The 115,343-nt window shown below is 43.9% G+C and carries 113 protein-coding genes (2 of these 113 only partly in view); 31 read left to right on the top strand and 82 right to left on the bottom strand.

Features of this window, described 5'->3' with window-relative positions; translation table 11 throughout:
* The 5 genes in view from ERX35_RS02055 to cyoE are tightly spaced (at most 31 nt apart) and all read right to left on the bottom strand, a layout consistent with a single transcriptional unit that may run on beyond the window.
* Positions 1-275, bottom strand: the 5' portion of a protein-coding gene (locus ERX35_RS02055) for a cytochrome C oxidase subunit IV family protein (RefSeq protein ID WP_149458238.1). The gene continues 160 nt to the left of window position 1, outside the view; only the first 275 of its 435 coding nucleotides appear in the window; the start codon lies at positions 273-275; its stop codon lies beyond the left edge, outside the window.
* On the bottom strand, positions 275-904 hold the full coding sequence (locus ERX35_RS02050) for a cytochrome c oxidase subunit 3 (RefSeq protein WP_149458237.1): 630 nt from the start codon (positions 902-904) through the stop codon (positions 275-277). Before ERX35_RS02050 ends, ERX35_RS02055 begins: the two co-directional genes overlap by 1 nt.
* Entirely contained in the window at positions 904-2,805 is a 1,902-nt protein-coding gene (locus ERX35_RS02045) for a cytochrome c oxidase subunit I (protein ID WP_149458236.1), read from the bottom strand. Before ERX35_RS02045 ends, ERX35_RS02050 begins: the two co-directional genes overlap by 1 nt.
* 22 nt (positions 2,806-2,827) lie before the next feature.
* Positions 2,828-3,892: a cytochrome c oxidase subunit II gene (coxB, locus tag ERX35_RS02040; protein WP_149458235.1), complete on the bottom strand. Its 1,065-nt coding sequence runs from the start codon at positions 3,890-3,892 to the stop codon at positions 2,828-2,830.
* 31 nt (positions 3,893-3,923) lie between these two features.
* Complete coding sequence (cyoE, locus tag ERX35_RS02035) at positions 3,924-4,844, bottom strand: heme o synthase (RefSeq protein WP_149458234.1); 921 nt, start codon at positions 4,842-4,844, stop codon at positions 3,924-3,926.
* Between the two features lie 279 nt (positions 4,845-5,123).
* Between cyoE and ERX35_RS02030 the strand changes: the two genes are divergently transcribed.
* A complete protein-coding gene (locus ERX35_RS02030) occupies positions 5,124-6,035 on the top strand; it encodes a COX15/CtaA family protein (RefSeq protein ID WP_149458233.1) in 912 nt (303 codons plus the stop codon).
* Positions 6,036-6,183: 148 nt separating this feature from the next.
* On the opposite strand, the gene ERX35_RS02025 is transcribed toward ERX35_RS02030, so the two are convergent.
* On the bottom strand, positions 6,184-7,377 hold the full coding sequence (locus ERX35_RS02025) for an FtsW/RodA/SpoVE family cell cycle protein (RefSeq protein ID WP_149458349.1): 1,194 nt from the start codon (positions 7,375-7,377) through the stop codon (positions 6,184-6,186).
* A gap of 55 nt (positions 7,378-7,432) precedes the next feature.
* Complete coding sequence (locus ERX35_RS02020) at positions 7,433-7,705, bottom strand: Fpa/YlaN family protein (protein WP_149458232.1); 273 nt, start codon at positions 7,703-7,705, stop codon at positions 7,433-7,435.
* A 118-nt stretch (positions 7,706-7,823) separates the two neighbouring features.
* Here ERX35_RS02020 and ERX35_RS02015 point away from each other — a divergent pair, with 118 nt between their 5' ends.
* Positions 7,824-8,300 (top strand): hypothetical protein, encoded by a 477-nt coding sequence (locus ERX35_RS02015; RefSeq protein ID WP_149458348.1) that lies wholly within the window; start codon positions 7,824-7,826, stop codon positions 8,298-8,300.
* A gap of 60 nt (positions 8,301-8,360) precedes the next feature.
* On the opposite strand, the gene ERX35_RS02010 is transcribed toward ERX35_RS02015, so the two are convergent.
* Positions 8,361-8,705, bottom strand: a complete 345-nt coding sequence (locus ERX35_RS02010; protein ID WP_149458231.1) for a YlaH-like family protein — start codon at positions 8,703-8,705, stop codon at positions 8,361-8,363.
* Between the two features lie 4 nt (positions 8,706-8,709).
* Positions 8,710-10,554, bottom strand: a complete 1,845-nt coding sequence (gene typA, locus ERX35_RS02005) for a translational GTPase TypA (protein ID WP_149458230.1) — start codon at positions 10,552-10,554, stop codon at positions 8,710-8,712.
* A gap of 87 nt (positions 10,555-10,641) precedes the next feature.
* Between typA and ERX35_RS02000 the strand changes: the two genes are divergently transcribed.
* Both ERX35_RS02000 and ERX35_RS01995 read left to right on the top strand, forming a co-directional pair.
* Positions 10,642-10,827, top strand: a complete 186-nt coding sequence (locus tag ERX35_RS02000; protein ID WP_149458229.1) for a DUF5325 family protein — start codon at positions 10,642-10,644, stop codon at positions 10,825-10,827.
* Between the two features lie 157 nt (positions 10,828-10,984).
* A complete protein-coding gene (locus ERX35_RS01995) occupies positions 10,985-11,887 on the top strand; it encodes a hypothetical protein (protein WP_149458228.1) in 903 nt (300 codons plus the stop codon).
* Here the strand turns inward: ERX35_RS01995 and ERX35_RS01990 are convergent.
* Positions 11,863-12,684: an inositol monophosphatase family protein gene (locus ERX35_RS01990; protein WP_149458227.1), complete on the bottom strand. Its 822-nt coding sequence runs from the start codon at positions 12,682-12,684 to the stop codon at positions 11,863-11,865. The two genes, ERX35_RS01995 and ERX35_RS01990, sit on opposite strands and share 25 nt — an antisense overlap.
* Positions 12,685-12,787: 103 nt before the next feature.
* On the opposite strand from ERX35_RS01990, the gene ERX35_RS01985 reads away from it, so the two are divergent.
* Positions 12,788-13,396 carry a YktB family protein gene (locus ERX35_RS01985; RefSeq protein WP_149458226.1) on the top strand — a complete coding sequence of 203 codons (609 nt, stop codon included), beginning with the start codon at positions 12,788-12,790 and terminating at the stop codon, positions 13,394-13,396.
* 63 nt (positions 13,397-13,459) lie between these two features.
* Here the strand turns inward: ERX35_RS01985 and ERX35_RS01980 are convergent, their stop codons facing one another.
* From ERX35_RS01980 to ERX35_RS01925, 12 genes are all read right to left on the bottom strand, one after another.
* Positions 13,460-14,263 (bottom strand): DUF4064 domain-containing protein, encoded by an 804-nt coding sequence (locus ERX35_RS01980; protein ID WP_149458225.1) that lies wholly within the window; start codon positions 14,261-14,263, stop codon positions 13,460-13,462.
* 71 nt (positions 14,264-14,334) lie between these two features.
* Entirely contained in the window at positions 14,335-15,408 is a 1,074-nt protein-coding gene (locus ERX35_RS01975; RefSeq protein WP_149458224.1) for an ABC transporter substrate-binding protein, read from the bottom strand.
* On the bottom strand, positions 15,405-16,217 hold the full coding sequence (locus ERX35_RS01970) for an ABC transporter permease (protein ID WP_149458223.1): 813 nt from the start codon (positions 16,215-16,217) through the stop codon (positions 15,405-15,407). The genes ERX35_RS01975 and ERX35_RS01970 overlap by 4 nt, the downstream gene beginning before the upstream one ends.
* A complete protein-coding gene (locus ERX35_RS01965; RefSeq protein ID WP_149458222.1) occupies positions 16,214-17,020 on the bottom strand; it encodes an ABC transporter permease in 807 nt (268 codons plus the stop codon). Before ERX35_RS01965 ends, ERX35_RS01970 begins: the two co-directional genes overlap by 4 nt.
* On the bottom strand, positions 17,017-18,102 hold the full coding sequence (locus ERX35_RS01960; protein ID WP_149458221.1) for an ABC transporter ATP-binding protein: 1,086 nt from the start codon (positions 18,100-18,102) through the stop codon (positions 17,017-17,019). Before ERX35_RS01960 ends, ERX35_RS01965 begins: the two co-directional genes overlap by 4 nt.
* 9 nt (positions 18,103-18,111) lie before the next feature.
* On the bottom strand, positions 18,112-18,654 hold the full coding sequence (locus ERX35_RS01955; protein ID WP_149458220.1) for a helix-turn-helix domain-containing protein: 543 nt from the start codon (positions 18,652-18,654) through the stop codon (positions 18,112-18,114).
* A 102-nt stretch (positions 18,655-18,756) separates the two neighbouring features.
* Positions 18,757-19,056, bottom strand: coding sequence for a UPF0223 family protein (locus tag ERX35_RS01950; RefSeq protein WP_149458219.1), 300 nt, complete (start codon positions 19,054-19,056; stop codon positions 18,757-18,759).
* Positions 19,057-19,127: 71 nt separating this feature from the next.
* Positions 19,128-20,534, bottom strand: a complete 1,407-nt coding sequence (gene lpdA / locus ERX35_RS01945) for a dihydrolipoyl dehydrogenase (RefSeq protein ID WP_149458218.1) — start codon at positions 20,532-20,534, stop codon at positions 19,128-19,130.
* 3 nt (positions 20,535-20,537) lie between these two features.
* On the bottom strand, positions 20,538-21,833 hold the full coding sequence (locus tag ERX35_RS01940) for a dihydrolipoamide acetyltransferase family protein (protein WP_149458217.1): 1,296 nt from the start codon (positions 21,831-21,833) through the stop codon (positions 20,538-20,540).
* 80 nt (positions 21,834-21,913) lie between these two features.
* Positions 21,914-22,891 (bottom strand): alpha-ketoacid dehydrogenase subunit beta, encoded by a 978-nt coding sequence (locus ERX35_RS01935; protein WP_149458216.1) that lies wholly within the window; start codon positions 22,889-22,891, stop codon positions 21,914-21,916.
* Positions 22,892-22,894: 3 nt separating this feature from the next.
* A complete protein-coding gene (gene pdhA, locus ERX35_RS01930; RefSeq protein WP_149458215.1) occupies positions 22,895-24,010 on the bottom strand; it encodes a pyruvate dehydrogenase (acetyl-transferring) E1 component subunit alpha in 1,116 nt (371 codons plus the stop codon).
* Between the two features lie 178 nt (positions 24,011-24,188).
* Positions 24,189-24,815, bottom strand: coding sequence for a YkyA family protein (locus tag ERX35_RS01925; protein WP_170234506.1), 627 nt, complete (start codon positions 24,813-24,815; stop codon positions 24,189-24,191).
* A 113-nt stretch (positions 24,816-24,928) separates the two neighbouring features.
* Between ERX35_RS01925 and def the strand changes: the two genes are divergently transcribed.
* The gene (gene def / locus ERX35_RS01920; RefSeq protein WP_149458213.1) at positions 24,929-25,483 is read left to right on the top strand and encodes a peptide deformylase; all 555 of its coding nucleotides are present in this window, start codon (positions 24,929-24,931) and stop codon (positions 25,481-25,483) included.
* Positions 25,484-25,547: 64 nt separating this feature from the next.
* Here the strand turns inward: def and ERX35_RS01915 are convergent, their stop codons facing one another.
* Entirely contained in the window at positions 25,548-25,817 is a 270-nt protein-coding gene (locus tag ERX35_RS01915; RefSeq protein WP_149458212.1) for a hypothetical protein, read from the bottom strand.
* A 35-nt stretch (positions 25,818-25,852) separates the two neighbouring features.
* Positions 25,853-26,626 carry a Cof-type HAD-IIB family hydrolase gene (locus tag ERX35_RS01910; protein ID WP_149458211.1) on the bottom strand — a complete coding sequence of 258 codons (774 nt, stop codon included), beginning with the start codon at positions 26,624-26,626 and terminating at the stop codon, positions 25,853-25,855.
* A 201-nt stretch (positions 26,627-26,827) separates the two neighbouring features.
* Between ERX35_RS01910 and ERX35_RS01905 the strand changes: the two genes are divergently transcribed.
* Together ERX35_RS01905 and rnjA are read left to right on the top strand one after the other, a co-directional pair.
* Positions 26,828-27,040 carry a DNA-dependent RNA polymerase subunit epsilon gene (locus tag ERX35_RS01905; protein ID WP_149458210.1) on the top strand — a complete coding sequence of 71 codons (213 nt, stop codon included), beginning with the start codon at positions 26,828-26,830 and terminating at the stop codon, positions 27,038-27,040.
* A complete protein-coding gene (gene rnjA, locus ERX35_RS01900; protein WP_149458209.1) occupies positions 27,040-28,716 on the top strand; it encodes a ribonuclease J1 in 1,677 nt (558 codons plus the stop codon). The genes ERX35_RS01905 and rnjA overlap by 1 nt, the downstream gene beginning before the upstream one ends.
* 63 nt (positions 28,717-28,779) lie before the next feature.
* On the opposite strand, the gene ERX35_RS01895 is transcribed toward rnjA, so the two are convergent.
* From ERX35_RS01895 to ERX35_RS01885, 3 genes are read right to left on the bottom strand one after another with little or no spacing between them, the layout of a single operon-like run.
* Positions 28,780-29,442, bottom strand: coding sequence for a potassium channel family protein (locus ERX35_RS01895; RefSeq protein WP_149458208.1), 663 nt, complete (start codon positions 29,440-29,442; stop codon positions 28,780-28,782).
* 11 nt (positions 29,443-29,453) lie between these two features.
* A complete protein-coding gene (locus ERX35_RS01890) occupies positions 29,454-30,473 on the bottom strand; it encodes a cytochrome d ubiquinol oxidase subunit II (protein WP_149458207.1) in 1,020 nt (339 codons plus the stop codon).
* Positions 30,474-30,475: 2 nt separating this feature from the next.
* A complete protein-coding gene (locus ERX35_RS01885; protein ID WP_149458206.1) occupies positions 30,476-31,822 on the bottom strand; it encodes a cytochrome ubiquinol oxidase subunit I in 1,347 nt (448 codons plus the stop codon).
* 181 nt (positions 31,823-32,003) lie between these two features.
* Between ERX35_RS01885 and ERX35_RS01880 the strand changes: the two genes are divergently transcribed.
* A complete protein-coding gene (locus tag ERX35_RS01880; protein ID WP_149458205.1) occupies positions 32,004-32,240 on the top strand; it encodes a glutaredoxin family protein in 237 nt (78 codons plus the stop codon).
* A complete protein-coding gene (locus ERX35_RS01875; protein ID WP_149458204.1) occupies positions 32,233-33,066 on the top strand; it encodes a metallophosphoesterase in 834 nt (277 codons plus the stop codon). Before ERX35_RS01880 ends, ERX35_RS01875 begins: the two co-directional genes overlap by 8 nt.
* 25 nt (positions 33,067-33,091) lie before the next feature.
* Here ERX35_RS01875 and ptsP read toward each other — a convergent pair whose 3' ends face one another.
* The 5 genes from ptsP to auxA all read right to left on the bottom strand — a co-directional run bounded on the left by ptsP (position 33,092) and on the right by auxA (position 38,484).
* Positions 33,092-34,801: a phosphoenolpyruvate--protein phosphotransferase gene (gene ptsP, locus ERX35_RS01870; protein WP_149458203.1), complete on the bottom strand. Its 1,710-nt coding sequence runs from the start codon at positions 34,799-34,801 to the stop codon at positions 33,092-33,094.
* Complete coding sequence (locus tag ERX35_RS01865; RefSeq protein WP_149458202.1) at positions 34,801-35,067, bottom strand: phosphocarrier protein HPr; 267 nt, start codon at positions 35,065-35,067, stop codon at positions 34,801-34,803. Before ERX35_RS01865 ends, ptsP begins: the two co-directional genes overlap by 1 nt.
* A 164-nt stretch (positions 35,068-35,231) precedes the next feature.
* Positions 35,232-35,780, bottom strand: coding sequence for a DUF697 domain-containing protein (locus ERX35_RS01860; protein WP_149458201.1), 549 nt, complete (start codon positions 35,778-35,780; stop codon positions 35,232-35,234).
* Between the two features lie 50 nt (positions 35,781-35,830).
* Positions 35,831-37,000, bottom strand: coding sequence for a class I SAM-dependent rRNA methyltransferase (locus ERX35_RS01855; protein ID WP_170234505.1), 1,170 nt, complete (start codon positions 36,998-37,000; stop codon positions 35,831-35,833).
* Between the two features lie 209 nt (positions 37,001-37,209).
* Positions 37,210-38,484 (bottom strand): lipoteichoic acid stability factor AuxA, encoded by a 1,275-nt coding sequence (gene auxA, locus ERX35_RS01850; protein ID WP_149458200.1) that lies wholly within the window; start codon positions 38,482-38,484, stop codon positions 37,210-37,212.
* A 139-nt stretch (positions 38,485-38,623) separates the two neighbouring features.
* Here auxA and ERX35_RS11385 point away from each other — a divergent pair, with 139 nt between their 5' ends.
* Positions 38,624-38,788 carry a hypothetical protein gene (locus ERX35_RS11385; protein WP_170234504.1) on the top strand — a complete coding sequence of 55 codons (165 nt, stop codon included), beginning with the start codon at positions 38,624-38,626 and terminating at the stop codon, positions 38,786-38,788.
* Positions 38,789-38,808: 20 nt separating this feature from the next.
* Here the strand turns inward: ERX35_RS11385 and purD are convergent, their stop codons facing one another.
* From purD to purE, 11 genes are read right to left on the bottom strand one after another with little or no spacing between them, the layout of a single operon-like run.
* Complete coding sequence (gene purD, locus ERX35_RS01845) at positions 38,809-40,053, bottom strand: phosphoribosylamine--glycine ligase (protein ID WP_149458199.1); 1,245 nt, start codon at positions 40,051-40,053, stop codon at positions 38,809-38,811.
* Between the two features lie 10 nt (positions 40,054-40,063).
* The gene (gene purH, locus ERX35_RS01840) at positions 40,064-41,542 is read right to left on the bottom strand and encodes a bifunctional phosphoribosylaminoimidazolecarboxamide formyltransferase/IMP cyclohydrolase (protein WP_149458198.1); all 1,479 of its coding nucleotides are present in this window, start codon (positions 41,540-41,542) and stop codon (positions 40,064-40,066) included.
* Between the two features lie 10 nt (positions 41,543-41,552).
* A complete protein-coding gene (gene purN, locus ERX35_RS01835; RefSeq protein WP_149458197.1) occupies positions 41,553-42,119 on the bottom strand; it encodes a phosphoribosylglycinamide formyltransferase in 567 nt (188 codons plus the stop codon).
* Position 42,120: 1 nt separating this feature from the next.
* On the bottom strand, positions 42,121-43,146 hold the full coding sequence (gene purM / locus ERX35_RS01830; protein WP_149458196.1) for a phosphoribosylformylglycinamidine cyclo-ligase: 1,026 nt from the start codon (positions 43,144-43,146) through the stop codon (positions 42,121-42,123).
* Between the two features lie 2 nt (positions 43,147-43,148).
* Positions 43,149-44,567, bottom strand: coding sequence for an amidophosphoribosyltransferase (gene purF, locus ERX35_RS01825; protein ID WP_149458195.1), 1,419 nt, complete (start codon positions 44,565-44,567; stop codon positions 43,149-43,151).
* A complete protein-coding gene (gene purL, locus ERX35_RS01820) occupies positions 44,546-46,720 on the bottom strand; it encodes a phosphoribosylformylglycinamidine synthase subunit PurL (RefSeq protein WP_149458194.1) in 2,175 nt (724 codons plus the stop codon). The genes purF and purL overlap by 22 nt, the downstream gene beginning before the upstream one ends.
* A gap of 1 nt (position 46,721) precedes the next feature.
* On the bottom strand, positions 46,722-47,381 hold the full coding sequence (gene purQ / locus ERX35_RS01815) for a phosphoribosylformylglycinamidine synthase subunit PurQ (RefSeq protein WP_149458193.1): 660 nt from the start codon (positions 47,379-47,381) through the stop codon (positions 46,722-46,724).
* On the bottom strand, positions 47,381-47,641 hold the full coding sequence (purS, locus tag ERX35_RS01810; RefSeq protein WP_149458192.1) for a phosphoribosylformylglycinamidine synthase subunit PurS: 261 nt from the start codon (positions 47,639-47,641) through the stop codon (positions 47,381-47,383). The genes purQ and purS overlap by 1 nt, the downstream gene beginning before the upstream one ends.
* A 2-nt stretch (positions 47,642-47,643) precedes the next feature.
* A complete protein-coding gene (purC, locus tag ERX35_RS01805) occupies positions 47,644-48,345 on the bottom strand; it encodes a phosphoribosylaminoimidazolesuccinocarboxamide synthase (protein WP_149458191.1) in 702 nt (233 codons plus the stop codon).
* Positions 48,342-49,454: a 5-(carboxyamino)imidazole ribonucleotide synthase gene (gene purK, locus ERX35_RS01800; protein ID WP_149458190.1), complete on the bottom strand. Its 1,113-nt coding sequence runs from the start codon at positions 49,452-49,454 to the stop codon at positions 48,342-48,344. Before purK ends, purC begins: the two co-directional genes overlap by 4 nt.
* Complete coding sequence (purE, locus tag ERX35_RS01795; RefSeq protein WP_149458189.1) at positions 49,441-49,923, bottom strand: 5-(carboxyamino)imidazole ribonucleotide mutase; 483 nt, start codon at positions 49,921-49,923, stop codon at positions 49,441-49,443. The genes purK and purE overlap by 14 nt, the downstream gene beginning before the upstream one ends.
* A gap of 201 nt (positions 49,924-50,124) precedes the next feature.
* Between purE and folD the strand changes: the two genes are divergently transcribed.
* Positions 50,125-50,991, top strand: a complete 867-nt coding sequence (folD, locus tag ERX35_RS01790; RefSeq protein ID WP_149458188.1) for a bifunctional methylenetetrahydrofolate dehydrogenase/methenyltetrahydrofolate cyclohydrolase FolD — start codon at positions 50,125-50,127, stop codon at positions 50,989-50,991.
* Positions 50,992-51,033: 42 nt separating this feature from the next.
* Here the strand turns inward: folD and ERX35_RS01785 are convergent, their stop codons facing one another.
* Positions 51,034-52,176: a globin domain-containing protein gene (locus ERX35_RS01785; RefSeq protein ID WP_149458187.1), complete on the bottom strand. Its 1,143-nt coding sequence runs from the start codon at positions 52,174-52,176 to the stop codon at positions 51,034-51,036.
* A 132-nt stretch (positions 52,177-52,308) separates the two neighbouring features.
* Between ERX35_RS01785 and ERX35_RS01780 the strand changes: the two genes are divergently transcribed.
* On the top strand, positions 52,309-52,734 hold the full coding sequence (locus tag ERX35_RS01780; RefSeq protein WP_149458186.1) for an RrF2 family transcriptional regulator: 426 nt from the start codon (positions 52,309-52,311) through the stop codon (positions 52,732-52,734).
* An 18-nt stretch (positions 52,735-52,752) separates the two neighbouring features.
* Here the strand turns inward: ERX35_RS01780 and ERX35_RS01775 are convergent, their stop codons facing one another.
* The 11 genes from ERX35_RS01775 to ERX35_RS01725 form a co-directional block, all read right to left on the bottom strand.
* Positions 52,753-54,576 carry a polysaccharide biosynthesis protein gene (locus ERX35_RS01775; protein ID WP_425463246.1) on the bottom strand — a complete coding sequence of 608 codons (1,824 nt, stop codon included), beginning with the start codon at positions 54,574-54,576 and terminating at the stop codon, positions 52,753-52,755.
* A gap of 230 nt (positions 54,577-54,806) precedes the next feature.
* Positions 54,807-55,985, bottom strand: coding sequence for a glycosyltransferase family 4 protein (locus tag ERX35_RS01770; RefSeq protein WP_149458185.1), 1,179 nt, complete (start codon positions 55,983-55,985; stop codon positions 54,807-54,809).
* Between the two features lie 148 nt (positions 55,986-56,133).
* Positions 56,134-58,269 carry a glycosyltransferase gene (locus ERX35_RS01765; RefSeq protein ID WP_149458184.1) on the bottom strand — a complete coding sequence of 712 codons (2,136 nt, stop codon included), beginning with the start codon at positions 58,267-58,269 and terminating at the stop codon, positions 56,134-56,136.
* Positions 58,270-58,560, bottom strand: a complete 291-nt coding sequence (locus tag ERX35_RS01760; protein ID WP_149458183.1) for a hypothetical protein — start codon at positions 58,558-58,560, stop codon at positions 58,270-58,272.
* Positions 58,550-59,722 carry a glycosyltransferase family 4 protein gene (locus ERX35_RS01755; RefSeq protein ID WP_149458182.1) on the bottom strand — a complete coding sequence of 391 codons (1,173 nt, stop codon included), beginning with the start codon at positions 59,720-59,722 and terminating at the stop codon, positions 58,550-58,552. Before ERX35_RS01755 ends, ERX35_RS01760 begins: the two co-directional genes overlap by 11 nt.
* Before the next feature lie 23 nt (positions 59,723-59,745).
* Positions 59,746-60,699, bottom strand: coding sequence for an ABC transporter ATP-binding protein (locus tag ERX35_RS01750; RefSeq protein ID WP_246143098.1), 954 nt, complete (start codon positions 60,697-60,699; stop codon positions 59,746-59,748).
* 30 nt (positions 60,700-60,729) lie between these two features.
* Positions 60,730-61,530 (bottom strand): ABC transporter permease, encoded by an 801-nt coding sequence (locus tag ERX35_RS01745; protein WP_149458181.1) that lies wholly within the window; start codon positions 61,528-61,530, stop codon positions 60,730-60,732.
* A 135-nt stretch (positions 61,531-61,665) separates the two neighbouring features.
* Complete coding sequence (locus tag ERX35_RS01740; protein WP_149458180.1) at positions 61,666-63,348, bottom strand: glycosyltransferase family protein; 1,683 nt, start codon at positions 63,346-63,348, stop codon at positions 61,666-61,668.
* Complete coding sequence (locus ERX35_RS01735) at positions 63,326-63,733, bottom strand: hypothetical protein (protein WP_149458179.1); 408 nt, start codon at positions 63,731-63,733, stop codon at positions 63,326-63,328. Before ERX35_RS01735 ends, ERX35_RS01740 begins: the two co-directional genes overlap by 23 nt.
* Positions 63,726-64,877, bottom strand: coding sequence for a glycosyltransferase family 4 protein (locus ERX35_RS01730; RefSeq protein WP_149458178.1), 1,152 nt, complete (start codon positions 64,875-64,877; stop codon positions 63,726-63,728). Before ERX35_RS01730 ends, ERX35_RS01735 begins: the two co-directional genes overlap by 8 nt.
* Positions 64,878-64,991: 114 nt before the next feature.
* On the bottom strand, positions 64,992-66,245 hold the full coding sequence (locus ERX35_RS01725; RefSeq protein ID WP_149458177.1) for a nucleotide sugar dehydrogenase: 1,254 nt from the start codon (positions 66,243-66,245) through the stop codon (positions 64,992-64,994).
* A gap of 427 nt (positions 66,246-66,672) precedes the next feature.
* Here ERX35_RS01725 and ERX35_RS01720 point away from each other — a divergent pair, with 427 nt between their 5' ends.
* The 3 genes from ERX35_RS01720 to ERX35_RS01710 all read left to right on the top strand — a co-directional run bounded on the left by ERX35_RS01720 (position 66,673) and on the right by ERX35_RS01710 (position 72,596).
* On the top strand, positions 66,673-67,761 hold the full coding sequence (locus tag ERX35_RS01720) for an LCP family protein (protein ID WP_149458176.1): 1,089 nt from the start codon (positions 66,673-66,675) through the stop codon (positions 67,759-67,761).
* Between the two features lie 26 nt (positions 67,762-67,787).
* Entirely contained in the window at positions 67,788-68,261 is a 474-nt protein-coding gene (locus tag ERX35_RS01715) for a DUF2538 family protein (protein ID WP_149458175.1), read from the top strand.
* A gap of 306 nt (positions 68,262-68,567) precedes the next feature.
* Positions 68,568-72,596 (top strand): N-acetylmuramoyl-L-alanine amidase, encoded by a 4,029-nt coding sequence (locus ERX35_RS01710; RefSeq protein ID WP_170234503.1) that lies wholly within the window; start codon positions 68,568-68,570, stop codon positions 72,594-72,596.
* A 70-nt stretch (positions 72,597-72,666) separates the two neighbouring features.
* On the opposite strand, the gene ERX35_RS01705 is transcribed toward ERX35_RS01710, so the two are convergent.
* Entirely contained in the window at positions 72,667-73,113 is a 447-nt protein-coding gene (locus ERX35_RS01705; protein WP_149458173.1) for a MarR family winged helix-turn-helix transcriptional regulator, read from the bottom strand.
* Between the two features lie 188 nt (positions 73,114-73,301).
* Between ERX35_RS01705 and ERX35_RS01700 the strand changes: the two genes are divergently transcribed.
* Both ERX35_RS01700 and ERX35_RS01695 read left to right on the top strand, forming a co-directional pair.
* Positions 73,302-74,288 (top strand): acyltransferase family protein, encoded by a 987-nt coding sequence (locus ERX35_RS01700; RefSeq protein WP_149458172.1) that lies wholly within the window; start codon positions 73,302-73,304, stop codon positions 74,286-74,288.
* 119 nt (positions 74,289-74,407) lie between these two features.
* Positions 74,408-75,565, top strand: coding sequence for an aminotransferase class I/II-fold pyridoxal phosphate-dependent enzyme (locus ERX35_RS01695; protein ID WP_149458171.1), 1,158 nt, complete (start codon positions 74,408-74,410; stop codon positions 75,563-75,565).
* A gap of 35 nt (positions 75,566-75,600) precedes the next feature.
* Here ERX35_RS01695 and ERX35_RS01690 read toward each other — a convergent pair whose 3' ends face one another.
* Entirely contained in the window at positions 75,601-76,026 is a 426-nt protein-coding gene (locus tag ERX35_RS01690; protein WP_149458170.1) for a competence protein ComK, read from the bottom strand.
* Positions 76,027-76,268: 242 nt separating this feature from the next.
* On the opposite strand from ERX35_RS01690, the gene ERX35_RS01685 reads away from it, so the two are divergent.
* Genes ERX35_RS01685 through ERX35_RS01675 form a run of 3 tightly spaced genes read left to right on the top strand, consistent with a single transcriptional unit; the run spans position 76,269 to position 77,582 of the window.
* Positions 76,269-76,757 (top strand): sigma factor, encoded by a 489-nt coding sequence (locus ERX35_RS01685; RefSeq protein WP_170234502.1) that lies wholly within the window; start codon positions 76,269-76,271, stop codon positions 76,755-76,757.
* A 41-nt stretch (positions 76,758-76,798) separates the two neighbouring features.
* Complete coding sequence (locus ERX35_RS01680; RefSeq protein WP_149458168.1) at positions 76,799-76,981, top strand: YkvS family protein; 183 nt, start codon at positions 76,799-76,801, stop codon at positions 76,979-76,981.
* A 1-nt stretch (position 76,982) separates the two neighbouring features.
* Positions 76,983-77,582, top strand: coding sequence for a CPBP family glutamic-type intramembrane protease (locus ERX35_RS01675; protein WP_149458167.1), 600 nt, complete (start codon positions 76,983-76,985; stop codon positions 77,580-77,582).
* Positions 77,583-77,616: 34 nt separating this feature from the next.
* Here the strand turns inward: ERX35_RS01675 and ERX35_RS01670 are convergent, their stop codons facing one another.
* Complete coding sequence (locus ERX35_RS01670) at positions 77,617-79,086, bottom strand: bifunctional metallophosphatase/5'-nucleotidase (RefSeq protein ID WP_149458166.1); 1,470 nt, start codon at positions 79,084-79,086, stop codon at positions 77,617-77,619.
* Between the two features lie 65 nt (positions 79,087-79,151).
* On the opposite strand from ERX35_RS01670, the gene ERX35_RS01665 reads away from it, so the two are divergent.
* The gene (locus ERX35_RS01665) at positions 79,152-80,618 is read left to right on the top strand and encodes an ATP-binding protein (protein WP_149458165.1); all 1,467 of its coding nucleotides are present in this window, start codon (positions 79,152-79,154) and stop codon (positions 80,616-80,618) included.
* A 30-nt stretch (positions 80,619-80,648) separates the two neighbouring features.
* Here the strand turns inward: ERX35_RS01665 and ERX35_RS01660 are convergent, their stop codons facing one another.
* The 6 genes from ERX35_RS01660 to ERX35_RS01635 form a co-directional block, all read right to left on the bottom strand.
* Positions 80,649-81,992: a TrkH family potassium uptake protein gene (locus tag ERX35_RS01660; protein ID WP_149458164.1), complete on the bottom strand. Its 1,344-nt coding sequence runs from the start codon at positions 81,990-81,992 to the stop codon at positions 80,649-80,651.
* Positions 81,993-82,008: 16 nt separating this feature from the next.
* A complete protein-coding gene (locus tag ERX35_RS01655; protein ID WP_170234501.1) occupies positions 82,009-83,322 on the bottom strand; it encodes a S1C family serine protease in 1,314 nt (437 codons plus the stop codon).
* Between the two features lie 73 nt (positions 83,323-83,395).
* Positions 83,396-84,169, bottom strand: a complete 774-nt coding sequence (locus tag ERX35_RS01650; RefSeq protein WP_149458162.1) for a TerC family protein — start codon at positions 84,167-84,169, stop codon at positions 83,396-83,398.
* Positions 84,170-84,200: 31 nt separating this feature from the next.
* Positions 84,201-85,763, bottom strand: coding sequence for a peptide chain release factor 3 (locus tag ERX35_RS01645; protein ID WP_149458161.1), 1,563 nt, complete (start codon positions 85,761-85,763; stop codon positions 84,201-84,203).
* Between the two features lie 9 nt (positions 85,764-85,772).
* On the bottom strand, positions 85,773-86,012 hold the full coding sequence (locus ERX35_RS01640; RefSeq protein ID WP_149458160.1) for a YueH family protein: 240 nt from the start codon (positions 86,010-86,012) through the stop codon (positions 85,773-85,775).
* Entirely contained in the window at positions 86,002-87,483 is a 1,482-nt protein-coding gene (locus ERX35_RS01635) for a UDP-N-acetylmuramoyl-L-alanyl-D-glutamate--L-lysine ligase (RefSeq protein WP_149458159.1), read from the bottom strand. The genes ERX35_RS01640 and ERX35_RS01635 overlap by 11 nt, the downstream gene beginning before the upstream one ends.
* A gap of 235 nt (positions 87,484-87,718) precedes the next feature.
* Here ERX35_RS01635 and ERX35_RS01630 point away from each other — a divergent pair, with 235 nt between their 5' ends.
* Entirely contained in the window at positions 87,719-88,891 is a 1,173-nt protein-coding gene (locus ERX35_RS01630; protein ID WP_149458344.1) for a diglucosyl diacylglycerol synthase, read from the top strand.
* Positions 88,869-90,065 (top strand): lipoteichoic acid biosynthesis MFS flippase LtaA, encoded by a 1,197-nt coding sequence (ltaA, locus tag ERX35_RS01625; RefSeq protein ID WP_149458158.1) that lies wholly within the window; start codon positions 88,869-88,871, stop codon positions 90,063-90,065. Before ERX35_RS01630 ends, ltaA begins: the two co-directional genes overlap by 23 nt.
* A 79-nt stretch (positions 90,066-90,144) precedes the next feature.
* Here the strand turns inward: ltaA and galU are convergent, their stop codons facing one another.
* Positions 90,145-91,017 (bottom strand): UTP--glucose-1-phosphate uridylyltransferase GalU, encoded by an 873-nt coding sequence (gene galU / locus ERX35_RS01620; RefSeq protein WP_149458157.1) that lies wholly within the window; start codon positions 91,015-91,017, stop codon positions 90,145-90,147.
* A gap of 64 nt (positions 91,018-91,081) precedes the next feature.
* A complete protein-coding gene (locus ERX35_RS01615; RefSeq protein WP_149458156.1) occupies positions 91,082-92,182 on the bottom strand; it encodes an AI-2E family transporter in 1,101 nt (366 codons plus the stop codon).
* Between the two features lie 136 nt (positions 92,183-92,318).
* On the opposite strand from ERX35_RS01615, the gene ERX35_RS01610 reads away from it, so the two are divergent.
* Both ERX35_RS01610 and ERX35_RS01605 read left to right on the top strand, forming a co-directional pair.
* Positions 92,319-93,041: an alpha/beta hydrolase gene (locus ERX35_RS01610; RefSeq protein WP_149458155.1), complete on the top strand. Its 723-nt coding sequence runs from the start codon at positions 92,319-92,321 to the stop codon at positions 93,039-93,041.
* Positions 93,042-93,082: 41 nt separating this feature from the next.
* On the top strand, positions 93,083-93,592 hold the full coding sequence (locus tag ERX35_RS01605) for a YjcG family protein (RefSeq protein WP_149458154.1): 510 nt from the start codon (positions 93,083-93,085) through the stop codon (positions 93,590-93,592).
* A 141-nt stretch (positions 93,593-93,733) separates the two neighbouring features.
* On the opposite strand, the gene fabI is transcribed toward ERX35_RS01605, so the two are convergent.
* The 7 genes from fabI to ERX35_RS01570 form a co-directional block, all read right to left on the bottom strand.
* Entirely contained in the window at positions 93,734-94,507 is a 774-nt protein-coding gene (fabI, locus tag ERX35_RS01600) for an enoyl-ACP reductase FabI (RefSeq protein ID WP_149458153.1), read from the bottom strand.
* A gap of 100 nt (positions 94,508-94,607) precedes the next feature.
* Positions 94,608-96,443: a monovalent cation:proton antiporter family protein gene (locus tag ERX35_RS01595; RefSeq protein ID WP_149458152.1), complete on the bottom strand. Its 1,836-nt coding sequence runs from the start codon at positions 96,441-96,443 to the stop codon at positions 94,608-94,610.
* An 8-nt stretch (positions 96,444-96,451) separates the two neighbouring features.
* Positions 96,452-97,813: a magnesium transporter gene (gene mgtE, locus ERX35_RS01590; RefSeq protein ID WP_149458151.1), complete on the bottom strand. Its 1,362-nt coding sequence runs from the start codon at positions 97,811-97,813 to the stop codon at positions 96,452-96,454.
* A 28-nt stretch (positions 97,814-97,841) separates the two neighbouring features.
* Complete coding sequence (locus ERX35_RS01585) at positions 97,842-98,693, bottom strand: RluA family pseudouridine synthase (RefSeq protein ID WP_149458150.1); 852 nt, start codon at positions 98,691-98,693, stop codon at positions 97,842-97,844.
* Positions 98,693-99,493: an NAD kinase gene (locus tag ERX35_RS01580; RefSeq protein WP_149458343.1), complete on the bottom strand. Its 801-nt coding sequence runs from the start codon at positions 99,491-99,493 to the stop codon at positions 98,693-98,695. Before ERX35_RS01580 ends, ERX35_RS01585 begins: the two co-directional genes overlap by 1 nt.
* A gap of 11 nt (positions 99,494-99,504) precedes the next feature.
* Positions 99,505-100,131, bottom strand: coding sequence for a GTP diphosphokinase (yjbM, locus tag ERX35_RS01575; RefSeq protein WP_149458149.1), 627 nt, complete (start codon positions 100,129-100,131; stop codon positions 99,505-99,507).
* Positions 100,132-100,148: 17 nt separating this feature from the next.
* Entirely contained in the window at positions 100,149-100,493 is a 345-nt protein-coding gene (locus ERX35_RS01570) for a UPF0738 family protein (protein ID WP_149458148.1), read from the bottom strand.
* Positions 100,494-100,610: 117 nt separating this feature from the next.
* Here ERX35_RS01570 and ERX35_RS01565 point away from each other — a divergent pair, with 117 nt between their 5' ends.
* Genes ERX35_RS01565 through ERX35_RS01555 form a run of 3 tightly spaced genes read left to right on the top strand, consistent with a single transcriptional unit; the run spans position 100,611 to position 102,408 of the window.
* Positions 100,611-101,192 carry a CYTH domain-containing protein gene (locus tag ERX35_RS01565; RefSeq protein ID WP_170234500.1) on the top strand — a complete coding sequence of 194 codons (582 nt, stop codon included), beginning with the start codon at positions 100,611-100,613 and terminating at the stop codon, positions 101,190-101,192.
* 48 nt (positions 101,193-101,240) lie between these two features.
* Positions 101,241-101,606: a globin domain-containing protein gene (locus ERX35_RS01560; RefSeq protein ID WP_149458146.1), complete on the top strand. Its 366-nt coding sequence runs from the start codon at positions 101,241-101,243 to the stop codon at positions 101,604-101,606.
* A 16-nt stretch (positions 101,607-101,622) separates the two neighbouring features.
* On the top strand, positions 101,623-102,408 hold the full coding sequence (locus ERX35_RS01555) for a DsbA family protein (RefSeq protein ID WP_149458145.1): 786 nt from the start codon (positions 101,623-101,625) through the stop codon (positions 102,406-102,408).
* 261 nt (positions 102,409-102,669) lie between these two features.
* On the opposite strand, the gene pepF is transcribed toward ERX35_RS01555, so the two are convergent.
* From pepF to spxA, 4 genes are all read right to left on the bottom strand, one after another.
* Positions 102,670-104,478, bottom strand: coding sequence for an oligoendopeptidase F (gene pepF, locus ERX35_RS01550; RefSeq protein ID WP_149458144.1), 1,809 nt, complete (start codon positions 104,476-104,478; stop codon positions 102,670-102,672).
* Between the two features lie 46 nt (positions 104,479-104,524).
* Positions 104,525-105,505: a competence protein CoiA gene (locus ERX35_RS01545; protein ID WP_170234499.1), complete on the bottom strand. Its 981-nt coding sequence runs from the start codon at positions 105,503-105,505 to the stop codon at positions 104,525-104,527.
* Between the two features lie 67 nt (positions 105,506-105,572).
* Complete coding sequence (mecA, locus tag ERX35_RS01540) at positions 105,573-106,253, bottom strand: adaptor protein MecA (RefSeq protein ID WP_149458142.1); 681 nt, start codon at positions 106,251-106,253, stop codon at positions 105,573-105,575.
* Positions 106,254-106,379: 126 nt separating this feature from the next.
* On the bottom strand, positions 106,380-106,775 hold the full coding sequence (gene spxA / locus ERX35_RS01535) for a transcriptional regulator SpxA (RefSeq protein ID WP_133443350.1): 396 nt from the start codon (positions 106,773-106,775) through the stop codon (positions 106,380-106,382).
* Positions 106,776-107,079: 304 nt separating this feature from the next.
* On the opposite strand from spxA, the gene trpS reads away from it, so the two are divergent.
* Positions 107,080-108,072 (top strand): tryptophan--tRNA ligase, encoded by a 993-nt coding sequence (trpS, locus tag ERX35_RS01530; RefSeq protein WP_149458141.1) that lies wholly within the window; start codon positions 107,080-107,082, stop codon positions 108,070-108,072.
* A gap of 45 nt (positions 108,073-108,117) precedes the next feature.
* Here the strand turns inward: trpS and ERX35_RS01525 are convergent, their stop codons facing one another.
* The 5 genes from ERX35_RS01525 to opp3b all read right to left on the bottom strand — a co-directional run bounded on the left by ERX35_RS01525 (position 108,118) and on the right by opp3b (position 114,414).
* Positions 108,118-109,785 carry a peptide ABC transporter substrate-binding protein gene (locus tag ERX35_RS01525; protein WP_149458140.1) on the bottom strand — a complete coding sequence of 556 codons (1,668 nt, stop codon included), beginning with the start codon at positions 109,783-109,785 and terminating at the stop codon, positions 108,118-108,120.
* Between the two features lie 319 nt (positions 109,786-110,104).
* Complete coding sequence (locus ERX35_RS01520; RefSeq protein ID WP_149458342.1) at positions 110,105-111,103, bottom strand: ABC transporter ATP-binding protein; 999 nt, start codon at positions 111,101-111,103, stop codon at positions 110,105-110,107.
* A 242-nt stretch (positions 111,104-111,345) separates the two neighbouring features.
* The gene (locus ERX35_RS01515) at positions 111,346-112,413 is read right to left on the bottom strand and encodes an ABC transporter ATP-binding protein (protein WP_149458139.1); all 1,068 of its coding nucleotides are present in this window, start codon (positions 112,411-112,413) and stop codon (positions 111,346-111,348) included.
* A gap of 13 nt (positions 112,414-112,426) precedes the next feature.
* Entirely contained in the window at positions 112,427-113,488 is a 1,062-nt protein-coding gene (opp3C, locus tag ERX35_RS01510; RefSeq protein WP_149458138.1) for an oligopeptide ABC transporter permease, read from the bottom strand.
* Positions 113,488-114,414, bottom strand: a complete 927-nt coding sequence (gene opp3b / locus ERX35_RS01505; RefSeq protein ID WP_149458137.1) for an oligopeptide ABC transporter permease — start codon at positions 114,412-114,414, stop codon at positions 113,488-113,490. Before opp3b ends, opp3C begins: the two co-directional genes overlap by 1 nt.
* Positions 114,415-115,024: 610 nt before the next feature.
* Between opp3b and ERX35_RS01500 the strand changes: the two genes are divergently transcribed.
* Positions 115,025-115,343, top strand: the 5' portion of a protein-coding gene (locus ERX35_RS01500; protein WP_149458136.1) for a DUF3899 domain-containing protein. 50 nt of this gene lie beyond the right edge of the window; the window shows 319 of its 369 coding nt (coding positions 1-319); its start codon is at positions 115,025-115,027; its stop codon lies beyond the right edge, outside the window.

The following is a 115,343-nucleotide window of genomic DNA, read 5'->3' as shown; positions in this document are numbered from 1 at the left end:
AGTAATAAAATGACTGGCAGTACAAAATCTTTGCTTAAGCCGGCTGCAGTCATTGCAAAGGCAATGAACGTCAAGAAAATCATGACAGCGAATGTAGTGACCTGCATTCTCATTTCTTCTGTTCTTACGCGTTTATCGTACTCAAATCTTGCTCGGTTGAACACGGGTGCATGAACCGCTGCACTGTGTGTTTCAACAGTGTCTACGTCTCTTACTTTCACATGTTCAGTGACCTGCTGTTCGTTGATTACTCGTTTGTTTTCGTGATTTGTCATTATCCCAGCACCCCTAACAAGTAAACTACTGTAAAGATGAATACCCAAACAACGTCAATGAAATGCCAGTATAGAGAAACTGTATTGAATTTAGCAGCGTTATATACTGACAAGCCGCGAGAATTGTTTCTGACAACCAGCAGGATCATCCAGACAAGTCCGATTAATACGTGGGCACCATGTGTTCCGACTAAGAAGTAGAACGCACTACCGAACGCGCTTGATCTGAACGTATGACCTTGATGAATATATTCAGTGAACTCATAGATTTCAAGAGCCAGAAAGCCGAAGCCCAGTAAAATCGTGATGATAAACCATAATCTCATCTTACCGAAGTTATAGTTTTTCATGTGGTAAATAGCATAGACACTTGTCAGTGACGATGTTAACAGTAACATCGTCATAACAAATGCGAGTGGTAAGTGGAATAACTGTTTTGCTAATAAGTGTTCCTGGTTAGGTACATGGTCTTTCAGTGTCAAGTAAGTTGCAAACAATGAAGCGAACAATGCTGTCTCACCGCCCAGGAAAACCCAGAAGCCGGTCAGTTTGTTCTTTCCTTCCATCGATGCAGTTTCAGGATGGCTCGGCCATCTTTCAGCCGTTATTGGTTCTTCTACATGTGCCATTATTTCACACCTCTTTCATACTCAATTAACTCTTCTTTGGAGATATGGTAACCATGATCATCCATAAGAGAACGAGCAATCATTCCGCCCGCTGTAATCGCAAGGCCAAGGCCGATGATGAAAGGAGCCCATGGCTGTACTGGTAATTCCTTAACTGCTTCAATTGCCCAGTCTTTACCATCAGCGAAATACAAGGCACCGAATGCTGCTACAAATAATCCGAGTGATTGGATAAACGGAATAATTGAATTGTTAGGCATATGGATTTCACCTAAAGATTCAGCCGGTAAGATTTTACCGTCGCCTTTAGTTTTCTCCAGCCAGAATGCATCTAAACCGCGTACTAATGGTGTTTGAGCAAAGTTATAGAATGGCACTGGTTGTGGTAATGACCATTCAAGCGTACGACCGTCGCCCCATGCATCGCGACCAACGCGAGGTGCTTTAGCGAATGTCATGATGATGTTGATTACTGTAATAATCACTGCTACGGCCATTGTTAAAGCACCGATAGTAGAAATCATGTTGAATAAGTCATAGCCTTGTCCTGGTAAGTATGTGAAGACACGTCTTGGCATACCCCATAGACCAAGGAAATGCTGTACTAAGAATGTTAAGTGGAAACCTGTGAAGAACAGGACAAAAGCAATTTTGCCCAGCTTATCGCTCAGCATCTTACCGAACATTAACGGCCAGTAGAAGTGAAGACCTGCCAGTAAGGCAAACACGACACCACCGACGATAACATAGTGGAAATGCGCAACGATGAAATACGTATCATGGAACTGGTAATCCGCTGGAGCAGAAGCCTGCATGATACCTGTAACCCCACCCATTACGAATGAAGGGATAAACGCTAGTGCATAAAGCATAGGTGTCGTAAATTCAACACTACCGCCCCAGACAGTTAACAGCCAGTTGAAGACTTTAACCCCTGTTGGTACTGCAATCGCCATTGTTGCTAAGGCGAAGATGGCATTCGCTGTCGGTCCAAGACCTACTGTGAACATATGGTGCGCCCACACCATGAAGCCAAGGAAACCAATCAGTACAGTGGCAAATACCATTGCTGAGTAACCGAACAATCTTTTACGTGAGAATGTCGGGATGATTTCTGAGAAAATACCAAATGCCGGTAAGATTAAGATATATACTTCCGGGTGACCGAAAATCCAGAATAAGTGTTCCCAGATAATCGTGTTACCACCTTGAGAGACAATGAAGAATCCTGTACCGAACATTCTATCGAAAATCAGTAAGAATAAACCGATAGTCAGTGGTGGAAATGCGAAGACGATTAGTGCACTGGCAACGAATGTTGTCCAGGTGAATAGCGGCATACGCATGTATGTCATACCTGGTGCTCTCATATTAACAATGGTTACAAGGAAGTTAATCCCGGCAATCAATGTTCCGGCACCAGAAATCTGTAAACCTAATGCATAGAAGTCAATACCATGACCTGCTGATGCCAGTGAAAGTGAAGCGTATGATGTCCAGCCGGCATCAGGTGCGCCGCCAAGTAACCATGATAAGTTCAGGAAGATTCCGCCGAAGAAGAATAACCAGAAACCTAATGCATTCAAGAATGGGAATGCAACGTCACGCGCACCGATTTGCAGCGGCACGACCGCATTCATAAATGCGAATAACAAAGGCATTGCTGCAAGGAAAATCATTGTAGTACCATGCATTGTAATGATCTGGTTGAATAGACCTGCTGATACAAAGTCGTTTTCCGGTACTGCCAGCTGGATACGAATGAACATCGCTTCCAGACCACCCATAGCGAAGAACAACCCACCCATAATCAAGTAAAGAATCGCAATTTTTTTGTGGTCAACAGTGGTCAAGTAATCCTTGACTGTTGCCCCAAATCCTCTTTTAGTCTGTGTAGACAATTGTGTAACCTCCCTTTAAACTTTAGTTCCCGACTTTTCGTTCCATTAAGTATTTCGCTAATGCATCGATATCGCTGTCAGAAACTTTGTACTGCCCAGCCATTTTATTTCCTGGTTTAACACTGTCTGGATCTTTGATCCATTTTTTCAAGTTCTCTTCGTTGTGAGTGAGGACACCGGCGATTCTTGTTCTATCACCGAATTCTGTTAAGTTAGGACCTTTTGACCCTACACCGGTCGGCGTTACGGCGTGACATCCTGCACATGACTGCTTGAAGACTTTTTCCCCGTCTTTAGCGTCGCTGCTTGAGGCTACCGGTTTTTTAACTGCCTGCATATCGCTGACCCATTTATCGAATTCAGCTTCAGGAAGCGCTCTAACTTTGAAGTCCATCAATGCGTGAGAAGGACCGCATAACTCTGTACATTTACCATAGAACATATTGTTTGCTTCTTTAGCTTTCTTGTCATCAAAAATCAAATAGAATTTATTGATGTTTTCTACGTTCGTATCTAGTTTACCGCCGACAGCTGGAATCCAGAATGAGTGTTTAACATCTGCTGAATGCAGACGGAAGTATACTTTTTTGTCAGTCGGTACAACAAGTTCCTGAGCAGTGACAATCTTCTGGTTCGGATATTCAAACTCCCACCAGTACTGATGCGATGTCACATTGACAATCATCTGCTTGTTCTCACCTTTAGAGTTTACTTTGTCCATTGCTCTGACATCTGCAAGTTTAAAAGTAAGTAAGACAGTCGGCACTGCAAGGATGATCAGCAGGATAATCGGGAACAGCGTCCAGATGATTTCCAGCTTCATATTTCCGTGTACTTGTTTCGGCATAAAGTTTTCGCCAAGTTTACTACGTCTGCTGCGTAAAATCGCTAAGATGAAGACAACGATCACGACAATAATGACGAAGAGCATGATGAAGATAGAGAGCATCATCAAGTCGAATTGTTCTTTTGCTACTTCACCTGCTGGACGAAGTGTTGATAAGTAAGGCTTGCCACACCCTGCCAGCGTCATTACCAGCACAAAAATCAGGCTAAACAATTTTAAGTTCTTCAAATTGTTTTTCATTAAAATAAACCCCTCTTTCACTCATTCATTATTAAATCATTTGAACTAAAGTAACTACCACTATCATAACAAAAAAGAGCATTAAATAGTTTAAAGAATAAATAAACATTTTCATTGCCCATTTCTCTTCATTCAGTCCTTTTCGGAAGCCTGACAGTGCCAGACCTAACCAGCCCAGATTGAGAAGAGAAGCTAATACGACGAAGACCGTTCCTAACTCTCCCATGAACAGCGGCGCAGGAATCAGCGCAAGCACCCATAACAGCATGCCTAGTCGAGTGCGGCTGAATCCTTTGACTGCCGGCAGCATCGGTATGCCTGCCAGACGATATTCTTCTTGACGCTTAATGGCAAGTGCATAGAAATGAGCAGGTTGCCAGGCAAACATAATAATAAATAGCATCCACGCTGTCTTTGACAATGACGGATCGATGCATGCCCAGCCGATTAATGGCGGCACAGCACCTGGAAAACTACCTACAATAGTGTTTGACACTAAATGACGTTTAGACCAGACGGAATAAAGGACGACATAGCCGAAAACCCCGAGAAAACCGATGACGCCTGTAGTTGTATTGATCATAAACAGCATGATCTCACCTGTAACAATGAGAAGGACAGCCAGCTTTAAAATACTGGCGCTGCTTATTTTACCGGTGACGCTCGGTCTGTTCATCTTGCTCGGCATTAATGCATCTATATCCTGATCATAAAAATTATTTAATGCACAACTCCCACCCATAATCAAAGTCGACCCTAAAAGCATCGTAATGACTTCTGGCATGCTGCCTAGAAATGATTGCCCGGTCATCACAATGGCAAGCCATGCTGCAGCGAATGTAGGAATCAAGTTACCTTGTACAAGCCCAAGTTTTATAATCGCTTTAACGTCTTTAATTGTTAACTTCTCATCAGCCACTGTAATGTCTCTGATGATCGTTTCATTTTGCATATCCACCCTCCTTTAGCACTACTGACGCATATAATAACAATAATAAATCAAAAACGTCACATTTTCTATACCATTTAAAAATAAAATTATGACATTTTCTCCTTGAACAGCTGCTGTCAAAGTTCATGGATGTGACACATTTACATATGAGAATCACTGTTATACTATTATTTAAGTGTATGTGTGGCAATTCGTTCTGATTCTCTTTTATTCTACCATATGTACTTATAACTTATAACTTGAATTTTAATGATTGTGATGATTATAGAGGTGAATTTAGTGTTAAAAGAAAAGAATTTAAAATGGCTGTCAGTATTCACGACTATATTGATGCTGATTGTCCAGATCGGCGGGGCGCTCGTAACTAAAACCGGCTCTGCTGACGGCTGCGGTAAATCATGGCCGCTCTGTCATGGTCAGTTTGTCCCTACGCAAATCCCGAAAGAAACATTGATTGAGCTCGCCCATCGCGGCGTTTCAGGGCTCGCTCTAATTTCTGTGACATGGCTGGTCATATTAAGCATTAAATATCTCGGCCATAAAAGAGAAACAAAATTTCTCTGCTTTATGAGTATCGCTTTTATCTTTGCCCAGGCATTGATCGGTGCGGCCGCTGTCATGTGGCAGCAGAACAATTTCATTCTGGCGCTTCACTTCGGAATTTCACTCATCAGCTTCAGCTCGGTATTTCTTTTAACGCTTATAATATTCGAGGTGGATCAGAAATTCGATGCGACGCAGATCGTCATTAAAAACCATTTGCGCTATCATACAATCGCCATCACCTGCTACATTTATCTTGTCATCTATAGCGGTGCTCTTGTCAGACATGCTCAGGCCAGTCTTGCCTGCCTCAGCTGGCCGTTATGCAGGCGCGGCACTTTCGCGCTGCCCGCTAACTTCTATGAGTGGGTGCAGATGAGCCACCGGACTCTTGCTGCTATTCTTTTTTTCTGGCTGCTCTATTTGTTCATTCATGCAGTGCGTCATTATCGACAGTACCGGGTGATTAAATTTGGCTATACTATCGCTTTCGCTTTAGTCTGCCTGCAGGTGACGACCGGCGCCTTGAGCGTCCTGACGATGCTGAATTTGAATATCGCGCTTTTACATGCCTTGTTTATCACATTGTTATTCGGCTTGCTATGCTACTTTATTCTACTGATATCAAGAGCCCGACTAAGAAGCTGAATAAATCCCCGCGGCCCAGGAAGGACCGCGGGGATTTATTATGATGCTGTCTTATATGAATAACTTGTTTTTATCAACCGGGATATGGGCAGGATCAGCCTATTCATTATACCTTTGATTTTAAAGAACGCCAAAATGACACATACAGCTATTTATTTTCCGCTTCCTGCTTGACGTGCTTGGAAGCCATCAGCAGCAGGCCGACTGCTATTGAAAGACTGAGCATACTTGAACCACCGTAACTGAGAAACGGCAGCGGCACACCTGTCAGCGGAATCAGCCCCGAGACACCGGCCATGTTGATGAACGTCTGGATACCGATATAACTTGCCACACCGACGCAGATCAGTTTATAAAACAGCGATTTGGCAAGTGCGGCATAGAGAAAACCTTTGTAGACGATAAAGAACAGCAGAAAAATAACCACTAGCACGCCGACAAGGCCGAGCTCCTCAGCGATAACCGCAAAAATGAAATCGGTATGCGGCTCGGGCAGATAACCAAGCTTCATAATCCCGTTACCGAGCCCTCTGCCGAATAATCCGCCATTACCGATAGCAAGCAGTGAGTTGGACAGCTGATAGCCGATCCCGCTTTCGTCCTTGAATGGATTCTGCAGCACTTCAAACCGCTGCGACTGGTGCTTCAGCAGCAAATGCCCGGTAAATAAATAAGTACCCAGCATAATCAGTCCGGTCACACCACCGACAATAGCCGCCATGATCATCATCGGCTTAAAAGCAATTCCGGCATACAAGAAGATGCAGGCAATAATCATCATGATCAGCATCATCGAACCAAAGTCAGGCTGCAGCAGGACAAGCCCTGAACAGAGACCGATCAAAACTAAAGGTGCCAGCAGATCGACGCTCATCTTGCTTAAGTTTTTCTTTTTGTCATAAATATAGGCAAGGTAGATGATGGTCACTATCTTCAAGAACTCAGAAGGCTGCAGACTCATCACTCCTAAGTTGATCCAGCTCTTTGCCCCGTTGATTTCTGTCCCTGCAATCAATGTCAGCAGCAGTATAAAAAGCATGACCACAATCGCGAACTGCTGGAAGCGCTTGTTTTTAATGATATTGATATGCATGAAGTAAGCCATAAAAAACACGATACCGAATCCGAGAATCACAGCGAACAATTGACGCACGTAGAAATAAGTAGAACTGACCGGACCGCTGCCGCCTGTCAGCATCCCTCTCGGCCCTGCCACAATACTGGCGCTGTAGATCATCACAAGACCGATCAGACAAAGAGCCACATAGGAAATCAACAATGTAAAATCAACATATTTCGAATACACTCTTATGTAATCAATAAATCTTTTAAGCTGGTACATCAATTCAATCACTCAATTCTAATAAAAAATAGTCTAAAGCGCCGGCTCTAGACTTCTATACATTCGTAAAAGCATCATGCAGCTTGGACAGTTCTTTTTCCAGACTGGACAGCAGTGCTTTCCCTACTTCTCTATCAATAAGACCCACTTTGACCGCAAAATCCACTTCACGGCTCAAACCAAACATCTGGGTATCCAGAACTTCTTCGTATAGCGGACATTGGGGCATTGTTAAGTTATCCATCTGCACTTTGATCAATTGCAGGATTTTATCTGCATCTTGATGTAGCTGGTCATATGCCTGTTGTTTATAATTCACTTCCTGCATAGACATACACCCCCGTTTATCATTCTATAATATAAAATTCTATATGAGCACCCGCTAAAAATCAAGCAAAATAGTGCTGTCCTTATGTTAGAATGGCTATGAAGGAGTGAATGAAATGATTATTCAGATTAAAGGCAATGTAAAGTTCCCTATCACACTCGATCCATCCACATGGATATTCGATGATAGAAAAGTCACTGTTGAAGAAATGGAACAAGGGAAGAAGACCGGAGTGGCACCGATCAAGTTCAAGGACAACCGGGAATGGAACCGTGATATTTTAGAAGGTGCTTCAAAACCGCCGACATTAAACTCTGAAAAGAAGTTCAAAAAGCAGGCACTGCTTGAAGGAACATTCGTCATCAATATGGAACCATTCTTTGTCAATGCGGAACCCGGGGAAGATGCAGCTGTCATCGCCCTGTCTAATGAAGAAACGACTGAAGAAATCGCACTGACTGATTTGACTGATCTTTACTTCCAGTTCTCAAAAGAAGGTAAACGCCTGTATCAAGACGGCATGGTCGATGCATTTGTCTATAATAACGGCTATAAGCAGCGCATCAATCATGTGACTGCTATCACTATTAAATAAGTGCTGAGCGCGACTCATTTAAAACTACACATAAAAAAGGAGACCTTTCGGTCTCCTTTTTTAGTTCGCAGTATGCTGTCTTTCTTTATGCAGTCGGTAGCGGTAAAGTCCGAGGACAATCGCCGCGATGATCAGACTTTCCCCGACCGGCAGAAATACTGCCAGGAAGTTCAGTATGATGCAGCCGAGAAACAGCATAATATAGATGACAACATTCTGCCAGAGCTTTAACTTTCTTGCAAATCCAAGGTTGTAGACGACAGCACTCAATATAAAGATGGCTATCAGCAAATACCACATTCCTGTACCCGGATGTTTGTCGACCTGAAATAATTTTGCCAGAAATGACATACGTTCGTCAGGATTCACGCTTACGCCTTTTGCCATCGCCAGAACAAAATTCATAGGATCACTCCTGTTCCTGTAATGCCGCTTTTTGCTTCTTCTGTTCTCTTTCGCGCTGCGCTTTATCCAATGTTTTCTTTCTCAGACGAATCGATTCAGGTGTGACTTCAAGCAGCTCGTCATCATTTAAGTACTCGAGCGCTTCTTCTAACGTCATGATACGAGGTTTTTTCATCGTCGTTGTCGCTTCTTTAGTCGCAGAACGGATGTTGTTTGCCGCTTTTACTTTTGTGATGTTGACCGTTAAGTCGTTGTCGCGTGAGTTTTCGCCGACAATCATGCCTTCATAGACTTCTGTTCCTGGTTCCATGAAGTTAGTCCCACGGTCTTCAAGGGCAAGAATCGCATAAGTACTCGCTACCCCTTTATCCATCGATACTAATACACCATTATGACGGCCGCCGATACGTCCTTTTAACAATGGACGGTATTCATCGAATGTATGGTTTAAAATACCATAGCCGCGTGTCATTGACATGAACTCAGTACGGTAACCGATCAATCCACGTGCCGGTACATTGAAGATCAGACGTGTCTGGCCGTTACCCGTATTAATCATATCGACCATTTCGCCTTTACGAGTACCCAGCGATTCGATGACTGACCCTGTATTTTCCTCAGGTACATCAATCTGCACGCGCTCGTATGGCTCATATTTCTTGCCGTCAATTTCTTTGACGATCACTTGTGGTTTAGAAACCTGCAGTTCAAATCCTTCACGGCGCATATTCTCGATGAGAATGGACAAGTGAAGTTCACCACGGCCTGATACAGTCCATGAGTCTGGTCCGACCGCTTCAACACGCAGTGATACATCTGTTTCAAGCTGAGATTCCAGACGGTCCTGGATATTTCTTGCTGTCACAAATTTACCTTCCTTACCTGCAAATGGAGAGTTGTTGACAGAGAATGTCATCTGCAGTGTCGGCTCATCGATGCGAAGAACAGGCAATGCTTCCTGATGATCAACAGGTGTCACTGTTTCACCGACGTTGATATCTTCCATACCAGATACGGCAATCAAGTCACCCGGATATGCTTTTTCAATTTCTACACGGCGCAGACCAAAGAAACCAAAGATTTTAGTGACACGGAAGTTTTTGACTGTTCCGTCAATCTTGATCAATGATACTTGCTGACCGACTTCCATCGTCCCGCGGAATACCCGGCCGATACCGATACGACCTACATAGTCGTTGTAGTCCAGAAGCGCAACCTGGAACTGCAGCGGTTCCTCGCGGTTATCAACTGGTGCAGGCACGTAGTCAAGAATGGTTTCATACAGGCTCTGCATGTTCTCATCCTGAGCCTCTGCATTAAGGCTGGCAGTACCATTAATGGCACTCGCGTAAACAACCGGGAAATCAAGCTGTTCGTCGTTAGCATCGAGCTCGATGAACAGGTCATATACTTCGTCAAGCACTTCAGCAGGACGTGCTGATGGTTTGTCAATTTTATTGACGACGACGACTGGTTTTAAGTTCTGCTCCAGTGCTTTCTTAAGAACGAAACGCGTCTGCGGCATTGTTCCTTCGTAAGCATCAACAACAAGCACTACACCATCAACCATACGCATAATACGTTCAACTTCACCACCGAAGTCCGCGTGTCCTGGTGTATCAAGAATGTTAATACGTGTTCCTTTATAGTCAATCGCTGTATTTTTCGCTAAAATCGTAATACCACGTTCTCTTTCCAGATCATTTGAATCCATCGCACGTTCTTCCACATGCTCGTTTTCACGGAAAATTCCGGATTGTTTAAGTAATTCATCTACTAATGTCGTTTTACCATGGTCGACGTGGGCGATTATGGCAATATTACGTACATCTTCTCTAAAGTTTGGCATATTGTATCCCTTTCACATGTACAGTTTATTATCTAACTGTGATATTATAGCATATATAACTCATATTTTCTATAAAGAGAGGTTTCTATGAAAAAAAGCAAATCCATATTTCTGTTCCTTGCGATTATGGCAGTGATCATGCTGATCGTCATTAGTGCGGGTATTGCTGAAGGCAGTATTCTCACTGTGATCATCGGCCTCCTGCTGTTTATCTCGATTTTCGGTATCGGCTTCACCCAGAAAAAAAAGTACAGAGAAAACGGCTGGCTGTAATTTTTGCTGAAAACTCATATTATCTCTGCAGAATTTGAAGAAAAAGCATCATTTCTTAAGAAATGGATGCTTTTTCTTTATTTTTCATTAAAATCTGCAAGTTGCACTTTGTCTCTTTTCATTTTAAATTTTAATCATCAAATGAAAGGAGCACATTATGATCATTAAAGCACGAAGAAATTATAAGCAGGTTGAACTGCTGGAAGCACTCAAACACCGGACAGATTTAACGTCTCATCAGCTTGATCTGCTGCGTCATCTGAAAGAGACGACACTGCTCGAGCAGCATTTTGAGTTATACCTCAGCGCACTGGATATGGACAACATCGATGTCATCTGGCAGTTCAACTATTCGGATTATCACCAGGACGCCCTGATCAATCTCGTTCTTATTTCAAATGACGGAATTTATTTGTTCAAGCTGAATAATTATTCCGGCCTGCACTATATCAATCATCACGGCATGCTGGCTGACTACTTCACGGATGAAGTCAAAATTGATCTTGTCCATCTGAACTGTGTCAAATACAGTATTTACAATATACTGGATCCCCGCTTAAAACAGCTGCCTATCATCATTAAATGCGTCTGCCTGAATGACCGCTTCGCACTGGACGGTCATGCCTCCAAGCAGCACTTTCTATTCAAGAATGATATCGCGGCGTATCTGAGTCAGATTAAAGGCAGCCATAAAAAAAAAACGAGAATTATTGCTGAGATGATTCATGATTTCCATCACGTCTCAGACAATATCTCGTTTCAATCAGTTAAAAAAGGACTGCGCTGCCCGTCCTGTCAACTCATCAGTGACTTTAACTGCCACCAGCGGCTGTTCCTCTGCCTGTCGTGCCGGACTATCATTTCAATTGATCAGTTATTTGTACAGGCGGCAAAAGAGTACTTATTAATCTATCCTGACAGAAAAATGACCAAATCCGCGATGTATCAATGGTGCAACAAAAAAATCCCGCCTGCTAAAATAGCACTGCTATTGAAACAGCATTTTAAAAATGAGGGGCGGACGAAAGGCACCTATTATCTAGAGCTGAACATTCCTTGATGCAGTTCTGTCAGTTCTTTCTCATAACGACTTAAATAGCCGCTGACAATTTCACGGTGCAGCTGCTGGTTTGCGACTATGATGGAGTTCGATTGCAGCGGATGGAGCGTTTCCCCCATCTGATTGCTGACAACAGCACCTGTTTCTTCAGCGATAATCATACCGCCTGCAAAATCCCAGGGGTGAAGCCGGAGTGTCATATAACTGTCGACAATTCCGGCCGCGACAAATACAAAGTCCAGTGCCGCCGACCCATAGCTCCGTGCGCTTCTTGCATCTTTGACAATCGGTGTATAAACATCTTTTATCCAGTCTTTCGTCAGCCAGTTGGGATTCAAGGAAATAATTGACCGTTTAAGTGTTGTATCGGCTAGTGCTCCCAGCTTCATGTCATTTAAATAAGCGCCTTCACCCGCAATGGCATGATAAAGATTATCATTCATCACATCATAGACAAGACCCGCATATTTCTCGCCGTCTTTAAAGATGCCGATTGAAATAGCAAAGTTCTGCTGCTGATGGACGAAGTTCAATGTGCCGTCAATCGGATCGATGATCCAGACGACACCGTCCAGCGTATCGACTTCCTTACCATGGCCTTCTTCACCGATGATATGATGATCCGGATACGCTTGATTGATGCGCTCGACGAGCAGCTGTTCCGTTTCTTTATCCATATTTGTCACCAAGTCGTTCGGATTCGACTTGGTTTCAATCGTCAGCTCCAGCGCCAGTTTGTTTTTTATATTTTGACCTGCTTCATAGATGATCTGCTCTGCAAATTCATAAATCGTCATGTCGATTCCTCCCTGCAATAGTTTCATTATACATGACCGAACAGCCAATAAAAATTTATTCAACCTGCCTCTTATGATAAAATTAATGTGAATGGAGGGTATCATGGCTAACTATCATTTTACGACAAAAGATTTTGAAGTTTTTAATATTGACGGGCTTGAGCCAAGAATGGCAGCATTGATTGACCATATCAGGCCGAAGCTGAACAACCTCGGGACACATATGAGCGCATTTCTCACAGAACATACAGGTGACGTCTATTATCCGCATGTCGCTAAACATTTAAGACGTAAGACCAATCCGCCGAATGATACATGGGTCGCTTTTGCCACTCATAAACGCGGTTATAAGATGCTGCCCCATTTCCAGATCGGTCTATTCGGCTCGCATGCCTTCGTGCTGTACGGCGTCATTTATGAATCCCCTGAAAAAGCGAATGTAGCGGAGCTCTGGCAGCAGAAACAGCAGACACTACGCGCGCTGCCTGAAGACTTCATTATGAAGAAAGACCATATGAAGGAAGATTATACATTGATGCGCGATGTCACTGATGAAGAACTGACGGCTGCTGTCCGGCGCCTTAAAGAAGTTAAAAAAGGTGAACTGCTGTTCGGTAAAGTATATCCGCCGGAACACCCGGCCTTAAAGTCTGACCAGGCATTCATCAATGAACTTGAAGAGACGTTCCTTAAACTGATCGACTTACAATAATCGATTCACCTATAAAAAGAGAGTATGCCTGCTGGACTTACCAGATGCATACTCTCTTTATTATCAATCTCTGTTGTTCATGCGGTTGTTATAATTCTCACGGCGTTCAATCATCGCATCTTTTGTTTTATCGACGTATTTGACGCGGTCTCTATAAGCCTCTGATTCCTGCTGTACCGTGCCATGTTCTTGAGTCCCTGGTTCAACCGTCTCATTGCGGCGTCCAGTCGTATCGACATAATCTGCAAGCTGTTCGGTCGCCGGTTGACTCGTTGTTCGGGGCTCATAGTTGTCGTTGCGTTCACGGTCAAGCGATTCATCACGGTCAACGTAGACAGGTGCGGCTTCACGATGACGGTCATATGTGTCACAGCGATTATCATCGTGATAATCGTCGTTACGGATAACTTTGTTTTTTCTGATGAACAATAAAATAGCGGCAATCAGGAAGAACAAAGGAATCCAGAAAATAGCGAACATCGGTAATGTCAGTAATCCAGCAAGTAACAGCAGGACTCCCGCCGCTATTCTGTTCTTCATGGATAACAGGCCGATCAGACCGAGAATTAACGGCAGTGCCATGTAAGCAAGAACGTACCAGCCGGCCTTCAATATTAAATGGACGAATTCCTGCGGTGTCAAATTATTGTTCGCCATAAAGTCTCCGATTTGAGGATTGGAGGTGATCTGACGTTCTAATTCTGATGTCGCAGATTCCATGAAGTTCGGATCATTGCCCGATACTAAAAGACTATAAAGTATAAAACCTGCGATAGCGAGCAGTGTCAACCAGGCAAGCCATCCGAATATTTTTTCGGGTATTCGGCTGACAGGTCGAACTGTCTGTGTATATTCTCTTTTTACCATAAATTCATCTCCTTAATCCATGTCGTTACTTCTCCATTACCCTGATGCCTGTATGGTTAATCATTTAACAGTCACTTCAGTGACATTTTGAACTTCAGGAACAGCTCGTTATACTCACCTATTTTTTCCTGACCCAGGTCTTCGTATACTTCGAGCTTATCTTTGACTGCTTGAGAAGGATAGAAGCGTTTGTCTTCTCTCACTTTCTTATCCAGCAGCTGATAACTTTTCATGTTCGGTGTGGCATAGCCGACCCACTCCGTGTTCTGTCTGCCATTTTTCTCGTCAAGCAGGAAATTGATGAACTTATGGGCACCTTCCACGTTTTGGGCTGTCTTCGGAATGACCATGTTGTCAAACCATAAGTTGGAGCCTTCTTTCGGGACGACAAAATCAAGATTTTCATTTTCCGTCATGATATCTGCCCCCATGCCGCTCCAGACGACTGCCACATCCGCTTCTTTCTGGACCATCATCGTATTGATCTCATCACCGACGACCCCTTTGACGTTAGGTGACAGCTTTTCGAGCTTTTCTTCTGCCCGCTTCAGCTTCGCAGTATTCGTCTCATTCAGCGATTCACCCATGCTGTTCAACGCAAATCCGATACCTTCACGGGCGCCGTCGACGATTAACACGTTATTTTTCAGTCGTTTATTCCATAAGCTGTTCCAGCTGGAGAAATCAATTCCTTTTGTGGCTTTCGGGTTATAGAGAATCCCTACCGTCCCCCAGAAATACGGCACTGAATATTTGTTCTCTTTATCAAAGTCAAGATTCATAAACGATGGGTCGATATTTTTCAAGTTAGGAAGCTGCTTGTGATCGATCGGAATCAGCAGATTATCATCGGCCATCTTCTGGATCGCATATTCACTCGGGACAGCGATATCGTAATGCGTACCGCCATTTTTAATTTTAGCGAGCATAGACTCGTTGGAGTCAAACGTTTCATAGATGACGCGGATACCTGTCTCTTTTTCAAACTTTTTAAGCAGGGCAGGGTCCATGTACTCACCCCAGTTATAGACGTAGAGGACATTCCCTTTACCGGCTTTCGGCGATGGATCAATAAACCTTGTGGAAAACAGCAGCAGCACCGCAATGAGCAGTGATACACCGATTAACTGCAGCAATCGTCTCATTTTAATACCCCCGCTTTCACTCTTCTACGGCGTTCTCGTCCGGTCGACAGGAAATAATAAATGATAATGATGATCATGACAATCAGGAAGAGCAACGTCGATAATGCATTGATCTCCATCGATATACCTTTTCGTGCCATTGAGTAAATCTCAACGGACAGCACACTGAACCCGTTACCTGTCACAAAGAAACTGACCGTGAAATCGTCCAGCGAATAAGTCAGCGCCATAAAGAAGCCTGCGACAGCACCCGGCATAATATGCGGAATAATGACCCGGGACAACGTCTGATACGTTGAAGCGCCCAGGTCGGTCGCCGCATTAATCATGGACTGCTTCATATCGTAGAGCTTCGGCAGCACCATCAGCACGACAATCGGCACACAGAAGGCGATATGAGACACGAGGACTGACCAGAAGCCAAGGCCGAGACCTGTATAGTGACCGATAACCGTGAACAGAATGAGGAATGAGGAACCGATGACGACGTCGGAACTGACCATTAAAATATTGTTCAATGTCAACAATCCGATTTTCAGCTGTTTATTGCGCATATAGTGAATCCCTAATGCGCCAAAGACGCCAATCAGCGTTGAAATGCTCGCTGCAATTAATGCGACGGCAATCGTGTTCATGATAATAACAAGCAGCCGCTTGTTCTCAAAAACCGCCTTATAATGATCGAGCGTAAAGCCTTTAAAGTGATTCATATTGCCGGCTGCATTAAAAGAATAATACATCAGAAAGAAAATCGGGAAATAGAGCAGCAATAAAGCGGCAGCGAGAAATAATTTGGCCTGTAGCTTCATCGGTTGTCCCTGCTTTCTTTATTGGTTTTAGTGATGACCATAACGAGTGCCATGGCCAGTATTAAGAAGACTGCTATTGTTGAGCCCATGCCGTAATTCTGCGTCACTAAAAACTGCTCTTCTATTGCCGTTCCTAAATTGACCACCTTGTTGCCGGCGATTAACCGCGTGATCATGAACAGGCTGAGCGCAGGAATAAAAGTGACCTGAATACCTGTTTTAACCCCTTCCCACGACAGCGGCATAATGACTTTCCTGAATGTTGTCCACTGGTCAGCCCCTAAGTCACGAGAAGCCTGCAGCAAGTTTTCCGGAATTTCATCCATGCTGTTAAAGATCGGGAGAATCATGAAGGGAATGTAAATATAGACGGAGACAATAATAAATGCCGCGTCCGTAAACAGCAGCTGTGATGCCGGCAGGTGCAGAGCACGCATGACGTCATTGACTGTGCCTTCTTTACTCAGTATGCCGATAAAAGCGTATGTTTTCAGCAGCAGATTGATCCATGTCGGCAAAATAATCAGCAGCAGCCAGAACTGCTTATTTTTAGTATTTCTCAGCGCAAGCGCCACTGGGTAGGCAATAATAAGGCAGATCACTGTAATGATCAGCGCATAGAAAAAAGACGATAATGTCATATCCAGATAGACTGGTGACAAAAAGTTCCGGTAGTTCTCAAGCGTAAAGTGATTGTCCATATCTTTAAAGCTCGTATAGCAGATCATCACGACCGGCATGATGATAAACAGGACAATCCACAGCAGATAAGGAATCAGAAAATAATTTTTGGCCCGACTCATGCGTTGACCTCATAAGACTCAATACGCGCATCAAACTCTTCTTCTGTCTCACCCGGCAGCATAATATGCACGGCCCGCTCATCAAATGTCAGTCCGACCGCTTCACCGATAGGCGCAGGTCTTGTCGAGTGACAGATCCATTCATGGCCGGTCGCATCGTACAGACAAATTTCATAATGGACGCCCCTGAACAGCTGAGAATCAACCCGCGCCGTCAATTTGCCGTTATCCACAGTCGTGATCTCAAGGTCCTCCGGCCGGATGACGATGTCAACCTGCGCATTCGCCGCAAATCCTTTATCGACGCACGTATAATCATTCCCATGAATATTCACGACATAATCTCTGACCATATAACCTTCAACGATATTGGATTCGCCGATGAAATCAGCCACATATTTATTGACCGGCTCATCATAAATATCATGCGGTGTGCCACTTTGTTCAATACGACCATTGCGCATAACAAAAATATAATCACTCATCGCGAGCGCTTCTTCCTGGTCATGTGTGACGAAGATGAATGTAATACCGAGGCGCCGCTGAATTTCCCGCAGTTCATACTGCATTTCAGTTCTCAGCTTCAGATCAAGGGCACTCAGTGGTTCATCGAGAAGAATGACTTCAGGTTCGTTGACGATGGCTCTCGCAATTGCGACACGCTGCCGCTGTCCCCCGCTCATCTCATCAATACGGCGTTTTTCATAGCCTTCCAGTTTAACGAGTTTCAAGGCATCTTTCACTTTAGCAGCAATGTCAGCCTTACTCGCCTTTTTGATGCGCAGACCGAAAGCCACATTCTCATAGACATCCAAGTGAGGAAATAAGGCATAATCCTGAAAGACCGTGTTCACCTGGCGTTTGTTCGCCGGCACGTCATTAATACGTTGTCCAGCAAAATAAACATCGCCGGATGTCGGTTTCTCGAATCCTGCGATCAGTCTGAGAATCGTTGTTTTGCCGCAGCCGGATGGACCGAGCAGCGTATAAAACTTGCCTTGTTCAATGTCAAAATTGATATGATCAAGCACTTGATTACCATCATATACTTTTGAGATATTGTCAAATGTGATGAACTTCATACGTTCCTCCTATAAATATGATTCTGTCGCAACAATAAGCACTTCTGCCTCCTGCTGCTCTGCATTGAACAGCTGATGAGATTCATTGGCTTTAAAGTAAAAGCTTTCCCCGGTCCGTGCCTTGTATTCTTTTCTGCCGATTCTGATGGATGCACAGCCTTTCAGTACATACATAAAGCTCTCTGATAACGAAGGCTCAAACTTCTTATATTCAGCGCCTGACTTCAGCGTGATTATGACCGGTTCCATATCATATTCATTAGAATCCGGTACAAGCCAGTTGATGATATAGCCGTCGTCATATTCATCATATAACGTCTGCTCACTTTTCGGATAGTAAATTTTCTGCTGATAGAGCGTCTCATTAAAAAAGTCACCTGGCTCTGAGCCGAGCACTTCTAGAATGTTGAAGAATGTCTCCATCGACGGAGAACATAGATTGCGTTCAAGCTGTGAAATGTAACCTTTCGACAAATCGGTGCGTTCGCCGAGTTCTTCCTGCGTCAAGTTTTTTTGGCGTCGAAGATCTTTGATTTTCTTTCCTATATCCATATGACACCTCAGTTTGTTTAATATATATAAACTAAAAGTTTAATATAATAATAAATTACCAAAAATGAGGCGAGAAAACAACATAATACTCAATTTTATGGCTTAAAGTTTAGGATGATGCTGTTTTATTATGATAGATTTCGGATTGTCTTTCTTCAGCGCTTCTTTCATCGCTTTAACAACGATATAACCGTCATAGCCTGATGCTTTTTTAAAGTCCTTATAAATAGTATTTTCTTCTGCTTTTCCAGGGACGACGTGTTTAAAACGCTGATACCGGTCGTTCATTAAGGCCGGATCAATTTTTGATTCATAAGCTTCTTCGATACATGATAGAAAGTTAACGACATCAACCATTTCCTCCGGGCTCCAGCTTAAATCAATCGGATAACTATATTCCATTTCATTTCCTCCTTAAAAAAACGCCATTCTATAATAGAATAGCGTTTTCCGATATTTTTTTAAACCTAAAATTACATTGTGTGGATTGGGTGTCCAATTGCCACTTCAGCAGCTTCCATTGAAATCTCACCTAATGTCGGGTGCGCATGGATTGTCATTGCCATATCTTCAGCAGTCATCCCTGTTTCGATCGCTAAACCAAGTTCAGCAATGATGTCAGAAGCACCAGCGCCGGCAACTTGAGCACCGATCAACAGGCCGTCTTCTTTTAATGAGATCAATTTAACGAAACCGTCAGTCGCATTGATAGATAATGCACGGCCATTAGCTGCGAATGGGAATTTAGAAGCTTTGATCTCCAATCCTTCTTCTTTAGCCATTGCTTCAGTGTAACCTACAGTTGCCAGTTCAGGCTCAGTGAAACATACTGCAGGAATTGCTAAGTAATCCACTTCTGATTTTTCACCAGAAATTGCTTCAGCAGCAATTTTAGCCTCATAAGATGCTTTATGAGCAAGTGGAGGACCAGCAACGATATCACCGATTGCAAAGATATTGTCTACTGATGTACGGCCTTGTTTGTCCACGTCAATAAGACCGCGGTCAGACATTTTTAAGCCAAGCTCTTCCAGACCAAGTTCATCTGTATTAGGACGACGTCCAACAGTCACTAAGCAGTAATCCGCTTCCACTGTTTTAGTTTCGCCGGCAGCTTCATAAGTCACTTTAACACCGTTTTCTGATTCTTCAGCTGATTTAGCCATCGCTTCAGTAACGATTTCAACGCCTTTAGCTTTCAGGCCTTTTTTAACGATTTGAGTCATTTGTTTCTCGAAACCGCCTAAAATATCTTTCGCACCTTCTAAAATTGTTACTTTAGTGCCAAAGTTAGCATAAGCTGTTCCAAGCTCTGAACCGATATATCCGCCACCGACTACAACTAAGCTTTCAGGAATTTCCTGAAGTGCAAGTGCGCCTGTAGAATCGATAACACGCTTGTTGAATTTGAAGTTAGGAATTTCGATCGGGCGAGAACCTGTTGCGATGATCGCGTTTTTGAACGTATAAGTTTGTGAAGATTTTTCAGTCATCACTTTCAGGTTGTTCTGATCGACGAAGTACGCTTCCCCTTGAACAACTTCTACTTTACGGCCTTTAAGCAATGAACCGACGCCGCCTGTCAATTTGTTAACAACGCTGTTTTTGAATTCCTGAACTTTAGTGAAATCTACTGTGACGTTGTCAGCAGAAATACCCATGTCTTCAGAATGTTTCGCTGTTTCATAGCGGTGTGAAGCTGATAATAAAGCTTTTGAAGGGATACATCCGACGTTCAGACATACACCGCCAAGAGAAGCTTTCTCAACGATTGTTACTTTTTGACCTAATTGTGCTGCACGAATTGCTGCAACATAACCGCCAGGACCTGCACCGATAATTATAGTATCTGTTTCAATTGGAAAATCGCCTACTACCATTTTTTACCCCTCCATTAATAATAATTCTGGATTATTTAACAAACGTTTAATATGGTTCATTGCATTTTGAGCAGTCGCGCCATCGATTTGACGGTGGTCAAAGCTGAGTGATAATGCAAGAACTGGTGCTGCAACGATTTCGCCGTCTTTAACGATCGGTTTCTGTGCAATACGGCCGATACCTAAAATCGCTACTTCAGGATGATTGATGACCGGCGTGAACCATTGTCCACCAGCTGAACCGATATTACTAATTGTACATGAAGCACCCTTCATTTCGCTAGCTTGAAGTTTACCGTCACGTGCTTTTCCTGCTAACTGATTAATTTCGTCAGAAACTGCGAAGATTGATTTGCGATCCGCATTTTTAACGACTGGTACTAACAGACCACGTTCTGTATCTGCTGCAATACCGATGTTGTAGTAATGTTTTTGTACGACTTCATCTGTTGCATCATCAATAGAAGTGTTTAAAGCAGGGTAAGCTTTCAATGCTGATACTAATGCTTTGACCACATAAGGTAAGAACGTTAATTTAATACCTTGTTCAGCTGCCACATCTTTGAATTTTTTACGGTGATTCCATAACGCTTCAACATCAATTTCATCCATTAATGTTACGTGAGGCGCTGTATGTTTAGAGTTAACCATCGCTTTAGCGATTGCTTTACGCATTGCAGGGATTTTTTCACGAGTCTCTGGGAACTCGCCTTCCGGAGCTGCAATCGGTTGTTTTTGTTCAGCCACTTGTTCAGTCGCTTCTTTAGCTGGTGCTGCATCTACTTGTGGCGTTACAGCTGGAGTGCCGCCATTTTTGTATGCTTCGATATCTTCTTTAAGCACACGGCCGTTTTTGCCTGTACCTTGTACAGCTTTAATATTGACGCCGTTATCGCGGGCAAATTTACGTACAGATGGCATAGCGATAACACGACGGTTGTCGTCTACTTCAACGTCAGCAGTAGCTGCTGTAGTTTCTTTCACTGTTTCTTCTTTAGCAGGTGCTTCCGCCGGCTGTTCTTCTTTAGCTTCTTCACCATGTGCATCTGATGCCGGTGCGTCAGGAGAGTCAATTGTTACAATGACATCACCTAAGTTAGCCACTGTGCCTTCTTCAACGACTACTTTCTCAACTGTACCTGAGACAGGAGAGGGAATTTCGACTACTGACTTATCATTTTGTACTTCGCAAAGAATATCATCTTCCTGAATCGTATCGCCCGATTTAACGAACCACTTAACAATCTCACCTTCAAAGATACCTTCACCAAGTGCTGGTAATTTAAATTCAAATGCCACTATAGGTTCCTCCTAAATATTCCGTAATATTAAAATGGAGAAAGGTAACAACCATTGCTACCTTTCAATCAAACTCTTTTTTAGAATTCTAAAGTTTTCTTAGCTGCTTCGACAATATCCGTTTTGTTTGGAAGCCAGACGTTCTCAGCCTGTGTAAATGGATAAGCAGTATCAGCTGCAGATACGCGGGCAATAGGAGCTTCTAAACTCAATACAGCACGTTCAGAGATTTCTGACACAACGTTCGCGCCGACCCCTGCTTGTTTTTGAGCTTCCTGTACGACAACAACACGGCCTGTTTTTTCAACTGAGGCAATAATTGTCTCAATATCAAGCGGCTGGATTGTACGCAGGTCAATTACTTCAACAGAATGACCGTCTTTCGCTAACTCTTCAGCTGCTTTCAATGATTCTTGAACCATTGCACCGTAAGTAATGATAGAAAGGTCAGTTCCTTCTTGTTTCACTGCTGCTTTGCCCAGTTCCACTGTGTACTCTTCTTCAGGTACTTCTTCACGGAATGAACGGTATAATTTCATATGCTCCAAGTAGACAACTGGATCATTGTCACGAATTGCTGAGATCAATAGACCTTTAGCATCGTATGGGTTTGATGGAATAACCACTTTAAGACCCGGTGTCTGAGCCATTAAACCTTCCAGGTTATCAGCGTGAAGTTCAGGTGTATGAACACCGCCGCCGAATGGTGCACGGATTACAACCGGAGCAGGCTTAGTGCCGCCTGAACGGAAATTCTGACGCGTTAACTGAGCCGCAATTGAATCAAATACTTCGAAGACGAAGCCGAAGAACTGAATTTCCATAACCGGACGGAAGCCCGTCAATGTTAAACCGACTGCCAATCCACCAATACCTGATTCAGCAAGCGGTGTATCGAACACACGGTCTTCACCGAATTCTTTTTGAAGTCCTTCAGTCGCACGGAATACACCACCGTTGACACCAACGTCTTCACCGAATACAAGAACGTTTTCGTCATTTTTTAGTTCAGTTTGAAGTGCATTAGTTATTGCTTGAATCATTGTCATTTGTGCCATGACTTACTTCGACTCCTTCTCTTTATAAATTTCATATTGCTCTTTTAAGTTAGCAGGCATTTCTCCTGAGTACATGATCTCAGCTAATTGAGAAACCGTTTGTTTTGGAGTCGCATCTGCTTCTTTAATCGCATTTTTAATGTCTTCTTTCGCACGTTCCATAACTTCGTTTTCTTTCTCTTCATTCCATAGACCTTTAGCTTCAAGGAATTTACGGAAACGAACTAATGGGTCTTTTTTGATCCATTCAGCATCATCATCTGAAGTTCTGTAACGAGTCGGATCGTCACCTGCCATTGTATGTGGACCGTAACGGTAAGTCATAGTCTCGATTAATGTCGGACCATCACCCGCGATCGCACGTTCACGCGCTTGACGTGTCACTTCGTAAACCGCTAAAACGTCCATGCCATCTACGACGATACCAGGGATACCTGCTGCTACTGATTTTTGAGCTAATGTTTTAGCAGCTGTCTGTTTGTCACGTGGTGTAGAGATCGCATAGTTGTTGTTCTGGATGACAAAGATTGCCGGTGCTTTAAATGCAGATGCAAAGTTGATACCTTCATAGAAGTCACCTTGTGAAGAACCGCCGTCACCTGTATAAGTGATAGCTACTGCCTGTTGACCGCGTTTTTTCAGACCAAGTGCGACACCTGCTGTCTGTACGTACTGCGCACCGATAATGATTTGTGGCGCTAATGCATGCATTCCTTCAGGGAACTGACTTCCTACAAAGTGACCACGCGACCATAAGAATGCTTTAGTCAACGGAAGACCCTGCCAGATTAATTGCGGGACGTCACGGTAACCCGGTAAAATCCAGTCTTCTTTTTCAAGTGCATAGTGAGAGCCAAGTTGAGATGCTTCCTGACCAGCTGTCGGTGCATAGAACCCAAGACGGCCCTGGCGGTTAAGAGAGATAGAACGTTGATCAAGAACACGTGTCCAGACCATTCTTTCCATTAATTCAACTAACTGCTCGTCTGTTAAGTCCGGCATAAATGCCTCATTTACTACATTACCATCTAAATCTAATACTTGAACAAGTTCAAACTTAGACTCGATTTCATTAAGAACTGCTACTGCATCGAATGGTGCTTGTTTCTTCGAAGCCATTCAATTCACCAAACCTTTCGGATTTAATATAATTTCTTTACTAAACTATTCTATCATATATCTGTAGTAGTGTTAAATAAAAAACTTTAAACGTTTTACATTATAACTATCAACCGTTTAATAAACTGTATTAGTATTTATTTATCATCTGTTATATATCAAAAAATTTTTTATTCGACTATTCGTTCAATCGATCAACGACATCTTTTTTCTCTTTTTCGAGCGCTTTGGAATTATTGTTGTATACTGTTGTCAGCTGCTGAAATTTTTTCGTTGTTTCGCCCAGCTGATCTATTTTTTCGTTGACAATTTGACCGGCTGGCTGAGGCTGCTGTAAATAGCTGAAAATATTCCGCTCTTTAGCGAGAATGTCTTCATAGGCTGTCATCAGCTGCGCATGCGTGCTGTATTTCTTCTCCATCTTATCGATGATATCCTGCGCTTCGTTTTTATTCTGCTGATCGGCGATGGCCTTAGCGAGCGGCAGCGACTTTTTGAATGCTGCTTCAGACGCTGCAATAGCCTCTTTCTCCTCTGTAATGACTGCTTTCCGGTTATCAGCGTTCTGTGCGAGTTTCTTGGCAGTGGCATGAATTTCATTCAAAGTGCCTTTATTGATTTTTTCAAACATCTGCACTTTTTCATTCTCAAGCCGGCTTAACTTGTCACTTGTCTCGACAATCGGCTTTTCTTTCTCATTCGCTAGTTCAATCTGCTTGTAGAATGATTCAAGCTGCTTGTTTTCATTGCCGCAGGCTGCGAGCAGCAGCACTGATAAACAGACAGCTGTTTTATACATTGGCATCATCATACCTCCTTGTGATTTCTATCTTATAGTAGCTTTTTTTATTTAGTGATTCAATCATTAGGTGGAACAGCGATTTGCTCTCTGTTATATTATTATCAAGGAGTGATAACATGTTAACGATGAAAGATATTATTCGCGACGGCCATCCGGGCCTCCGCACAAAAGCAGAAGACGTCAGCCTTCCGCTCAGCACTGAAGATCGGCAGACGATTGACGATATGCTTGACTTCCTTATAAATAGTCAGGACGATGATATCGCAGCCAAGTATCAGCTCCGCAGCGGCGTCGGCCTTGCTGCGCCTCAGCTGAACATCAATAAAAGAATGCTCGTCATCCATTTCTTTGATGACAAGAAGAACAATTATATTACCCATCAGCTGATCAATCCAAAAATTATCAGCCACAGCATAGAAAAAAGCTATCTGCCGCAAGGTGAAGGATGCTTGAGTGTCGATGAAACCATCCCGGGGCTTGTCCACCGCTATGCCCGTATTACAGTAAAAGGCTACAATCCTGAGGGCAAGGAAGTGAAGCTGCGCTTAAACAGTTTTGCCGCTATCGTCGCCCAGCATGAAATCGACCATTTAAACGGTGTGATGTTTTATGACCATATCAATCATGACGATCCATTCAAGCCTGAGCCTAACGCATCACCTGTCGAATAACTGAGGAAGCCGCCGGAAATAAAATTCCTGGCGGCTTCTTTCGGTTATCCAGTCTCTTTAAGTATTAAATAAAGACATCTGTCCGTTCATTGAACGATAGATTATTGTCTCTCAAAAATTTCTCCAGCTGGTTCATCTCTTCAATATTCAGCCATTCCGGGTCTTTGTTATGTGCTGCGAGATGAGGGTCCTTATTGTCATGAGTGTCAGGGAAATAAACATAAGTCATCACGACTTCACCACCCCGTCTATTGAACTCAACATGGCTCAATGATTTAGAGGGATGATTAAATTCTTTTTGAATCTCCTCTTTAATTCTTGCTACGTTTGCCATAATGATCATCCTTTATCTGTTTTCTATCGTCTATCCTATATCATCTGCAGCTGTTTGAAAGCTTTGTATAACCCGTCATCATCTACATGAGCAGTGATGTAGTCAGCGGATGCTTTCAATCCATCAACTGCATTGCCCATCGCTATACCGATACCGGCCCACGCTATCATCTCAAAATCGTTGTTCCCGTCCCCTACTGCAATACAGTCCTGCTGAGCGATACCGAGCTTTTCTGCGAACTTCTTGATCCCTTCAGCTTTCGAGCCGCTGCTCGGCACAACATCACGGCTCACTTCGTGCCAGCGGTAAAATTTCAGCGCGTCATACTGATTGTCGTAGAGTACATCATCGCTCGCCTGGTGGAATATTAACGCCTGATAGATCGGATGACGTTCAAAATATTCAGCTTCAAAGCGCGGATGGTTTATTTTAATTGAGGACAGACTCTTTTCTATATGCTCATGATGATTGACGTTTGATACCATATCATTATGCGTGAAATAGACCATCGGATGCTCCCGCTCCGCTGCCTGCTCCTCAAGCTGCCGCAGCGCTTCAATATCGAGCGGATTTTCATGAATCACTTCATTATTATAGACAACATATTGGCCGTTGAAAGAGACAAAGTTATGTATTTCTGTATCACGGCATACTTTCTCGAGCGTAAACGGTGCTCTACCGCTTGCGATAGCGAGAATGTGTCCATTCGCTTTCAACTGCCGAATCGCCTGATGGGTGGCTTCAGGTATTTCCGTCCTGCTGTTATAAATTGTTCCATCTACATCAAAAAAGATTAATTTCCTCGTCACTTTACCGCCTCCATATTTTATAATCATACAAAAGATTAACGTTAAACTCTAGTTTTTAAGTTAAAGGCTTTACACTCGCTTCTTACTTCATGTAAAATAACAGTACTCATACATTTATATAAATGTCTTGTACGGTTTGAATTGGCCCTAGACTAGCTAGGGCATTCTTTATGTGATTTCAATAAATTAGGAGGCTATATAATGGCAATTTTTAAAGTATTTTATCAAGAGGACAGAAGTGAAGTCATCATCCGCGAAAATACGCACGTCAAATATTTCGAAGCAGAAACTGAAGAACAAGTGAGAAAACATCTATCAGATCGCCCTTACAATATCGAATTTGTTCAGAAACTGGAAGGTGCTCATCTTGCATATGAAGAAAAAGCACCAAGTTATAACGTGGAGACAATCTAATGAATCTTCTCCAAAAAAATGAGGTAGGCGTATTTGCGCTGGGTGGTATGGGCGAAATCGGTAAAAACACCTATGCAGTAGAATACCAGGATGAAATCGTTGTCATTGACGCAGGAATTAAGTTCCCTGAAGACGAGCTTCTTGGTATTGATTATGTCATACCTGACTATTCTTATCTTGTGGCGAACAAAGATAAGATTAAAGGCTTATTCATTACGCATGGTCACGAAGACCATATCGGCGGCGTGCCATTCCTGCTGAAACAGCTGAACATTCCTATTTACGGCGGACCGCTTGCTTTAGGGCTGATCAGAAATAAGCTGGAAGAACACCATCTGTTAAGAACTGCATCATTAAATCCGATCAACGAAGACAGCGTGTTTGAATTCAATCACCTGAAAGTGTCATTTTATTTGACGACACACTCCATTCCTGAGGCATACGGCGTTGTTGTTGAGACACCGGAAGGTAAGATTGTGCATACCGGTGACTTCAAGTTTGACTTCACACCGGTCGGCGCACCGGCGAACATTGCCCGCATGGCTGCGCTTGGTGATGAGGGCGTACTCTGTCTGCTGTCTGACTCAACTAATGCAGAAGTCCCGAATTTCACCATCAGTGAGCGTGAAGTCGGACAGAACGTTGAACAGATTTTCAGAAAATGTACCGGCCGTATTATTTTCGCGACATTCGCCTCTAATATATACCGTGTTCAGCAGGCGATTGAAGCGGCTGTCAAGTTTGACCGTAAGATTGTCATCTTCGGGCGTTCAATGGAGAACAATATTAAGATCGGCATAGAGCTCGGCTACATTAAAGTGCCGCCTGAAACGTTTGTAGAAGCGAATAAAATCAACGGCGTACCAAAGCATAAGCTGCTTATTCTTTGCACCGGTTCTCAAGGGGAACCTATGGCTGCGCTGTCTCGTATCGCTAATGGTACACATAGGCAGATCAGCATCATCCCTGATGATACTGTTATCTTCTCTTCTTCACCGATACCGGGCAATATTCGCAGCGTCAACCGGACCATCAACGCGCTCTATAAAGCAGGTGCTGATGTCATCCACGGTAAGCTGTCAAATATTCATACATCGGGTCACGGGTCACAGGAAGAGCAGAAGTTAATGCTGAGACTTATCAAACCGAAGTTTTTCATGCCGATTCACGGTGAATACCGTATGCAGAGTCTTCATGGTAAGCTCGGTATCGATTGCGGCGTTCATCCTGACAATGTGTTCATCCATGAAAACGGTGAAGTGCTGGCACTGACTAGAAATTCCGCGAGAACAGCAGGCCAAGTGCAGTCAGGTGACATACTGGTTGATGGCAGCGGTATCGGTGACATCGGCAACGTCGTCATCAAAGACCGTAAAATATTATCGGAAGATGGTCTGGTGATTGTCGTCGTCAGCATTGACTTTAAAACGAAGCAGCTGCTTGCAGGACCTGACATCATCTCACGTGGATTTGTCTATATGCGTGAATCCGGTCATTTAATCTACGATGCACAGCGCCGCTTGAAGCGCGTCGTCATCGAAAAGCTGAACAGCACTGAAGCAGTCGAATGGCATCATATTAAAAATGCCATCGCAGAAGAACTATCACCTTATCTTTATGAGAAGACAGAACGTAAACCAATGATTCTGCCGATGATTATGGATGTTAAACAATAATAAACAGCCCTCCCTGAGTACTCAGGGAGGGCTGTTTATTATAAGAATGCTTGATAATCAGTCTTAATCGTTCGCTATTTTTTTCTCAAAGCGGTTCAGATCGTTATCGTGACCAATGACAATCAGTATATCACCGCGTTCAATCACTTCATACGGATCCGGTGATACGAGTATTTCCTTGCCTCGTTTCACGGCGATAATATTCAGTCCATAGTTGGCCCGGACATCCAGGTCTAAAATCGTATTGCCCTGTAACGTTTCCCCTGCCCGTATTTCCACGATGGAATACTGGTCAGAAAGCTCCAGGTAATCGAGCACCGAAGCACTCGCAAGGTTATGCGCGATACGTCTGCCCATATCTCGTTCCGGATGAACGACAGTATCTGCGCCAATTTTATTGAGCACTTTGGCATGATAATCATTCTGAGCTTTCGTCGTGACTGTCTTGACTCCTAAATCCTTAAGAATCAATGTCGTCAAAATACTCGCCTGAATATTATCACCGATAGCAACGATGACATGATCGAAGTTCCGGATGCCGAGACTTTTAAGCACCGCTTCGTCTGTTGTATCAGCGATGACCGCATGCGTTGCGATATCTGCGTATTCATTAACCCGCGCCTCGTCGTTGTCAATCGCCATGACGTCGACCCCTAAAGCGTTTAACTCACGAACAATACTTCCCCCAAATCGACCGAGGCCGATCACTACAAACTCTTTCTCCATATGAACCTCCGTTACTTCTTGTTACCTTTGACATAATCTGCGTCAAAGATAAATAATCTTAATAATAATAGTAATGAAGGAACAAGTAAAAGTAAACCTAAAATAAATACGATGACAAGTGCAATGGCCATGTTATCGTTGACGACTGCTTTATTGATATTGACATATGGATATAAAATGTAAGGAAGTTTGCTTAATCCATAGCCGAAGAATGCGAGTGCGAACTGGATCATAATCATGATAAACGCCAGTCCATGATTTCTTTTCAGCAGTATCAGAATGAGTGCTGCCAGAAAGAAGACGATACTCAGTGCAAACAGCCACCAGTAATGCGTGAGTGCTGTGTTAAAGTGCTGTGCATTATGCTGCCGGAGACTCAAGAAGACAAACTGGCAAATAATAAGCATCGGGCCCGCCCATATTAAAAACCACTGGCGCATCAGCCGGTAAGCTGCCGTGTCCCCTGCTTTATGCGCATAATACGTTAAAAATCCTGACGAAATATACAGCACAGAGATGATGGCAAGAAAAACAACGGCCCATGAATACGGACTCATCAACAGTTCCAGCCAGTTGAGCATGACTCCTTTATCCGTCTTCTCAATAAAACCACCTTCTGAAATCGTTAAGACGGTTGAGAATGCCGCCGGAATTAACAGTCCTGTCATCCCGTACAGGAAAATCCATGCGAACTTGGAATCTTTGCCGTATGTTTCAAAAGCATAGAAGCCGCCACGGATAGCCAGCAGAATGAGCGCCACTGTTCCTGGAATCAACAACGTTGAACCGAAGTAGTAAGCCGTATCCGGGAAAAAGCCGACGATTCCTACAAAGAAGAATACGAGGAAGACGTTCGTCACTTCCCATACCGGATTAAGGTACCTTGACACTAGACTGCTGATCATATGGTCCTGCTTTGTAATCTTTGCATACAGCATGAAAAATCCTGCGCCGAAGTCAATAGCTCCGATAATAATATAACCGTACAGGAAGGTCCATAACACAGTAATACCAATATGCTGATAATCCATATTTATTCCCCTCCCACAAATGCTTGATTCTGTTTAACATCAAACTCAGCAGGCTTGTCCCGGAACATTCTGATCAGAACATAGGCGCAAGAGAAACCTAGGATAGCGTACAGCATGGCAAAAGCGACGAGGACAAGTGACAGACCGTCTGCCTGTGTTGCCCCTTGAACCACTTTTAAATAGCCTCTCAGGAGCCATGGCTGTCTGCCCATCTCTGCAAGGAACCAGCCGAATTCAATTGACAGCATACACATCGGCCCGGTCAGTGCAATCATGTAAAGCATAAACGGATGCTCGGTGATAGCCGGCTTGAACTTTCTGAGCACTAAATACACGATTGAAATAGTGAATGCAAACATACCGAAGAATACCATTAAATCAAAGAAATAGTGAATGATGAGCGGCGGGCGTTCATCTTTAGGAATATCATCCAGCCCTGTTACTTTAGTATTGAAGTTATTATCAGCCAGGAAGCTCAGGACACCTGGAACTTTGACAGCGCCTTTTACTTCCTGGGTTTTAGGATCTAAAATACCAAACAGTACAAGGTCCGCCTGTCTTTCAGTTTTGAAATGCCATTCCATAGCTGCCAATTTTTCAGGCTGTTCATTATGCAGAAACTTAGCAGACATATCCCCTGCAATAATTGTCAGCAAGCCGAACAACAGACCGACAGTGATCGTGATTTTCAGGCCGTGGGTATGATAATCTCTATCCTGTGGAAACTTGTTGCGCAAAATTTTCACGGCCGCGATACTTGCCAGCATAAATGCTATCGTCATACCGCCGGTTGCTACGACATGGAACGCACGCACAAAAAATGACGGGTTAAGCATAGCCGCTATCGGATCGACACCGGTCATTTTTCCGTGCACAATCTTAAAGCCTTGTGGTGTATTCATAAATGAGTTCACACTCGTAATGAACAAGGCACTCATGGTTGAACCGATGATGATCGGAAAGTTAATGAGCCAGTGAAGCCATTTGTTTTTGAATCTATCCCATGTGTAAAGATAAATACTCAGGAATATCGCTTCAAAGAAGAAGGCGAATGTTTCCATAAACAGCGGCAGGGCGATCACCTGGCCGCCAAGCTTCATAAATGTCGGCCATAATAAGGATAATAACAGACCGATAATCGTCCCGGTCACGACGCCGACTGCCACCGTAATAGTGAAGCCTTTTGCCCAGCGTTTCGCCATCGCGATATGACGCGGGTCTTTCTTATAGAGACCGAGTCCCTCAGCAATCATAAACATGACCGGCAGAGCGACACCGATTGTTGCAAATATAATATGAAACGCAAGTGTCATAGCAGTAAGCAGACGACTTAGTACAACTGCATCCATCGATTTCCTCCTTATTGTGATTTTTATCACAAATTGATATATTTCTATTATAGCTAATTTCCATCCATAATTCTATTTATAAACTTGAAATAAATGTGACAATATATTGATTGATCATCTTTATTGTATTCTTCATCTATTAAAGCTATATTGATACTATTCTTAAGAAGGAGAACGACCAATGAATATTACCATCTATACACAGAACCAATGCCCTCCTTGCGCATTCATAAAACGTTATTTGGCAGAAAAATCTATTCCTTACACGGAAAAGAATATCAGAAACCCCCGTTACCGCCGGGAGATGATGGATTACGACGCGTTCAGCACACCTCTTATCATCATGGGTGACGAAGTCATCCGCACAGTGGATATAGCACGTATCGAAGCGCGGCTGCAGGAGGTGCAGCATGATTGAGCTTGCCATACGGACTTTATTAAAACTTAAGCCCCGCTTCCTCTATGCCAGGGCTGATGATGTTAAAGTCAAGACTTATAGAATACCGCTGCTGCACAACCAGCATGCACGGCCGTTTCGAATCGTTCATATTTCCGACCTTCATATCGGTTTTAATTATACATATGAGGATTTAATCGAGCATATTAATAAAGTGAACACGCTTCGCCCGGACATCGTCATGATTACCGGCGACCTGTTTGACCGGATCGATCGCTATAAAGGAAAACCTCAAGCTTTCTCGCCGCTGCTCCGGACCATTCAGGCACCATCCGGCGTTTATTTTTCTTACGGCAACCACGACCAGCGCAGCAGCCGGACCCATAAAATACAGCAGGTCATCGAAGACAGCGGCATTCACCTGATGAATAATTTCGGCCGGACCATTGACTATGATGGAGAAGCCATCTATATTAGCGGCATTGATGACGTGTTAAACAGTAAAGGCAATGTCACACAGGCGCTGAAAAATAGGACCGACTCCCACGATTTCACTATTATGATGGTTCATGAGCCTGATTTTGCTGATTACGTCAAACGCTTTGACGTCGATCTACAGCTGTCAGGACACACGCACGGTGGTCAGATCAGACTACCACTGCTGGGCGCCCCTATCCTGCCGGCACTGGGAAAAAAATATGTGCGCGGCCTCTATCAGCTGATGCATCATCATCATTCAATGATGCTCCATGTGTCTCCGGGTCTCGGGACAACGCATTTGCCCATCCGTTTTTTCTGCCCGCCAGAGATCACTGTGCTCGAGCTGACAACAAAAGAAGCCGAGTAAACAATTCGTTTACTCGGCTTCTTTTTTATATACGGTTAACCAGTTCCACGACTTCTTCCTGAGTCGCACAATTGATTGCCTGTTCCGCTAATTTTTTCATTTCTGTCTGATTTAAATTCTTAATCTGGCGGCGGGCTTTCAAGATGCTGGTCGCACTCATTGAGAACTCATCCAGACCAAGACCAAGCAGCAACGGAATTGCTGTTGTATCGCCTGCCATCTCACCGCACATACCTGTCCATTTACCTTCTTTATGACTCGCATCGATAACCTGCTTCACTAAGCGCAGAATCGCCGGGTTATAAGGCTGGTACAAATATGAAACGCGTTCTGACATACGGTCAGCTGCCATCATGTACTGAATTAAATCATTAGTACCGATACTGAAGAAATCGACTTCTTTTGCAAAAATATCAGCCATCGCAGCAGTCGATGGAATTTCCACCATAATGCCGAGTTCAATAGTATCTGATACTTTCACTTTGTCGTCAATCAGCTTCGCCTTTTCTTCTTCCAGAATCGCTTTCGCTTCACGGAACTCGTTGATTGTTGCAATCATCGGGAACATAATGCTTAAGCTGCCATGCGCAGATGCACGCAGCAGTGCACGAAGCTGTGTTCTGAAGATATCCTGCTGGTCCAGACATAAGCAGATCGCACGATAGCCAAGGAACGGGTTCATTTCATGCGGTAAGTTTAAATACGGCAGCTCTTTGTCTCCGCCGATATCAAGCGTACGGACAACGACACGCTTACCTTTCATTTCAGAAAGCACGCGTTTATAAGCTTCGTATTGTTCTTCTTCAGTCGGCATGCTGTCTCTTCCCATATACAGGAATTCTGTACGGTAAAGACCGATACCTTCTGCGCCGTTATTGATTACGCCTTCTAAATCGTTAGGCGTCCCGATGTTCGCAGCAAGTTCCACGTGCAGGCCGTCTTTAGACGTTGTTTTGTCATTGACAAGCTGCTTCAGTTCTTCTTTTTCCTGAATGAAGTTCGCCTGCTTCTGTTTGTAAGCGATGATAGTTGTCTCATCAGGATTAATAAACACTTCACCTGTTGAACCGTCAACAATGACCATATCGCCGTGCTTCACAGCAGCAGTAATGTTTTTAGTCCCTACTACCGCGGGAATTTCGAGAGAGCGGCTCATAATAGCCGAATGGCTTGTCCGGCCACCGATATTAGTCGCAAACCCTTTGACAAATTCTTTGTTCAGCTGCGCCGTATCAGACGGTGTCAGATCATCTGCGATAATGACGACACTTTCATTGATGGTCGTTGGATTCGGCAGTGTCACACCTAATATATGAGCCAGCACACGCTTGGACACATCACGGATGTCAGCCGCACGTTCTCTCATATATTCATTATCCATCGATTCAAAAATCATCACAAAGTTATTCGCTACAGTCATTAATGCCGCTGCTGCATTGGACTGGTTTGTGCGGATATCATCTTCGATCGGCTGAATCAGTTCCGGATCTTCAAGAACGAGCAGATGTGCGTCAAAAATAGCCGCTTTGTCAGGGCCGAGCGCTACTTCTGCATTATTTCTAATTTGAGTCAGCTCAACTTTTGACTGGTTGATAGCCGCCTTAAATTTTGTCACTTCCGTTTCAGGATCAGCAACTGTATCATTAGTGTAGGTTAAGTCTGGTTCAACTAAAAGATAGGCCTTCGCGATGGCAACGCCATCGGAAGCCCCAATTCCGTTTAACATATTAGACATTATTCTGTTAAGCCTTCTTTAGTCAACACGTCTGAAATGGCTTGAATAGCTTCCTGCTCATCAGCACCTTCAGCATAAATTGTGATTTCAGCATTTTTACCTACACCAAGACTCATAACACCCATGATTGATTTTAAGTTAACTTTTTTGCCGTTGTATTCTAATTGAACGTCTGAATCAAACTTACTTGCAGTTTGTACAAGCATTGTCGCCGGGCGTGCGTGAATACCAGTTTCGTCAATAATTACATAAGATTTTTGTTCCATCGTTAAATTTCTCCTTTAGAAGCATGATTATGCAAATTTTTTTATATATAAACTGAAACGGTCTATACAGTGAATAGAATAACAAATTATAGCGTCAACTTCAATTGTTTGATATAGGATGATGATTTAACTCACCGTAAAATAAACACTCTACACATAAGTTATCACTTTGTACTATTGATTAATGCTCGTGCGACTTTCTCGCATTTATCGATATGTGCAAGCCCCATTTTCTTCATCATATAGTAGCTGACAGAAGCAGAAATCGCCTGGCCGACAATCGGCACCCATTTAGACTGCTTGGCAAGTTCGCGTTTTGCTACCGTCTTGAACAATGCTGCAACCACTGCTCGAGACATCCGTCTGCCTATTAATTCGCTGCCCTGTTTAGCCGCTGTCATCATGACTTTTTGTTTAAGATCATCAGTCATGCCGTTCACCTGCTTATGGCTTAAACCATATGTCCGGTTGATCTGCTCAATCATGTCAGTCATCAGCTTCATGTCAACCCCGACATCCAGTCCGGGAATCGGTACAACAGCACCGGCTGAGCTCATCAGCGACTTGTTTTTAATCAAGTTCTCCGCCATCTCCCGGCGCTCTATCAGCTGCCTCTCGTCAGCAGGAAGATCATTTTTTATCATTGCTGTTTTTCGGTTGGTGCTATTTAAGTTTTTAGCGATTTTATTAATCATTGTATCCAGTAATCCCATGTCGCTCACTCCTTAATTGTTTAATCATTTATTTCCCGAAAAATTGATGATTAATCTAAAAACTTGATAAGCACGACTTTCAAATACTTGGAAGCCTTATAAGAATTGGTGGTTTTAAAGTCTTTCGGCAGCCCCATCACTTCTACAAATTCAAAGTCCCGCCGCTGTTCTTTCAGCGTTGTCTCAATCATCTTCTTGAAAGCATTCAGCGAGTAATCACTGGCATTTGTGCTGAGCAGCAGATAACCATTCGCTTTAACAAGCGGCACGGCTCCTTCAATCAGCTCATGGTAATTGCTCTTCACGCTGAACCGGCGCTTTTTAGAACGTGAGAAACTCGGCGGATCGATGACAATCAAGTCATATGACAGTTTTTTGCGGGAGCAGTATTTGAACATATCAAACACATCAAGTGTATAACGGAAATGATCATCCAGCGGCAGTTCATTCAAGCCAAAATTCTGTTCAATGAGCTCCAGCGAGCGTTTAGCGATATCCACACTTGTCGTACTCATCCCATTTTTAGCCGCTGCCACACTAAAGCCTCCGGAATAGGCAAATAAATTCAGCATCGTTCCTTCTTCTAACGGCAGCGCTAATATTTTGTTTCTCACATCGCGCTGATCGAGGAAGATGCCGGTCATCGGTCCTTCTTCAAAATGTATCGTATAGAATAAATTATTTTCCTGAATGATCAACGGGAACTCCGCCGGCTTATCAGTCAGGAGATGCGTCGGCACTTCTCTGTCAAATCTTAGTTTCTCATAGATCGTTTCATAGTTGAAGACGGCTTTCAGCGCTGTCAGTACTTCCTGCTGGTAGCGGTAAATTCCTTTTGAATACCACTGAATCAATAAATGTCCGTTATAGTTATCAACAGTGAAACCTCCAAGCCCGTCCCCTTCTCCGTTATAGATCCGGAAGGCATTCGTGTGACTTGCCCGGTAAAGTGATTCGCGTTCTTTATGCGCCTGCTCCATCAATGCTGTAAAATAGCTCTGTGTCAGCTTGACCTCTAAATCATCGCTCACCTTATAGCCGATGCCTCTATTTTGACGGCCGAAGTAAAACAGGCCGAGTGCCTCTGCCGACGCGTTCTTTAAAATAAAAAGATCGCCTTCATTTAAAGGGTCCATATCAAACACATCTGCTTCTTCGACCACTAAATAGCCATCCTTGTATTTCTTGCCATGCCGTTCTTTCAATGTTACTGTCTTCACTCACTTCACCTCATTTAGTTATACTTCACTATAACACAAAAAGAGTGCCGTAAAGGCACTCTGTACGTTCATATTACCACTGCACTTTCCCCAAAGTGCATTTCTCCCATCGCTATGTAACCGCTTTCCATTATATTATAATTAAAATACAGGAGAATGACAATACATAAAATGAGAGAAAATTAAACAATTAACTTATTACTGCTTAATCAGTACTGTTTCTTCAGATGATAGAAAAATAACGGCGTAATCATCAAAACCAGCAGGATAATGACAGGTGGAATAAACAACGACAAGTTAATGCCTTTGAACAGCATCAAATAGAAGGCAGTGATGATTTTGACGAATAAAAAGGTCACGGTGAGCAGCTGACCAAAATAACCCCGCTTTTTGAAATGGATCAGCGCGGTAAAGAATAAGTAGCCGATGACCATAAGCAGCAGACCGGCAAGATTGATCCATTCATAGAAATACTGCATTTTCACGACATTGAACTGACTGACATTGAAGAGCACACTTCTGTTGTTCAGTTCAATAAACGTCAATATTAGTATCATTGTCCCGAACAGCAGTTCAATATGAAAGAATTTGAACCACTTTGGTTTTCTCATCCATGCCGGGATATCTTCATCTTTTAAATTGATCCATTCGGCAAACTTCAGCCGCATTTTCTTAAGGCCGATCATTACTTTTTCATCAGCTTTCAATGACTGCCTAGACAGCTGCTCAAATGCTTCATTAGTCTGATGATTGATTGTATCGCTCACCAGGCGGTCGCGTTTTTTGCGGTGCACACGTGACAGCTCATCAGTGCTGTCCGCTTTTGTCGCCCGGTGCAAAAAGATATAGTTGCCGAGCGCACTTAATCCCATCACTGTCAGCAGGATGAAGAAGAAGTTAAGCGCCATTACATCGAGCGGCGTCACTGTGTTATCTGCCAGGCGGTCATAAATTCTGTTCTGCGTCAGTATATAGGCGACTGAAAAGAAAAACAGCAGGACGATATGATGCATCTTCCGGTAATCCTGATTCAGTCGCTTTCTATTCAATACATAGAACGTCAGAATGAGAAAGGACAGAAAATAGACGATTGTATATATATCGTAAACTTCAAACATCAGCACTGCTGTAAAGAGAAAAAGAAAGAATGCACTCAGCAAATAGAAATAAGCGATCAGCTGATCAAACTGTGTCGTCTTCTTCAGCAGTCTGCTGATATAAATGAAGCCCAGTCCGTATATCATCAGTATGGCCGCGTAAATGAGCGGAAGACTATGAATATAACGGCTTAATATTTTGATAAAAGCATAGTGATAAATACTGATAAAATCCAGCAGCTGTGCCATATGCAGTTTATTCACTGCTATTTCCTTGAAATTTACAATAGCGCTGCTATTGAATATGATAAATATTCCGCTGCCGACAAAAATCAGTCCCAATAAACAGCCGGTGATGACTTCTATATTGTTTTTAAACCATTTCATACTTTCACCTCATAACCATTATAAGGAAAAGTCGCGTGATTGTCCTTTGAATATGAAAATTTCAGTCTTAAGTATGAGATGTTTTAAAGGAAGACAGCAGGGAATAGATGAATATTAATCATATTAGGAGGAATTTATTATGACTGACGATAAAATTGAAGAATTCAAAGATGACGCTCAAAAGGCAGCTGGTAACGGCGCTGACAATAACTCTGAAACTAAAGAAAAGATTGACTCTTTAGAGAATGATCATTCCGGTGATGAACAGACTGAAGACGACGTCAAACAAGCATATGAGCAGTAAAAATAACGGCTGAGAATGTCTCAGCCGTTATTTTTTAGCGCACGATGCGCAATGTCTGTTCTATAGAAGAGTCCATCGCTTTTTATTTTTGCTGCGTTTTGATAGCTTGCTTCTACAGCATCCTTCACTGTCCCGCCACTGCCGACTGCAAGCATTACACGTCCGCCGGCTGTCTTCCAGCCGTCCTCATACTTCAAGCCGCTGACATAATAATCAAGTTCACCGTTATATCCCTCAACCTTGATTCCTTTATCGTAAGCTGCCGGGTATCCCTTCGCTGCCAGAACAACGCCGACCACTGTATCAGCGGACCACGTTAAAGTGATATCCTGCTTTGCTTCCAGCGCGAAGATGATATCCATTAAGTCTGTCTCAAGACGTGTCAGCAGCACCTGGCATTCCGGATCACCGAAACGTGCATTGAACTCGATGACTTTAGGCCCTTCTTCTGTAATGATAGCACCGATATACAACAGACCGAAGTAATGCAGCCCTTCCTCCTTCATAGCTCTGGCAATCGGATAGGAAATCCGTTCATTCGTCTCTTTCATCGTCTGTTCCTTAATATGGGCAACCGGACAGTAAGCGCCCATGCCGCCCGTATTAGGGCCCGTGTCACCGTCAAAGGCACGTTTATGGTCCTGCGCCACACAGTCAAACGGAATGATGAAGTCATCATTGACAAACACCATCAATGAAAACTCCTCACCTTGCAGGAACTCTTCAAAGACGACTTCTGTGTCACCATCTTTGTAAAACTCATGGACAGCAGCAACTGCCTCCTGCTCCGTCATAGCGACAATGACTCCTTTTCCTGCGGCCAGGCCGTCCTGCTTCAGCACGACCGGCCCTGAGTGCTCTTGAATATAGGCGAGGGCCGCTTCTTTCGTACTAATCATCTCATAAGCCGCAGTCGGTATGTTGTACTGCTTCATCATCTGCTTGGCAAATGACTTTGAACCTTCCATCTGTGCTGCCTTCTTATTCGGTCCGAACACTTTAATACCGCGCTCCTTGAGCACATCAGCCAGCCCTGCGGTGAGCGGCTGCTCCGGACCGATGATCACCCAGTCAATAGCTTCTGCTACTGCAAAATCGGCAATTTTTTCATGGTCGGTCTCAGCAATGGCAGTGACGACTGTTGCAACATTTGTCATGGCATCATTGCCGGGAATAACGAAAACTTCCTCGACATGTACGGACTGGCTGACTTTATGTGCCAGGGCATGTTCACGGCCGCCTGAACCGATTACAAGTACTTTCATCAACTTCCTCCTAATGTTTGAAATGACGCATGCCGGTCATTACCATTGCAATGCCGTGTTTATCAGCCATATCAATAGATTCCTGGTCCTTAATAGAGCCGCCCGGCTGCACGATGCATGTGATGCCTGCGAGTGCTGCTGTTTCCACTGTGTCACTCATCGGGAAAAATCCGTCTGACGCCATAATGACGTGGTCATCAATGGCTGCCGCACGTTCGATCGCAATCTTTGCAGAGCCGACTCTGTTCATCTGGCCGGCGCCGATACCGACCGTATGTTTATCGTTTGCAAGTACAATGGCATTGCTTTTGACGCTCTTGACAACTGTCCATCCAAGTTCAATTGCCTGCCACTGCTCAGCGGTCGGCTGTGCTTTTGTCACAACTGTCATCTCATCCGGAGATAATACTTTTTGATCTTTATCCTGCACTAAATAGCCGCCCGATACCGAGACAAACTCTTCAGTTTCTTCGTCGCCGTGCATCTGTACTTCCAGCAGACGGATGTTCTTCTTCTGAGTGAGCAGCTCAAGTGCTTCAGACGAATACGAAGGTGCAATGACCACTTCCAGAAAGATTGCTTTCAGCTGCTCTGCTGTTTCTTTGTCGACTTCTTTGTTCAGACTGACAATGCCGCCGAATATCGACTGGTCATCCGCTTCATAGGCATGCTGAAACGCCTCGGCGATGGTTTCACCTGTACCGACGCCGCAAGGATTCATATGCTTCACTGCTACTGCTGCCGGCACGCTGAACTGTTTGACCAGCTGCAGTGCTGCGTCGGCATCTTTAATGTTATTGTAGCTTAATGCCTTGCCGTGCAGCTGACGTGCACCGGCGATTGTATTCGGGGCAGCTGAAGTTTTCACGAAACGGGCTGCCTGCTGAGGGTTTTCGCCGTATCTGAGTGTCGTGACTTTATTAGAGAAGAAATTGACGATAGCTGCGTCATAATGATTCGTATGATCGAACACTTTGAGCATGAGTGATTTTCTGAACTGATAGTCAGCTTGATCATGCTTGATCTTATCAATCACTGCAGCGTAGTCAGCGGGATCGACAACTGTCAGCACGTGCTTGAAATTTTTCGCACTCGCACGGAGCATGGTCGGCCCGCCGATATCGATGTTTTCAATGGCTTCTTCTTCTGTCACATCAGGACGTGCCACAGTCTGTTCGAACGGATAAAGATTGACGACTACTAAATCTATCAGCTCTATGCCGAGTTCATTTAAAGCTTCCAGGTGTTCCGGCACATCTCTGTCTGCAAGTATGCCGCCGTGAATATGCGGATGCAGTGTTTTGACACGGCCGTCCATAATCTCCGGAAACTGTGTCAGCTCGCTCACTGATTTGACAGCTACGTCATGGGCTTCTAAAGTCTTCTTTGTACCGCCGGTTGAATAGAGCTCATAATCAAGAGCGCTCAGCTCTTTCGCAAATTCGACAATCCCTGTTTTGTCTGAAACGCTTAACAATGCTTTTTTCATGATAAACTCCTTAGGAAATAATAGTCTTGATAACTCTCGGATATAGTTCATATTCCAGGTTCTGTATTCTGAGCTGCAATGTCTCCTCCGTATCATCCGGATAGATCGGGCAGCTCATCTGGTCGATAATTTTCCCGGTGTCCATTCCGCTGTCAACATAGTGGACGGTCGCGCCGCTCACACGGCAGCCGTAGCGGAGCGCCTGGCCGACTGCATTTTTCCCGGGAAAACTCGGCAGAATGGACGGATGGATATTGATGATCTGGTCTGCATAGGCATTAAGCAGCGTCGGACCGACTAGTTTCATATAACCTGCAAGCACGAGCCACTCCACTTTATCGCGGTGCAGCTGCTTTAAGATGGCCGTCTCATAATGCTCTTTATTATCATAGCGCTTCATATTGAAGACATGAACCGGCAGACGGAATCTGCGGGCACGTTCGATTGCGAAGGCGTCCTGCTGATCGGTATAAAGACCGGTGACATGAATATGGTCTAAATAGCCGACTTCTATGTTCTCCATAATTTTTTCAAAGTTCGAGCCGTTACCTGAGGCAAAAATCGCGATGTTCTTCATGCTATACCCCCGTCAGTTCTATCGGGCACTGCTGTTCTTTAATCGTACCGATGACAAACGCCTGTTCGCCTGCATCGTTCAGTGACTGAATGATGGCTTCACTTTCTTCATGAGCTGCAATGATGCAGAAGCCGATGCCCATATTAAAGACATTATACATCTCAGCGCGGTCCAGTCCGCCCTCTTTCTGCAGCCAGTCAAAGACAGGCGGGCACGGATAGGACGTGACATCAATCACTGCAGCGAGTTTATCCGGCAGCACTCTCGGTATATTTTCGATGAAGCCGCCGCCTGTAATGTGGCACATCCCTTTAATGGAATGTGCCGCGAGCAGTGCCTTCACCGGCTTCACATAAATGCGGGTCGGTTCAATCAGTACATCAAGCAGTGTCCGGTCGCCGAACTTCTGTGAAAGGTCAGCTGTTGAGTCATGAATGATTTTACGGACAAGACTGTAGCCGTTAGAATGAATACCACTTGATGGCAGGCCGATAATGACATCTCCTGCTGTAATCGCTGCACCGGTAATATAATCACTTTTTTCAACCGCACCGACAGCAAATCCTGCGATATCATAGTCCCCTGGATGATACATTTCTCCCATTTCTGCTGTTTCGCCGCCGATGAGCGCACATTCCGACTGACTGCAGCCATCAGCAACCCCTTTGACAATCTGCTCCACCACTACCGGATCTACTGAGTGAAGCGCTAAATAATCAAGAAAATAAATAGGCAGCGCACCGGTTGTCAGTATGTCGTTGACGCACATGGCAACAGCGTCAATCCCTATCGTATCGTGCTTACTATAATCAATCGCGAGCCGAAGCTTCGTCCCGACACCGTCCGTTCCAGAGACAAGCACCGGTGACGTCATGTTCAGCGCTGAGAGATCAAACGCTGCACCAAATCCTCCAAGTCCTCCCAGCACTTCAGGACGCATCGTGCGCGCGACATGCTTTTTCATCCGTTCCACAGCCTCATATCCAGCATGGATATCGACTCCTGACGCTTTGTATGCTTCAGACATCGCTATACCCCTTTCGTCTTCTTTTCTTTTTCTTCCGGCAGCAGATGATCCACAATTTCAACCGGATAATTCCCCGTGAAGCAGGCATCACATTCACCATGTGAGCCGTGTCTCCGGTAAACGTCGTGCATTCCTTCGACAGATAAATAGCTGAGTGAGTCGACTTCAATCTCTGCTCTTATTGCTTCGACTGACTGATAAGCGGCAATCAGCTCTGCGTGAGTGGATACGTCAATGCCGTAGTAGCATGGATGCTTAAGCGGGGGTGATGAGATGCCCATATGCACTTCTTTTGCGCCGGCATTTCTCAGAGCTTTGACGATGTACTTGCTCGTCGTTCCACGGACGATGGAGTCATCGATGACAATGACACGTTTTCCTGCGATGACATCACGGATCGGTGCATGTTTCATCCGTACAGCACGTTCCCGCATCTCCTGGTTCGGTGTGATAAAGGTCCGGCCGATATAACGGTTTTTCAGCAGACCCTGTTCATTCGGGATGCCTGAATAGTCCGAGAACCCCATCGCAGCCTGCAGTGATGAATCCGGCACGCCGATGACGACATCGGCATCTACGGACATCTCTCTCGCTAACTGCTCGCCAAGTGCTTTTCTGACATTATAGACGGAATGCCTGTTGAACTCTGAATCTGGTCTTGCAAAATAGACGTATTCCATCGAGCATAGTTTACTGTCTCTATACTGCGAGTAATTATCTTCGACAAGCCCGTCGTTAGTGAACGTCAGCACTTCACCCGGCCGGACATCACGAATATACGTCGCACCGATAGCATTGAAAGCGCACGTTTCGCTTGCCACGCAGTAAGCGCCGTCCACCATGCCGAGCATTAACGGACGCACCCCGTGGTTATCCAGCGCTGCAGAGAGACTATCCTTCCGCAGTACTAAAAAGGCGAAAGCCCCTTTAATCATGTTAAGTGCCGCCTTTAAATTCGCAGTCTCGCTCGCTGACCGTGCTTTCAGCAGCAGATGCCCCAGCACTTCAGAATCGCTTGATGTCTGGAATATCGATCCTGCATCTTCCAGCGCCAGTCTGATTTGACGGGCGTTGGTCAAGTTACCGTTATGGGCAAGACCAAGGTCTCCTTTTGAATGCTTGAATATAAAAGGCTGCACATTGGAGAGCTCAGACGCACCGGTCGTCGCATAACGGACATGTCCGATCGCGTTTGTGTAACCTGACAGCGATTCAAGCTGAATCTGGCTGATTGCATCGGGCAGTAGACCCATGCCGCGTGCGCCGAAAATATTTTCGCCGTTTGAGCAGACAATGCCTGCCCCTTCCTGTCCCCGGTGCTGCAGACTATGCAGCGCCATATAAGTGAGCTGTGCTGCCTGAGGATGATTCCATATGCCGAACACGCCGCATTCTTCATTTAGACCGCGGATGTCATACATGTTGAAACAGCCCCTTTCCATGTCTCACTGATCATTTTGACGTCATAATTAATCGTGCCGCCGTTATAGTTGATCGTCAGCTGTTCAATACCAAATGTACCGATTTTCACTGCACCTTCAACCGGCTGCTCTTTTGCGATTAAAATATAGCGTCCCGGTGTTTCTGAAAAGAGCTGCGCAGCTGATAATTCAACAGTCACGTCAATACCTGTCTCAAAGTAGGCAGCAAGCTGCGCCAGTTTAACAGCAAGGCCTCCTTTACCAGGTGACTGGGCATGGGATACACTGCCCGCACGGATCGCGTCACGGACTGCTTGACCGCGCGTCACTTCCTGTTCAAGGTCAATTGTCTCTTCCTGTTCTGCAACGTCGTCATACAGCAGCTTCTCAAGCTGGGAACCGCCGAAGTCGTCATTTGTCTCACCCAGCAGATAAATATTCTCGCCGGCTGTCGGATGGTAATGATGCAGAAAACTGATGTCGTCAATCAGTCCGACCATACCGACAACTGGTGTCGGAAAAATAGCATCGCCCTTTGTTTCGTTGTACAGACTGACGTTACCTGATACAACCGGTGTATTCAGCACACGGCAGGCATCTGCCATGCCGCGCGTTGATTCTGCAAGCTGGTGATAAATCTCAGGTTTTTCCGGACTCCCGTAGTTCAGACAGTCAGTCATCGCCAGCGGCTCACTGCCGACTGCAATCAAGTTACGGTATGCTTCTGCGACAACCATCTTACCGCCGTTATACGGGCTGCTGAAGACATAGCGTGCTTCACCGTCAATCGTCGAGGCAATCGCCTTTGTTGTTCCTTCAACACGTGTCACACCAGCTGACAGGCCGGGTTTGATGATCGTGTTGGCGCCGACCTGCTGGTCATACTGGGAATAAGCCCAGTACTTAGACGCCATCGTCGGATGACTCAGCAGCTGAAGCAGCGTTTCTTCCGCATCAATCATGCTGTAATCATGTGTCACTTCGCGGTGGACCGCTGTCCCTTCAAGCACGTAGACCGGTGCTTCGTCAGACAGCGGCTGCACTGGAATATCTGCATATACTTCATCGTCATAAGTCAGTACAAGACGGTCCGTATCAGTGACTTCACCAATGACTGCACTGTCCAGCTCATGATGCTCAAATAACTCAAGAAACTTCTGTTCTGTTCCTTTCTTAACAACGAGCAGCATCCGCTCCTGTGTCTCTGACAGCATCATCTCATAAGGAGAAATACCTGCTTCTCTGACGGGTACTTTCTCCAGGGTCAGATGCATACCGGAACCACCTTTAGCAGCCATCTCAGAAGAAGATGATGTCAGTCCTGCAGCGCCCATGTCCTGAATACCGACAAGCTCAGGATAAGTGATAGCTTCGAGAGTCGCTTCCATCAGCTTCTTGCCGACAAAAGGATCGCCAATCTGAACAGACGGGCGTTTGGCTTCAGATGATTCGTTCAGCTCCTCAGAGGCAAACGTTGCTCCGTGGATGCCGTCTCTCCCGGTCTTAAGACCGACATAAATAACCGGATTGCCTGCGCCTTTTGCTGTCCCTTTCTGGATTTTATCGTGGTCAATAATACCAACGCACATCGCATTGACCAGCGGGTTGCCGTCATAGCGCGAATCGAACTCAATCTCGCCGGCAACTGTCGGAATGCCGATGCAGTTGCCGTAGCCGCTAATACCCGCGACAACCCCCTGGAACAGCCGCTGATTCTGTCTGCTGTCCAGTTCGCCGAAGCGGAGACTGTTGAGCAGCTGCACTGGCCGGGCACCGATTGAGACAATATCACGGATAATGCCGCCGACACCAGTCGCTGCTCCTTGATAAGGCTCAATAGCGCTCGGGTGATTATGAGATTCCACTTTGAAGACCACCGCCTGATTATCACCGATATCAACAACTCCTGCACCTTCACCTGGTCCCATCAACACGCGGTCTCCTGTCGTCGGAAACTGCTTGAGCAACGGCTTTGAATGCTTATAAGAACAATGTTCACTCCACATCACAGAGAAAATACCGATTTCTGTATAGTTCGGCTGACGGCCAAGAATATGACAGACTTTGTCATATTCCTCGTCTGTCAGTCCCATATCTCTATAAACATGATTCAGTTTGATCTCTTGTGCTGTTGGTTCCAAAAACTTAGCCATATTACTTACCCCAGCTTTCTAGAATAGATTGAAATAATCGTCTGCCGTCATCAGACCCGAGCAGTGTCTCCATGGCGCGCTCCGGATGCGGCATCATCCCAAGGACATTACCTGCACGATTGACGATTCCTGCGATATCTTCTACTGAGCCGTTCGGATTTTCTGCATAAGTCAGTACAATCTGCTGATTGTCTTTCAGCTCTGTCAATGTTTCCGGTGAACAGTAATAACTTCCTTCGCCATGCGCAATCGGATAGACGACTGTTTCATTGTCCTCATAAAGATGAGTGAACTTCGTGGTGTTACGGATCTTCAAATGTTCATCCTTGCAGATAAAGCGGTGACTTTCGTTATGAAGTAATGCCCCGGGTAATAATCCGATTTCCGTCAATATTTGAAAGCCGTTGCACACACCAAGTACAGGTTTGCCCTCGTCTGCCAGACGTTTCACTTCACTGACAACCGGAGCTACACGTGCCATCGCGCCGCAGCGCAAGTAATCACCGAATGAAAAACCGCCGGGTATCAATACGCCGTCAAAGCCAGCGAGCGACGTCTCTCTGTAATCTACATAAACAGCTTCCATGCCAGTGTTTATCGCCGCATTCAGCATATCTCTGTCACAGTTCGAACCTGGAAATTCAATGACCGCAAGTCTCATCAGTTAGTCTCCTCTGCCTCGATTACATTGTACGAATATTCCTCAATGACTGTGTTGGCAAATAACTTCTCACTCAATGTTCTGACAATGTTATCCACCGCTTCATCTGATGCCTCGTCCACTGTCATGTAAAGTACTTTACCGACACGGATATCATTGACCTCAGGATAGCCTAAATCATGGACTGCACGCGTTAATGTCTGACCTTGTGTGTCGAGTACTTGACGCTGTAAAGTTATAAAGAGTTCAATCGTTTTCATTATTAAAGAGCCTCCAGTTTATTATAAAATGCGGTATACGTATCAATCAGTGAACCTGTGTCTTCACGGTAGACGTCCTTGTCAAAGTTTTCATTTGTCGCCTTATCCCAGATTCTGCAAGTATCCGGTGAAATTTCGTCAGCAAGCAGAATAGTTCCGTCCTTATCCTTGCCGAACTCAATTTTAAAGTCGATGAGTGATAAGTTCATCTGCTCCATCAGCCTGATTAAAATGCGGTTAATAATCAGCGCCTGCTCTTTTAATGCTTTGATTTCTTCATCGTCAGCAATGTTGAGCAGCTTCACATGATCCTCAGTAATAATCGGGTCGTTCAGTTCATCGTTCTTATAGTAGAACTCAACGAGCGGCACTTCAAATGCCTGGCCTTTTGTCAGGCCGAGACGTTTAACAATCGAACCTGCCGCCTTGTTTCTGACGACTACTTCCAGTGGGATGATGTCAACTTTTCTGACAAGCTGCTCTGTTTCTGACAGCCTGCTGATGAAATGCGACGCGTAACCTTCTTCATTCAGCTTTTCGAAAAATTTCGATGTGATCAGGTTATTCAGACGTCCTTTGCCCGCCATGCTGTCTTTTTTAGCGCCGTTGCCCGCTGTCACTTCATCCTTATATTCAATGCGGTATACCCCGTCTTCTTCCGTAGTGAATACACGCTTTGCTTTCCCTTCATAGACTAAAGTCATTTCATCTGCTCCTCATAAATAGTCTCGTAGTCATTGGCTGTAGTTAAAATAGTGACGTGGCCCATCTTACGGTCATGCTTGCGCACTTCCTTGCCATACACATGAACATGCCACTCTGGATGCTCGCTGAATACATGCGCCATAACATCCAGATCCTGTCCGAGCAAATTATACATCACAGCAGGCTGATGCAGCGTGATCTGCTCCGGCAGGCCCCATCCTGCGACGGCTAATATATGGGTGTCAAACTGGGAATAATCACAAGCTTCTATAGAATAATGTCCTGAGTTATGCGGTCTCGGTGCAATCTCATTGACGTATAGCTTGTCCTCCTGATCGATGAAGAACTCAACTGTGAATGTGCCGATGAGTTTGATGTCTGCCATGATCTTCTTCACTTCATTGATGGCGTTCTGCTGATGCCGATGTGTGCCTGTGACTGTCGTTCTGTATAATATTTGGTTGCGGTGCACATTTTCCTGCACCGGAAAAAATACAACACTGCCGTCTGCAGCAGCTGTCGCTGTAATCGATATTTCTGACTGAAGATCAATCATCTGCTCAGCGACACAGAGGCCACTGCTGATGAACTCACGGGCTGACTCAAGCTGTTCAGCTGCTTTGACCACATACTGACCTTTACCGTCATAGCCGCCAAAAACTGTCTTCAGGATAAAGGGAAAGCCCAGCTGCTCTGCCGCTGTCTCCAGTGCTGCTGCGTCATCGACTGGAACGTACGGTACGACTTGTGCGCCGGCTGCTGCCACCGCATCTTTCTCTGACAGCCTGTTCTGCAGTGTGATCACCGCTGCCGACCCCTGCGGCACGTTATAGTTCTCAGTCAAGGCTGCGAGTGCTTCGCCATCAATGTTCTCAAATTCATAAGTCACACTGTCAGACAGTTCGCCGAGTTTCGTCAGTGCCGTCAGATCATTGTAAGAGGCATGAATGAAATGATGCGCTGAAAATCTTGCGGGACAAGTCTCATCCGGATCAAGAACAGCGACCTTGAAGCCCATGCGCTGTGCCGACTGGGCCATCATCTTCCCGAGCTGGCCGCCGCCGATAATGCCGATTGTGCTGCCGATAGTGAGTTTAGTTGAGTTCATGCTGCATCGCCTCTACTTTCCTGACCAGTGACTGCTCATAACTGTCTAATGCTTCAATCAATCGTTCGTCTTTCAGGCTCAGTATACGTGCTGCAAGTATACCTGCATTTTTCGCGCCTGCTTTACCGATTGCTGTCGTTGCGACCGGTATCCCGCCCGGCATCTGCACGATAGACAAGAGCGAATCAAGTCCTTTTAAGATTTTCGTTTCAATCGGCACGCCGATGACCGGCACCGTTGTCAGTGAAGCAATCATGCCGGACAGGTGCGCCGCACCGCCTGCACCCGCAATAATGATATCAATATCATTTCGTCTGGCATTCTGAGCAAAGGTTACCATCTCGACAGGCGTCCGATGTGCAGAGACGACCGATTTCTCATAAGGTATATTAAAATCGTCGAGCATTATACAGGCTTCTTTCATCGTCTCCCAGTCAGATGACGAACCCATAACAACAGCTACTTTCATTGATTTTCAGCTCCCATACATTTGATGTTGCCATTTGATAAAGTATATATTACTTGTATAGCATATCAACATCCCAGTATGATTTCAATTGAATATACGGACATTTTTATATTTTTTAAATTAAAATTTGATTTTCGTTCGTATTTAGACTTTAATTATGTTGTGATATAATAAAAATGTTCGAAATAAGGAGGATTATAAATGACTGCAAAAATTTTAGACGGAAAGAAGATTGCTCAGGATTACCAGGCGAACTTACAAAGTGAAGTAACCGCGCTGCAAGCGGAAGGCATTACTCCCAATTTAACGGTTGTACTCGTCGGTAATGACGGGGCGAGCTTAAGCTACGTCACTTCCAAGAAAAAGGCCGCTGAAAAAATAGGTATGTCATCAGACATCATCAGACTCGCTGAAGATACTTCAGAAGAAGACGTACTGACAGTGATCAGAAAGTTAAACGAGGATCCGACTGTTCACGGTATTCTTGTCCAGGTACCGCTGCCTCAGCAGATCAATGAGACGCATATACTCGAGGCCATCGCACCTGAAAAAGATGTAGACGGCTTCAATCCTGTCAATATCGGCCGTCTCTATGCAGGAGTGGAGACATTTATTCCATGTACACCACTCGGCATCATGGAACTGCTGAAACATGCAGACAGTGACCTCACAGGTCAAGAGGTCGCTGTCATCGGGCGCAGTCATATTGTCGGTCAGCCTGTTGCGAAGCTATTGACTGACAGCAATGCGACCGTGACACTGCTCCATTCAAGAAGCCGGTTCTTAAAAGAGACATTGAAGCGTTCCGACATCATTATTTCAGCTGTCGGTAAGCCGGGACTTGTCACTAAAGAAGATGTCAAACCGGGGGCCGTCGTTATCGATGTCGGCAATACTGTTGTAGACGGCAGACTGCAGGGCGATGTGCTCTACGACGACGTCAAAGAAGTCGCAGGCGCTATTACACCGGTCCCTGGCGGTGTGGGTCCGATGACTATCACGATGGTCCTCAACAATACGCTCATTGCAGCACAGCGCACTAAACAACAAAGGCACACCAAAAAATGAGCCACCTGATCAGGTGGCTCATTTCATGTAGTAAACGCTGGATTAAGCTGTGATACTCATCTTCGGACCGAAAGGCTCAAAATGAATATTTGTCCGGTCGATGCCCAGTTCATCGAGAATAACGAGCATACTTTCCATGAAGCTGACACTGCCGCACATATAGATCGCTTCATTGCCTGTCATCACTTGACGCAGTTTGTCCGCTGTCAACCTACCCGCTTCTTCAGAGTAGTTGAAGTAGAACTGGATGTTTTCTTTACCGTGAAAGGCTGTGATTTCATCTTTGAACGGTACTTCTGCGCGGTTGTACGCTGAATGGATGAAGGACACCTGCTTGTCAGCTGATGACTGAAGCATCGCCATAAGCGGTGTCATACCGACGCCGCCGCTTAAAAAGACGAGCGGCTGGTCAGCAGGCTGCAACGTGAATTCACCGGCCGGTGCTGATAACAGCAGTTCATCGCCTACTGTGACTTTGTCGTGCAGATAATTAGAGACAATGCCTTTTTCAGTGCCCGCGACATCGCGTTTAACAGCGAATTGAATGCCGTCTGTTATATCGTGTGTGCAGATGGAATAATGACGCAGCATGTCATTCTGTTCATCTTCAGGCTGTACTTTTACAGTGATATACTGACCCGGCACTACAGGTTTCAGCTTCATGTCGTTCACCGGTGTGACTGTAAATGACTTAATATATGCTGATTCCTGCTTGATTGCTGTCACTTTAAACGGTTTGAAGTCATGCCACTCTTCTTCTTCATACAATGCTTTTTCCATTTGAATGAAGACGTCCGCAATCTCGCCGTAAGCTTCTGTCCATGCCGCGATGATGTCAGGCGTCGCCGCATCTCCTAAAACTTCTTTAATGGCATAGATTAAATGCTCGCCGACAATTGGATAGTGTTCCGCTTTCACCTGCAGCGCACGATGTTTATGGGCGATTTGATTGACATTCGGCACGATCGCTTCCAGGTGGTCGATGTGCTTAGCTGCCGCTAGTACCGTCTGGGCCAGCGCAGCCTGCTGTCTGCCCTGCTGCTGATTTGTCTTATTGAAAATATTGAGCAGCTCAGGATGCGCTTCAAACAGATGAGCATAGAAAACCGTCGTAATTTCTTGACCGTGCTGTTCCAGTACAGGTACAGTCGCTTTAATGATTTCTCTTGTCTGTTGAGATAACATGACTTTTCCCCCTAAAGATATATATTAAATACATCTTTAATATAATATGGTTTGCGGCTGATGACAATAGAATTGCAATTTGTTTGTTATTCTGTAACAATTAATAGCAGACAGTCAAAGGAGTCAGTACTCATGAAATTAACTTTATACTCAGATTATTCGCTGCGTGTGCTCATGTATCTGGCCAGACAGGACGAGCTGACACAAATAGATGAAATCGCAAAGTTTTATAATATATCTAAAAACCATCTGACTAAAGTCGTTCATAACCTTGCGCTTCTTGGATATATCACTTCCATCAGAGGACGCGGCGGCGGCATTATGCTGAAGATGCAGCCGGAAGAGATCAATGTCGGCGCCTTAATCAGACAGACGGAAGAGAACTTCACGTTAGTGGAATGCTTCAATCCGGAAACCAATACGTGTCCATTGATCGGGCACTGCGGGCTGCAGGCTGTGCTCGGCGAAGCGCTGTGGTCTTATATCAATGTGCTTGACCAATATACTGTCGCCGATGTCACGCCAGGCTATATTCGTAAAAAAAAGGAAATTGAGTGAAGGCACTCAATTTCCTTTTTATCTGTTTGTATAGTTAATGATTTTTTCTTTTGTGTAACCAGTCAGCAGGTCATTGATAATACTATCCACCTGTTCTCTGCTCACCGCAGCTACTTTGCCGCGGTAAATTTTCTCATAAGCCTGCTCCGGATGAATCTCATCCTCATTCAATAACTCCTCGAACAGTTTTTCACCCGGTCTAATGCCGCTGAACTCAATGCCGATATCTTCGACTTTATAACCGGACAGCTGAATGAGGTTTGTTGCAAGGTCGACAATCTTCACGGGTTCCCCCATATCAAGGACGAACACTTCCCCGCCTTCAGCAAGCGCACCTGCCTGCAGCACAAGTCGTGAAGCCTCAGGGATGGTCATGAAATAGCGGGTCATGTCAGGATGTGTGACTGTGACGGGACCGCCTACTTCTATCTGGCGTTTGAACAGCGGGATGACAGACCCTCGTGAACCGAGAACATTACCGAAACGGACAGCGACAAAGTCCGTAACATTTGACTCTGAGTTCAGACTCTGCACGACCATCTCAGCGATCCGCTTCGTCGCTCCCATGACGTTCGGAGGATTGACGGCTTTATCTGTCGATACCATGACGAACTTGTTGACACCGGCCGCACCGGCCGCCTCGGCAGTGTTTTTAGTGCCGAGAATGTTGTTTTTGATGGCCTCTTTGGGATTGTACTCCATTAACGGTACATGTTTATGGGCAGCAGCGTGATAAACCATATACGGCTTATAGTCAGCCATAATCTGAAACATCCGGCTGCGGTCCTGAATATCTGCGATGATCGGAACGATATCAATCGTTTCCCCATATGTATTAAATAACTCCTGATGAATCGTATAAATACTGTTCTCCCCGTGGCCGAGCAGAATGATGCGCTCCGGACTGAATTTACATACTTGACGACAGATTTCTGAACCGATAGAACCACCGGCACCAGTCACTAAAATCGTCTGATGGGTCAGTTCTTTTGATATCATCGCCATGTCAAGATGGACGGGATCACGCCCGAGCAGGTCCTCGACCTCCACCTTTTTGATTTCACTGACTTTCAGCTGACCTGACATGACATTCTCAATGTTCGGCATACGATAAACTTCAATGCCAAGTCCTTCGCATAGTTCACTGATTTCCTTCAGTCGTTTTTGTGTCAGCGTCGGGATAGCGATAATGATTTTCTTGATTTTGTACTTTTTCACCAGTTCCGGGATATCTTTGACATATCCCTGTACTTTCACTCCCGCATAGATCGAGAGGTTCTGCTTGTTTTTATCGTCATCAACAACCGTGACTGGTTCCATCCCCATATAAGGTGTCGACAACATCTGTCTGATCAGCATCGAACCACCGCGGCCCGCGCCGACAATGAGCGTCGGTTTTTTCTTGATCGTGCTGTCAATGAACGCTCTCCTGTAAATGCGCCAGAAAATTCTTGAGCCACCGATTAAAATTAAGTGCATCATCCAAGTGATAAAATAAAGACGTAGAAAAGGCGGTTTATGAGTGAACAGCGGCACAATGGCAGCTGTCACAGCAATAGAGAGGCTGACTGCTTTAACAATCATCAGCAGTTCATTGACACTCGCATATTCCCACGCTCTGTGATATAGATTGAAAAGATGCGCTGAAACATGATGAGAAATCAATAAAATAAGAGAAGATAACAGCAGAAGTTTAATCGTGTAGCCTTCAAAGAATGGTTGGAGCACATAAAACCCGACGAAAACCGATAAGCTCACAATGATGGAGTCAATAATGAGCAAGGTGACAAGTCTTTGCTTTGCAGTGATGGACAACAATATGTATACCCCCAGTAATATCATGATGAAATGTAATAGTAGCATGGTGATGAACAGGAAATCACTTCGACTCAATTAATATTATATTACTTCCACGGATAAGGCAATGACTGGAAATAACAAATGAAATTGTTTTTTATTTCGTTTCCTCCAAATTAAGGTGGGTAAATCCTATACTCTAAACTCAGTACATATGACTTACTAGTTAAAAGAGTGAGCTTCAGCACAAAAGTCTTATATACGGCTCTGCTTAGTTATTCAGCACTTAACACTTTCTCAAGTTCAATGATATTCTTGTCCCAGAGAAACTCCTTATACACAAGCTCCCGGGCATTCTCCCGCATGTTTCTCTCAAGCATCCGGTCATTTTTAATCTCTTCTATCGCTTTAAGCACTTCCTCGGTCGTCGCCTTTTCTTTTGCATAGCCCACCTGATTGTCGTTTATCAGTTCATTGGCATAGCCGCCGAGGTTGGTCACAACGGGCACACCGCAGCCAATACCATCGATGATCTTACCCGGCAGCACGTTCATGAACGTTTCCGTCTCTTTCAGTAGAGACAGCTGGATATTGTGTGTTTTAATCATATCCAGACATTCCTGACGGCTTTTCTCTGGATAGGCTTTGACATATTTGAAGTCATGCTCTTCGATATAGTGGATGAATTGATGAGCATTCATGCCGTAGACAACCGCATTGAAGTGAATACGGCGTTCTTCTAGTCCTCTGGCGACTTCGAGCAGCTGGTCATAGCTCTGTGCAAAGCCGATATTGCCTGTATAGATGACCTTGAAGTCTTCCGCGACATCGGTGAACTGGATCTCGTCCTGATTGAAGGCGTTGGGGAAATAGTACTGCTTGACCTTTGGTGCAAGCCTGTTAATATGCTTCCTGAAGCCTTCATTGTTGATGATGATAACATCTGACTGCCGGTACATGCGTTTTTCGAGCAGCTTCAGCACAGGGAAGATGAACTTGAATGACTTCAGTTTATCTATTCCGACCAGTGAATCAGGCCATAGATCCCTGACTTCAAGCACTCGCTTCGTTGTATGCTTCTGACCGAAAAATGCCGCCCAAGGCATGAAAATATTCGGTGAGGTTACATAGAGAATATCGTAGTCATCCTGCAGGTGCTTGATGCTGTTCCGCACTTTGTAACCGAGCTCAAAATAGTATAACAGACGCATGGCCACTGACTTGTGCTGCTTACTGGTCCTCATGTTAAGACGCTTGATGTCTGTTGACTGATTGATGGCATCATCGTACCAGAACTTCATGTTCTGATACATCCGCTCATTCGGATAGGCAGGATGTGTCGTCAGCACAGCGACATCATTCGTCTTCGATAGATGATTATATAAATTTCTAAACCGGTTGGCTCCTGAACCGATTTCCGGATAGAAGTTCTGTGTTACAAGTAAAATTTTCATATTTTTTCACCTTTTAATAGATTCCTCTTTATTATAGCATTTCCTTGTGGTGAGTTCTATGTGCTCATTCATAAGAAAACCTCCCATCACAGCAGACACTCGAAAAGTGAAACTGTGATGAGAGGTTTTTATGTTTATGATGAATATGTTACTGGCTTTTTAAGTCAATCTTCAGCAGCTGTGCTGATTTCAGTCCACTCATCGGGCTGCCTGGTTCTATAAAGGCGATGATCGGTTTCCCGCTGCCCATATAATCGCTCAGTTTGCTCGGTAAGTATGGATTGCGTTTCTTGTAGGCTGCGGTGTGAGCATCCATGACAAGGAGAGCATCGACATGCGTCGTCATATTCAGAAACTCCAAATACGGGAGATAAGGATAGACTTCGACACTACGGCCGAGTCCATGCTTTCTCAGCTCCATTTTGGACTGCTTCGGATTAGAGGTGAAGATATGAAGCTTAAGCGGCAGTGATTTTGGATTCAGCGCTGCCACCTGCTCCGGCTCCCGGATCAGCGAGATAATTTCCTGCAGTCCTCTTGTCTCATAGAAATTGCCGAAGTAACCGATATGGAAATAGTCCTGATCCAGCTGAATGAGCGACTGCTCCAGCTGATAGAATGATGGTTCTGCCACAGGATGCGTCTTGATAACCGCCTTCTCTGTAATAATCTGTCTGAGTTCAGGTTCCTTGAATCGTTCACACATACTGAACATCTGACTGTAGTTTGTGAAGATGATCTCATCTGCCTCTGCAAAGGCGATGATCTCCGTCATATTGAACAGATTGCTGTCGATATAAGACTTCCAGCGCTTATCTATCTTGCCGAACAATTTATGCAGCTGTTTGCTGTGAAGTGGCGCTTCGCGCTCGTTGTTCTTAATATCATGCAGCACTGGATCTGAGAATTCTGCTGTCCATTTTATTTCCGGACGCTGCATCTTGAGCTTGAATGCCAGAAAATGACTGCCCGGCCAGAGAACACGTGAATATATCTCATCATATTTACGGTCTTTAACTTTTCTCTCACCAAGTGTGACAAAGCTCTCAATTACACTCCAGCTGCTAAAAGAAGGTTTTGTCGGCAGCTCGAAATGTTGATAAATAAACGGTTCTGCTATCTGGTTTAATGTATAGTCAACTGTACGGACGGCTGACATATCATTCGAGATGACGTCACATGGCTGACAGCGCTCGCGGATACGTTTGGCAAGTACAATGCCGCTCGTATCGGCATATGGCGTGAAACAGTAGCCGATATACAGCGTTCTGACATTATTTCTGTTAATAGCTCCGTAAGGAATATAATCACAGTCCAGCGTCTGAAACAGCTGAATCACACGGCTGTAGTCCTCTGGGTGCACCATAAGATAACGCGAGACAAAGCCCGCCTGTGCATCCATCCGGTTAAGAATCAGCTGTCTTATCTCCGCATCTGCTTCATCAGCCAGATCACCGAGGAGACGGATCACTTCAAAACGCTGCTGGACATTGAAGTCATAGCTCATCGCAACGCGGCTGACAGAATTATCAACAATATAACGATGATAGACTGCCGTATGTTCCGGGACTATGATAACTTCAGGCATGAACTTAGTGATGATGGACATCATCAGGACGATGTCTTCCCCACTTCTCAAGTTCTCATCATAAAGCGTGTTGAGCAGATAAGAAGACGGAATCACTTTTGCCCCATTCATCGATAAAATCTTCATGATTTTAAAGTACTCAGTTGTCGTCTGGCCGAAAAATGGTTTAACCTCTTCTTGAATGACATTGCTGCCGCTGTCACTTTCCGTGTGTATATCATGAATTTCAAACACTGTGATAGCTGTCGGAGAAAGATAAGGTTCCAGCTGATCAATAATGCCCGGCGATAACGTATCATCACTGTCCAGCAGCAGGGAATGACTGTACCGTGCTGCCTTTATACCGGCATTTCTCGCTTTCCCTGCACCTTGTTCGGACAGCAGAATGGAATAGTTCAGCCGGCTGCTGGAGAGCGCTTTTTCCAGCAGATCTTGGTCAAGCGCAACAGTTTCTTCGGTACCGTTCAGAACAAACACCACTTCATACGGCACACTCTCTGAAATCACGTGGATCAGGCTGTTAACAAGACGCTCAATAAAAGGCGCGCTCTTGTACATCGGAATAATGATGGACAATCCCGGCTGATAATCCTTCTCTATAAAACGCTCGGATTTTGTTGGCTGCAGGGGCTGACCTTCTTTAAGTGCGGCTAGAACCCGGTTGATTTCTTTGACTCTTACTCTGCTGTTCTGCATTTACTTCAATCCTTTGACAAAAGATTTAATTTTTAATAATAGCTTGATAACAGGCTGACGTTTAATCTTTTCCATTCTTCTCTCATGCAGCAAGACTTTCTTCTTCAGCTTATCAATTTCAAGATCACGCATATTCAGCTGCTGCAGCGACTTCTTCTCTGATTCAAGGCTCTGTATCAGCAGTCCTTTCAGTTTCTCAATTTCACGGTCACGCATATGCAGCTGCTGCAAGGTTTTCTTCTCTGATTCAAGACTCTGAATCAGCAGTCCTTTCAGTTCTTCACTCTCCATTATTCTCACCCACGTTTATAGTTTTATAAAGATTGAGAAGCTTGGCTTTTTCCTGTTCCCAGTTGTATATATCTTTTGCGTGTTCATTATTCAGTACCCACTCTGCATGTTTCTCAGGATGGGTCATAACATATCGAATAGCTGCTGTAAGCTCGTTCTTATCAGATTCACTGATGACCAGACCGATATTTTCCGCTTCAATAACGCGGCGTATCTCCGGCATATTCGTTCCTATGACCGGCACATGCGCCATCATATACTCATACAGCTTATTCGATGAGGCAGAGTAATGATTGAAGTTTGTATTCTGCAGAATTTGAAAACCGATATAAGCTCGCTTCGTATAAGCCCGCAGCAGTTCATAAGGAACACGGCCGGTAAAGATAACCTTATCACTGATACCGAGTGTCCTGACCTGCTCTTCAAGCTGCTGACGGATCTTGCCGTCACCTACCATGAGCAGAACGGCATCTACATCTGCTTCCTTAAATGCGTCAATCAGTAGAGGAAGACCGCGGCCTTGCTGCAGACCGCCCTGATAAAGAAGAATCTTTTTATCAGCCGGTATGGCAAGTTCAGCTGCCGGCACCTCGCTGATATCGTAGTATTCTGAGTAGTTATGCAGTGACATCGGTCTATCACCGTATAATCTTTCGTGATACGTTGCCCGTGTTTCATTCTCCACTATCGTATGATCAACGAAGTTCAGCAGAAACTTTTCCACTTTGTAAACTAGTCCAGCACTATAGTTTGTCCGGCTCGTGTTGACTTCATGTGAATCAAAGACCAGGGTACGTTTTCGCGGTCGTAACTTTGCGCAGACGACCCCTTGAATGAGCGTATTGAGATCATGACTATGATAGACATCCGTGTCAATTTTATATCCCGCCGCTATCATTTTAAACATCAATAAGGCATTCGGAATATGCTTTTTCATGAGCGTGGATGCTTTCAATGCTTTTACACTGATTTCGGCTTTATCCTTCCGATACACTTGGATGCCGGACGGCAGCTGCTCTCTTTTCTCTAGTTCTCTTTCATTTTCTTCACGTTTGGCAATGACAGTAACATGATAGCCTGCATCAACAAGTGCTGAACCTTCTCGGGTCACCCGTGCATCATTGGTGAAGTTATTCCAGAGAAACATTGTAATGTTTTTCATTTTATCACCTATTTAAGTTTTAATTAATTCAGGAAGTTAATAATATGAAGCTGAGAGAGCAGGCTTCCGACGAAAAACATGACGAGTAAGACGAGATAGAAGAGACTGGAGATTGACGTGCTGCTTTTCTCTTTCTCCGCCTGATACGGCGCATACTGGGCCTGTGACATCTTCTCTTTGTATTCCAGCTGCTCAGGCTTCGTCTTCTGATTGTAGTCTTTGACAAAATCCGTATAGTTCTTGACAATAGACTGGCATTCGCCTGCCGCTTTCACTTCGCCGTAGTGCAGCCAGATTGCTTTGTTACACATCTTACGAATCTGTTCAGCGGAGTGACTGACGAAGAATATCGTCTTGCCTTCCGCCTGAAACTGCTTCATACGTTCTATACATTTGTTTGAGAACGTATCATCACCGACCGACAGAGCCTCATCGACAATCAGCACGTCAGGATCTGTATGAACAGCGATTGCAAACCCGAGACGGGACTTCATCCCGCTTGAATAAGTCTTGATCGGCTGTTTGATAAATTCTCCGAGCTCTGAGAACTGGATGATATCCTGATACCTTTCATTGATCAGCGCCTCTGACATCCCGTGCATCAGACATTTCATTCTGATATTCTCCTCACCTGTCAGCTCATTATTGAGTCCGGCGGATATCGCGATCAGCGAGCTTCTGCCATTGATTTTAATGGAGCCTGCTGTAGGCACAGTGACTTCACCGAGCAGATTGGACAGGGTTGACTTACCGGCTCCGTTCAAGCCGACAAGACCAATACTATCTCCTGCATTGACGACGAAGCTGATATTCCGGAGCGCGTAGTACACATTATCCCTGTCATTGTTTTGCCAGAACTTCAGCACAGACAGTATTTTGTCCTTTTTATTCTGATTCACTTCGTAGACTTTCGTGACATTCTCAACTTTAACTTTTATGTCGTTTATTGCATTTACTTCGTTCATTTCATTACTCATTTTGTTTCCTCATTTCCTGCTGGCAGCATACTATAAAAAGTCAATTAGACGGTTCTTGAATCTATAATGAATATGACTACCGATAAATAATAATAATAACGTGATGCTCCAAAAATAAAGATGATCGCCTAAGTGGCCATAGACAGGTGCTGAGCCTTCAATAAACGCATTGCGGTACATACCGATTAAAAATGCAAATGGATTCAGTGAAGCGATTTTCTGGAGGATGGGCGATGCAGTATGTACATTCCAGAATATCGGTGTGACGAAAAAACCCATTCTTAAAACATTCTGCAAAATGAGCCTTGTATCACGAACCAGAATTACAAGCGTACTCATCACCAGGTTGATCGCAAAAATAAGCGCAAAAGCCGCGACAATGAAATATATAAATTCGAAGAAATGAATGTAACCTCTGTAGCCATTGATCAACGACATAGCCACAACAATGGCCGTCGTGAACAGCAGATTGATGAATGTATTGGTAAAGGATATGGATAACAGGACGGACGACGGAAACTTCATCTTTGTGACGAGTCCAAGCTGAGCATAGATGGCATTCGCACCGATATTTAAAGACTGTGATATAAAAAGCCAAGGAAAAAGACCGGAAATCAGATGAAGCAGATAAGTCATACCGGTACCGCCCTGTCTCATCCCCATGCCGAAGACAACATAATAAATCAGCACCTGGAACAACGGCTGCAGAATATTCCAGAACATACCCAGGTAATGATTGGAATACTCTGTTTTCATATTATATATCGCAAGTTTGCGAATCATATGCATATTTTCAAACTGTTCTTTTAAGATCAACCATACTTCTTTCATCTATTAAACCCTCATTCTGTTTCTCTTCTCAGTTATTGTTACTTATAAAGTATACTGTACGCCATTAAAAGTAAAGGTCTTACCTATGACAGGAAGTCAAAAAAACTGACCTAAAGCGATACGCCGTAATTTCTTTCACCGAGATTTCTTATTTTTCTTCTTATTACGTATTTTCCAGTATTTTTTCTGCATGCTGCCCAGCTTTGAAGATGATAAACGTTGATACTGTCTTTTGATGACTGCCAGTTCGTTCTTCAGCTGTGCATTTTCAGTCTCAAGACTTAACACGAGCCCCGGCTCTATATATTCAATTTCCGGTGCAGGTTCAGATGCAGGTATCTGTTCAATCGGCAGAGGTGCCCCTTTGATAAAGTGCCCGATATCTTCTGAAGCTTTAGCAAAGTGACTCCTATGTGTATAATACGCGAGCTCGGTGGCAGCCTTCAGCATATCACTCATACTGCCGCTCTCCCCGGCTTGCACATGACAAAGTGCAACGCCGTTGTTAACATCCATAGAGAGAATACGTCCATGACGTGCCGCTTCCTCAATAAACTGCATGTCGTTCTCACCCAGCGGGAAGAAGTAGATGCTGTCCGCTTCTCTGAATATAGGTTCCTGCTTTTGAAACACCTCGCTGACAAGCTGGTCTGTCTCATTTTCCGGGATGCCGAAAAGATGTGGCGCGAGCCTGTGATAAGTCGCTGTGCAGGAGAACTGCTTAGCGAGTGCATATACTTTTCTTGCAGTTGCTTCATATAATTCAGGGTCTTCTATCACTTTGACCATCTGACTGTAGAATTCTACATCATCATCTGCATAATAAGGATAATCAGCACCTAATATCGCTTCGTGCATTTCACTCCGATTGATAATCGGTGGTACCGCCATATTACAGTATTCAAACAGCTTCGGAGAAAGTTCGAAAGAATCATTTAAGTCATCTTTACGATATAAGATACCGACATCACTTAAACGAATCAAATTAATAGTGCTGGACGGTGTCAGGCCACTTATCCAGATGATGTTTGATGCATGCTCCAGCACCTCGTGCAGGAGCTCAGGGATTTCTTGAGTTTTAGCTGTGTCATCTTCAGCAAGATAAAGCGCTGCCTCAGGATAAGTTTCCTGTAACATACGGAACTGGTCGATCAGTGTGATAATCTCACTTTCTCTAGAAAAGATATCCATATGACTGAATCTATTATAGCGCTTCCGAGGTGTAAATATTTGTTCAAATGTGTAAAGGTTATCTGGAATCATCGGATTCAGATAAATCATCTTCTCGTTCTCAATATGAAGCTCGCTGTGCAGATAGTGAATCATCTGTTGTGTCTGACAAAGCAGACGGCCGCCGCCGCTAATAATAGTCAGCAGTAACTGCCATATTTCTTCCGGGATGGCATTCCCGTTTTTTGTCATGCCGGTTACATTGACTAAAAGACGATCGATGAATCTGCTGTCCATGCGCACCAGTTCGCGCCCTACGTCAAGTGAGCCGATCATGATGATGTCATAGTCGTTGTGATGCAGCGTGTAATCTATCAGCAGGGCTGCACCCCGTGCGGTTACATCAATTCCACTGAAAAAATGAAAATCGCTGTACTTTGCTTCTTCAAACGGATCAATAAGATGAATATTCGGATAGTTCAGCAGTTGCTTCAGAACCGTATTTTTTTCAAAAGGAGCTGTCAGCAGAAGGTCAATTTCTGCATCACGGTTCATCGCTAAAACTTGAGTGATTCTTGACAGAAATAAAGCAGATTCATCTAATAGGTTGGAAGTGATAAGACCACTAATCAGCACTTTTTTCTTCATTTTGGCCATCCTCTGCATTAAATATTTTTGATTCATTCACATCATCATAACTGTCATGTCCTTCGTTTCGGATTGACACTCTGACTTTGAACGGTTCATCAAGCTGTTCAATATTGAATATATAGTTATTTCTATAGCCTGTCTCTTGCTTCAGCAGTACATCATTATCAGTATTGAGCAGCTCAAATAAATATTGAGCATTGACTGATTTAGATTTCACCGTCACCGTCAGCTCTCTATCGACGTACGCTGTCTCTAATCCACTGATTTTGGCCTTCTGCTGATGTACTTCTTTATCAATAAGATGGATCGTCATCTCCATCATCTGAAGCAGCTGATCTTCCAGTTCGATGTACCGTGCTTTCCAGTCGATATAATCAGCCACCTAAAATCACCTTCAATTCTTTGTTGATTACGACTTCTTCACTTGCTTTCCGTCTGATGGACAGTGCCGCATGATAGGAAATATTCTTCAGCAGTTCAGCTTCGTTATACAACCTTTCAATCTGAACAGCAATCGACTCCGGTGACTCGGGTTTTGCCAGCAGTCCAGAGACATTATGCTCCACAAACTCAGGAATAGCAGAGATATCCGTCGCCACCACTGCAAGTCCGCTGCTCATCGCCTCGCACATTGATACACCTTGTGAATCAAGGCGGGTCGGACATAAGAAGACATCAAACGCCTTATGCAGACTCGATATCTCTCTCTGATGAAGGAAAGTGTTATGCAGATGAACGTTATCAAACGGAACAAGAGGAGCCGTGAGCTCAGCATACAGCTTCCCTTCCCCGTAAATATGAAATTCAAGCTCTTTAAAAAAAGTTTTCTTTGACAGGAGAAGAATCGCATCCCGAATCTGATCATTCGCATATTTATGTGACGCATAAGGACGAATCGATAAGATCTTCAGTTTACCTTCTCGCTGTTTTTGCTTAAAATTAAATATTCTGCTATCAATTATATTGGGGATGATCTCGTAGTTCTGTGGTGCAAACTTCCCGTCGACATCCGCGATATGATCTTTGAACCACTGTGATACATGGATGAACGTTATATCAACGTCCTGCTCTTTGTACAGCGCATTCATAAATTCAAGCTGCTCCTTGTAATAACCTGTCGCCTTGTCGACAATGGCTTTCAGCTCTTCAACACTGGCAAGAAAATTAAACCATCTTCTATGCCATGCCTCTGCCTCATAACCATGAATCCATATGACTAATTTAGGGTTTGTGACATATTCGATGATCGGGTAATACATCAGAGGATTGATAAAGTGAATCAGGTAGCTCGCATAGTCTTCGCGATGCGCCTGAATATACTGACTGTAATGTGTTCCATTCCCCATTGTCACATTGACATCGTGATAGTTATATTCCTCTTCTTCATGAGCCGTCTGCTTCAAATAATAGACTTCTACTGTAAAACCTTTTTTCTGATAAGATTTTACTCGTCTATGGATGAAGCCGTTCTGATAAATGTTTTCATCAGACGGATACGCATTACACACAACCAATACTTTTGTCATTGCTATTTCCTCCAAGAGCGCTTCTGTACAAATAGTCATATTCATTCGCTTTAATGTCTATAAACACATAAGAACTTATAATTCATATAAATGAAGTACAAGTTCTTATAACAATTATTTAAATGCGTAAAGATTACCGAAGTTATAGTACTGTGTATTTTCGAACTGAGTTTTTACGATGTTCTTCGTATCAAAGATAATAGCGTCTTTCATACTTTCAAAGTCAGCATCTGTTAATGCTTTGAACTCAGAATGGTCGCTTAACACAAGGACAAGTGAGCTGTCTTTGACTGCGGTCTTTAAGTCTTTCTCAACAAAATCAAGTTTTACGTGCGGGTCGTATGCGACTACTTCAAAGTGTTCGTCATTCAGCATCTGGTAAATATCGAATGCCGGAGATTCGCGGATATCATCCACATCACCTTTGTAAGTCAGACCGAACACAGTGACTTTATTGCCGTCGACTGCTTTCAGGATTTCTTTAGTCTGATTGACCACGTAATGCGGCATCTGGTTATTGATCTTACGGCCGACCTGAATAATATCTGAATTAATCGGGTCTTTCGCAATAATAAAGTAAGGATCGACTGCTAAACAGTGACCACCAACACCTGGACCTGGCTGATGCAAGTTTACTCGTGGATGTTTGTTTGCCATCTCGATGACGTCAAGTGCATTGATTTCAAGGTGATTACAGATTTTAGCGAGTTCATTCGCAAGAGCAATATTAACGTCACGATAAGTATTCTCCATTAATTTGCTCATCTCAGCCGTCTTAGCATCTGTTTCAATCATCTCACCTTGGACGAATGTGCCGTATACTTTTTTACCAGCTTCGATACATTCTTTAGTCACACCACCGATGATACGGTTGTTATGGATTAATTCGTACATAATCTGACCCGGCAGGACACGCTCTGGACAATGAACGAGAAAAACATCCTTACCAATTGTGAAGCCTTTGGATTCGACTAGTGGTTTCACGAAGTCATCCATTGTACGAGGAGCAATTGTTGATTCTACAATGATAACATTGCCTTTTTCCACTAATGGTAATACGGATTCAACTGCTGACATCACCATTGAAATATCACATGATTTGAACTGATCAGCATTGTTCGGTGTCGGTACTGCGATAATGAAGCAGTCAGCCGGTTCCGGTTTAGTTGTCGCCTTAAATCTGCCGCATGCAAGCACTTCTTCAAATGCCTCCTGCAGACCTGGTTCTTCAATATGAATCGTACCGCTGTTTAGTGAATCAACAGCTTTCTGATTGATGTCGACACCGACAACATCCACACCATGCTTCGCAAACATAATAGATGTTGGTAACCCAATATAACCGAGGCCAATTGTTGTTAATTTCAAAAAAATCCCGCCTTTAACTTTAATTAAGTACTAACTTATAGAATAAATTAATTTAATCATATGTCGTTAGAATTTACTATGATTTAATATACATTTAATAATAAATTATCTGCTTACACTATATTATAGGATTATGTATAAATTGCAACCTATCGCTTTGCCCTGATAGAATAACAGCTGTATTACCAGTCAGCTGATATTCCAGCAGCTGCTCACTATAGATCGGCAAAATACATACTTACTTTCTAATTTACAGGAATCGTTTGTCATTTACAATGCTTTTCCTCCCGACAGAAGGGGCCTCTTCATTATTAGCTGAAACCTTATGTTAAATGATGCCGCCAATGAAAAATCTTGTTATGATTATAATAATGCAATATAATAGTATGATTTAAATACAAATACGATCAGATAAGGTGACGAAACGATGAACAAATATTTTAAAGCGCTACTGATTTTGTTAAGTCTGAGTTTAATTGTAGTACCAGCCGCATATGCCGGTTATTTATACTGGACAACTAAAGACGCCATTAACGGTTCGTATGCAAAGAATACTGATAAATCAGATTTAAGAAAGAACGATGTTGACCCGTCGATGAACCATGTGTCAATCCTTCTCCTTGGAATAGATGACAGTGAAAGCAGACGAAAAAATGGCCAGTCGGCAGATAAAGCAAGAACAGATGCCATGATTTTAGCGACGTTTAATCGTGATGACAAACAGATCAGGCTGATCAGCATCCCGCGTGATACCTTGTCCTATATTCCAGCAGTCAGCTACTATGACAAAATCACTCATGCCCATGCAGAAGGCGGGCCGAAATCATCGATGAATGCAGTCGAGCAGCTGTTCAATGTGCCTGTGGACTACTATGCCCGAGTCAACATGCAGGCTTTTGTCGATATCGTGGATGAGCTGGATGGTATTGAGTTCGATGTTCCATTTGATATCGATGAACCTACTAAAAATGACCATGGAAGAATAAAAGTCAAACAAGGACATCAGTTATTGAACGGTGATCAGGCACTTGCCCTTGCCCGGAGTAGACATATCGATACAGACTTAGGCCGCGGTAAGCGTCAAATGCAGATGATTGAAGCGATTATCAAAAAAGCGGAAAGAACAGATTCTTTGTCCAAACTAGATGAACTCATCAACATTGTCGGCGACAACGCCAAGCATAATTTGACATTCACCAATATCACATCGCTTGCTTCGCTGTATTCATCAAACGATGTCACGTTTAAACAGACTCAGTTAAAAGGAACAGATGATATGTATAACGGCGTCTATTACTATAATCCTGAATTTACAGATGTCTACCGGATATCAAACCTTATAAGAAAAGATCTGGGCCTTGCTAAAGGCAGACAAGAAGACCTTCTCGACTACAAAGTGATATCATTATATGGCAGTCTCATACCGCTTGAAAAAATTGATGTTGATGCAATCAACAAAGAATTTAACAGCAAGCCTGCAGAAGACAGCGTGTCAACAGAATCCACTCAAACCTGACCATATATGAGGAAAGGAGTGACATAATGAGTCAGCGTAAAACTTATGAAAAATACGAACAGATCAATCAAATATTTGATCGGCTGGAACATCAGATTATTCATGCCGGAGACTTGGAATATTTCCGGTCAAGATTTTTCTATCTGGATGAATATCACCATCAGAACTATGAGTCTTTAAGACTGTATTACCATCAGTCAGATGATAATCCCCTTATTGACGGTGCATGCTATATACTCGCCATCTCAGAAATATTTAACGTACTGAATATTTTTGAATATGAAGTACCCCTTGATTTTGTCTTTGAGAACGGTCACTTAAGTGAAACCTTCAAATCACTGAATGTTTATTATCAATACTTAATTGCAGCGATTCTAGAAGTATCAGACATTAAAATATTTGAACCTTCCGGCTACTCACTCGGCATGACTAACTGGAATATCACCCAAATGAAATTATTCTGGCAGTATACAGCGATTATTCGTCGAAATGCGCTTTAAGTGATATACGAATATTAGACAATTAAGTGGTTTAATATTATACAGTAAAAATAATATATTGATTTAGATGTTTGCCGGTAATTGACAAAACCAATAAATAAAAGGACAGTATCCTATTGATACTGTCTTTTTATTATGGAGTTTTCGATACTATAAGTAGATAAATAACTGCTGAAAAATCTATAGTTAAAATGGAAATTTTAGTTTGTTAAAATAATATTACAGTTTTGTAGCACTATATACATCAATTCTCAAAAAATTTATAATATTGCTAGTAATTGAAATCAAATGACGAAAGGATGCATTATGGATAACAAATTTTACTTTAAGGCACCAGCCCTTTTATTAATGATGTTCGCAGCACATTCTACAGCTGCACATGCTGCGGAGAATAGCACTGCTGCAGAAAACAATGACTCAGCTGTTAATGTTTTACCGCAGGAGATCACTGCTACACCACAAGGAGGAAACAATACAGTATCCACACCTTCTAATGTAGTGAAAACCATCAATGCATCTGATTACAATAACGTGACGACTTCGCTCCCTGAACAAAGCAGCAGTGCAGTATCGACACCACCAGACACCCAGACACCTGCAGCTGTCCTTACAGCACTTAAAACTACAACGGCAGCAGCGCCGGCAACACAAGCGCCTGTGACGCAAGCCACTGCTCCTAAAGCGGCTGTAATACCGGCAACCGGAACTCAAGCACCGGCAACTGCTGTCTCTACAGCACCTAAAACTGCAGCGCAAGCCACTGCTCCTAAAGCGACGGCAATACCGGCAACTGAAATCCAAGCACCGGCAACTGCTGTCTCTACAGCACCTAAAACTGCAGCGCAAGCCACTGCTCCTAAAGCGACGGCAATACCGGCAACTGAAATCCAAGCACCGGCAACTGCTGTCTCTACAGCAGCTAAAACTGTGACGCAAGACCCTGCTCCTAAAACGGCGGCAATACCGGCAACTGAAATCCAAGCACCGGCACCTGCTGTCTCTTCAGCAGCTAAAACTGCGGCGCAAGACCCTGCTCCTAAAGCGACGGCAATACCGGCAACTGAAACCCAAGCACCGGCAACAACTGTCTCTACAGCAGCTAAAACTGCGGCGCAAGACCCTGCTCCTAAAGCGGCTGCAATACCGGCAACTGAAATCCAAGCACCGGCAACAACTGTCTCTTCAGCAGCTGAAACTGCGGCGCAAGACCCTGCTCCTAAAACGGCTGCAATACCGGCAACTGAAACCCAAGCACCGGCAACAACTGTCTCTACAGCAGCCAAAACTGTAGCGCAAGCGCCTGTGACGCAAGCCACTGCTCCTAAAACGGCTGAAATACCTGTAACTTCAACGCTTAAAACTGCGGCTACTAAATCGACGGCAGCTTCAACTAAAACAGCTGCTGTCCCATCAACAACTGCAGGCACTTCTTCGACGGTCAAAACGACTGTCCAGCCGACTGCTGTTCAAAAAAGTTCTACTGCAATAACAGCAGGAAATGCTGTCAGAACTTTTTCTCACCAATCAGGCTCTGCGATTGCCGCACCGAAAACGACACTTCAAAAAACGGCTAGCAGTATGTCAGTGAATGACTACATTAAATACATGAATTATAACGTTCCTGTCTATCAGCAGGACTTTTCAAGCGACTTCCCGCTCATTGCTTACCGTAATGGTGTGGGGGCTCCAGAAGGCGTCGTCGCCCACGAAACTGCCAATAACACCTCGACCATCTGGGGCGAAATTGCTTATATGAAAAATAACTTTGAAAACGCCTTTGTCCATGCTTTCGTTGATGACAATAATATCATAGAAACAGCACCGACTGATTATCTCGCTTGGGGCAGCGGTCAGTATGCGAACCCGCGCTTTATCCAGGTAGAACTCGTCCGCGTGCAGGGCAAAGACCGGTTCAGTAAAGCGATCAATAACTACGCGGATTATATTGCGACTAACCTGCTGTACTACAATCTACCGGTAGACAGCGCCGAATATGACGGTACCGGTACGCTTTGGTCCCATAAAGCGGTATCCAATTATCTCGGTGGAACTGACCACGGGGACCCATACGGCTGGTTTGCGGAGAACGGTTATACATTTGATGAACTTGTGCAGCTTGTCACAGAAAAATATAACTATAAAACAAATAATGTGCTTCCGACTCCCTCTACACCTCCTGTCACGTCACCTGCTCCTGTGAAAACTGGAAAAGTGACAACAACAGCTGTTTCTAAAATGGCCCGTATCAACTCGGCAGCGACACCTATTTATGCGAGTGTGACAGATACAGTGAGCACTCCAGCGGGTGCGAAGTATAGTTCTTCTTATTTCGTCAACAAAAAGGCAGAACTGAACGGTGACACGTATTATTTAATTCAGGATGATAAAGGCAATCCACGTGGCTGGATTGAATCGAAAGACCTGACACAGGCTACTAGAAGCACTGAACAGCAGGTCAGCACTAAATATACTATCAACTCTCTTGTCAGCGGCATTTATTCAACGCCGTGGGGAACAGACACACAAAAACTCAGCGATTTAAAGACTGCAGTCAATCAAGTGTTTGCGCCAAGCAAGAAAGTGATCATCAACAGCACGCCTTACTATTTCGGTACAGTCAACAACATATCCGGCTGGATCAGCGGCAGTCATTTAACGCTCCAGGTTCCTGCTCCAACCAACGTCAAAGCGATTGATATGATCGGCCGCACAGCGAACGGTGCCGCTTATTATACGGACAGCAATATTTCTAAAAAGGCAGCAGTAAATCTTGCTGCTACACAGTATTACATCAATAAAGAAGCACTCAAGGGCACAGAAAAGTACTTCCAGATTGTCGATGCCGCCAACAAAACAGTCGGCTGGGTCAGCGACAAGGATATCACCCAGACAACACACCAGGTGATTGACTGGAAAAAAGCACCTTACGCAGTGACAGACACTAAGTCATATGTCCTCTCCATTCCTGACGGCAGTAATACACAGCGCGTCGCACCACTGGCTAACCTGTCGGGCAAAGTCTTCAATGTCGTGAAAACAGAGAAAGTGGGCACATCACTCTGGTACAAAGGGGTGTTCGCTAATACAAACACAGTCGGCTGGATTCCAGAGAAATACTTGACGCCTCAACCAACCAACGTCAAAGCGATTGATATGATCGGCCGCACAGCGAACGGCGCTGTCTACTATACTGACAACCTTATCTACGAGAAAGCAGCCGCGAAATTAGCAGATAAACAGTACTACATCAGTAAAGAAGCACTTAAGGGCTCAGAAAAGTACTTCCAGATTGTTGATGCCGCCAACAAAACAGTCGGCTGGATCAACGATAAGCAAATCACACAATTTGCTCATCAGACAGTCAGCTGGGAAAAAGCACCGTATGTCATTACAAATGTTCAATCCTATCTCTTCTCTATTCCAGGCGGCAGCACTACGCAGCGTATTGCTCCATTGTCAAAACAGACAAGCAAGATTTTTAATGTCGTGAAAACAGAGAAAGTGGGCACATCACTCTGGTACAAAGGAGTATTCACTAAAACGAACACAGTCGGCTGGATCGAAGGAAAATATTTAACAAAGCAGCTGGTCACTATCGCTAAGGCACCAGAATCCTTATCAACTGCTGTTAAAAAACAGATGAATCTGGCAGCTACAGCAGCTCCAAAAGTCATCTACACAGATAAGACCGGCAAATCCATGGCACGTGCCGCTACAAGTCAGGAAGTCCGCAATTACTTAAATACTTCTTCCGCTATGAACAATCCGGCACAGAAATATCAGTTCCTTAATTTGAATGTCTCTCAAGGTATTTCAGGTTCTACTCTTAATAAACTGCTTGTCGGAAAAGGCATTCTTGCAGGCCAGGGACAAACATTTGCTGAAGCTTCAAAACTGTTAAATATTAACGAGATTTATTTAATCAGTCATGCCTTACTTGAAACAGGCAACGGTACAAGTGAATTAAGCCGCGGACTAGGTTATAACAGCAAAACCGGGCAAGTCAGTAAGACCGCATCAAAAAAGTACTATAACATGTACGGCACTAAAGCAACCGACAGCAATGTATACAACGGCACTAAGTATGCTTATGAAAACGGCTGGGACACACCTGCAAAAGCCATTATAGGCGGTGCTAAGTACGTAGCGGACAGCTATTTCAAAAACCAGCAGTTTACACTGCATCAAATGCGCTGGAACCCTAAAAATACGGCGACACATCAATATGCAACGGATATTGCATGGGCTTCCAAGAACGCTGCACGTATTGCTGATTTCTACCAACAGATTGGACTTGAAGGCTTGAAGTTCTTCGTTTATCGCTATGACCAGTAATCATTGAAAACCCCCGGCAGTCCGCTGTTAAAGCGGACTACCGGGGGTTTTTAATTGAACAAAGCGGTCATTAATATCTGAATGGGTCACGGATAGAAAAAGAGTTGTACACTTTTTCTAGTAACATAATCAATTCTTGAGACTCTTCTGTGCCTAATTCCTTCATAAAGTTCTGGACAACTCTGCCTTTTATAACTTCTGCTTTCTCCAGTACTTTTTTTCCGTTATCAGTCACTTTCAGAACAGTGGAACGTAAATCATATATACTCTGCTCTTTATAAACATAACCATTATCAACTAATTTTTTAATCGCCCGAGACACAGCTGTCTGTTCTTTGTTCAATCGATAGATCAGTTTTTTCTGCGTCATATTTTCTTCACCGGCGATTAATTCCAGCATATAAAGCTGTTCTCTAGTAAGATTGACATCTGTCAATTCCGTCGATGTGATTTCGTCTATTTTAGAATTCATGAAGTAAATCAATTGCCCAAACCTTTTTAAACGAGTATCATCCATGCTATTTCTCCTTCATCACTGTTACCATGAATTATAATGCACTCGTATTAGTTTATCAACTACTTATTAAATTTTGAAGAAGTATTGCAAACTATATATAATCTATTCTTTCAGTCGTCTTATGCATACCCCCCTTTAAACAGGGTAATAAATTCAAGACTTTAAGTTTTAAGAAAGTAGGCGTTTTTATGGCTAAAACACGCGATCATTATTTCGATAATGCGCGGTTTCTGTTAATCGTTCTTGTCGTTTTCGGCCACCTTCTTCGGTCATTTGTGACAGAAAATCACTTTCTGCAGGCGCTTTATATGTTTATATATAGTTTTCATATGCCGGCTTTTGTGCTTATTTCCGGCTACTTTGCCAAAGGAATCAGCAGGCCCGGCTATCTGCTGAAGCTGGTAAAAAAACTCATCATCCCTTATTTAATATTCCAGACTTTTTACGCATGTTACTATTATTTTATTGATGACGTAAAGACCATTGACTTGAACCCTTTCGATCCACAGTGGGCGATGTGGTTTCTGCTCAGCTTATTCTCATGGCATATCCTGCTGTACTTAGTCAAAGACTTCAATGTGTACTATGTCGTCGTACTCGCTTTTCTCACCGGAATATTAGTCGGTTATTTTGATTTCATCAATAATACACTAAGCCTGTCGCGGACCTTTGTATTCTTCCCGTTGTTTCTACTGGGCTATTATGCAACACCGGAACATTTCAGCTATATAAAGAATAAGAAGTACCTTCCCTTATCCATCCTTGCTCTTACACTGATCTTTGTCTTCTATATGATGACTGATTTCAACTTTGAATGGCTGTTCGGCAGTAAACCATACAGTTCACTCGAACATGTCGATGCCTACAGTGGTGTCAAGCGCGGGCTGATATACGGTATTATCGTCCTGAGTACATTCAGCTTTTTAAACGTCGTGCCAAAGCGGGAACTTCCGCTCACTTATATCGGTTCAAGAACGATGTTCATCTATTTGCTGCACGGCCTCTTTATCGGACTGTTCCGGGTCTATAAGTGGGATAAAGTGTTTGAAGGCAATATGCTGTTGATCATAGTCGCTCTTTTTGTGTTATCGACACTTATCGTCTATCTCTTCAGCCACAATATGACCAGGAAAGTGACGGCCCCCGTCGTCGAAGTTAAAAATCCTCTTGACTGACAGCTGTTTTTTCTGTGTATTGATTCCTGTTTCATCTTCACTCTTATTTATCCTGCCCACTCATTTTTATCATTCATTGAATACGTTATAATGAACAATAAAACATAAAGGATGATTCTATGTCGTTAACTTTAAATCGCTATGCTGAAAAATTAGAAGTGCCCGGAATACGCAAGTTCTCCAACCGAATCTCAGAATTCCCTGAAGCCGTCAATTTAACGGTCGGACAGCCGGACTTTCATACGCCGGCTATTGTCAAGCAGACGTTTATCGATGCTGTCAACGACAACTATACGACTTATTCCCATAATCAGGGACTGCCGGAACTGCGTCGTGCCGTGAGTCAGTTTATGGCCGATAAATATAATGCCTGTTACGAGAGTGACTGTATATTGATTACAAACGGCGCCTCTGAAGCGATTGACACAGTCTTTAGAACGCTGCTTGAACCAGGGGATGAAGTCATACTTCCCGGCCCCATCTACGCGGGCTATATCCCTGTCATTGAAAACATGGGCGCGACCGTCGTATTGATAGATACTACAGTCAATCAGTGCAAAGTGACGCCGGAAATGATTGAAGCTGTCGTGACAGACAAGACGAAAGCCATCATACTGAATTACCCTAACAATCCGACCGGCGCTATATTGTCAGCCGATGACACAGCTGCGCTTGCTCATTATTTGGCGCAGCAGAACTTTTATACAATCAGCGACGAAATATACAGTGAAAATACATTCGGACAACCCCATGTGTCATTCGGCAGTTTTCCGGAACTTCAGGAGAAGCTGCTGCTGATTAATGGACTCAGTAAATCTCATGCCATGACCGGCTTCAGAATCGGCTTTTGTATGGGCCCGGCGGAACTGATGGCGCATATCACGATTGTTCATGCCTATAACTGCATATGCGCTAATGTTCCCGCCCAGCACGCGGCTATCGCTGCTGTCACTACGGCTAGAGATGCAGCCGCTGTGATGAATGAAGCTTACATCGTCAGAAGAAATTACTGTATGGAACGGCTTTCAGCCATGAATATGCGCTGCATTCAGCCTGACGGTGCATTTTATTTGTTTATTGATATCCAGCCTTTCGCCATGACGTCATTTGATTTTGCTAACAGGGCGCTTGAACAGTACGGTGTTGTCATTGTACCCGGCTCCACTTTCACAGCAGCCGGGGAAGGTTATGTCAGACTGAGCTATGCTTATCACCAGGACGTCTTAGCTGAAGGTTTGAATAGACTGGAAGCGATGGTCAACGATTTAACCCGCTGAACTTCAAGTATGACTATTACTGGATGACTCATCTGTTAATAGTCATACTTTATTTTTTGCTCTCTTATTTTCTTCTGGCTGTCCATCATGGTCAGCGACTTCTCATACTGCCTTCTCACAAAGGCTTCCGACAGTGCTATCTTCAAGCATGTCTGATTGGTAAAGGTAATCTGCTGATCTGCATAGTTCAAATAATAAAAGCTGTTGATATAATAACGGCAGTAGTCGGTCTGCCGATGCAGCGGAAAAAATGTGATGCCTGTCTCTGAATCAATGACTATCGGAATAAACTGCTTGATCTGATGGACGTGTTTAGCCGCTGAGCGTCTCGCTTTTAAATTACTTCCAAGATAGATTAACGTCTCGTTCAATAATTGTTCGGGTTCCCGGTCCACTTTAAGGATCCGGCCGTTGCGCAGCATGATTTCTGACTGCCCACCGCTGCTTAAATCCCGCTTCACAAAAACTACTTCATGATTGATGGTGTCGATAGCGTTTCCTCCTCTCTTGATTATTAACTAAATTATATAGCTGAAACTTGATTAACAAGCTCAAACAGCGGAAAAATTAATAAAATTCAGGGTTATTTTTAATACATATTAAAATTATTTAAATTTGTTAATTTTCATTTAACAGTTTCCGCCATTACACTGTAGTCATCCGGAAATCAATCGTTTATGTGCATAGGCAGAAAAGAGTTATGATGTTCGAGGAATGGAAAACCCGCTATGACCGAATGATTTATCACCTGCTGCACCAGTATCATATTACCTATGACTTTGATGAATATTACCAGCTGGCATTAATCAAGTTATGGGAGATTCATGAAAGCTTTGATCCGACGCGTACAGCTCATCAGGATCAGTTTGTCTATATGAAGCTGAAATTTTCTATTATCGATGAACTAAGAAAACGAATAAAGTACAAGGAGCGCTATCATCCGGTCACTGATGAAGTGCTCATCCCTCTATTAGATTGTACTGAGGAACCTGTAGCTTTTTTGATTGAGGAGCTGGCTGTCAGCCTGACTGATAATGAGCTGCTCTGGCTGAAGTATGCGCTTCTCGGCTATAACATCGAGGAAATCGCAGGAATGTCTGACCGCAGTCCATCAGCTGTCAAGCGCTGGCGTAAATGTGCCCGAGAAAAATTACGGTTAAACGACAGTTTTACATTTAAATCTGTGCAGTAATTTAGTATAATGTCAAATAGCACGTTTTTAGGAGGATAATGATGACAATCGCTAAAGTAGGAAATATTGTTGAGTTTCATGACGGCTTACGCGGAAAAGTGGAAAAAGTCAATGAAAACTCTGTTATTGTTGATTTAACAATTATGGAAAATTTCGAACAGCTGGATCTGCAGGAGAAAACTGTGATTAACCATAAGCGTTATACTATCGTTGACGAGGCGTAGCATGGCAATCAGAAAGCCGCTGCTATGGTTTATTGTCACTTATATTGTTTTTCAGATTATCCTTATAGTGATGCGTAACGAAGAACAAGTATTCTGGCACATCATGACAGGTATCATGCTGTTCTCTTCTATCAGCTATGTCTTTTATGAGCGCAGCATCCGGTCAAAGCGTATTCTTATTTCTATCGCAGCCGGAATTACAGCAAGCATCGCCATTCTACTTGTTTATATGGCGGCTTCAGCAATGACTACAGATGTGCATTACTTCCATCTGTTAAAGACACTTGTATCTATCGGTGTCTATTACAAGTGGCAGCTGATTATTTCGTTAATTGTCACTGTCCCGCTTCATGAACTGTACATGAGAAGCATGCTTGAACAGCGCTTGATGGAAGTCACAAGCCCGTGGCTTTCGGTAATCGTGACAAGCGCTGCCTCAGCACTGCTGTTTGTCTGGACACTGGATAGTCAGCTCGTCCTGTTTATTTTTGTAGTCCAGCTTCTTTTAGCAGTAAGCTATGCCTATACGAAGCGCCTGATTACACCGATGATCGGTCAAATACTTGCTATCGTTCTTCTCATCATAATCTATGCCCGCTAAAAGAGCTGCGTCCGATAATCGGGCGCAGCTTAGTTTATGCCAGATAAAGCGTTGACTTCAGTCGTTCTTCCAGCAGTTCTATCATATGTCGGTTATGAACTTTAAGCAGCTGGCCATCCGCTATTAAATCACTGTACTGACGGTATATATAATCTGTCGTCCCGATGATATATTCCGCCGCCGGTTCCAGTGTCATCTTTACCCGCCGGCCGATGGGCTGGTCAAGGTCAAGTGAATAATCAAATCCCCGCCAGTCTGTGATGACCGTCGGATCCAGCATTTCCTGCCGGATGTGTATGCCATTCTCTTCATACAGCGCGGCAGCACTCCGCTCCATGATTCTGTGAATCTGCTTGCCGGTCAGCAGCAGCTGAACCGGATGATCGATACTGATATACGAATTGTAGAGGTCGTGCTGCGTGACCATGCCGCTCAGTCCCTGTGCCTTCATATGTGGAATATGGCAGCATGTGATTTCTGCTGTACAATTCTTCAAGAGATCATGCAGCAATGTTTTGAACGGATGCGGTGCTAGAAAGTCCTCGTAATGCTCAAGCCGGAAATCGTCGTTGACGACCCCCGCTTTACTTTTCAGCCACTGTCTGAATTCCTTCTCCTCAAAGTAGACTTCGTCTTTCAGCTGCTCATCTTCCTGATAGGCGGTCATGTCAATCAACTCAGACTGACTGTTCACCAGTTCGAATGTATTTGTCCGCCCTTTGAACTGCAGCTGAATATGGCAGAGGTGACTCATATTGCTGCCCGCCTGTATAAATAATGTATCATCAATCATTTTATTCAGCGTCTTCTTCTGATGGCCGGTAATCATGACATCTATACCTTCACTTGCCTGAATAATGGCCTCCGCCTCATTACTTGTCAACTCTTTATAGTCGGTGTTACGGACCAGTTCATTCAGGCCGCCGTGATACAGGGCTATGACAAAGTCAGGACTTTCCTTGTCATGCATATGCCGGATCCATCGCTTGGCAGCTCTTACTGTTTCCTCCACTGCAAATTCGCCCACCGTCTCTACCGTCTCCTTCGCCATCAATCCTCTTGAAGTAATACCGATAATGCCGATTTTCATACCATTAAACGTCTTAATGATATAAGGCGAGTTAAAATAAGGCTCTTTCGTGCGGGAGTGCAGAATATTGGCGGACAGAAAAGGAAAGTCAGCCATCGCCTGTGCTTTATTGAAGTATGAGAGCCCGTAGCGGAACTCATTAGGACTGATGCCGCTCGCGTCATAGTTCATCTTATTCATCAAAGTGATCATCGGATTACGGAAATTATTTTTTGAGTGTGAGAAAAAATATGTGCTGACAGATCCGCTCAGGGCGTTGCCGTTATCAATAAGGAGCAGATGCTCTGATGCGCGGCGGACCATTTTGACATAAGTCGCTGCTTTCATGATTCCTGCATCATTTTCTGACGGAAAGAGCGCCCCATGAATATCATTTGTTGCTATAATATGAATATCGATTAATCCTTGAGTCATCAGTATCACCTATCCACGTTTTTTTTAATTATAACAAATGAGCGAGCCGGAGGTTGACTAGTTTAATGAAACAGCTGAAAAAGCATCTAATTCTCAATCTGCTCATCACGCTTATCCTATCATCCGCCATCTTTTATGCCCTATTCCATTACTATAAAGGTCAGGATCTTATTAAAATTGACCGTAACATCGCCATGCATCAGCAGCATATCGAAACATTCATCAATGATGCCTACGCGACGGTAGCGAATTTGGCGACTGTCGTCTCACTCAGCCGTGATGAGGATGAAATCAACAGCGCCATCGATTCCATCAAGAGACAAGAACCAAGATATAAGACGGTCTATGTGCTGAACAAAGAGAGCAAAGTGGTCAATTCTTCCAGTTCCCAGATGATAGGCAAGACATTGAAAAGCTACGCGTTCTTTAACAGTAATATGAATTTGAATAATGTTGCTGTCAGCGGCCGTGAACAAGATAGAAACGGCATTGATGTCATCTATATTTCGAAGTTCATACCGAATGAATCCAGTAAAGTGCTGGTCGTGATTGAAGTCGATATCAACGGCCTGATTTCGGTTATTGATGCCATCCAGTCGAAAAGTACCATTACTATAACAGATTTTCACAATAAAGTTATTTTTGAGTCAAAGAATCCAGTAAAATCGGGCATTTCAAGAACAGTCTCCTTCCAGAACATGCAGTGGAAACTGACCATCACATCCAATGAAAATATTTATTGGACGACGCTGAAACGAATAGTGCCCATCGCATTTATCATCAGCCTTGTGACCGCTATGCTGCAGTTATTCATGCACCACCGGGAGATTCAAAAGGAACGACTGCGGCTGATTGAGGAAATCAATGTCCAGAAAAAAGAGCTGATCGGCATGCTTGCAGCCAATACAGCTCATGAAATCAAAAATCCTTTGACCGCTGTCAAAGGATTCGTCGAACTGCTTGAACTGAGCTATGATAAAGAACGGTCCAACCCCCATTTCTCCATTGTTAAAAGTGAACTTGACCGTATCAATGAAATCGTCAGTCAGTTTCTGCTGCTCGGCCGTCCGACTTCTATCATCGGTGAACCCGTTGAAATCACGACAGTCGTCAAGGACATCCTTATATTCTTGAAGTACGAGCTTGAGCATTACAACATCAGGCTTATCAGCAGCTATCCTGAACAGCCGCTCTATACAACCATTTCAAGTGACCAGCTGAAGCAGATTCTGATCAATCTCATCCAGAATGCGCGAGAAGCGATACCCCCTGACCGTCAGGGCATCATCGAAGTGAAAGTCAGCCAGCAGGAGCATATATTTCTGTCTGTACGGGATAACGGGGAAGGAATGACTAAACAGACCATCAACCAATTATTTGATACTTTCTTCACTACAAAGGCGAACGGCACAGGTCTCGGCCTGCCGGTGACAAAAAACATCATCGAGACAAACGGCGGCACGATTTCCGTAGAAAGCGAAGTCCATATAGGAACAACGTTCATCATCCAGCTGCCCAACAAAAAAGACTGATACGACAGCCATGCGTCGTATCAGTCTTTTTTAACCGATCATCACCCGTTCTTTCGGGTAATTGAATTTATCCGGCTCTGCTTTGCCGCCCAGCATGATGATGAATGAGATCAGCCCGACCCGGCCAACGAACATGAGTGATATAATGACAAGTTTTGATGGTGATGATAAATCGTCGGTAATACCCATCGACAGTCCGCACGTTCCGAACGCACTCATCACTTCAAAGAAGATGGACAACAGTCCGATATGATGCTTCTCAAAGCTGAGTATCAGCATCAGAGCTGTAAAGCAGATAAGACAGGCAAGAATCATAACAGCAAACGACCGCTGAATATCAAGCGGATGAATCTCCTTGTTGAATACTTTGATCGTCGTCCGGCCGTTGCTGAAGTTCACCAGAAAGAGCACTAGAATAGCGAGCGTCGTCGTTCTGATGCCGCCGCCGACAGAACTCGGTGAAGAGCCGACAAACATCAGTCCTCCCATAAAGAACTGGGTGGCTTCAGAAAAGCGGCTTAAATCAATAGTAGTCAATCCCGCACTACGCGTCGTGGCGGATTGAAACAGAGCGTAAAAAAGCCCTTTATGCCACGTCTCTCCTTCAAAGGCATGATTGAACTCCAGCAAATAAATAACTGCAAAACCGGCTGCCAGGAGTGATAAATACGTCGTCACCGTCAGTTTGGCGAACAGACTAAATCTGAAGTTCGGCACTTTATTCGTTAAATAAGTCTTCACTTCAATGATCACCGGAAAGCCGATGGCCCCGAGTATGATCAGCACCATAATGACCGCCTGGACAAAATAATCGTCCGCATATGGATTTAATGATTCACCCGTTATATCAAGTCCTCCGTTCGTCGTAGCAGAGACGCTTGCGAACAGGCCGTGATAGAGCGACTGGCTGACTGAATGAAAATCTTTGTAGAAGTAAAACGCTAAAAGCAGTGCCCCTGCAAGCTCAATCATCAGCATCGTCTTCACTATTTCTCTGATCAATGACACCGTCCCGGACATTTTATCCCGGTTATTGTCGACCATAATCAGTTGACGTTCACGTATACCGATTCTTTTACCGAGCACTACCCACAGCAAAGTGCCCATAGCCATTACACCGATGCCCCCGAGATTTAGAATGAAGAGAATCAGCAGCTGCCCGAATATTGAATAAGTATCGATAATGGACACCGGTGTCAGCCCTGTCACACTGATTCCTGAGACCGCTACAAATAAACTATCTATGTATGAGATGTGTACACCATGTCTATGGACATATGGCAATCTGAGAAGCAAAAATGAAATAAGTATGGCAGCAATATAATAGAGGACGATACCTTGTTGAGGTGTCAGCCGTTCAAATAGTTTTTGCATGTTCTCTGTCACTTCCTTATTTCAGCTTAAGTTGCACAGTCTTCTGCTGTCCTTGCCTGTAGTATGTAATGACTGCATTGTCACCGCTCTTTTTACCATAATAAAGAAGATTTCTGAACTGGCTTAAGCTTTCTACCGGCGTATCATCGATCTTTGTAATGACATCTTTCGTCATGAGCCCTGCTGCTTCAGCGACTGAGCTGTCTTCAAATCCTGTTATGACGACTCCTTTGTTCACTGCGTCCGGTAAAGCGATCTGTGCACGCACCGCATCTATCTGCAGGTCGGACAGATCTTCCAGCAGCACACCGAGGGACGGCCGCTTGATTTCTCCTTTATCTTCGAGTATACCGGCGATCTCTTTCACTTCATTAGCTGGAACAGCAAAGTTAATGCCTTCCACATTATCGATGGAGATTTTAAGCGTATTAATGCCGATCAGCTTCCCGTCGTCATTAATCAATGCACCGCCTGAATTACCAGGGTTGATTGCTGCATCTGTCTGCAGGACATCTGCCTCCCAGTCATAACTGCCGTCACCGTCCAGATCGACAGGCACACTTCTATTTTTACCGGAAATAATTCCTTGAGACACGCTGCCCGCAAACGACGGGCTGAGAGGACTGCCGATAGCTATCGCAGGCTCACCTATAACGACTGCATCGCTGTCAGCAAATGTAATGCTATCTTTAATCTTACCTTTCGGAATACGGAGCACAGCAATATCTGCCCACTTATCTGAACCGACGACTTTAGCAATCTGCTTGTCATGGTTGGTCATCGTGACTTCAATAACCTGGGCATCATTTATCACATGATAGTTCGTGATGATATAAGCAGATTTACCGGTCACCTTGTAGATGACTCCGCTGCCGATACCCAGCTTTTCAGGACTGATCACTGCGCTGCTATCCAGCAGGTTGGAAACTTTCTTTGTATTGATGATGCTTACCACATCATCTTTAGCCAGCTGTATGGCGTGTTCTGTTTTGGACGCCGCGGCCGGCGCTGGTTCTGCACGCTGCTTCATAAACAGCATCGAAAAAATAGACATTAGTACAATGCCGAGCAGCAGACCAAGGAGCAGCCAGAGAAAGCTCAAGTTCGGCCGCCTGGTCCGGACGGGTTCATCCGTTTCAAGCAAGTCGGTATGACGGACCTCTTGATCAGGCACAACAATCTCAGCCGGCTCCTCTAGTATCGGTTCCTCCATCCATTCCGGTTCTTCGGCGGAACTTTTCTGTATAGGGGCATTACCATCATGAGCTTTATCAAAGAAATTTCTCTTCTTTCTTCGATAATCTGCCTTCCTAATCGTAATCTTTTTCATTATTGCCTCCACAAAAAAACTTAGTATTTCCATTATACAAAAGAAATACTAAGTTTAATATAAATGTTCTGCTTTATTTAACGGCGTTTTTCTTACCTGTAAACCAGCCTATGGCAAGAATAGCGACCAGCACGATCCAGAAAATACTCTGCCACAGTGCTGAGTGCGGGAAGTCATGAGGCAGTATACCGATCTGTTCATGAGCCAGGACGATGACCATGAGCTTAATACCTACCCAGCCGACAATCGCAAACGCTGCCGCTTCGAGTGAGGGATATTTGTGCAGCAGCGCGACAAACCAGTTCGCCGCAAAACGCATAATGATGACACCCAGCATCCCGCCGATAAACATCACCGTGAATTGCCCGGCATTCATGCCGCCGAACTGAGGACCGACATGCGGCAGCGTAATGGCAATCGCAATCGCTGCAAGCATAGAGTCAATCGCAAAAGCAATATCTGCAAGCTCTACTTTCAATACAGTCAGCCAGAACCCTTTGCCGCCGGTACTAGCTCTCGCTGCGATTTCTTCTTCCTCTTCCTCAGATGTCGCATCGCCTGATGAAAAATACTCATAGAGATTCTTGATCGAGATGTACAGCAGATAAATCGCACCGATTGCTTGTATTTCCCATATATTCGCAAGGTAACTGATGACAAACAAGGAGATGAATCTAAACACAAAAGCACCGACTAAACCATAGAACAATGCTTTCTTTCGCCGTTCTTCCGGCAGATGTTTGACCATGACAGCCATGACAATCGCATTGTCAGCGGCGAGCAGCCCTTCCAGTACGACGAGAACGATGACTACCCAGCCATAAGTCAATAATATACTTGGATCCAAAACGATTCCTCCCGCTTAGTTAATTCAATCATTATAGCAGACTATAGAGTTTGATGTCAGGGAACTTGTCTTCGAACCAGCGTGTCGCAAATTCATTTTCAAACAAGAACACTTTATTGCCGAAGCGGTCATCTACAAGAATTGAACGGCTTGAGTTCATCACATCGCGGATGTCTTCCTCATTCTCAATCCAGCGCGCAATTTTCTTACCCACCGGCTCCATAATGACATCCACATTATATTCATTATTCATACGATGCTCAAACACTTCAAACTGCAGCTGTCCGACAGCACCAAGAATAATCTGGTTGGTATACAGCGTACGGTACAGCTGGATCGCACCTTCCTGAACCAGCTGCTCGATTCCCTTATGAAAATGCTTCTGTTTCATGACATTCTTTGCGCTGACTTTCATGAACAGCTCCGGTGTGAACTGCGGCAGTTTTTCAAAACTAAACTTCTGGCTGCTGCCGACCAGTGTATCACCGATCTGATAGTTGCCTGAATCATAAAGCCCGATAATGTCACCGCTCACTGCATGGTTGACCGTCTGTGTATCATCCGCCATAAATGATGTCGATCTTGAAATCTTCAGCTTCTTACCTGTCCGTGTCAATGTGACATCCATTCCTCTTTCAAAGGCTCCTGAGACAATTCTCATGAAAGCGATTCTATCGCGGTGAGCGGGATTCATATTCGCCTGGATCTTAAAGATGAAACCTGAGAAATCAGGTTCAAACGGTTCAATCACGTCTCCTTCTTCTGTCAGGCGGCCGCCTGGCATCGGTGCAAAATCCACATAAGCATTCAGGAAGTTGCGCACCCCGAAGTTTGCCAGCGCTGAACCGAAGAAGACCGGAGTCAAGTCACCTTTCAGCAGCTTATCCTCATCAAAAGATTCACCTGCTTCATCCACAAGCATCAGCTCTTCAATCGCCGCTTCAAATGCACTGTCTGATTCAATCGGATGACTTTCAGTCAGCTGATACTCATCAGTTAGGTGAAGCAGATTGTCTTCATCGCGAAACGGTTCAATTGTCCGTTGTTTCCGGTCGATAATGCCAAAGAAAGACTGTCCCATACCAATCGGCCAGTTCATCGGATAAGTCTCAATTTCCAGTGTTTTTTCGATTTCTTCCAGCAGCTCAAACGGTTCTTTGCCGACCCGGTCAAGTTTATTGATGAACGTGAAAATCGGGATACCGCGCATTTTACACACTTTGAACAGTTTCAATGTCTGCGGCTCAATCCCTTTAGCGGCATCGATGACCATCACGGCACTATCGACCGCCATCAATGTACGGTACGTGTCTTCAGAGAAATCTTCGTGTCCCGGTGTATCTAAAATATTGATCTTATAATGGTCATAGTCAAACTGCATGACTGAACTCGTGACTGAGATACCCCGTTCTTTTTCTACATCCATCCAGTCGCTTGTCGCAAATTTGCCTGATTTCTTCCCTTTCACTGTGCCGGCCTCGCGGATGGCCCCCCCGAACAGCAGTAATTTCTCTGTTAACGTCGTTTTACCGGCATCCGGGTGAGAGATGATGGCGAATGTCTTTCTAATTGCTACTTCTTCTCTTAAAGTCATATTTTCTCCTTATACTTCGCTCGTCCACTGCGTGATGCGCAGTGCAAGTTCCGCCGCTTCTTTCTCGTCCAGTATATTAAAGAGATGCACATAAAGGTGTTCTGTCAGTGCTTCTCCAAATAAGTGGTAATCAAACTGAATGGAAAAGAAGATGTCAGGTATGCTGACGAGGAATGTTTCTTCTTTTTTATTTTCGTGTATATACACTTTTACGGTTAATGTCTCACTGTTACTCTGTCTAATTTTCATGACGGCCTCCGAACTTGTTATAAGCCGCTTCCAGCCCGATCAGATCATCGCGGTGCGGCACTTTAACGTAATTCTTCATAATCTGATAGGGCTCCCGGCCTTTCGAAGCAAGAACGACCATATCACCCGGTTCAGCGCTAGCGATGGCATGGATAATGCCTTCTTTACGGTCCTCAAACGAGATGTAATTCTGATGAGTGACGCCCGCTTCTAGCGCATCAGTGAGTTTTTTCGGCTCGTCGTTCGCTGGATTGTCCGGTGTGAAGATGACATAATCCGCGCGGCAGGCGATGGCACCCATCTCTGCTGCTTTCGACAAATCCCGCTCGCCGGCCATGCCGACCAGGAAAATAAGGCGGCCTTTGACAAACGGCTGCACGGCATCAATCAGTTTATTCATACCGTCAGGGGTGTGGGCATAATCAATGATTAAATCAATCGGCAGATTTCTGTCCAGCACTTCAAGCCGGCCTTCTACCGGCGGCAGTTCGCCCGTCACGCTGCAGATGGTCTCAAGTTGATGTCCTGCTGCAAACAGAGCGGCAATAGCTGCCATCATGTTATATATATTGAAAGTGCCGAGATAAGGGCTCTCGACATGAAAGCGGCCTTCTGGTGTCAGCAGGTCAAATGCTGTCCCGTGAAGGGTCGTCTTAACGTTTTCTGCCATAAAATCAGCAGGTTTGTTAATGCCATACGTAATGACTTCTCTTGAGGTCACACTGCTTAACTGCTCCGTAAAGGCATCATCACCATTCAGCACAGCATATTTCGGCTGCGTAAAGTCATGGCCCAGCTGACTGAACAGCAGTGATTTCGCAAAGCCGTAGTCTTTCATCGTCCCATGGAAATCCAGATGATCCTGTGTCAAATTCGTGAATACTGCGACATCAAACTGCACGCCGTTCAACCGGCCGAGTACGAGTCCATGACTCGAAACCTCGAAACTCATCGCTGCTGCGCCGGCATCAAGCGCTTTCACCATGCTTTTGACAAGGGTGACGGTCTCGGGCGTCGAATTAGCCCCTTTAGTCACCTGCTCATCAATCTGCAGACCGTTAGTCCCTAAATAAGCACTGCTTATATGAAGGGCACGGTGCAGATGATGGATCATCGTTGCGACACTTGTTTTGCCGTTTGTGCCAGTAATGCCGTAAGTCGTCAGACGGGCGCTTGGATCATTAAAGATCTTATGGGCGAACAGACTTGCCGTACGCAGTGTATCCTTGACGACCACCTGGCCTATATGCGGCGGTGTTTCAACATAATGGTCGGTCACAATGAACCGGCAGCCCTGCTCAATCACATCCGGTATGAAGCGATGACTGTCAACAGTATAACCGACAGATGCGACAAAAATACTAGACGCATCCGCCTCTCTTGAATCCGTCGTTATATTTGTAACTGCAGTCGGAAAGTCACCATATATTTTTTTTGCTTTTATTGAATCAATCAATTCTTTTACATCCACAGGACAGCCTCCTTTTATACAGTTTATTATTATACACCTTTTTGTCACACGATATAAATCATTCTCTTTAAAAATTTGTTAAAATCAGTAGCTAAGGTCTCTTTTTCACTGTAAATATTCCGTTAAACTTTACAGTGAAATTGTAATTTTTTTGTAATTAGTATGTTTTCTTTTTCAAAACTAACTATAATAAGATAAAATGACTTAGTACAATAATGATTTCCGGAGCGTGACTATATTGAAGACAAACAAAAAATTACTGATCATAACAGGCTCTTTTGGAAATGGCCATATTTCTGTGACCAACAGCATTGTGGAGAAATTCAACCAGATGGATTTAAAGCATCTTGAGGTCATTCAGCATGACTTGTTTCTGGAAGCCCATCCAGTCGTCACTTCGCTGATGAAGAAATGGTACATCAACAGCTATAAATATTTCCGTAACACTTACAAATATTTCTATTATTCAAGACCGGATGAAATCGACAAATGCTTCTATAAATACTACGGTCTCAACCGACTGCTGAACCTGCTCATCAAGGAAAAACCTGACCTTATTCTGCTGACATTTCCGACGCCCGTAGTGTCACTGCTGACGCAGGAATTCAAGCTTAACATCCCGATTGCCACTGTTATCACCGACTACAACATGCAGAAGAACTGGATCACTCCAGAATCAAGACGTTATTATGTGGCGGCAGATCACACAAAGCAGCAGCTGACAGCAATCGGCATAGCTGAGGACAGTATTCATGTCACCGGCATTCCGATCGACTCTAAATTTGAGCATACTGTCGACAGAACGCACTGGCTTCAATCTCACGGCCTGTCAACAGCCAAGAAGACACTGCTGATGGTAGCAGGTGCGTTCGGTGTCGTTCAAGGGTTCAACACGATGCTGCACGATATGAATGAACGGGCTGATGTTCAGTTTGTTGTCGTCTGCGGCAATAACACCCGCCTGTTCAATGAATTGAACCAGCAGTTTGCAGCAGCTGACAACATCGTCATTATCGGCTACACAAAGGAAATGGATGCATGGATGAACGCCTGCGATTTAATGCTGACTAAACCCGGCGGCATTACAATCTCTGAAGGTCTGTGCAAAGCGATACCTTTCGTCTTCTTTAACCCTGCCCCGGGCCAGGAAGGTGAAAATGCCGTTTATTTCAGTCGCCAAGGTTATGCACGAATGACCCATACTGTCGCTGAAACAACGCATGTCGCTATCGACCTTCTGACCAACGACGAGGAACTGAACAGAATGAAACAGCAGATGAAACTCGACTACTTGCCCTCAGCGTCTGAAAACATCTGCTATGATTTAGTCTCTCTGATGAATGAATCACTCATCAACCAGCAAATTCAGTCCAAGGTTTCATTATATGCGAAATTCTTTGCAAGATAATCGACTAAGAGGGTTGAACTTTTCATTAATGCTCGCCGTTTTGTTTTTAATGGAGTTTGCACGGGGCATGTTCATATTAAGTTATCTGCCGGTCTTACCGACGACCGGCATCGGTGTTTCCGTCGGTATTACTTCATTGTGCATTACATTGCATTTTGTCAGTGATGCGCTGATGAATTTCTCTACGGGTTTTCTACTCAGACGTTTCGGCACTAAAGTTATATTGAACACCGGCTTTTTACTTGCCGTCATCGGTCTAGTGCTCGTGATCTTTTTCCATTCCACTGCTGTCCTTATTTTAACGGCTGTACTGCTGGGTATAGCCGTCTGTCCGATATGGGTAGTGATGCTGAGCTCAGTTCAGGAAAATAAACGGGCAAAACAAATGGGCTATGTTTACTTTGCCTGGCTTGTCGGCATGATGTCCGGGATGATTGTCATGAATTTAATCTTCAAGCTTCACCCGAACCGCTATACATTTTTAATGGCTGTCGTCGCAGGCATTGGCTGGGTGCTCTACTTCTTTGTACATACTGAAGTCTCTTTCATCGACAAGAAATCGATCAAAGCACAGGTGCATCTCATCGGCTCTGTCATGAAACAGCACTGCGGCCTGTTCCCGGGTATTTTGTTTCAAGGTCTCGCTATCGGCATGCTTGTCCCAATCTTACCGACGTATGCGATTAATCACTTAAAGGTGACGACGCTTGAGTATACTTACCTGCTCATTGCAGGAGGCATCGGCTGTACAGTGGCGATGCTGTTCATTTCTAAGTGGATGGACGTGATCAGCCGTAACTTGCGCTATGCGATCATTACAGCAGGCTTTTTATTTTTCGGGGCTGCCATCTATATGCTCAGCACGCTTACAACGTTCGTTCCGGCACTTGTCATTGCAGCATTTATCGGATTGTTCTATGGTCTGCTGCTGCCGGGCTGGAACACATTTCTCGCTGAGAATATCAGCGAGGACATGAAAGAGGAATCATGGGGAGTATTCAACAGCCTGCAGGGCTTCGGCACGATGTTCGGTCCGGTGGCCGGAGGACTCGCCGTTGAGCTGTTCAGAAATGTAAACTTCACCCTGTATTTGTCAGCTATCACCTTCACGTTGCTTGCGCTGTTTTACAGCGGCTACTTTTTTATACATTTGAGAAAAGCTCGGCAGTCATAATCAAATGCTCATGTCAGCAAAAAACGGAAATTCCTTGAATTACAGGAATTTCCGTTTTTTAATTAATAATGCTGAGCTGTTAACGATACTTCTCAATCAATTGCTCAAGGAAAGGTACTAGTTCATCTTTCATTTCAGAGCGCATGGCATATTCCACCGTTGTCTTCACAAAACCAAATTTATCACCGACGTCATAACGATCACCTTCAAAATTATAGGCGTAAACCGCTGTCTTCTCATTGACCCGCTGAATAGCGTCCGTGAGCTGGATTTCTCCGCCGGCACCGATATTCTGCTCTTCCAGATAAGTGAAAATATCAGGCGTTAAAACATAGCGTCCCATAATCGCCAGGGTCGATTCGGTTGAACCGGCTTTCGGCTTTTCAATCAAATTGTTGATTTCATACAGCCGCCCGTTCTGTGATTTTGATTCGATAATACCGTAGCGTTCTGTTTCATGGGCCTCCACGGTCTTTGCCCCGATGACTGACGTCCCGGTTTGTTCATAGACTTCAACCAGTTGTTTAATAGCGGGCTTTTCAGCGTCAACGATATCATCCCCGAGCAGCACCGCAAACGGTTCGTCACCGATGAACTGCTTCGCTGTCCAGATGGCATGTCCGAGACCTTGCGGTGACTTCTGACGCACGTAGAAGATATTAGCCAGATTAGTAGAATGCTGCACTTTCTCCAGTAAATCCGTCTTATGCTTCTCCTTGAGATTTAACTCCAGTTCCAGCTGAGAATCAAAGTGATCTTCAATGGCTCGTTTATGTTTCCCGGTAATAATAATAATGTCTTCAATTCCTGCGGCTGCAGCTTCTTCAACGATATACTGAATCGTCGGTTTATCGAGAATAGGAAGCATTTCTTTCGGCATTGCCTTTGTGGCCGGTAAGAATCTTGAACCGATTCCTGCTGCAGGTATAACAGCTTTTTTCACTTTTTTCATATAATCTCCTTGCAAATGATGCTTTTAGCAATATTTTACCAATGATATAGCACAGTGGAAAATTTTATTCAGATTTCGGCTGGTCTTTCACTACCTTCTGAGCCTGCAGCTGAATATCCTGGCGATGCTTATAAAAATTAGTGACAATTGTTTTTAATACCGCATACGTCGGAACAGCGATTAAAATCGCAAAGAACCCTCCAAGATTGCCGGCCGCCAGTATGACAGTAATGACTGTCAGCGGATGGATGTTCAGCGATTTACCCATAATGTTCGGAGTAATTACATTACCTTCGAGCTGCTGAGCGACAAACATGATAATACCGACATAGACGACCATGATCGGATCTTGAATCAATGCGATGACAAGTGCCGGTATTATCGCAAGATAAGGGCCAAGAAACGGTATCAGGTTTGTGACCATGCCCCATAGTGCAAGTACTAATGCATAATCAAGACCGATAATCAAATAGCCGATTAACAGCAGTGACCCTAAAATAGCACTGACTGTGACCTGTCCCTGAATATAGCTCTTCAGCGTCTTGTCGATATCCTTGAATAAATCAACGACAAACTTTTTCCGACTTCCGGAAAAAGGAGAAGCAATGAACGGGATAAATCTGTCGTGATCTTTCAGCATGTAGATCAGGAAAAATGGTACAAGTATTAACAGGAACAGCGTAGAGATGAATTTAGTAATATAGACTACAGCATTCGATAATAAGGCACCTGTATACGTATTAATTTTTTGAATACCATTGTTGATACTGTCCTTGACCCCTGCCGGCAGCTTTTCACGCTGATCGAGCGCATAGCTGATGTACGCCTCAAAATCATGCTGAATCTGCGGCAGATTATCGATAAATGAGTTGACCTGGCCGACGAGTATCGGCCCGACGATTGACACAAAGCTGGTTACTATAAGCAGCAGCAGAAAAATAATGATAATCAGACTGCCCCATCTCGGAACCCGTCTCTTCTCGAGAAAGGTCTGAAGTGGTACGGTGACATAATAAAGAAATCCACCTAGTAATAACGGTAGTGCTATTGAATTGACGATGACAATAATAGGGTAAAAAATGTGGTTGATCTCAAGAAAATACTTAATTAGCAGAAACGCGAGCAAAAGCCCTATCGCTACTCTGACCCAAACTTTATTTAACATATATACCTCCTCGTTTCAAGTTCTTCTCTATTATACCCAAATATGATAGAAATATCGGAGTGATATCCATTGAAACCAAAGAATTGATTTTATATTGTGTTACAATAGTAAAAAAACTTCGAGGTGACTACTGTCTATGTTTCAACAAGGGCTCGTCAATCCACATGAACTAGTAAGTAAGCATTTAAACCGCACGGTCAAATTCGGTATCTACTTGCCGAAGAACTATACATCGCTGTATAAGCATCATGTTATCATTACATTTGACGGCCAGGATTTCAGCCAGCTCGGACAGCTTCACCGCTGCTATGAGAAACTGTATGCAGCTGATGAAATAGAACGCGCCATTATCATCTACGTCCATTATCCTGACGTTCAGACACGGAAGCGGGAATATCATCCTGACAGTCCGGACAAGCAGCACATGATTAAATTTATCACGAATGAACTGATGCCGTACATCGACCAGAACTTTGCAACGTTGAAAACAGGAAACGCACGGTTAGTGATGGGTGACAGTCTCGCTGCGAGTATTTCACTGTCACTGGTGCTTTCCTATCCGCTCAATTTCTCACGGGCACTGCTGCTGAGCCCGATGATCACCGCAACCATTAATGAGGAGCTTGCCATCGCCAATACATCAAACATCGATTTGTACCATGTCATCGGCCTAGAAGAAAGCTCCTTTAAACTGATGACAGGTGAAGAAGCAGACTTTCTGACACCGAACCAGGCCTTCCATGACCAGTTGATTTCATTAGGCGTGACGACTTATTACGAAGAGCTTGACGGCGGTCATACATGGAAGACATGGAAACCGCAACTTGAACTAGTGCTAAAGTATTTTTTATCGAAATAATTTGTTATAATTAATTGAATTCAACAAAGGGAGGCATTCACATGAAATTAGGTATCGTTATTTTTCCATCGAAGGGGTTCCAGGATAAAGTTAATTCATACCGCAAACGTTATGACTCACACTATGCTTTAATTCCACCGCATATTACGCTGAAAGATGCGTTTGAAGTGGCAGAGGATGACGTTAAAAATGTAACAGCTAAATTAACAGAAGTCGCGGCTGAAGTTGAGCCGGTTGAAATTGAAGTGACAAAAGTATCAAGCTTTGCCCCGACTAAAAATATCATTTTCTTTAAAGTGGTAAGCAGTGAAGGTCTGACAAAGATTTATGAAGTATTAAATGATGGTTCTTTTTACGGAAAGAATGCTCACCCTTTCGTGCCGCATTTCACTATCGGCCAAGGTTTCTCAAGCCAGGAGTTTGAAGATGTATATGGTCAGCTGAAAATGGCCGGTATCGATCATAAAGAAACAGTGGATAAAATCAGCTTATGCTACCAGCTCGACAATGGCACATGGAACGTGCTTGAAACGTTTAAATTAGGTAACTAACAGGCGGCAACTCTTCCGCAGAGAAACAAAACGGGGACACAGTGATATCCCCGCTTTGTTTTTATAGTAATAGATATAACTGAAGCATCTACACAAAAAACGGAAATTCCTACTGGAATTTCCGTTTTTTGTGACATAAGTTTAACCTAAAATATGATAGCCCGCATCAACGTGGATATTTTCACCTGTGACACCGCTTGACAAGTCGCTCAATAAGTAAGCCGCTGTCTTACCAACTTCAATGATATCGACATTACGTTTTAACGGCGCTCTCTCTTCCACTTCTTTCAAAATGATGTTCAGGCCGCCTACCCCTTTAGCACTCAATGTACGAATCGGTCCGGCCGATACAGCATTGACACGGATACCTTCTGCGCCAAGATCCTGCGCCAAATATTTTACACTTGCTTCAAGCGATGCTTTCGCGACACCCATGATATTATAGTTAGGAACAGCAAATTCACCACCGATATAAGTCGTCGTCACGATGCTGCCGTTTTCTGCCATCACTTTTTTAGCTTCTCTTGCAACAATGGTCAGTGAATAAGAGCTGATATCATGTGCCAGCAGGAAGCCGTCTCTTGATGTATCAGAGAATCTACCTCTTAAATCTTCAGTATTAGCGAATGCGATAGAATGGAAGACGCCATTAATCTTACCGCACTGCGCTCCGATTTCCTTGAACGCCTGAATCACCGCTTCATCTTCCTGAACATCACATTGAATCAGCAATGCATCCTGGTTATTCTTCAAGCTCGGCAGCAGCTTTTCAAGTTCATTGCGGCTCCGGTCCTTACGATAAGTAAAGACGACTTTTGCGCCGGCTTCATCCAATACTTGTGCAACACCAAACCCGATACTTCTTTTATTAGCAACGCCCATAATGACATATGCCTGACCTTCTAAGTTTAACATGCTATCCCTCACTATTATTATAAGTTATTAGTACCTGTTACTAATTTATAGTTTTTAACCTTTAAATGCAAGAAAAAACAGGTCGCCCTGTTTTTCATGCCTATATCAGTTCAAGTTCACGCTTTAATTCATCGACATAACCGCGTGAGCCGGTCACAATGAGCCGGTCTTTAAAGTGCAGCTCTGTATCGCCGTGAGGTACAATCGAATCTTTTCCGCGCAGCAGTCTGACGAAAATAATATCGCCGCTGAACGGAAAATCACGCAGCATCATCTCATGATAGCGCGTATTCAGCATCTCGATTTCATAAAGTGACGTTTCAACGTTCGATAACAGATTCAGCATGTTCGGTGATTCAATCAATCCTTTAAGCAGTGTCTTCGTGCTCTGGAACTCGCTGAACAGCTCAATGCCTGCCTGTGCCAGCTCCTCGTCATCACCGGTGTTCTCAATGCGGCAGATGACGCGGTTGACACCGTTCTGCTTCGTCATCAGAGCGACATCTCTGTTGATCTGCTCATCATTCGCTGAACAGACGACGATATCGAACGTAAAGAGACCGAGCCGGTTCAGCGTCTCATAGTCATAACGGTCAAGCTCAATCGCCTCAATATCTTCAAGCATCCGATTGTCTGAATGGTCCCTGCGGTAGAACAAAGTCGGCTGGTAAAGCTCAGATTTAATGCTCTGTGCTACCGGTATCGACATCTGATTTTTACCGATGAATGCGATTCTTATCACTTTCTCTTCAGACAGCTGCACCGGGAACAATTTTTTAAAGAAAATCGGCACGATAACACATGTAATGATTGCACTTAAAATAAAAGTGCCTGACAGTACGTTGCTGATAGTGCCGAGCTGTTCTGCAAGCTTCGCTGAGACGATGACTAGAGACAGTGTAGATGTCAGCAGAAACGACGAGGCGATGACCGTCTTTTTGTCATACCATTTCATCAGTATAAGCATCGGGAACACTTTGGACAGGAAGAACACAATGAATAGCAGCGGAATCAAGATAAGTACTGACGGATCGTGCAGCAGTTCTCTAATATTCAGTTCAACGCCCACCATGATGAAAAATATAGGGATAAAGAAGCCGTAGCCGAACGAATCCAGTTTATTGACAAGGTCCTGGTCCGGTCCGATTAAGCTGACGACAACACCCGCTAAAAAAGCACCTAAAATATTTTCAGCGCCTACTCCTTCAGCAAGCGCAACAAGCAGGATAATGAGCGCGAAGATGGCACGAATACCAATCTGAGTGGTCCCTTCCATCATTTTCTTCAGAAATGATGATTTCTTGAAGTAACCGCCCATTATATAGAACAGTACAGTGAACACGACTAACGTCCCAATCAGCCATATCGGTGAATCCCCCTTCGCATGCATTGTGCCGTAAACCGTCAACAGCAGCATTGTCGCAAGATCGGCGATGACTGCTACAAGAAGAATAATCTGACCGATAGACGTACGGAGAAGATTCATTTCCTTTAACGTCGGCATGACAACACCGAGCGAAATCGTTGATACGATGATAATCATCAATAGAACATCATCGACTAGACCAGTCCACTTAAATAAATAAGCAGCCAGCACAGACAGCACAACGATTCCCATAAAAATGCCGGTCGTTAAATACAGTCGGTTCGGTTCATTAGCCGGTTCATTATTTTCACTTTTTTTCTTCGTCTTGAATGCCGAAAAATCAATCTCAAGGCCACTTAGAAACATCAGAAAGATGATTCCAAGCGTCGATAGTATGTTTAATACTTCTGTAGGCTGCACAATATTCAGGACAGATTTTCCGATGAGAATCCCCATCAGTATTTCTGCGACTACAACAGGCAGAAAATTCAGATGAAGTCGTTTGACGAGTATCGGGGTGATCAATGCAGTGATTACAATAATAACAAGTGCTGGTAAATGATGTTCCATAAATCCCCCTATGATAAGTAGCTCATAAATGTTGTGGCCAGTCCGAAATAGATGAGCATACTGATAATATCATTGATCGTTGAAATAAACGGTCCGCTTGCCACCGCGGGATCAATGTTAATACGGTGCATGATAATTGGAACTAAAGCACCGGCAAGTGTCGCGACAGTCATCGCAATCGTTAAACTGACTGCTACGATGACTGCGAGGACAGGCTTTTTATAGACGATACAGATAATAGCGAATAATAGGAATGCACAGCTGAAACCGGTCAATAGACCTGAGCCCGCTTCCCTTATAGCCAGCTTGACCTTGTTCTGTCCTTCTATTTCTCCGGTAGAGATCCCGCGGACAACGACAGCGAGGCTTTGTGTGCCGGAATTTCCGGCCATCCCGCCGATTATAGGAATAAAAGCCGCCAGCAGTGCTACATGCTCGAGCGTCTCTTGAAAGCTTCCAAGAATTGTTGCTGTTCCCATTCCCATGATTGTCAGTGCGGCAAGCCAGGGCAGCCGTTTCTTCGCTGTATCAAATACAGAGTCATCAACGGAGTCAATATCACTGACACCGGCAAGTTTGGAGTAATCCTCACTTGCCTCTTCATCGATAACGTCAACGATATCATCAATCGTGATGATACCGAGCAGATGGTTCTGGTAATCTACTACCGGCAGTGCCAGTAAGTCGTAGTCTCTTACGACCATAGCGACGTCTTCCTGGTCATCAGCAACATTTACACTGATAACCCGTTCATTCATCACGTCTTCAATATAAGCGTCATTCTCCGCCACGATTAAATCTCTTAAAGAGATGACACCGACCAGCTGATTGCGGTCATTCACGATAAAAATATAGTAAATCGTTTCAGCGCTCGGTGCCTGCTCCTTCAACTGCAGCATCGCTTCACGCACAGTCATCAATGATGAAACGGAAATGTATTCGGTCGTCATCAGACCCCCGGCCGTATCCTCCTCATAATGCAGCAAGGCTTTCACTTCTCCCGCCGCTTCTTTATCCATCAACAGAAGCAGGCCGGCGATTTTGGCTTTCGGCAGCTCATTTAAAATATCCACTGCGTTGTCATAGGACATTTCACTTAACATCTGACTTGCAAAGATGGCATCCATCGTCTCAAATACTTGGTCATAGTTCTCTAGTTCTGTCTGCTCTACAAATTCAGCCACTTCCTGCGGAGACAGCATCTGGTACATGATGCTCCGTTTATTTTCATCCGATTCTGTGAAGTACTCCCCTTGTTCATAAATGTGCAGCGCAAGGAAGACTTCTCTAAATCGATCAATATGATGATGTTCAAGCAATTCATCGAGTAATTCTTTATCGTATAATTGCTCTTCTAATTCTTCTGCCATGCGCTCACCTCCTAAAAAATACAATTCATTATAACATAGGTATCAGGCTTCTCAAATCCTCCGGCGGGGCATCCTGAAGAATAATAGACACCTCTGTAAAAGGATGGACAAATTCTATCTGGAAGGCATGCAGCGCCTGCCTTGCAAGCCGTGTGTCATGACCATAAAGAGTATCTCCGGCAAGCGGATGGCCGATCGCCTGAAAATGCACACGAATTTGATGTGTCCGACCGGTATGCAGCTTGACCAGAGCCACACTATAATCATTGCTTCGATGAAGCGCAATGAAAGTTGTGAGCGCCTGCTTGCCGTCTGCTGTAATATGCCGTTCAATAATAGAGTCGCTCTTTCTGCCGATCGGACAATCAATCATTCCTGCTGCCGGGATTTTACCGCACGCTGCACAGAGATACGTCTTCGTTATACTGTCCGTCATCAGATGATGAATCAATTGATGTTTGGCAAACACGACGATTCCACTTGTATTGCGGTCCAGCCGCGTCACAATATGAGGTATACCTGTTTCCTTGTTCTCTATGAAGTGATGCAGCGTGCGTTCGAGCAGGCTATCATGCGGATGCAGCTGAGAAGGCATCGTGCTGATACCCGCTGGTTTTGAGACGACACACAAATAATTATCTTCATATATAATAGTCAACCGGCCGGCACTCGGCCTCAAACTTCTGCTCGGCTGTTCAGCCGGAAGACAGACGGTCACCTGCTCGCCTTGAGCCAGCATATAGCGTACAGTGACCGGCACTTCATTCACAAGTAAAGCGCCATTCTGTTTAATGGCGCTCAAACTTTTCTTTGATATATTCTGCCGCTGCAAAAAGTCCCGGAGCAGCATTTGCGCGTCAGCTGTATAAGTAATCTTCATCATTCACTCGCAATAAAGGAGTCATGGACGCGTTTCCAGAACGGGAACGGTCTGAATCTCGCGAACTTGATCTTTTCATCAGCTACCCGGTACTGAATGGATGAGATGCCTTGATGATCACTTGCAATATGGTCAATCGTCAGCTGCAGCATGCCCCGGTTGACCGGCGTCACATGGATGGTATGATGCTTCGGCAGCACAAGCGGTGAGCCGACTGTCCTGAACACCCGGTTATTAATCGAAGCGATCTCCGCCATCTGCATCGCCTCAAGCGACGGATGAATCAAGGCACCGCCGAGCGCCTTGTTATAGGCGGTCGAACCGCTCGGTGTCGACATACAGAGGCCGTCGCCCCTGAAGCGTTCGAACTGTTCACCGCGAATATCTACATCAACGACGAGCGTCGCGCCGTTATGCGTCTTGATCGTCGCTTCATTTAAAGCTAAATAGCGGGATTCTCTTCCGCCGTTCGTATAGCGGACAATCACTTCAATCAGCGGATATTCAATGCGCTGAATCGGTTCGTTGTTGATGGCGATGATCAACCGTTCGACTTCATGAGGCAGCCAGTCCGCATAGAAGCCGAGATGACCGGTATGCACACCGACAAAACTGCAGTCATCAAGCCGGTGACTATATGTATGGAAAGCCTGAAGCAACGTCCCGTCACCACCGACAGAGATGACAATATCAGGTTCATCGTCATCTTGTATCATCTTGAAGTCTTTCATATAACTTTTCATCTTCTGTGTCAATGCATTACTTTTTGAATCCCCTTTAGAAAGAATCGCATATTTCAGCTGACTCACCCCTATCTTAGTTCACTTCGCTGTTCTGTATAATATTTCTGCGCCTCTTTAATCTCTTCACGTATTTCAGACATCTCTTCATCCAATAAATAAGCGGCCTCTGCCGCACGTTCCAGCCTGTGCTGGATTTCCGGCGGATAATCACCATCATATTTATAGCGCAGTGTATGTTCAATCGTTGCCCAGAAATTCATCGCCAGCGTTCTAATCTGAATTTCAGCAAGAATAAAGCGCTGGCCGTCCAACGTTTCAATCGGATATTTGACGATGACGTGATAAGAGCGGTAACCACTCTCTTTCGTATCTTTAATGTAGTCACGTTCTTCGACAACTTCAAAATCTTTTCTGTTTTTCAGCAGTTCAACGACAATATCGATATCATCTACAAACTGACACATCATGCGCAGCCCGGCAATATCGTACATTTCCTCTGACAGCTTATCAAACTGGATACCTCTTTGATTCGCTTTTTCAATGATGCTCGGTATCGGTTTCACTCTACCCGTCACAAATTCAATGGGTGAAGATTTACCTTCCCGTTCATACTGCTTACGAATCCCCTTCAACTTAATCTTCAGTTCATCAATCGCCTGTTTATAAGGTGCTAAAAATATATCCCATTGATTCATCTGTCTCACCTCTGTTTTTACAGTTCAAAGACTTCTTCCACGCGCTCAACAAAAGGCTTCCCGTAGTTATGGTTTCCTTCAATATTATCAAGCAGCATAGTGAATTCTTCACTGAAATATTCGAGCTCAATTGTACCGTATAAATACCATTTCTTCTCTTTGTATTCGTTCATCATCCGCCATGTCTCCTCGACGAACCTCAAATGATGGTAAACATCACCATCATCCAGCAAATAGACAAATTGAAAATGATCGCTATCTGTCAGCAGCTGCCCCGCAGGCGTCACAGCCAGCTGTTCTTCCTCTGTAAATACATGGACAGAATCGTCCACCAATTTAATTTCATTGACATGTAAATTCATAATAATCTCTCCCTTAACATAGATATTTTAACACAAAATAAAAGTAAGTCGTACTATAGCTTATCCCTTTACTTCATTTATATTGTCAGCGATAATTCTTGTATGGAGGGGATTGCTTTGGAAGAACTAGAAATTGAATTCAAAAATTTACTGGACTATGAAACTTTCGCAAAACTCCGGGATTCTCTGTTCAAGGACATTGAACCTGTCACTCATACGAATTTTTATATCGATACACCGGATCATCAGTTCATCGACCAGAAGATTGCCCTGCGAATAAGAGATAGTAAAGGCCGTCAGATGATGACGCTTAAAATCCCTCAGGAGATCGGCGTGATGGAGTATCACGGAGAAGTAGCGGATCATCTGCTGGACGACCAATATATTCCGCCGGCTGCCCTTCCTTCCAATATTCATGACCAGCTGACGACATATCCCATTGATTTGTCACGGCTGCTGATTGTCGGTGCCTTATCGACTGAACGAAGAGAGACACCTTATGACAGTGGTCTGCTTGTGCTGGATGCAAGCTGTTACCTTGATTGTGAAGATTACGAAGTGGAATTTGAAGCGCAGGACTACGAGAGTGGTCATGAGCAGTTCGAACAGTTTCTTATAGACTATGCGGTCCCCAAAAAAACTGCCATGAATAAAGTTCAGCGGTTCTATACGAGACGCAGCGAACTGATAGGCAAATAACTTTAATAATATAACCAACATGATATATTTAATAAAAAGGTGATCACATTGACAAGCCCTTATGAAGCAATCGGACAGGAAAAATTATATGCGGTGATTGACCGTTTCTATGATTATGTCAAGGCGGACGACCGCATCAACCATCTCTTTCCTGCCGAGCTGAATGAAACAGCACGTAAGCAGAAACAGTTTTTAACGCAATTTCTTGGAGGCCCGTCTCTTTATACTGAAGAACATGGTCATCCGATGCTGCGCATGCGGCATCTGCCCTTTCAAATAACGCCGGCCGCACGCGATGCGTGGCTTGAGAACATGCACAGGGCACTCGATGACTTTGAAATTGATGAGCCAGTAAAGAACTATATCTTTGAACGTCTGTCATTGACTGCGACACATATGGTAAACACTGAATAAAATTGTAGGTGAAAGCATGAAACATTTACAGGTCATTCATAATGAAAAGTGTCTCTCCCTTCAGCCGGTGAAGAAGGTAGAAATATATTCATTTTTTGATCCGTTCTGCAAAGACTGCTGGGAATTGAAAGCAGTGCTGCGCAAACTTCAAATTGAATACAGCCAGTATGTTGAGATTAAGCAAATACTGCTGCCCACGCTGCGAGTGCTGACAAAGTGCCAGGCACAGAGCACAACAGAAGATGATAATATCGCCCTTGCCTATAAAGCAGCAGAATTACAGGGCAGGAAAAAAGCTGGAATGTTTCTGCGCTTCGTGCAGAATGAAATTATGCCGAAACAGGATATCATTACCCGTGAACTCATCATGGACTGCGCACAAAAGGCACGGCTTGATATCGAGACATTTCAGACTGACATTAAAAGCGTTCATGTCACAAATTCACTGAAAGTGGATCAGCATATTTCAAGGGAAATGGAAGTCACGATGTCGCCGACACTTGTGTTCTTCAATGAGAATTTTGAAGACGACGGCCTTAAAGTCGAGGGAATACAGCAGTACGCGATTTATACTTATATTATTAACGAACTGATCAGCCATACGATAGAGAAAGAACTGCCGCCGAAGATCGATGAATATATCATTGAGAATGAACTGGTAAGTGAAAGCGAGTTAGAGATCATCTATGAATGGCCTAAAAATGTACTGTCACGGGAACTGAAGAAATTAAAGCTGATGAACAAAATAGAAGCAGTGACCTATCATACCGGTCAGTACTGGCGCAAAAAAGAGGCCATGTAACTGCACGACCGCATAAAAAACGACTTATCATCATTGATAAGTCGTTTTTTATGCGGTCATTATTAAAAATCAATAAAAAAATACCGTGTCTGATTACACGGTATTTAAACAAAGGGGATGGGAGAAATTTTCACTCAAACAAAGGGGTATGTTTGGTTTGTGATAAATTTCATGTTTGTATAATATCATGAATATATAGGCCATTCAACCTTTAAAGCCCGATTTCACAATTCTGACATAATGAAAACGCATTCTCTGTTTTTAGCGTGCTGCTTTGATCAAGCGCTCGAATTCATTCAGTCGTTCTTCGAAAACTTGACATGCTTTTTCTATCGGTTCGCTCGTTGTCATATCTACGCCTGCTTTTTTCAGTACTTCTATCGGATAGTCAGAGCTGCCTGCTTTCAGGAACGAATTGATATAGCGGTCAACAGCCGGTTGACCTTCCTTCAGAATCTGATCGCTTAATGCAAGTGCCGCACTGTAGCCTGTCGCATACTGATAGACATAATAATTATAGTAGAAATGCGGGATTCTGCTCCACTCACTCTGGATGTAGTCATCATGCACCACGGCATCACCATAATACGTTCTGTTCAGTTCAAGATATTCTTTATTCAGGCGTTCTGCAGTCAGTGGTTCATTGTTCTGGGCGAGTGTATGAATTAAATGTTCAAACTCAGCGAACATCGTCTGTCTGAACACTGTGCCCCGGAAGCCTTCCAGCTGATAATTCAGCAGATAGAGTTTTTTCTTCTCATCATTGAGTGTATGGTACATATGATGCGCGAGCAGTGCTTCATTACATGTTGAAGCCACTTCTGCGACGAATATTGAATAGCCTGACATATTTGACGGCTGATTCCGGCGCGAGAAGTAGCTGTGCGCTGAATGACCGAATTCATGAGTCAGTGTAAATGTATTGTTGACGTTATTTGTCCAGTTCATCAGAATGTAAGGGTTAGTGCCATAAGTCCCTGAAGAGTATGCACCGCTTCTCTTTCCTTTGTTCTCATAAACATCGACCCAGCGGTTATTGAATCCTTCTTCGATGACTTCGGTGTATTCCTCGTCCATCGGCTTCAGAGAATTGAGCACCCACTCTTTTGCCTCGTCATATGTCACTTCAAACTTCTCATCCTGGACAAGTGATGTATACATATCATACATTTTCATATCATCGAGTCCGAGCAGTTCTTTCCGCAGCGCCGTATAACGATGCAGCAGTGGAAGATGGTCATGGATGGTCTTGATTAAGTTGTCATAGACCGCTTCAGGAATATCGTTATTCGCCAGCGCCTGCTGACGTGGTGACGCATAGCCTCTCACCTTACTGGAAAACACTGCGGCCTTCACTTTGCCGGCAAGTGTCTGAGCAAGGGTATTTTTGAACTGTCCGTAGTTGCGGTATATCTCCTTATAGGCATTCTCTCTCAGCACTCTGTCACTTGATTCCAGATACTGCACGTATGTTCCTTGAGACAACGGATGCAGCTTGCCGTCTTTATCTGCAATATCATTGAACGCAAGGTCTGCATTATTGAACATGCCGAAGACATTGCTCGGGGTGCTGAGTGCTTCCCCTGCTTCTGCCAGCAGCTTCTCCTCTTTATCGGACAATACATGCGCTCGCTTCTTATTGATGCGTTCAAGATCGAACTTGAAGCGCTGCAGCCCTGCATTCTCTGCTACAAACTGGTTGAGCTGCTCTTCGCTGATGGTCATCAGCTCCGGCATCATGAAGCTCCATGCGCTGCCGAACTGTGCAGCAAGTGCCGCTGCACGCTGCTCCATTGCTGTATATGTATCGTTTGATGTATCCTGGTCATGCTTTAAGTGCGCATAGACATATACTTTGCCGAGTTTCTCATCAATTTCTGTTTCCAGCAGTAAGCCGTTTAATAACTGCTGAGCGCTTTGTGCAAGCGTTCCTTTCACTTCCTCCTCACGTCCAAGATAACTTTCCACTTCTTTGAACGCTTCTTCAAATGCAGCATCGCTCGGAAAAATCTTTGTTAAATCCCATGTGTTTTCTTCAAGTTGTTGTTCACGTGTTATCATTTCAGCCATCATTGCCTCCCAAAAGATTGATTGCTATAATTTTCTCATTTTTCAATTAAATTTGCACGTATAAGTTCCTGACCGCTTCGCGATATTCCTGAAGTAATTGTTTGGTGAGCTGTTCATGATCAAGGTCACTGGCATAATAGACAAAGAAATCAAGCTCCTCCTTAAACTTCTGCATGGTGAACTCATCGCGGATCACCAGCAGCCGCAGCCGGCTCTGCCACTGAATAGGATGTGTTCTGATATAAAACTGACTGGGCACAATGATCCCCAGCTCTTCGGGCAGCTGCTGCCAGTTGATTCTCAGCTGGTACAAGGCGCTGAGCGTCGGTTCAAGGACGCTTTTTTTGCTCTGACAGCGGCGGATATAGCTGTCACGAGCGCTCTCACTGATCAGCAGGCACTGGGACGATGACGGACCGTCATGAATATTCATCAATTCATTGACCGCCGTTATTTGCTGACGCTTATACATGACTGCCATGCTTTCTGTAAGACCTGTCAATTGATAGCGATAAAATTTGTTCTTGCCGGCATCATAAGTGATCAGCCGGCGCATTGATGCATTAACCATGCTCCTCTGAAAGAGCGTCAGCTTGAGTGCCTGTCCTTCTTTCTTCAATGATTCCTCAGCGGCAATCCAGATGACGTCCATTCCAATTCTCCGGTAGCCGTAAGTCCGCTCTATCAGTGTCGTGACCGGAATAACAGACAGCTGGATCTCGAGTGCCAGTTTATTGTTCACAAGTATATCCGGAATCTGTTCAATGTCATGTAAGTAATACTCCATGGCGACATGTTCATGCTGCGCCAGCCGGTAAAGTTCATGTTTACCGGCTAAATGTGCCGCTGATTCCTGTTTATAAGTAGATTTGAAACAGTCCTGTATACGCTGATGAGAGAAGTGCGGGATTTTATAGCGGCCTTTCTTTAATATAACCGGGCTCAGACAGACAGGACACTTGAACCCTTTCCCTGCTGCCCTGTCTGCTGACACATAGTGTCCTTCATCATTCACAGCAATAAGCACAAAAACACCTCCTACTTTATAATCGCAGGAAGTGTTGATTTGCTTTATTAAGTTTATATAAACTTCATTAATTCGCTTTGAAGTAGCGTTTCACCTGATGACGGACGTTATGGCTCATAACGACTTTCCCATACTCTTCAAGCCAGTCACGACTGATTGTCGTATGATCTGCATATTCAAAGACATGGGCGACGTAGCCGTCAATAATATCGAACGGTGTGCTCTTATCGAACTGCACGTAGTAATAATACTTGCCGTCTTGCATATAAAGCAGGTCCTCGAAATCCACCTGTTCAAACTCATGAGAATGACTGAACTGTATCACTGTCTCAAGATCACTGAACTGTACGAGAATATCATCACTGAACAGCGGCTTCTGCTCATTCTGTTCACCGGTCAAAAGGTTCGTCAGATCATGATCATTTTCTATCGCTTTATTCAGAAACTCATTGACCTGATATTCCAGCCGGTCGTCCGATTCTTCTTCAGGTAAATGCATAAATTCATCGTTGCGGGACTTTGTCACTACAAACTCGATTCCTTTATCAAACGCGTGCACTTGAATCCAGAGAGGCCCTTCAATGACAAACTCTTCTTCCTGGTTCACTTCTTCCATCATAGACCAGAAGAATTCTTCACCCTTTTTGCGGTTCGTCCATAGCTCGTCTTGTTTGAACCCCCGCTCTTCAAGGTCAGTATATGTTAAATAAAATTTGATGGTTACATCATTAATGCGTTCTATTCTCATTATGTATCCCTCCATCTCTGAATGAATAGTAATCTCATTGTATTATAACGGAAGGAAAAAACATAGTAATTTGATTACACCAATCACGAAAAACAGCTGTCGCAGGCGACAGCTGTTTCAATGTGATTAATCCACCATTCGTTGTGCTTCAAGCAGCTGGAATGTACGAACTTTACGTGGAAGAAAACGACGGATTTCATCTTCGTTATAACCCACCTGCAGACGTTTCTCATCCAGAATGATCGGACGGCGTAAGAGCCCCGGGTGCTGCTGAATGATTTCATATAAGTCCTGTAATGGCATTGCATCAATATCGATATTTAATTTTTGGAAGGTTTTAGAACGTGTAGAAATGATTTCGTCTGTTCCATCTTCAGTCATGCGTAAAATCGCTTTAATTTCATCAATTGTTAAGTTATCAGAAAAAATATTGCGCTCCGTATACGGAATATCATGTTCTTGTAACCATGCTTTCGCTTTACGGCAAGATGTGCAACTTGGTGAAGTAAATAATGTTACCATACATCTCACTCTCCTATTTGTATATGTAGTCTGTCAATTGTCTCATGTATCAGCAGTTAGTTAAATATTCCCTCTCCTGCTTCATATAAACGTCAAGATAGCAAGAAATCGATATCAACTTCTGTTGTACTGATAATATTATTATAAATTCATAACATTAAAATTAAATGAGAAACAATGAAGAATTTCAAATAATTTGAATTTCTTTCTAAGCTGTAGTCATCAAGCAGTTCTTAACACAGCTTCATTTTAACCTTGAATGAAATAGTGTACAATAGTAAATATAAATTTTGGAGGACAGACGATGAAAACTTTATTCTCAGGCATTCAGCCGAGCGGTGTTCCGACTATCGGAAACTACATCGGTGCATTAAAACAATTTGTTGATATTCAAAATGATTATGACTGCTATTTCTGTATAGTTGACCAGCATGCGATCACTGTGCCACAGGACAAGGCGGCGCTCAGAAAAAATATCCGGTCACTCGCTGCTTTGTACCTTGCAAGCGGACTCGATCCTGATAAGATCACGCTCTTCATACAGTCAGAGGTGCCGGCTCACGCACAGGCCGGATGGATGCTGACGACTATTTCCACTATCGGTGAACTGGAACGTATGACACAGTTCAAGGATAAAGCGAAAGACCGTAAAGAAGGCATTCCTGCAGGACTCTTAACTTATCCGCCGCTGATGGCTGCAGACATTCTCCTGTACAGCACTGACCTTGTGCCAGTCGGCGAAGATCAGAAGCAGCACCTTGAGTTGACACGTGACCTGGCTGCCCGCTTTAATCAGCGCTATAACGACATTTTCACGATGCCGGAAATCAGAATGCCGAAAGTCGGCGGCCGCGTCATGAGTCTGCAGGAACCGACGAAAAAAATGAGCAAATCTGATACCAATACAAAAGGTTTTATCTCACTGCTTGACACACCGTCGGCAGTCGCGAAGAAAATCAAAAGTGCTGTCACGGATTCTGATGGCACAGTGAAATATGACAAAGAACATAAACCCGGCGTCTCCAACCTGCTCAGCATTTATTCTATTATTACCGAAACACCGATCAGTGACCTTGAAGCGAAATACGACGGAAAAGGTTACGGTGAATTCAAATCAGATTTAGCTGACGTCATGGTGACGTTCATTACACAGTTCCAGGAGAAATATAATTATTACATGGAATCACCAGAGCTGGATGCGATACTTGACCGTGGTGCTGAGAGGGCTTCACTGAAAGCAAATAAAATGCTGAAGAAGATGGAGAACGCAATGGGGCTCGGCCGCAAAAGAAAGTAAAGAAGACTCAGGATATCCTGAGTCTTCTTTACTTTTACTACTTCATTATTTTTTGCCTTCGATATACGCTTCTTTAAGTGTAGAGTCACCGGCAAATTTGTGAGTGACAAAGTTTTTAACATATTCTTGACGTAAGCGGGATACACCAGCCTGATACATTGGAACAACTACTGCATCTTTTAAGAATAAGTTTTCTGCATCCTGTAATGTTTTCCAGCGCTCATCAATCTTCTGAAGAAGTGGTCCTTTAGCGTCAGCAAGCATTTTGTCGTACTCTTTGTTTGACCAGCCTGTCTGGTTGTGAGTTCCGTCTGTTACGAACATATCAAGGAATGTCATTGGGTCTGGATAGTCAGGGCCCCAACCTGCGAATGACAGTTCATAATCATCTTTAGATTCAAGTGCAAGCTTTTGTTTGAACGGCTGCTGCTTGATCTTAAGCGTAACGCCCGGTAAGTGAGATTCGATTTGTTCTTTCACATATTCGGCAGCTTTTTTAGAAGTATCAGCATCATATGTTAAGTATTCAAATTCGAATTTGTCTTTGCCTAATTCAGCTTTTGCTTTATCCAAGTATTTTTTAGCTTCTTCTTTGTCATAATTTAATGGTGATTTAACGCCGTCAATATAGTCTTTACCATCCGGACCTTTGACGAAGTCTTTCGGCATTAACGTATCGACTGCCACAGAACCGTTGTTCAGTAATGTATCAACTAATTTTTCTTTATTGATTGATTTTGCAATTGCTAAACGTAAGTTTTTGTTGGCCAGATCTTTATTTTTCTTTTCATTGATGCGGATGAAATAAGTAGAGGCATCGAGTTCAGTCTGGAAGTCAGAGTCTTTTTTGTATTTATCAACGTTTTCAGCTGTTAAACCAACAGAATCAACTTTTCCGGTAGTGTATAAGTTAAGGGCAGTATTCGTATCTTTGATGATCTGATAGTTTACTTCTTTTAACTTAACTTTGTCTTTATCCCAGTACTTATCATTTTTCTTAAGAACAAATTCTTTTTCTGTTTCCCATTTGTCTAAGACGAAAGGACCATTTGATAAAGTATTTTCTGCCGTTGTACCATATTTGTCGCCTTTTGCTTCAACAAATTTCTGGTTCTGCGGCATAAACGTACCGAATGCCAGTAATTCCTGGAAGTAAGGAACTGCCTTTTCCAGTTGAATCTGTAATGTATGGTCATCGACCGCTTTAACGCCTAGTTCTTCAGGTTTTAATTTACCTTCGTTAATGGCAGTCGCATTTTTGAGGTCATACATGATGTAAGCATATTCTGCACCTGTTTTAGGATCTAATGTACGGCGCCATGAGTAGACGAAGTCATTCGCAGTAACTGGATCGCCGTTTGACCATTTAGCGTCTTTACGAAGTTTGATTGTCCAAGTTTTACCGTCAGCAGATTTTTGCGGTTCTCCTTCAGCAACACCTGGAACAGCCTTATCGTTTTTATCCAGCGTGTATAAACCTTCTAACGTTTGGTTGAACACATCAAATGATACTTGGTCAGTCGCTAACGCTGAGTCCATTGATGGAATATCTGAACTGGAGAGTAAATGCAATACTTGTTCATTTCCACCTGATTTACTTGCCGTGCCAGATCCGCTCTTTGAATCTTTATCATTTCCGCTGCTTGAACAAGCAGCAGTGAAACCAGATACTGCGATTAATGATGCCAGAAATAATGTACTCTTCTTCTTCATACTTATAAGCCCCCCGACGTTTTCTAAAATCACTCTGCAAGAATTTTCAGAAGATTTGTGTTAATTATATTTTATAAATTTGAACTTAGCAATAGCTATTTTATACATTTATTGATTTTTTTGAATATTTTATTTTTTATATTCATGCATTAAAGCGTTTAAATGTTAGATTAATATAAATAAATATTGAATATAAATATAATATCAATATTTCCTAGTTATATTTTTTTATATATATGCAATATGGATATTAGTTTTTTTCATTCTCGTTTTTCGATATGAAAAAACTTCGACTGCATTTTAACAGTCAAAGTTTCTGCTAAGCATGAGCATAGCTGTAATCGTAGTTTGCTTTTAATACTTCATATTCTTTTGGTGAACAGTAGACGTAATGATCCGGTGCTACTTCACGCAGCTCAAGAACGTCATCTGCTGTATACGCATGGACATCCGGATTGTAAGTTTTTCTGACCCGTGTACGTTCAGATTCTGGATCCGGCAGCGGGATAGCTGACAACAATGATTTTGTGTACTCATGCAGCGGGTTATTGTAGATGGCATCGGCCGGACCGATTTCCACAATTTTGCCGAAGTACATGACACCTATACGGTCTGAAATATATTTAACCATGGATAAGTCATGCGCAATGAACAGGAATGTCAGTCCGCGTTCTCTTTGCAGCTTCAGCATCAAGTTGACAACCTGCGCTTGAATCGATACGTCCAGTGCTGAAATCGGCTCATCCGCAATGATGAATTCCGGCTCTACTGCCAGCGCACGGGCAATACCGATACGCTGACGCTGACCGCCTGAGAATTCATGCGGGTAACGATTGGCATGCTCTTTAGAGAGACCTACTGTTTCCAGCAGCTCATACACGCGATTCGCCCGGTCTTCCCGGTTTTTCGCAAGTTTGTGAATATCAATCCCTTCAGCAATGATATCCATGACTTTAAGACGCGGGTTCAGTGAAGCATAAGGATCCTGAAAGATCATCTGCATGCGTCTGTTGAATTTAAGCAGATCTTTTTTTCGTTTAATGGACTGTATATCTGTCCCGTCGAAAACAACTTTACCGGCTGTCGCGTCATACAGCTTGATCAATGTGCGCCCTGTTGTTGATTTACCACAGCCGGACTCACCTACGAGACCAAGTGTTTCGCCCCGGTAAATGTCGAATGTCACATCGTCAATTGCCCGTACTTCATTTGATTTCCCTTGATTGAAATACTGTTTCAGATGTTCTACTTCAATCAGCTTTTCTTTACCTTCACCATATGCGCTGTAGCCTGCTGCATGTTTCTCAGCTTCAGTCAGTTCCGTCTTGTTCAACTCACGTTCTGAATAGTGAGAAGCGTCTTCAACAATCTCATTTTCATCGACAATCAGCGGTCCATCCTCAATAGTATGAGCATCGTTTTCTACTAATGACGGACGTTCTTCCCGCAGCTCACTGCGGCGGTCGCTCGACACGTCCGCTGCAGCTGCTTGATTATTATCCGCGTCGATAATACGGACATTTTTATTATCTGTACGATTATTTATTCTATCATCTCTCATTAGAAGCTAACCCCCTCTACTTGTCTCGGCTTATCAAACTGTCCAGGCAGGTCGCGCTGCTTCAGTTTGACCATTTCCGGCAGCTCAACTTCAGGAGCCTGCGGATCCATCAGCCATGACTTCACAAAGTGCGTTTTAGACACCTGGTACCAAGGCGGCTCCTGTTCAAAGTCAATCTGCAGTGCGTATTCAGAACGACGGGCAAATGCATCGCCGACCGGTGGTTTGATCAAGTCAGGTGGTGTACCCGGAATCGCACGTAATTCTGTATCCTGCGCTGTATCTAAGCTCGGCATAGATGATAGCAGTCCCCATGTATAAGGGTGTTTAGGATTGTAGAAGATTTCATCTACTGTTCCTGTCTCAACAATCTGACCGCCGTACATAACAGCGACACGGTCAGCGACGTTAGCAACAACACCTAAGTCGTGGGTAATGAAAATAATGGACGTGTCAATCTTCTTTTGCAGGTCTTTCATGAGTTCCAGAATCTGCGCCTGAATCGTTACATCGAGTGCTGTTGTCGGTTCATCTGCAATCAGAATTTTCGGATCGCAGGCTAGTGCCGTCGCGATAACGATACGCTGACCGCCTGAGAACTGGTGGGGATAATTGTTGAATCGCCCTTCAGGATTAGGCAGTCCGACCAGATGAAGGATGTCGAGCGCCCGTGCTTTTGCATCTGCTTTAGATAACTTCTGGTGCTTAATAAGCGGCTCCATCACCTGTTTACCGATTTTCATTGTCGGATTAAGAGACGTCATCGGATCCTGGAAGATCATCGAAATATCTCTGCCGCGCACTTTCTGCATTTCTTTTTCTGACAGCTTCGCCAGATCTTTGCCATCGAACAGAATCTGCCCTTCTTTAATACGGCTTGGGGGTGTCGGCAACAGACGCATAATCGCTTTAGTCGTTACCGATTTACCTGAACCTGATTCTCCTACAATTGCCAGTGTCTCTGCTTTATCGAGATGGAAATCAACGCCACGTACTGCCTGGACTTCCCCCGCATTAATGTCGAAGGAAACTTTTAGGTTTCTTACTTCCAATATTCTTTCAGCCATTTATATTTCCTCCTTATTTACGCATTTTAGGATCGAAGGCATCACGGACACCATCACCAAATAGGTAGAAGCATAGAATTAGAAAACTTAGAATGAACGCTGGTACAAACATTTGATACGGGTGAATCAACAGCATTTTACGGCCGTCATTCACTAATGAACCAAGAGATGCAAATGGTGCAGGAATCCCTAAGCCGATAAAGCTTAAGAAAGATTCGAAGAAAATCGCACTTGGAATAGAAAACATCGCTGTGACGATAATCGGTCCTAAAGTATTCGGCAGAATATGCTTAAAGATTAAACTGGAATTTGATGCCCCGAGCGTTCTTGAGGCCATGACATATTCCTGGCTTTTAAGCTTCAGGAACTGACCCCGGACGATACGGCTCATGCCGATCCAGCCGGTCAGTGACATCGCAAGAATGATGGTCACGATACTTGCATCAAAGACGATAACGAATAGGATCATGATGATTAAGTTTGGAACAGATGCAATGACTTCAATGATACGCTGCATGAGTGTATCCACCCAGCCGCCGAAGAAGCCCGATATGGCACCATATGTAATCCCGATGAGCACATCCAGCAGTGCCGCAACGATACCGATCAATATAGAGACCTGTGTTCCTTTCCAGACACGGGTAAAGAGGTCCCGCCCTAATTCATCTGTACCAAACCAGTAATTTTCTTTAATGTCTTTCGCTTTGTACAGATCAAAGCCATCTTTATCTTTACCGTCGAATGGCAGGAAGCTGATGCCTTTCAACGCTTCGATTTTCGGCGGGAGATTGGAATGGTCGATATTTTGCGCCCGGTAAGTATGACCGCTGATTGCAGGTCCAAGGAATGCCATGATGAGTATTAGAATCAGACCAATGAGGCCGGCGACTGCCCCTTTATTGGAGCGCAGCTGCAGCCATGCATCCTGCCAGAACGTTTTACTTTTACGTTCAATTTTCTCTTCAAAAATCTCTTCGCGGTTTGCCAGTATGAATGGTTGGCTTCTGTTAGTGGATGCCTCCTGATTTAAATCAGCATGCGTATATACTTGATTGCCGTTAACTTCATTAGCCATTAATCTTTACCTCCTTGAACACGGATACGTGGGTCAATAATCCCATATAATACATCGACTACAAACAATACGATGATGAACAGTAAACATAAAAATAATGTTAAGGCCATGATGACTGGATAGTCATTCGTCTGAATCGACCGTACAAACTGGTCACCGAGACCTGGAATACCGAAAATCGTTTCGATTGTCAGTGCCCCTGTCAAAATACCGACAGTCATCGGACCGATCAACGTAATAATCGGGATCAATGCATTACGCAGTGCGTGACCGAATAAGACGCGGCTTGTCGTATTCCCTTTCGCTTTAGCGAGCGTGATGTAATCAGAGCCTAATACTTCAATCATTTCAGAGCGGATATAGCGGGCAATTGTTGCAATGACACCAGCGGATAAAGCTAATGCCGGCAGCACCGCGTATTTAAAACCTTCCCATCCTGCAACCGGGAAAAATTGATACTTTACTGTGAAGTAGTACTGCAGCAATACAGCGAGTACGAACGAAGGAATGGAGATAGCAAGCACCGAGAATATCGTTGATAAATAATCCACCCATGTATTCTGTCTAACCGCGGCGATAACGCCTAGTAAAATACCGACAATCACGCCGAAGACCAGCGCGTAAAATCCGATTTCTGCGGATGGCCCTAAACGAGGGAAAATAATATCAGTGACGGCTCTGTTGTCATATTGGAATGATACCCCGAAGTCGCCTGTCGCTACTTTCTTTAAATAGTTCACATATTGCACGCCGGCAGGATCATTCAAGCCATATTTCTCATTGACAATAACCTTCTGTTCTGCCGATAACTTTTCATCATTGTAAGGTGTTCCCGGCATTAACTTCATTAAAAAGAAGGTGGCCGTTGCCACGATAAATAAAGTGACGATCATGTAACCAAGACGTCTGAGCGCAAATTTTAACATACTTCAAAATCCTCCTTCTAATCTAAGCTTCGTATTTAAATTTTATATACATAATTTATAATAACTAAATTTTCATATAATTCATACTACTTTTTCAATTTAATTAATGAAGACTAATAAAATTTAATACCATTATCCATAAATAGTGGCATATTACATTTTATTGTATAATTGTGATTCCTCCATAAGCCTGTTCCTTTCATGAAACGTCATACACTTAAAGTGACTAAACTGCACAAACATTGCCGAATTGATCCGGATTGATATAGCAGAATAATATAATGCCTATTTTCTTTTTAATTATTAACCCCATTTCATTGGTTTCTTCCAAAACTCTATGACTATTATAGATGTTAACTGACAATTTTTGCAATACATTTTTTATTCAGAAATTTTATATTTATAAGATTTTACGAGTTATTTTAACGCTTTAAAGTAAATTATTGAATAGAATATTCATTTTATAGTATAAAAATTGATAACTATAGTTAAAGAAATCGATTAGACCAACCACTCGGTCTGTTGTTAATTAAAAAAATTAATATCATATACATAAAAATGCTTTTTAATGTACAATAATTATTAGTAGATTGATATTGGGAGGTTGCCATTGAAACGTCATTTTTTTATGCTGTCATTGCTGCTACTTTTTCTGCTGACACTTATCCTCATGTTGTTTAACGGCTTTACAGCTATCGGGTTCATTGATTCACTGTTTTTAGCAGCGCTCGTGCTCTTCTGTCTTTCCCTGCTGATCCTGTTATTCTCAGACGGTGCGTTCAGCATAATGGGGCATTCATTCAGACGCTTTCACTATATGACTGCTCCTAAAAGAGTCAGGGAGACATTAGAAGACGACGAACTCTATACAAGAAAAGATATCAAAATCAGACAGCAGCGCTACGCTATTACTGTGCCGCTGCTTGTAA

The sequence above is a fragment of the Macrococcus equipercicus genome, from assembly GCF_004359525.2.
Lineage (GTDB): Bacteria > Bacillota > Bacilli > Staphylococcales > Staphylococcaceae > Macrococcus > Macrococcus equipercicus.
The sequence above is the reverse complement of the archived record's forward strand: the minus strand, read 5'-3'. Positions and strand labels throughout refer to the sequence as shown.

What these genes read in the sequence shown, in the direction of transcription:
- ERX35_RS02050 (WP_149458237.1), bottom strand. Translation starts at nt 904, where the DNA reads ATGGCACATGTAGAAGAACCAATAACGGCTGAAAGATGGCCGAGCCAT.
- coxB (WP_149458235.1), bottom strand. Translation starts at nt 3,892, where the DNA reads ATGAAAAACAATTTGAAGAACTTAAAATTGTTTAGCCTGATTTTTGTG.
- cyoE (WP_149458234.1), bottom strand. Translation starts at nt 4,844, where the DNA reads ATGCAAAATGAAACGATCATCAGAGACATTACAGTGGCTGATGAGAAG.
- ERX35_RS02025 (WP_149458349.1), bottom strand. Translation starts at nt 7,377, where the DNA reads ATGTACCAGCTTAAAAGATTTATTGATTACATAAGAGTGTATTCGAAA.
- ERX35_RS02020 (WP_149458232.1), bottom strand. Translation starts at nt 7,705, where the DNA reads ATGCAGGAAGTGAATTATAAACAACAGGCATATGACCAGCTACATCAA.
- ERX35_RS02010 (WP_149458231.1), bottom strand. Translation starts at nt 8,705, where the DNA reads ATGAATTTTGTTCTGGCGATGGCAAAAGGCGTAAGCGTGAATCCTGAC.
- typA (WP_149458230.1), bottom strand. Translation starts at nt 10,554, where the DNA reads ATGCCAAACTTTAGAGAAGATGTACGTAATATTGCCATAATCGCCCAC.
- ERX35_RS02000 (WP_149458229.1), top strand. Translation starts at nt 10,642, where the DNA reads ATGAAAAAAAGCAAATCCATATTTCTGTTCCTTGCGATTATGGCAGTG.
- ERX35_RS01995 (WP_149458228.1), top strand. Translation starts at nt 10,985, where the DNA reads ATGATCATTAAAGCACGAAGAAATTATAAGCAGGTTGAACTGCTGGAA.
- ERX35_RS01990 (WP_149458227.1), bottom strand. Translation starts at nt 12,684, where the DNA reads ATGACGATTTATGAATTTGCAGAGCAGATCATCTATGAAGCAGGTCAA.
- ERX35_RS01985 (WP_149458226.1), top strand. Translation starts at nt 12,788, where the DNA reads ATGGCTAACTATCATTTTACGACAAAAGATTTTGAAGTTTTTAATATT.
- ERX35_RS01980 (WP_149458225.1), bottom strand. Translation starts at nt 14,263, where the DNA reads ATGGTAAAAAGAGAATATACACAGACAGTTCGACCTGTCAGCCGAATA.
- ERX35_RS01975 (WP_149458224.1), bottom strand. Translation starts at nt 15,408, where the DNA reads ATGAGACGATTGCTGCAGTTAATCGGTGTATCACTGCTCATTGCGGTG.
- ERX35_RS01970 (WP_149458223.1), bottom strand. Translation starts at nt 16,217, where the DNA reads ATGAAGCTACAGGCCAAATTATTTCTCGCTGCCGCTTTATTGCTGCTC.
- ERX35_RS01965 (WP_149458222.1), bottom strand. Translation starts at nt 17,020, where the DNA reads ATGAGTCGGGCCAAAAATTATTTTCTGATTCCTTATCTGCTGTGGATT.
- ERX35_RS01960 (WP_149458221.1), bottom strand. Translation starts at nt 18,102, where the DNA reads ATGAAGTTCATCACATTTGACAATATCTCAAAAGTATATGATGGTAAT.
- ERX35_RS01955 (WP_149458220.1), bottom strand. Translation starts at nt 18,654, where the DNA reads ATGGATATAGGAAAGAAAATCAAAGATCTTCGACGCCAAAAAAACTTG.
- ERX35_RS01950 (WP_149458219.1), bottom strand. Translation starts at nt 19,056, where the DNA reads ATGGAATATAGTTATCCGATTGATTTAAGCTGGAGCCCGGAGGAAATG.
- lpdA (WP_149458218.1), bottom strand. Translation starts at nt 20,534, where the DNA reads ATGGTAGTAGGCGATTTTCCAATTGAAACAGATACTATAATTATCGGT.
- ERX35_RS01935 (WP_149458216.1), bottom strand. Translation starts at nt 22,891, where the DNA reads ATGGCACAAATGACAATGATTCAAGCAATAACTAATGCACTTCAAACT.
- pdhA (WP_149458215.1), bottom strand. Translation starts at nt 24,010, where the DNA reads ATGGCTTCGAAGAAACAAGCACCATTCGATGCAGTAGCAGTTCTTAAT.
- ERX35_RS01925 (WP_170234506.1), bottom strand. Translation starts at nt 24,815, where the DNA reads ATGCCAATGTATAAAACAGCTGTCTGTTTATCAGTGCTGCTGCTCGCA.
- def (WP_149458213.1), top strand. Translation starts at nt 24,929, where the DNA reads ATGTTAACGATGAAAGATATTATTCGCGACGGCCATCCGGGCCTCCGC.
- ERX35_RS01915 (WP_149458212.1), bottom strand. Translation starts at nt 25,817, where the DNA reads ATGGCAAACGTAGCAAGAATTAAAGAGGAGATTCAAAAAGAATTTAAT.
- ERX35_RS01905 (WP_149458210.1), top strand. Translation starts at nt 26,828, where the DNA reads ATGGCAATTTTTAAAGTATTTTATCAAGAGGACAGAAGTGAAGTCATC.
- rnjA (WP_149458209.1), top strand. Translation starts at nt 27,040, where the DNA reads ATGAATCTTCTCCAAAAAAATGAGGTAGGCGTATTTGCGCTGGGTGGT.
- ERX35_RS01895 (WP_149458208.1), bottom strand. Translation starts at nt 29,442, where the DNA reads ATGGAGAAAGAGTTTGTAGTGATCGGCCTCGGTCGATTTGGGGGAAGT.
- ERX35_RS01890 (WP_149458207.1), bottom strand. Translation starts at nt 30,473, where the DNA reads ATGGATTATCAGCATATTGGTATTACTGTGTTATGGACCTTCCTGTAC.
- ERX35_RS01885 (WP_149458206.1), bottom strand. Translation starts at nt 31,822, where the DNA reads ATGGATGCAGTTGTACTAAGTCGTCTGCTTACTGCTATGACACTTGCG.
- ERX35_RS01880 (WP_149458205.1), top strand. Translation starts at nt 32,004, where the DNA reads ATGAATATTACCATCTATACACAGAACCAATGCCCTCCTTGCGCATTC.
- ERX35_RS01875 (WP_149458204.1), top strand. Translation starts at nt 32,233, where the DNA reads ATGATTGAGCTTGCCATACGGACTTTATTAAAACTTAAGCCCCGCTTC.
- ptsP (WP_149458203.1), bottom strand. Translation starts at nt 34,801, where the DNA reads ATGTCTAATATGTTAAACGGAATTGGGGCTTCCGATGGCGTTGCCATC.
- ERX35_RS01865 (WP_149458202.1), bottom strand. Translation starts at nt 35,067, where the DNA reads ATGGAACAAAAATCTTATGTAATTATTGACGAAACTGGTATTCACGCA.
- ERX35_RS01860 (WP_149458201.1), bottom strand. Translation starts at nt 35,780, where the DNA reads ATGGGATTACTGGATACAATGATTAATAAAATCGCTAAAAACTTAAAT.
- auxA (WP_149458200.1), bottom strand. Translation starts at nt 38,484, where the DNA reads ATGAAATGGTTTAAAAACAATATAGAAGTCATCACCGGCTGTTTATTG.
- ERX35_RS11385 (WP_170234504.1), top strand. Translation starts at nt 38,624, where the DNA reads ATGACTGACGATAAAATTGAAGAATTCAAAGATGACGCTCAAAAGGCA.
- purD (WP_149458199.1), bottom strand. Translation starts at nt 40,053, where the DNA reads ATGAAAGTACTTGTAATCGGTTCAGGCGGCCGTGAACATGCCCTGGCA.
- purH (WP_149458198.1), bottom strand. Translation starts at nt 41,542, where the DNA reads ATGAAAAAAGCATTGTTAAGCGTTTCAGACAAAACAGGGATTGTCGAA.
- purN (WP_149458197.1), bottom strand. Translation starts at nt 42,119, where the DNA reads ATGAAGAACATCGCGATTTTTGCCTCAGGTAACGGCTCGAACTTTGAA.
- purM (WP_149458196.1), bottom strand. Translation starts at nt 43,146, where the DNA reads ATGTCTGAAGCATACAAAGCGTCAGGAGTCGATATCCATGCTGGATAT.
- purF (WP_149458195.1), bottom strand. Translation starts at nt 44,567, where the DNA reads ATGTATGACATCCGCGGTCTAAATGAAGAATGCGGCGTGTTCGGCATA.
- purL (WP_149458194.1), bottom strand. Translation starts at nt 46,720, where the DNA reads ATGGCTAAGTTTTTGGAACCAACAGCACAAGAGATCAAACTGAATCAT.
- purQ (WP_149458193.1), bottom strand. Translation starts at nt 47,381, where the DNA reads ATGAGACTTGCGGTCATTGAATTTCCAGGTTCGAACTGTGACAGAGAT.
- purS (WP_149458192.1), bottom strand. Translation starts at nt 47,641, where the DNA reads ATGAAAACGATTGAACTCTTTATAACTTTACAGCGTCAAGTACTCGAC.
- purC (WP_149458191.1), bottom strand. Translation starts at nt 48,345, where the DNA reads ATGACTTTAGTCTATGAAGGGAAAGCAAAGCGTGTATTCACTACGGAA.
- purK (WP_149458190.1), bottom strand. Translation starts at nt 49,454, where the DNA reads ATGAACTCAACTAAACTCACTATCGGCAGCACAATCGGCATTATCGGC.
- purE (WP_149458189.1), bottom strand. Translation starts at nt 49,923, where the DNA reads ATGAAAGTAGCTGTTGTTATGGGTTCGTCATCTGACTGGGAGACGATG.
- folD (WP_149458188.1), top strand. Translation starts at nt 50,125, where the DNA reads ATGACTGCAAAAATTTTAGACGGAAAGAAGATTGCTCAGGATTACCAG.
- ERX35_RS01785 (WP_149458187.1), bottom strand. Translation starts at nt 52,176, where the DNA reads ATGTTATCTCAACAGACAAGAGAAATCATTAAAGCGACTGTACCTGTA.
- ERX35_RS01780 (WP_149458186.1), top strand. Translation starts at nt 52,309, where the DNA reads ATGAAATTAACTTTATACTCAGATTATTCGCTGCGTGTGCTCATGTAT.
- ERX35_RS01775 (WP_425463246.1), bottom strand. Translation starts at nt 54,576, where the DNA reads ATGATATTACTGGGGGTATACATATTGTTGTCCATCACTGCAAAGCAA.
- ERX35_RS01770 (WP_149458185.1), bottom strand. Translation starts at nt 55,985, where the DNA reads ATGAAAATTTTACTTGTAACACAGAACTTCTATCCGGAAATCGGTTCA.
- ERX35_RS01765 (WP_149458184.1), bottom strand. Translation starts at nt 58,269, where the DNA reads ATGCAGAACAGCAGAGTAAGAGTCAAAGAAATCAACCGGGTTCTAGCC.
- ERX35_RS01760 (WP_149458183.1), bottom strand. Translation starts at nt 58,560, where the DNA reads ATGGAGAGTGAAGAACTGAAAGGACTGCTGATTCAGAGTCTTGAATCA.
- ERX35_RS01755 (WP_149458182.1), bottom strand. Translation starts at nt 59,722, where the DNA reads ATGAAAAACATTACAATGTTTCTCTGGAATAACTTCACCAATGATGCA.
- ERX35_RS01750 (WP_246143098.1), bottom strand. Translation starts at nt 60,699, where the DNA reads ATGAGTAATGAAATGAACGAAGTAAATGCAATAAACGACATAAAAGTT.
- ERX35_RS01745 (WP_149458181.1), bottom strand. Translation starts at nt 61,530, where the DNA reads ATGAAAGAAGTATGGTTGATCTTAAAAGAACAGTTTGAAAATATGCAT.
- ERX35_RS01740 (WP_149458180.1), bottom strand. Translation starts at nt 63,348, where the DNA reads ATGAAGAAAAAAGTGCTGATTAGTGGTCTTATCACTTCCAACCTATTA.
- ERX35_RS01730 (WP_149458178.1), bottom strand. Translation starts at nt 64,877, where the DNA reads ATGACAAAAGTATTGGTTGTGTGTAATGCGTATCCGTCTGATGAAAAC.
- ERX35_RS01720 (WP_149458176.1), top strand. Translation starts at nt 66,673, where the DNA reads ATGAACAAATATTTTAAAGCGCTACTGATTTTGTTAAGTCTGAGTTTA.
- ERX35_RS01715 (WP_149458175.1), top strand. Translation starts at nt 67,788, where the DNA reads ATGAGTCAGCGTAAAACTTATGAAAAATACGAACAGATCAATCAAATA.
- ERX35_RS01710 (WP_170234503.1), top strand. Translation starts at nt 68,568, where the DNA reads ATGGATAACAAATTTTACTTTAAGGCACCAGCCCTTTTATTAATGATG.
- ERX35_RS01705 (WP_149458173.1), bottom strand. Translation starts at nt 73,113, where the DNA reads ATGGATGATACTCGTTTAAAAAGGTTTGGGCAATTGATTTACTTCATG.
- ERX35_RS01700 (WP_149458172.1), top strand. Translation starts at nt 73,302, where the DNA reads ATGGCTAAAACACGCGATCATTATTTCGATAATGCGCGGTTTCTGTTA.
- ERX35_RS01695 (WP_149458171.1), top strand. Translation starts at nt 74,408, where the DNA reads ATGTCGTTAACTTTAAATCGCTATGCTGAAAAATTAGAAGTGCCCGGA.
- ERX35_RS01685 (WP_170234502.1), top strand. Translation starts at nt 76,269, where the DNA reads ATGTTCGAGGAATGGAAAACCCGCTATGACCGAATGATTTATCACCTG.
- ERX35_RS01680 (WP_149458168.1), top strand. Translation starts at nt 76,799, where the DNA reads ATGACAATCGCTAAAGTAGGAAATATTGTTGAGTTTCATGACGGCTTA.
- ERX35_RS01675 (WP_149458167.1), top strand. Translation starts at nt 76,983, where the DNA reads ATGGCAATCAGAAAGCCGCTGCTATGGTTTATTGTCACTTATATTGTT.
- ERX35_RS01670 (WP_149458166.1), bottom strand. Translation starts at nt 79,086, where the DNA reads ATGACTCAAGGATTAATCGATATTCATATTATAGCAACAAATGATATT.
- ERX35_RS01665 (WP_149458165.1), top strand. Translation starts at nt 79,152, where the DNA reads ATGAAACAGCTGAAAAAGCATCTAATTCTCAATCTGCTCATCACGCTT.
- ERX35_RS01660 (WP_149458164.1), bottom strand. Translation starts at nt 81,992, where the DNA reads ATGCAAAAACTATTTGAACGGCTGACACCTCAACAAGGTATCGTCCTC.
- ERX35_RS01655 (WP_170234501.1), bottom strand. Translation starts at nt 83,322, where the DNA reads ATGAAAAAGATTACGATTAGGAAGGCAGATTATCGAAGAAAGAAGAGA.
- ERX35_RS01645 (WP_149458161.1), bottom strand. Translation starts at nt 85,763, where the DNA reads ATGACTTTAAGAGAAGAAGTAGCAATTAGAAAGACATTCGCCATCATC.
- ERX35_RS01640 (WP_149458160.1), bottom strand. Translation starts at nt 86,012, where the DNA reads ATGAAAATTAGACAGAGTAACAGTGAGACATTAACCGTAAAAGTGTAT.
- ltaA (WP_149458158.1), top strand. Translation starts at nt 88,869, where the DNA reads ATGCGAAATTCTTTGCAAGATAATCGACTAAGAGGGTTGAACTTTTCA.
- galU (WP_149458157.1), bottom strand. Translation starts at nt 91,017, where the DNA reads ATGAAAAAAGTGAAAAAAGCTGTTATACCTGCAGCAGGAATCGGTTCA.
- ERX35_RS01615 (WP_149458156.1), bottom strand. Translation starts at nt 92,182, where the DNA reads ATGTTAAATAAAGTTTGGGTCAGAGTAGCGATAGGGCTTTTGCTCGCG.
- ERX35_RS01610 (WP_149458155.1), top strand. Translation starts at nt 92,319, where the DNA reads ATGTTTCAACAAGGGCTCGTCAATCCACATGAACTAGTAAGTAAGCAT.
- ERX35_RS01605 (WP_149458154.1), top strand. Translation starts at nt 93,083, where the DNA reads ATGAAATTAGGTATCGTTATTTTTCCATCGAAGGGGTTCCAGGATAAA.
- fabI (WP_149458153.1), bottom strand. Translation starts at nt 94,507, where the DNA reads ATGTTAAACTTAGAAGGTCAGGCATATGTCATTATGGGCGTTGCTAAT.
- ERX35_RS01595 (WP_149458152.1), bottom strand. Translation starts at nt 96,443, where the DNA reads ATGGAACATCATTTACCAGCACTTGTTATTATTGTAATCACTGCATTG.
- mgtE (WP_149458151.1), bottom strand. Translation starts at nt 97,813, where the DNA reads ATGGCAGAAGAATTAGAAGAGCAATTATACGATAAAGAATTACTCGAT.
- ERX35_RS01585 (WP_149458150.1), bottom strand. Translation starts at nt 98,693, where the DNA reads ATGAAGATTACTTATACAGCTGACGCGCAAATGCTGCTCCGGGACTTT.
- yjbM (WP_149458149.1), bottom strand. Translation starts at nt 100,131, where the DNA reads ATGAATCAATGGGATATATTTTTAGCACCTTATAAACAGGCGATTGAT.
- ERX35_RS01570 (WP_149458148.1), bottom strand. Translation starts at nt 100,493, where the DNA reads ATGAATTTACATGTCAATGAAATTAAATTGGTGGACGATTCTGTCCAT.
- ERX35_RS01555 (WP_149458145.1), top strand. Translation starts at nt 101,623, where the DNA reads ATGAAACATTTACAGGTCATTCATAATGAAAAGTGTCTCTCCCTTCAG.
- pepF (WP_149458144.1), bottom strand. Translation starts at nt 104,478, where the DNA reads ATGGCTGAAATGATAACACGTGAACAACAACTTGAAGAAAACACATGG.
- mecA (WP_149458142.1), bottom strand. Translation starts at nt 106,253, where the DNA reads ATGAGAATAGAACGCATTAATGATGTAACCATCAAATTTTATTTAACA.
- spxA (WP_133443350.1), bottom strand. Translation starts at nt 106,775, where the DNA reads ATGGTAACATTATTTACTTCACCAAGTTGCACATCTTGCCGTAAAGCG.
- trpS (WP_149458141.1), top strand. Translation starts at nt 107,080, where the DNA reads ATGAAAACTTTATTCTCAGGCATTCAGCCGAGCGGTGTTCCGACTATC.
- ERX35_RS01525 (WP_149458140.1), bottom strand. Translation starts at nt 109,785, where the DNA reads ATGAAGAAGAAGAGTACATTATTTCTGGCATCATTAATCGCAGTATCT.
- ERX35_RS01515 (WP_149458139.1), bottom strand. Translation starts at nt 112,413, where the DNA reads ATGGCTGAAAGAATATTGGAAGTAAGAAACCTAAAAGTTTCCTTCGAC.
- opp3C (WP_149458138.1), bottom strand. Translation starts at nt 113,488, where the DNA reads ATGGCTAATGAAGTTAACGGCAATCAAGTATATACGCATGCTGATTTA.
- opp3b (WP_149458137.1), bottom strand. Translation starts at nt 114,414, where the DNA reads ATGTTAAAATTTGCGCTCAGACGTCTTGGTTACATGATCGTCACTTTA.